Consider the following 108,517-nt stretch of genomic DNA (forward strand, 5'->3'; position numbering starts at 1 on the left):
GTCGAACACGTCGCCCGCACGCTGCTGCGACGCTATGGCGTCGTGGCATGGCGCCTGCTCGAACGCGAGGCGCCATGGCTGCCGCCGTGGCGCGAACTGCTGCGCGTCTACCACCGGCTGGAGGCGCGCGGTGAAATCCGCGGCGGGCGATTCATCCAGGGCATGTCCGGCGAGCAGTTCGCCCTGCCCGACGCGGTGGCCGCGCTGCGGCAGGTGCGCCGCCAGCCACCCGACGGCGCCTGGCTCGCGCTGTCGGCCCTGGACCCGCTCAACCTGGTGGGCACGGTGGTGGCCGGCGCGAAGGTGCCGCGCCAGCTGGGTGCGCGCGTGCTGTGGCGCGACGGCGTGCCGGTGGCGACCCTGGTGGCCGGCCAGGTCGAATGGCTGCAGGCGCCGGCGCCCGACGAGGAGCCTCACGCGCGCCAGGTCCTGCTGCGCGAACCCGAATTCGCATTGCCCGGCCTGCTGGCCGGGCTGGGCGTGGCGCCCGCCGCCTGAGCGCACCACCGGCGCGTGGGGCAGAATCAGGCGCCCGCCCCCGCTGGTCCGAGTCCATGCCGTTGCTCCGCTGCTGTGCCTGCGTCCTGTTCGCGCTGCTGTCGGTCTTCGGCGTCGGCCAGGCGCGCGCCGACGAACCCGTCCGCGTGTTCGCCGCCGCCAGCCTGACCAACGCGCTGGAGGAACTGGCCACGCAGTGGCAGGCCGCGGGCCATGCGCGCCCGGTCCTCGCCTTTGGCGCCTCGTCCACGCTGGCCAAGCAGGTGGAAGCCGGCGCCCCGGCCGACCTGTTCGCCTCCGCCGACCAGAAATGGATGGACCATGTCGCCAAGGCCGGCCGCATCGCGCCGGAGTCTCGCGTGGCACTGCTGGGCAATACGCTGGTATTGATCGCGCCGCGCAACCGTGCGTTCAAGGCGACGCTGCGCGAAGGCGCGGCGCTGGCGACGCGGTTCCGCGGCAAGTTGTGCACCGGCGAGCCGGGCGTGGTGCCCGTGGGCATCTACGCGCAGCAGGCGCTGACACATGTGGGTGCCTGGGACGCGCTGCAGGGTCGCATCGTCGGCACCGACGACGTGCGCACCGCGCTGGCCTTCGTCGAACGCGGTGAATGCGGCGCCGGCGTGGTGTACGCCACCGATGCGCGTATCAGCCAGAAGGTGCGCGTGGTGGCGACGTTCCCGGCCGACAGCCATGCGCCGATCGTCTATCCCGTCGCCCTGACCCGCGATGCGCCGGCGCAGGCGCGCGCGTTCCTGGCCTTCCTGCGCGGTCCCGCCGCGGCGAAAGTGTTCCTTCGCCACGGCTTTACCCGAGGCCTCCCATGAGCACCTGGCTGACGCCAGAGGAAACCCAGGCGCTCTGGCTGTCGGCCAAGGTGGCGCTGTGCTCGACCCTGCTCTGCCTGCCGGCGGGCATCGGCCTGGCGTGGTGGCTGGAGCGACGTCGTTTTCCCGGCCGCTTCCTGGTCGATGCGCTGGTGCAGCTGCCGATGGTGCTGCCGCCGGTGGTGCCCGGCTACCTGCTGCTGTTGCTGCTGGGCACGCAGGGGCCGCTGGGCCGATGGCTGGAGTCGCAATTCGGGATCGTGGTGGCCTTCACCTGGAAAGGCGCCGTGCTGGCTTCGGCGGTGATGGCCTTTCCGTTGATGGTGCAGCCGATCCGGCTCGCGTTCCGCCTGATCGACGCGCGGCTGGAGCATGCGGCCGCCACGCTGGGCGCGCGGCCCTGGCGCGTGTTCGCCACCATCACCCTGCCGCTCGCGGCGCCCGGCGTGATCGCCGGTGGTGTGCTGTGTTTCTCGCGCAGCCTGGGCGAGTTCGGCGCGACGATGGCCTTCGTCGGCAACATCCCGGGTGAGACGCGCACGCTGCCGCTGGCGATCTATTCGCTCACGCATGTGCCCGATGGCGAAGCGGCGGCGCTGCGGCTGGTCGTGCTGTCCATCGCGCTGGCCGTGGCCGCGTTGCTGGTGAGCCACTGGCTCGGGCGCCGCGCCGAACGCCGGCTGGGGTTCGCCGACCACCGGAGCGCGCATGCTGAGCTTTGACCTCGAGTACTCACGAGGCGCGGTTCAGAAAGGCGGGTTCCAACTGCAGGCACGCGCACAGCTCGCGGGCGGCGTGACCGGCATCTGCGGGCCGTCGGGCTCCGGCAAGAGCACCCTGCTGCTGCTCGTCGCCGGACTGCTCAGGCCCACGGGCGGCACGCTGCAACTGCACGACCGGATGCTGGTGGACCGGGCGCGCAACATCTTCATCCCGGCCTAGGGCCGCCACTTCGGCCTGGTGTTCCAGGAAGGCCAGCTGTTTCCGCACCTGAGTGTGCGCCGCAACCTGCTGTACGGCCACGATCGCCTGCCGCCGGAGCAGCGCCTGTTCGCACTGGATGCGGTGCTGGAGCTGCTGGAGATCGGCCACCTGGTCGACCGTCGCCCGGCGCTGCTGTCGGGCGGTGAGCGCCAGCGCGTGGCGCTCGGCCGCGCCCTGTTGTTTTCACCGCGGCTGCTGCTGCTCGACGAACCGCTGTCCTCGCTCGACGACCGCCTCAAGCAGCAGATCCTGCCGTTCCTCAAGCGGGTCAAGGACGAGACCAGGATCCCGATGCTGTACGTCAGCCATTCGCGCGCGGAAGTCGAGTTCCTGGCCGACCGCGTGCTGGCGATGGACGCCGGACGCCTGCAGCCGCTGCCGTGACGCGGGCGCGTCGCCTCGTGCCGATGGATCGGGCGCGGGATCGCGGAACGGAGCAGCCAGCAGCGCGCGGCGGGGCCGTGCCCTCATTGCTTGCGGGTCGGCAGCCCCAGTGAGCGGTTGATCGCGTGCTGCAGCGCGATCATGAAGACCGCGGAGGTGACGCCGAACATCATCAGGCCGTCGGAGGCTTCCATGGGGGCAAGCATGCGCGCGCGACCGGTCAGGGTGAAATCGCCGTAGCCCAGCGAGGTGAAGGTCACGCCGGAGAAATACAGGGCGGTTTCGAAATCGGGGAACTGGCCCAGGATCTGGTACAGCGCGGCCCAGCCCGCCATCTGCACGATGCCCGCCACCAGCAGCAGCAGCATGATGTACACCAGCTGCCTGAAGGCCGACAGCAACGGATGCTCTCCGAGCGGCTGCCGGGCGGCGGCGACGTAATAGCGGATCACCTGCACCACCGCCGCGATCTGCACGGCCAGGCAGGCGATCATCATGGCCATGCCCACGCAGATGGTGACGATCATGGCGCGCACCACGAAGAGGCGGATGGCGTCGGCTCGAACCGCAGGGCCATGGGCTAGCGATCCATGATGGTTACGGAGTCGGCCCCGGAGTGGTTTCCACCGGTTCCACCACGACCACCGGCGCCGCTTCGGCCGGCTGCGGCACGTGCTCGTCGACCCACTTCCAGAACAGCTCGTACGCCACGCCGAGCACGACGGGGCCGATGAAAAGTCCCAGCAGGCCATCGGTGATCATGCCGCCCAGCGCGCCGATCAGGATGACCGGCATCGGCACCTCGACGCCGCGCCCCAGCAGCAGCGGCTTGAGCACGTTGTCGGCCAGGCCGGCGATGAAGACGTAGATCGCAAACACGATCGTGCCCGCGCTGGCGCCCTGGGTGGCGAACACGTAGATGATCACCGGGATGGTGATCAGCGTGGCCGGCAGCTGCACGATGCCCAGCATCAGCACCGCCAGCGCCAGCAGGCCCGCGGCCGGGACGCCCATCAGCACCAGCGCCGGTCCGATCAGCAGGGTCTGGATGAAGGCGATGCCGATCACGCCCTGCGCGACGGCGCGGATGGTGGCCGCGCACAGCGTGACGAACTGGTGGCCCCGCAGCGGCCCCACCAGCGAGGTGGCGACGCGTTCGGCGGCGGCGGTGCCACTGGTCCCGTAGGCCATGAAGATGCCGGCGATCGGCAGGGCCGCGATGAACAGCAGGAACCCCGACGCCACGCCCGCCAGCGTGCCCAGCAGCTTCAGCGCGCCCTGGCGGAAGCGCGGGCCAAGCTTCTCCAGGAGCGCCTGCGGATCGTTCGCCGCCAGTTGCCAGGCCTCATGGATGCGCGGGCCCACCACCGGCCAGTCGTCCACGGACGGCCACGGCGGCGGAATGTGGATCTTGTCGCCTTCGAGCATCTTCAATGCGCCCACGGCCGAGGTGAGCAGTGAATCGCCCAGCAGCAGCGCCGGCACCGCCAGGATGAGGATCGCCGCGACGACGATGATCGTCGCCGTCCATCCGTTGCCCAGGCTCCACTTGCGGCTCAGCAGTCGCTGCAGCGGATACAGCGTGACGGCCAGGATGATCGACCACAGCATCAGGCTGAGGAAGGGATGGAAGAAGCGGAAGCAGAACACCGCCAGCAGGATGATCAGGACGGCGCGCAACAGCACGTCCATCAGGACTTCCGGCCACGGGTGATCCGCGTCTGGACTGCGCATGGCGCTCCTTCCTCGTTCCCTTCGGAGAGGATCGTTGCCGGGAACCTGGCGCCGCAGTAGAGCGCGCGGGACAACGGCCTTGCAATGCGACGAAAGGTGCATTGCCAGCCCCGGCCACCTTTGCCACAGTCGGTCGAATGGCGCGCACACGCGTCGTCGGCGGACGTGGCCGCGGCCAGTCGTCCCGGCCCACTGCCCGCGACCTCGCGGTGGCTGCGTCGCGCCGGTCGCGTGCTCGCGACCCTTCATGCGAAACCGGCCGCGTCGCGCTGGCCGAGGGAGGACCCATGGCCGTCACCGCTCCGGCACTGTTCGGCCACGACCCGGCCTTCGAGCCGATGCTCACCTGCGACCGCGCGCTGGGCGGCGTCGGCCGCAAGATCCGCGTGCTCAATGCGATCGCGTGGCCGGTCGAACTGGAGGAACGCTTCCTCCAGGGATGGCGGGCGGGGAATCCCGCGCTGCCCCAGCCAGCCACGATGCCGGTCCCGCTGGATGCCGAGATCGCCACGCTGGATACCCTCATGCGCGGACTGGACCGTGGCCACCCGATCGGCAACTGGCTCTACAAGTCCGCCTGGAGCTACCGCGTCGCCGCGCGCATGCTCGGCCAGATCGGCCAGCCGGGCTTCACCCGCTGCTCGGTGCTGCTGTACGGCCGGCCGGACACGCAGTACCGCAACCAGGTGGTGAACAACGCCGACGCCGCGCGGCAGATGCTGGCCATCACCGACGACCTGATCGACCGTGAACTGCTCACGCCGGTGCCCTGCGACATCCCGGCCGACGTGTTCGCCCAGCGCCTGCGGGAAAAGATCGCGCCGTTCTTCGTCCACGACGAGGTGGAGGTGGTGCTCGACCCCTCGCTGGCCTCCAAGGCCACCGCCAGCAGCAGCCGCGTGCGGATCCGCGCGACGGCGATGTTCTCCGAGGAGGACCTGGAGCAGCTGACCCAGCACGAGGCGTACATCCACACGGCCACGCTGCTCAACGGCAAGCACCAGCCGCACCTGCGCACGCTCGGCCTGGGTGCACCGCGCACCACGCGCACGCAGGAGGGCCCTGGCGACGTTCGCCGAGATCATCACCGGCGCCATGGATATCGCGCGCCTGCGGCGCGTGGCCCTGCGCGTGCTGATGGTGCAGGCCGCGCTGGACGGCGCCGACTTCATCGACGTGTTCAAGGGTTTCCTTGAAGCGGGGCAGAGCGAGGTCGAAAGCTACCGCAGCGCTTCGCGCGTGTTCCGCGGCGGCGACGTGCGCGGGGGTGTGTGCTTCACCAAGGACGGGGCGTACCTGGAAGGGCTCTTCATGGTGCACATCTTCATCCGCAAGGTGCTGCAGGAAGGTCGCGCCGAACTGCTGCCGATGCTGTTCGCAGGCCGGGTCACGACCGGCGACGTGATCACGCTGGCGCCGTACATCGCCACGGGCCTGGTGGGCCGCTCCGTGTACGTGCCGCCGTGGGCGCGCCAGCCGCAGCGCATCCTCGCGCTGATGGCGTTCTCCGTCGCCGCGCAGCAGTTCCAGCTCGACCGGCTCGAGTTGCAGCGGTTCGCCGACTATGAGGACGAAGTGATCGAGGCGGCGGGACTGGACTACTGAGGCGTCGCTGCTGATCCACCGCCCCGGACGGTGGCGGCCCGTCTCACCGCGTCAGCCGGGCTGCCGCGCCGCGGGCTTGGTGCGGTGCCACACCAGCTGCATCGCGCCGACCGCGAACAGGCCGGCCAACGCGAACTGCATGACACGGGTCATCCATTGACCGGGGTCGCCGGGACCGGCCGCGATCGCCGAACTCAGGATGATCAGCATCGCGTTGCAGCCCACGGTCAGCGCGGCGGCGTTGGGGTCGCCGCGCGCGAATCGCGCGCCGATCACGATCCCCAGTGCAAACAGGATGAGCCCCAGCGTGAGCAGCGAAGGCCCCATCAGCAGCACCCAGTAGGCGCCCTGGCCCGTCACGCCGCCGGCGGCGTTGGCCAGCACGCGGCGGACCGCATCCTGCTGACTGCGCTGCAGGTCGAAATTCGCCACCAGCAGCACGGTGCCGATCAGCACTGCCATGGCCTGTGTCGGCGCGAACAGCAGGAACACCAGCATCATCGGCACCACGACGGCCGTGGCGGCGAGCGCGGTCGCGATCGGCGCAGGAGGCGCGGCGGGCGGCGGCGCGGCGCGGCGCGGCAGGCTGCGGGGCCACACGGCGTAGACCAGCCAGATCGCCAGCATGGCCAAGGCGATCCCGCGCACGAGGGCCAGGGGCAGGCGGCCGGCTTCGGTGGGATACGCCATCGCCACGATCGGGACCGTCGACAGGCACACCAGTCCCAGGATGGCGGGCAATGCCGGCCCACCGGTCAGCATGGTCAGGAACAACACGAACAGGCACACCGAAATGGCGCCGAACAGGACCACGGGCGCGTGCTGAAGCAGCGTCGACAGCAGCCAGGAGAACAGCGCGGCGAGGGCCATCGCGACGACCAGCATCGCGCCCACCTTGAACGGCGGACGCCCGGGCAGGTTGACCAGCAGCACGCCGGCCAGAAGAGGCGCGAGGAAGGTTGGCCGCCAGGTCATCGCCTCGCAGACCACGAATGCCAGGCTGACCGCCACGGCAAATCGCAGCGTGGCGTGGCGCGCGGCCAGGACCGTCTCGTCGGGGCGGCCAGGATCGACGCGGCCAGGAGCGGCGCGGGCCATGGCGCTAACGCAGGTAGCTCAGCAGCGTGACCAGCCGGATCCACAGCCACGCCAGTGGATTGAACAACGTTCCTTCGCCCGTGTAGACCACCACGTTCGCCTGTGCGCCGCTGCGGTGCGGCGGCTGCCGTTCACCCTTTTTCACCGGATCGAGCACGATGCGGACCGGGAAGGGCTGCGGTTCGCGCAGCCAGCCGTTGGGGGCGGTGAGGTCGGGCAACTGGCCAGTGGGTGCTTCGCCGCCCTGGGCGACGCCCCAGCCGACGCTGTCCACGCGGCCGGTGAACAGCTCGCCCGGCCGCTCGTCGAAGGCGACCGCCACTTTATCGCCGGCATCGATGTTGCCCAGCTGGTTCTCGCGCATCGCCGCGGTCACCCAGCGCGGGCCGGATTCGATGAAAGTGAGCAGCGGCGCGCCGCGGCTGACGAACTGGCCCGGCACCAGCCGCAGGTTGGTGATGACGCCGTCGGCGGGCGCCACCACCCGGGTGTTGTGCAGGTCGAGCTGCGCCTGGGCGACCGCCGCGCGAGCCTGCCGGACCTTGGCGTTGTTCTCACCGGGTTCGCCCAGGCGACTGTGCGCCCGCTGCAACTCGACCTGGGCGCGCTTCACGTCGGCGGCGCTGATGGCCATGCTCGAACGTGCGCGGATCGCGGTGGTTTCCGACACGGCCTTCTTGTTCGCCAGGCCAATCACGATCGTGCCCAGTTCGTTGTTCGTCGCCAGGTCGATGCGCTGCTTGGCCAGGTCGGCCTGTGCGTAGCGGATGTCCAGCTCGGACACGTCCGCGCCCTGCTCGGCCACGGCCAGGTTAGCCTGCGCCGTGCTCAGGGCGATCTCGAACGGCTCTCGATCGATCTGGAACAGCACCTGCCCCTTGCGCACGCGGGCGTTGTCGCGGACCGGCACGGCCAGCACCTGGCCACTCACCTGCGGCGCGATCTGCGCCAGCGGGACGTCCACCGCGGCCTGCGCCGAGTACGGCGTGAAGCGATCGGCGATGACGTGGTAGGCGAACAACACCAGCAGCACGCACAGCGCGATCAGTACCAGGCGTCGCGCCTGGCCGGCGGGAGGCGCGCCCGCGGGCGCCGGACCGGCGGGTGCACCGGCGGGTGCGGCCGGGCTCGTCGCGCCCGGCGCTGGCGGATCGGCCGCGGCCGCGGAGGCGCGAACCTCGTCCTGGCTGCGCGATGGCGGTGCGGCGTCCGCTGCCGTCGCCACCGCGGCAGCGTCGTCCTTCCCGCTCCGGGTCGTCGGTCCGCGCGCGTTCATGGACGCACCTGCGCCGTGCCCGCGGGCGACGATGCCGAGGCCGTGCGCTGCGCCGCGTCGACCGACCAGTCACCGCCCAGGGCGCGGTACAAGTCGGCCAGCGCGCGGTAGCTGTCGCCTCGCGCCGAACTGAGGGCCAGTTCGGCGGAGAACAGGCTGCGCTCGGTGTCGAGCACCTCCAGGTAGTCGCTGTACCCGTGGTCGTAGCGCAGGCGCGCCAGCTCCACGCCGGTGCGCAGGGAGGCGACGCGCCGTTCGTAGGAGGCCTGTACTTCGCGCGAGCTGCGCACGGTCGCCAGGGCGTCCTCGACGTCGCGGAAGGCGTTCTGGATGGTGGACTCGTAGGCCGACAGCACCTGGTCGCGCCGCGCCTCGGCCTGCCGGTTGGCCGCGTCGATCTGGCCGCCGGCGAACAGCGGCCCCAGCAGCTGGCCCACGAACGACCAGGTGCGCGCCGGCCCGGTGAACAGCTGGCCCAGGTCGGCGCTGGCGTAACCGGCGGTGCCGGTCAACGAGATGCTCGGGAAGTACAGCGCGCGCGCCACGCCGATCCGCGCGTTGGCGGCAACGAGCTGCTGCTCCGCCTCCAGGATGTCGGGACGACGTTCGAGCAGCTGCGCCGGCATGTCGGCGGGCACCGCGGGCAGACCGAGCCGCTCGATGGTCGAGGCGCGCGCGATCGGCCCTGGATTGCGACCGACAAGGACCGACAGGGCATCTTCCTGCTGCGCGATCGCGCCGACCACCTGCGGGATGGCGGCGGCCGCGGTTTCATATTCGGCCAGCACCTGCTGCATTTCGAAATCGGACACCGCGCCGCCTTCAAGGCGCACGCGGAACAGATCGACGGAGCGCTGGCGGCCGGCGGCGGTATCGCGGGAAACCTGCAGTTGCCGGTCCAGGTCCAGCAGATTGACGTAGCCGACGACGATCGACGCCACCAGGGTCAACGCCACGCCGCGGCGCGCCTGGTCGCTGGCCAGAAGGTCGGCGCGCGCCGCTTCGGTCTCGCGCCGGATGCGGCCCCACAGGTCCAGTTCCCAGCTGGCCGACAGCACGGAGGAATAGCTCTCGCTGATGGGGTTGACGCCCGGGGGAAACGGCGTGGCGCCGCGCGTGCTCGCGCGCTGGCGGCTTGCCGAGGCGCCGTAGCCCACCTGCGGGAACGCCTGGCCACGCGTCCCGGACAGGCGCGCGGCGAATTCGTCGACCCGCGCCACCGCCACGCGCAGGTCGCGGTTCTGCGCGAGTCCTTCGGTCACCAGGGTGTCGAGCGCGGCGTCACCGAATCCGTGCCACCACGGATCCACCGCGTCGAGCGTGGCGGCCGGGGCCGCACCCGCGAAGCGGTACTCGCCGGGAACCTCGACCGTGGGGCGTACGTAATCGGGCCCGAGCATGCAGCCGGCGCAGGCACATGCACAGGCGCCCGCCACCACAGCCCGCAAGGCTCGCCCTTTCATGTGCATGACGCGATGCCCCGTGCCCAGCGCCCGGCAGGCGCCGCTCAGTTCAGGTCCTTGTCGCGGTAGTACTTGGTGCCCTTGACCGTGACTTCCGCCGCGAGGCCGTCGTCGGTGATCTGGTAGACCCAGACGCCGGGCGATACCGATGCGGCGCCGGCGGTGCCACCACCGGTGCCGGAGGCTTTCGCCGCCACGGCGGCCTGCCCTCCGAACTCGTAACCACTGTCCACGAACTTGTTGAACGCGCCCTGCGTTTCGAACACCCACACCAGGCGGAATTTCTTGACGCCGAATCCGAGGCCGGCCTGAACCTCGATCATGCGCATGAAGATTTCCTGCCGGTTCTTGTTGTTGACGGCCACGCCCTTGCCCGACCCGCCGCCGGTGATCATGAACTTGGTGCTGAAGTTGCTGAAGACCGCATAGCCAGCGGCGCTTTCCACCTTGCGCCTGGCCTCGGGGTTGCTCCGGTACAGCGTGTCGAGCGTGTTGCGTGCGGTGTCGCGGATGTCCTCGCGCTGCTCGTCGGCGCTGGCCTTGGGCGGCATCCCGACGGTGTCCCGGACCTCTGCGGTGCTGCATGCGGCCAGCAACACGAGAACCCCGCTCATCAGCAGGGTGGCAACGACATGGTGGAGGCGGCGCATGGCATTTCTCCCGGAACCGGTGGACGCGCATGGTCGAAAGCCCGCCGCCTGCTGCCAGGCACGCGGCGAGGAGCGGGCTCCTTGCCTCGGGATTCTGAGCGTGGGTCGCACGAGCCAGTAGTGGACGATGGTCCTAGCTCGACGCGGCGCGCGGTGCGGGCCGCGCGAATGGGCTACGGAGCATTGGTCCCACCATCCAACGTCACGGGACAGGAACGGGATCGAACGCGGGTCCGCCGGCTGTAAACGCAATCCCACGGCAAGGTCGGCCACCCCCGAAATGAAGGGAATTTCCTTCCGACCGGCGGTTATTTCCCGCCGTTCGTTCATGCCTAAACTGAATGTCGGTTCAGGTATGTGCGAGCAGCCGACAGGGGATTCGACCGGGTTACCAGCCCGGATGTCGTAGCAATCAATGCGTCGAAGGAATCACCGCATGGACACGACAAGCGCCATCGTATTCGTGATCGACGACGATGCCTCCGTCCGCCGCAGCCTCGTGCGCCTCGTGCGCAGTGCCGGCTGGGAGGCCGAGGCTTTCGACTCCGCGCAGTCGTTCCTGGAGCGCGAGCCGTTCGACGGGGTGGCCTGCATCGTGCTGGACCTGTGCATGCCGAAGATGAGCGGCCAGGAGCTGCAGGACCGGTTGCGCGAGCGTCATTCGCTCATGCCCATCGTGTTCCTCTCCGGCCAGAGCGACATTCCCACCAGCGTCGCGGCCATGAAGAAGGGCGCGGTCGATTTCCTTCTCAAGCCGGTCGATTCGGACTCACTCCTTCGGGTGATCGGCGAGGCGATGGAACGCCATGCGCAGTGCCTGCGCCAGGCCCACGACATGGCGAACATCGGCGGCCGGCTCGTGCGCCTGTCCGCCCGCGAGCGCGAGGTCCTCGAGCAGGTGCTCACGGGCAGGCTCAACAAGCAGATCGCCAGCGAACTGGGCATTGCCGAGAAGACGGTCAAGGTGCACCGCGGACGCCTGATGGCGAAGATGGAAGTGCGCTCGGTCGCCGAACTCGTGCACCAGTGCGACGTCGTCGGCGTGAGCGCTCCGGAGCGTTGCCGGCTGTGAACCGCCGGGCTCGGCCCGTGGGATCAAGGTCCCATTTGCTCATCGACGATTAAGCCTTAAGGTTCGTCTGACGACGTCGTGCGGAGATCACGCCCTTGCAAGCGGGCACTGGCCAGGTGATCGTGTATATCGTCGACGACGACGAATCGGTGCGCACCGCGCTGGCCAGGCTGATGCGTTCGGCGGGGCTGGAACCGCGCCCCTACGGCGACCCCGCGCGCTTTCTTTCCGAAGTGGGCAACATCGCCAATGGCGTGATCCTGCTCGACATCACGATGCCTCTGCACAGTGGCACCGACGTCCTCCATGGACTTCGCAGCCGGCAGATCGTCCTGCCGGTCATCGCGGTCTCGGCGCGCGACGACGACGACACCCGCAAGAGCGCGCGCGAGGCCGGCGCGCGGCTGTTCCTGCAGAAGCCGGCCGACAACCAGGCGCTGCTCGATGCGATCCACTGGCTCGCCGGCAGCGCCGCGCAGGCCTGAGGCACCGGCGCACAGACGGCCCGCGCGACGCTTGCCAGTGGCATCAGGCTAGAATCGCGGGGCGTTCCCCGTGGAGCCGTCTGCATGGACTGGTCCGAACACGCATGGCGCCTGCTCGCCGCGGCCATCCTGGCTTTCGGCGTCCTGCTGGTTCCGTGGTGGCTGGCGATCCGCCGCAACAGCCGGCGCATCCGCACGCTGGAGGACATCCAGTTCGGGCTGCGACGCGACGAGCATCGCTACCGCGTCGCGTTCGAGGCCTCGCCGACCGCGCAGTTCCTCGTTGACGCGAACGGACGCATCGTTCTGGCCAATCCGCAGGCCAGCCATGTGTTCGGCTACGGCGGCCCGGATCTGCTGGGCATGCCGATCAAGGCGCTCATTCCAGGCTGCCTGTCCGATCCCACGTACCTGGGCCGGGACACCTTCGTCGACGAGCGGCTGGTGCACGGTACCGCGCCCGTCCAGGAGCTGCTTGGTCACCGCAAGGATGGCGGCCAGGTGTCCGTCGCGGTGGGGTTGCGGTCCATCACCACCTCCGAGGGCGCCTTCATCATGGCCTCTGTGGTCGACATCACCCGGCGCGTGGCCCTGGAGCATGAAACCGCCGAGCAGCGCGACGAGCTGGCGCACCTGGCGCGGGTGGGCATGCTGGGCGAGTTGTCGGGCTCGATGGCGCACGAACTCAACCAGCCGCTGGCGGCGATCCTCAGCAACGCGCAGGCGGCCCAGCGCTTCCTCGATCACTCGCCGGCGAACCTGGACGAAGTTCGGGCCAGCCTGGAGGACATCGTGGCCGACGACAAGCGCGCTGGCGACGTGATCCGCCAGGTGCGCGCGCTGCTGAAAAAGCAGGCCGCCGACTACCGTCCGCTGGAAATCAATGAACTCGTCCTCGAAGTCCTGCGCATCGTCCGCAGCGATCTGGTCAACCGCCATGCCACCACGTCCACCGAACTGGCCGCGGACCTGCCGCTGGTGCTCGGAGACCGGATCCAGCTGCAGCAGGTCTTCATCAACCTGCTGTTGAACGCGGCAGACGCGATGATCAGCTGCAGCGAGCCGCGCGAACTGACCATCCGCTCGTCGGTAACCGAGCACGGCTGGGTCGAGGTGTGCGTGATCGACAGCGGCTGCGGAATCCCGCCGAAGAACCTGCTGCGGATCTTCGAGCCGTTCGTGACCACCAAGCGCGAAGGCGTCGGGCTTGGGCTCTCCGTCTGCCGGTCGATCATCGCCGCGCACGAAGGGCGCCTGTGGGCGGAGAACAACCCGCAGCGGGGCGCGACGGTGCACGTGGCGCTGCCGCCGCTGGCGGACATCGCCTACTGATTGGCGGCCATCCGCGCCGCGCATGCGCGCATGGCGCCACGGAGTTCGCTGCCCTCGGCGTGCGAAGACGCCCGGATCATTTCTCCGGCTGGGCCTGGGCCGCCGGCTCGACGATCACGTAGACGATGTCGTCGCCCTGCATCTGCTCGGCGTAGTAGATGCCGTCGCAGTAGTAATACGGATCGGCGTAGGTATGGACCATCGGACAGCCGTAGGGCAACGAGTAGTAGTAGGCACTGGCCAGGGCGGCCGCGCCCGTCGCGATGACCGCCGCCGCGGCGATGGGATGGTGATGGTCGACGTCGACGTCGATCTCCCAGTCCCCCGGACCGCCTTCGATGTCGATGTCCGCGTCGTGCCACCCACCCCAGCCGTCGTGGTCGCCGTCGATGCGGTCACCGCGATTGCCGCTGTTGCCGATGGTCATGTCGCGATCGCGGACGCGATCGCCGCCCACGCCGATGTTGGTGCTGTTGTCGATGTTGATGTCACGCGTGCCCTCGCCTGCCAGCGAGCCGCGGTCGCCCGGGCCACGGTCGCCGGTGCCACGATTGCCGGTGGCGCCTTGGCCGCGACTGCCGCTCTCGCGCGTGCCTGCGGAAGGACGCGAAGACGGCGCCGGCCGGCTCATCGAGCGGTTGGCGCCGCTGATGGAACTGCGCGCCATGCTGCTTCCACCCATGCGCGCGCCGCCGCCCATCCGCCCACCGCCGCCGCGGCCGCGCGCGTCGGCGATGTCGGGCCACACCAGTGCAACGGAGGCGAGCAGAGTCGCCATCAGGACGATCCAGCGCACGGGACGGGGGCCGATCCTGGCAACGGTTGGGATGTTCATGTCATTCCCCTGCGGACGGCGTGCCGCGCATGGAGTGGAACTGGATTTCCCGCGCGCCCTTCGGGGCGGTGAACCGGAAGGTGTCGGCGGGGATCCTGGGCTTCTCGGTCCAGCTCAGGTTCGCCTGGTACTGGGGATCGCCGACTTCGTAGCGCGTGGTGATCAGCAGCTTCCTGGGTTGCCCGTTCTTGGCCACCCACAGCTGCCAGTCGATCGTGGGCTGGCGGAATGCCAGATGGTCGGTCAGTACGCCGTCGATCGTGCTCTCGCCGACGAGCAACCCGAAGCGCACGCCTTCCAGCAGCGAACCCTGGAAGCCCTGCCGCAGGACGTCGATCAGGGGAAGTTCGACCCCGTTGTTGAGCAGGCCGTTCACCACCTCGCCCACGGTCGCGGGTGCCGGCGTGCTCGCGTACACGCCCTCGTCGGGCGCCAGCATGGTGAGCGTCGTGCCGTCGTAGTAGTAGGAACGATGCTTGATGTCGCCGTCGACATCCACGCGCATGCGGTTGGGCCGCTGCACGGTCATGCGGGCGGTTTCGTTGTTCTGCAGCTTGTAGCCGAAGGGCAGCGTCTCGTCGCGCGAGACCTGCGCCTCCACTGTGAACGAGTCCAGGCCGTTGAGATACGCCGTCATCCGGTCGAGCACCGCGCGTGCGTCGCGCGTCACCACTGGCTGGGGTTCGCGGTACACCGCTTCGTCGCTGGCTGGGGGCGCCGGGGCTTGCTGCTGGGCAGAAGCCGGCTCGGCAGGTGCGGCCTGCGCAGGAGCGGCCTGCGCAGCCGGCAGGACAAGCGCGGCCGCCAGCACGGCGGCCAGGGAGATTCCTCTGTGCATGGGCCTGCGCATCCTGGACTCCTCTGCGGCCGGTGGCCTCGCACTCGCATCGGGCTCGGCCACGTTCATGCCGGCAATGCCGGACTTCGTTGCACCGACGGCGGCGATCTCCACGGCGGCGCGGGCTGCCGCGACATGCCACCGCCTGCAGGGATCGTTCCACCCTCCCGCTGGCCCGGCAATTGCCCGAAAGCCTTACTCGGAGGGTGTCGGCACGCTGGCCGGCGTCGCGTCACGCTCGGCGACCCGTCGCGCGTGCTCGCGCAGGATGCGGCGGATCTCCAGGATCGCTTCCGGATTCTCCTGCACGCTGTGGCCGGACGTCACCACGAGTTCCGAGTCCGCGCCCGGCAGATGGGCGCTGGGATACGGCACGATCCCGTCGAAAGCCTGCTCCAGCGGCACGTCGGGGTTCTTCCTGGCGATGATCGAGTGGTAGGTCACGCCTGGCGCGATGTCGAGTTTCGAGGTCATGCGGATGTACGGGCTGTTCTCATCCATCGCCCGGATCGCGTTGGGCGACTGGCGCATGAACTGCGCGTATTCAGGCTGGTCCGCGGCGATCATGTCGGCGAACTGCTGCGTGCGTCCCGCCAGCGTCTTGGGGAGGCGCACCAGCCGCGCCACCAGCGACAGCAGCCAGCCCGAATTGGGCGCGCCGGCGTGCGGGCTGGCCAGGAAAATGGCACGCGACACCCCGGCGGTGGGCCGCAGGGTGAGGTAAGGCTCCAACGCCGCCAGGCGCTGGCGTTTGGGTGAACCCGGTGGCGCATTGAACAGTTCCATCCAGAGCCGGTCGCCGCTGTCGACCACCAGCAGGCGCGCCAGGACGCCACCCATGCTGTGACCGATCAGCACCGTGTCATGGCTGGCCGCCGAACTCCGCCCGGGATCGAGCGACGAACGCGCGGCTTCGAGGAGTTCCCCGATCTCCTTGCGGTTCTCGCCCACCGGCAGGTTGGTCGGGTAGTAGACCTGCCACACCTGGTAACGGTCGCGGAGCGCTTCGTCGCCCAGTACTTCGTTGGCCATGTTCACCCAGGCCTCGGGGCTGCTGGCGATGCCGTGCAGCATGATCACGGTCAGGCGGTTCGGATCGAAGGGCTGCATCATGAACAGCCGTGGCTCGTGGACGCCGCGACTGCCGCCGAGCGCCCCGGCGATCGCCTGCCGACCGAAGCCCGAGCGCGCCAGCCACAGTGCATAGGGCGCGGTGTAGTTCGCACCCAGGGGCACTTCGATGCCTTCCAGCACCACCGTCTTGGTCTGGTAGGGGTCGAGCACCTGGATGCGCGCCTGCCGCGTCACCAGCAGTTCGTCCAGCGAGGCGGCAGGAAAGCTCACCACCATCGTCGCCGGCAGGTAGCCGATATTTTCCCCTTCGGCGTCATCGGCCGCTTCGACGCGCTCATCTGGAACGGCCACCGCCACCAGCGGGGCGCCGAGTCCGTCGCGGCCGTACACGTTGCGCATGCCTTCGATGCTCATGCGCGAAGTCGGCACGATTTCGCTCAGCCGGGCGGCGCCCGCCGACAAGCGCAGATCCATGCGTTCCAGCGTCAGGTTCCAGGTTCCCACCTGCCGCGATTCACGCAGCTCGGGCAGTTCGACGATCGGCTGTTCCTTCTTGCGACGCTCGAACAGGCGAACCGCAAGTTGCTCGACGGCATGGTGGTAGAAGTCCCGCACCGTGGCCTGCCGGTCCTCGAGCGCGCGCTGCGCCGGCGTGTGCTCGCCACGGAACAGGTACGCGTAGGCGTACTGGGCCACCTCCAGGTAGTCCGCGATCGCCTGGTCGCCCCAATCCTGCGTCTTGTCCTTCTCGTGCAGCGCCATGGCATCGGCCAGCGCGATCTCCGCCATGGCGGAGAAGCGTTCCTCGCGCGACAGCACGGCGGACGTCCGCAGCCGCTGCAGGCAGTCGTCCACAGCTTGCTGGCAATGGTCGACATCGATGCCCAGCATCATCAGCGTGCTTCGGGTGGCGCGACCCAGCTCGCCGGTCGTCAGCACATCCCCCGACACCTCGCCGTGGGGCCGGTCCTGACGCACGCTGACGGCGGCGCAGCCGGAAAGCAGCGCCAGGCAGAGCGCCAGCGCCGGCAGGAACGGCATCTTTCGCCAGGCCTTGCGTGGCGCGGCTTCCGGCCGGGAGTGTTCGCCCGTCGTCATGCCCGTTCCGCTGCTACGGCGCGCGCGGCCAGGACATCGACGACCCGACGCTGCCCGGCGCGCGCGCGCGCGGGCGTGATGACCGTCAAGTCCGCGTCGAATCCGAACGCCATGCCCGCGCCCTCCGACGCCGCCGGTGCCACGACGCTAGCGCAAGCGCGCCCGCGCCGTCAGTCGGACCAAAGGCTAATGGCCGCGGCTGGCCCGCCCGCGGCGACCGATGGCCCGGGGGGACGCGGTCATCTGCTGCACGTGGGAGGTGCGATGTTGCCTGCGTGCTTGCGAAGGCCACCGCCGGTGGTGCTGGCGACGATGTCGCCAAGGCGCGCCGGCGCAGGCGGCCGCGGAAAGCGAGGCGGCCAAACGGACCGCCGGGTCGTCGAAACCAAACGTCGAAACCTCGGCGTCGAACCACCGTGGCATCGCACGCACTGGCACCAGGGCGAGTGCATGACGTGGGCCCACCAGGGACTCGAACCTGGAACCAAAGGATTATGAGTCCTCTGCTCTAACCATTGAGCTATAGGCCCGCAGCCCGGACATGATAACGGCGCACGCATGGTCAGCGCGCTGGCAGGGCGGTCCTGGCGATGATCGCGCACGGGCTCATCGCGGGGAACCGTGGCGGAGCCGGTAAGCCAGGCTGGCTTCGCCGCCGCCAGGTCACCGGCGTCGCCGTCGCGCAGCCATCGTGCCGCCACCCCCGTGCGCCCATCGCCAGCCACAAAAAAGCCCGCACGCGGCGGGCTTTTCCGGACGACGCAATGGATGCGTCAGTCGATGTCGAGGAAGCTGCGCAGCTGTTCGCTGCGGCTGGGGTGACGCAGCTTGCGCAGGGCCTTGGCCTCGATCTGGCGGATGCGCTCGCGCGTGACGTCGAACTGCTTGCCCACCTCTTCCAGCGTGTGATCGGTGTTCATGTCGATGCCGAAACGCATGCGCAGCACCTTGGCCTCCCGCGGGGTGAGGCCGGCGAGCACGTCGCGGACCGTTTCCGACAGGTTGATGTTGGTGGTGGCTTCCACCGGGGACTCGACGTTCGTGTCCTCGATGAAATCGCCCAGGTGCGAGTCCTCGTCGTCGCCGATCGGGGTCTCCATGGAGATCGGTTCCTTCGCGATCTTCATGACCTTGCGGATCTTGTCCTCGGGCATGTCCATTTCCTTGGCCAGCTCCTCCGGCGTGGCCTCGCGGCCGTACTGCTGGAGCATCTGGCGGGAAATGCGGTTGAGCTTGTTGATCGTCTCGATCATGTGCACCGGGATACGGATGGTGCGCGCCTGGTCGGCGATCGAACGGGTGATGGCCTGGCGGATCCACCAGGTGGCGTAGGTCGAGAACTTGTAGCCGCGGCGGTATTCGAACTTGTCCACGGCCTTCATCAGGCCGATGTTGCCTTCCTGGATCAGGTCGAGGAACTGCAGGCCGCGGTTGGTGTACTTCTTGGCGATGGAGATCACCAGGCGCAGGTTCGCCTCGACCATCTCCTTCTTCGCCTTGCGCGCCTTGGCTTCGCCATAGGCCATCGCGCGGCTGATTTCCTTGATGTCGGCCAGGGTCAGGAAGTTGGCCTGCTCGATGGCGATGGTGGCTTCCTGCTCGGCGACGATCTGGTCCTTGACGTCGCGCAGGCCCGACGACCACTTCTGCTTGCGCTTGAGCACGTCATCCACCCAGCCCAGGTTGGTCTGGTTGCCTTCCCAGGCGCGGATGAAGTCCTTGCGCGGCATGCGGGCGACGCGGGTCGACAGGTCGAGGATGCGGCGCTCGTGTTCCTTCACGCCATTGACCACTTCGCGCAGGCTGCGCACGAGCGTGTCGGTGAGGCCCAGCGGCAGCTTCAGGGTGACGAAGACTTCGGCCATCTCCTCGCGCGCCTTGGCGACGGTCTTGTGTGTCGGACCGTGCTTGGCATAGGCCTTCTCGAAGCGCGAGTACGCATCGGCGATCTTGCCCATGCGGTCGGCGACCTCGGCCGGGTCCGGACCGGTCGGCCCTTCCTCGGCGGCCTCTTCATCGGCGCCGGCGACCTCGACTTCCTCGTCTTCCTCTTCGGCGTCGACCTCGGCCACGACCGGAACCGGGACCGGCTCGGGTTCGGGCTCGGCGTCCAAGAAGCCCACGACGATCTCGGCCAGGCGCTTCTTGCCGGTCTTGTGGGTTTCGTAGTCGCCCAGGATGTGCGCGATGGTGCCCGGGAACGAGGCCAGCGCGGCCTGCATCTGGTTCAGGCCTTCCTCGATGCGCTTGGCGATGGCGATTTCGCCTTCGCGCGTGAGCAGTTCCACCGTACCCATTTCGCGCATGTACATGCGCACCGGGTCGGTGGTGCGGCCGCCTTCGCCGTCCAGCGCGGTGAGCGCGGCGGCAGCTTCCTCGGCGGCGGTGTCGTCGACTTCGCGGTTGCCGGTATTGCCGTCGGCGAGCAACAGGGTCTCGGCGTCGGGCGCAACTTCGTGCACCTCGATGCCCATGCCGTTGATCATGCCGATGATGTCTTCGATCTGCTCCGCATCGACCAGGTCATCGGGCAGGTGGTCGTTCACCTCGGCATAGGTCAGATAACCCTGCTCCAGGCCCTTGCTGATGAGCTGCTTGATGTCGGACGGGGGGGCCGGGCGTTCGTTCGCCATGGACTGGACACCGGAGGTTGAGGCTGGGGAACCAAGCATTATACCGCGCCGCGCCGCCAGTTGGGCCGCAAGGCCGCTGCCATGCGCCACGCCGCGCTTGGGCGATGAACCACGGGGAACAGGGGGCCCGGCTAGGCCTTCAGGAGGAAGGTCACCGGCCCGTCATTCACCAGGCTGACGACCATATGGGCACCGAAGCGCCCCGTTTCCACCCCTCCGGCGTGCTTTTGCCGGCACGTTCGCACCAGATGGTTGAACACCGGTTCAGCCAGTTCCGGCGCGGCGGCGGTGGAAAACCCGGGACGCATGCCGCTGCGGGTGTCGGCGGCCAGGGTGAACTGGCTGACCAGCAGCAGCCCGCCGCCGGTGTCCGCCAGCGCCAGGTTCATCCGCCCCTGCGGGTCGTGGAAGACGCGATACCCGAGCAGGCGCTGGGCCATCCGCGCCACCTGGGCATCGCCGTCCCCCGGCTCGACGCCGACCAGGGCCAGCAGGCCTGGCCCGATCGCGCCGACCGTTTCGTCGCCCACCACCACGGATGCCTGGGTGACGCGCTGGATCAGGGCGAGCATGGAAGTCCACCGGTCGAAAGGCTGGCCAGATTACGGCCTGCGGGGCATGGGGCGAAGCCGCGACAGACGCCGGGACGACGGGGACGCGCCGCTACACTTCCGCGATGACCGATCTCGCCGCGCGACTGCTCCACCTGTTCGCCACCGCCCTCGCCCGCCTGCCCTGGCGCTGGCTGATGCGCCTGGGCGACGGGCTGGCGGCGTGGATGCTGCGGCGGAACACGCGCGAATCACGGGTGGTGCGCCGGAACCTGGAACTCACCCAGCCGCAGTTGCCGGCCGCGGCACGCGACGACCTGCACCAGCGGATCGTGCGCACCACGGCGCGGCAGGCACTGGAGACGCTGCGGATGTGGACGCGCCCGCACGCCGAAAATCTGGGCCTGATCCGGCAGTCGCACGGGGTGGATCTGTTCGATGCCGCCATCGCGGCGGGCCGCGGCGTGATCGTGGCGGCGCCGCATTACGGCAACTGGGAACTGCTCAACCAGTGGCTGGCCGCGCACACGCCGCTGGCGATCCTGTACGCGCCGCCCGAATCGGCGGTGGGCGACGCCTTCCTGCGGCTGGTGCGCGCGGATGACGCCCAGGCCGCGCGGGTGACCCAGGTGCGCGCCGAGGGTCCGGGGGTGCGCCAGTTGTTCAAACTGCTGAAGGACGGCGGCGTGGTCGGCATCCTGCCCGACCAGCAGCCCAAGCAGGGCGACGGCGAATTCGCGCCGTTCTTCGGCGTCCCCGCGCTCACCATGACGCTGCTGGGTCGCCTGGCCCACCGCACCGGCGCCGCGGTGGTGTTCGCGTGGTGCGAGCGGATCGACGCGCACGACGACGGTCCCGGCTTCGCCCTCCACATCGAGGCCGCGCCGCCTGCCGTGGCCGACGCGGATCCCGTAGTCGCGGTCGCCGCGCTGAACCAGACCGTCGAACGCATCGCCCGCCGCGACCCGTCCCAGTACCAGTGGACGTACAAGCGCTACACGCTGCAACCTTCGGGCAACTGGGACGACAATCCGTACAAGGGAATCCGCTGAAATGAACGAACCGCCCGTCCTCCCGGCCTACGCGCCCGCCACGGGCTGGCAGGCGCTGCCTGCGCGCGCGCGCCTGCTCTTCATCCTCTCGCGCGTGCTGCCCGCTACGGTTCCCGCGATGGTGCTGGGAAGCGTCGCGTTCGGGCTGGCGGACCTGTCCCGCGTGGCCGGCGGCGCACTCGGCCTGGGCCTGGGCGTGGCGCTCGGCGCCTGGCTGGGTTCGCGCCAGTTCCGCCACGTGGCCTGGTTGCTGGACGAAGACGGCCTGGCGATCCGGCGGGGCCGGATGTGGCAGCGCGAAACCCGCGTGCCCGCCAACCGCGTGCAGCACCTGGACCTCAATCGCGGGCCCTGGCAGCGCCGCCGGAACCTGGCGACGCTGGTCATCCACACGGCCGGGACCCGCCACAGCTCGGTGACGGTGCCGCACCTGGACGCGGACGACGCACAGCGCCTGCGCGACCTGCTCGGCCGCCAGATCGATCGCGACGATGACGCCTGAGTCCGCCGGCACGCCGGCGTCGATGCCGGAAGCGACCGCGGCGGACGCCGAACGTCGCCTGCATCCGATGTCATGGCTGTTCGTGCTGCTGCAGCAGCTCAAGCAGTTCATCCTGCCCCTGGTCGCGGCGTTCTTCTTCGGTGGCGACCGCAACGAACTGTGGCCGCTGATCGGCGTGGGCGTGCTCGCGCTGATGGCCGTCTGGCGCTATTTCACCTACCGCTACGGCATCGCCGGGGACGCCCTGGTCGTGCGCAGCGGATTGCTGGAACGCAGCCTGCGGGTGATCCCGTTCGCCCGCATCCACAACGTGGCCCTCGAGCAATCCCTGCTGCATCGCGTGTTCGGCGTGGCCGAAGTGCGCCTGGAGTCGGCGGGCGGCAAGAAGCCCGAAGCCGAAATGCGCGTGCTCAAGATGGCCGACGCGCTGGCGCTGGAAGCGCTGGTGCGGCGGCGCGGAAGCATCGTCGCCTCGCCCGCCGATGCCACGTCCGAACAGGCGCCGACCCTGTTGCTGGCGCTGCCGCCCGGCGAGGTACTGCGCGTCGGGCTGGTGTCCAACCGCGGCCTGATCGTGGTGGGCGCCGCGATCGGCGGCCTGTCGCAGTTCCGGCCACGCCTGCTGCCCAACCTGGTCGAGCAATGGGGCCAGTCGTTCGTCATCCGCGTGTCCGACAGCGGCGTGGAGACCGCCGCGCCGAGCCTGGCGCTGTACGCCATCGCGGGCGTCAGCCTGGTGGCGCTGGCCGTACTGGCGCTGCGCGTGTTCTCCGTCCTGCTCGCGCTGCTGCAGTACCACGGATTCCGACTGACCGAACACGCGCGCCGGCTCACTGTCGAGCGCGGCCTGCTGGCGCGCTGGCGCACCAGCGCTTCGCGTGGCCGCATCCAGGCGTGGACACTGCGCGAGGGCATGCTCCATCGGCTGCTCGGGCGCCGCAGCCTGGAGGTCGACACGGCGGTCGCCGAACAGCAGAACCAGCAGCGGGCACTGCGCGAGCTGGCGCCGATCGGGACGCCGGCGCAATGCGAGGCCCTCATCCTGCACGTGCTCCCGCGGAGCGGCTGGACCCGGCTGGAGTGGGATCCAGTGCCAATGCGGCACTGGTGGCGGTTGTGGATCGTCGGCCTTCCCTTCGTCGGGCTCGCCGCCGCGGCATTGACCTGGCAGTTCGGCCCCGTCGGCCTGCTGGCCCTGTTGTGGCTGCCGTGGTCGGCCTACGCCGCGCGGCGGCACATGGCCTCGACCGCGCACGCCACCGGCGACCAGCTCGTTGCCGTACGCGAGGGCTGGTGGCATCGCACCTGGCGCTTTGCCGAACTCGACAAGCTGCAGGCACTGGAGCTCAGCCGCGGTCCGCTGGACCGTCTGTGCGGGACGGCGACGCTGTGGCTGGACACCTCCGGCGCGGCGGCGCTGGCGCCGCCCCTGCGGCTGCGCTTCCTGGCGCACGAGCAGGCGCAGGCCCTGCACGCCCGGCTGGCGCGCACGCTGGCCCGACGTCCGCTGCGTTGATGCCGTGGCGGGCGCGGGCGATCAGGGACGCCAGTAGCCCAGCTCGCGGCGGATCTGCAGGGCGCGGAACTTCGCCATCCACGGCTTGCGGCCCACCTGGCCCAGGCGGCCGCTGAGGAAGGCTTCGGTGGCCGCCAGCACGCGATACGCCGAGTACCCGTCGCGCCACGGATGGATCTGGTCGGCGTAGCTGCGCAGCGCCTCGCGGATTGTCGCCGAAGGCGCGAAAGCACGTTCGAGCATCGCCGGCAGCTGCGCGGCGTCGTTGAAATCCAGCATGTGCGCCTTGGGCGCGCGGTTGCGGAAGGTCACCACCGGCTTGCGCTGCACGACGAATTCGGACACCACCGACGTGGTGTCGGCCAGCAGCACATCGGCCGCGCGCTGGGCGGCCACCAGCTGCTCGGTTTCGACGAAGGCCGCGTTGGGACCGGCAAGCGCGCGGTAGCGGTCGAACAGCTCCGGCGGGCACTTGGGATGCAGGGTCAGCAGCCAGTAGCGGTCGCCGCGTTCGACCTGGGCGCGGATGGCGTCGTACAGCTGCGGCGCCGCGCTCAGGCGCGGGGTGAAGGTCGAGGCGAACAGCACGACCTCGCGCCCCGCCGCCGGCGCGCGCAGCGCGGCTGCCTGGCCGTCGTCGTCGCGGAACAGGGGATCGAGCTTGGACCAGCCGGTTTCCACCACCTTGAAGTGCCGGTGACGCGCGGCCAGCGCCTTGAAGGGTGCAGTGGTCGCCGGACCCTGCGTGCAGTACAGGTCGAACAGGCCGCGCACCCGGAAATGGCCGCGCGCGTCCTCGCGCTTTTCCACGTTGAAGCCATGGAACAGCTGCACCTTGGCGCCGCGGATGAAGGTCGGCACCCAGTTGGCGGCGCTGAAGACGGCATGCGGCCGGAACGCCACGGCCTCGCGCAGGCTCATCATGCGGGCGCCTTCGATCAGGCCGTCCCGGGCGTTGTCCACCAGCAACGCTCCCACCGTGTGCCCCCTGGCTTGCAGCGCATCGGCCAGCGGTTGCAGGATGGGCAGCGCGTAGCGCTCGGTCGCGAACAACAGGTAATCCGCCATTACTGCTTCCCAAACTCCTGCCACGCAAGGCGCGTCCGGCGCACCGCAGACTGCCGCGGGGCCCGTTCACGGGTTGTCGGCGTGCATTATCACGTTCAACGAGGCCGACCGCATCGGCGACTGCCTGGCCTCGCTCGCGTTCTGCGACGAAGTCGTGGTGATCGACTCGCATTCCACCGACGCCACGCGACAGATCGCCGCCGCCGCGGGTGCGCGGGTGATCGAGCGCGCATTCGACGGGTTCCGCAGCCAGAAGGCTTTCGCCGTGGCCCAGGCGCAGCATGACTGGGTGTTGTGCCTGGACGCCGACGAACGGGTGAGCCCGGCGCTGCTTGAAGCCATCCGGGCCGAACAGGCCCGCGGGTTTCCCGAGGCGGCGGGGTACCGGTTCTCGCGCCTGTCGGAGTACTTCGGCAGGTTCCTGCGCCATGGCAACGCCTACCCCGACCGGGTGTTGCGGCTGTTCGACCGTCGCCGCGGCGGCTGGCGAGGCACGCGCGAGATCCACGAGGCCGCCAGCGTGGACGGCGTGGTGCGCACCCTGCCCGGCGACCTGATCCATTACCCGTACCGCTCGCTCGAACAGCAGCTGTCCAAGACGCAGCGCTACGCGCGGATGATGGCCGAAGACGATTTCGCGCGCGGCAAGCGCGCGACGCTGGCCATGCTGGTGCTGGCGCCGGCCTGGCGCTTCTGGCGCGGCTACGTGCTGCGGCTGGGGTTCCTGGATGGCTGGCACGGGCTGGTCTACGCCTACGTGCGGGCCAACTACGTGCGGCAGAAGACCATCATGTTGTGGATGCTGCAGAACGGCCGGCCCGTGCAGGGCTGACGCGCCGGCGCCGCGGGCCGATCGCGCCCGTCAGTTGGCGTCGGTACCCTGGTCCAGCGCGCCGCCCGACGGCACGCAGCCGGCAATCACCGCAGTGGCCGGCACCAGCCACCAGAGTCGGCGATTGGAGCGCCCCGCGACCATGGCCTTGTCGCGGTCGATGCAGTCCGACAATGCCGGATCCTGTACCAGCAGCCAGCGGCGCTCGGGCGCCAGCCGCTGCCAGGCCATGCCGCGTTTGAGCTGCTCGCCCCACGGGACGACGAAACCGAAGGTCGTGGTCGGCCGCGGCGACATCAGCAGGTTCTGCTCCTTCCACGCGACCAGGCCCAGTTCGTTGCGTGGCCCGAGCGTGCGGTCGACACGCGCCATCAGGTCGCGTGCCGAACTGGACGGATTGAGCAACGCATAGCCGACCAGTCCGTAGAGCACCCAGGCCGAGGCCAGCGTGCCCAGCAGCGCGTGGATCGGCTGGCGCCGGCCGAACAGCAGCAGGCTGCCCGCTCCGCAACCCGCGATGGCCAGCAGGAGCCACGCAAAGGGCGCGGCATTGCCGAAGCCGCGCTCCTCCACCAGCGTGCGTTCGAAGCCTGGATTGCCCAATACCATCGCCAGGCCCGCCCCCAGGGCGAGCAGCGTCAGCGCAGCGGCGAAAGCCAGCGCAAGCCGTCGCGGCCAGCGCATGCGTACGATGCCAGGCAGCAGCGGCGCCAGCGCCAGGCAGGCCATCGGCAGCGCGGGCAGGATGTAGACATCGCGCTTGCCGGCCGGGATAGAGAAAAACAGGACGATCAGCGCCCACCACGCCAGCGGCAGCAGGTAGCGCGCATCGCGGCGCTGCAACCTGCGTTTCCAGGCAGGCAGCGCCCATGGCAACGCCAGCATGGGCGGCAGCCACATGCTCAGCATCACGCCGAGGTGGTACCACGCGGGCTGGTGATGGTCCCAGGATTTCGCGTACCGCCCCGCGGTCTGGCGGAACAGGATGTCGTCCATGTAGGCCCGGTAGGCGGGATCGGCATGGCCCAGCGCCGCGGTCACCATCGGCACCAGCCACAGGCAGGCAGCCAGCACCAGCACGACCGGGCCGAGAAGCGCGCGCCAGTCGCGCAGGTGCAGGCCCGCGCGCGGCCAGTCGCGCCACACGGCGAAAGCCGCCGGCACGCACATCATCAGCGCCAGCGCGCCTACGCCCTTGGTGATCGTGCCGATGCCCGCCGCGAACCAGCCCAGCGCCCACATCTTCCAGTCGGGGCCGCGCAGCAGGTGGCGCAGCAGGCCATAGTTCGCCAGCGTCACCCAGAACAGCAGCACCGGATCGATCTGTGCCTTCTTCGCCTGGTAGGTGAAGTGCAGCGTGAACAGCAGGGCATAGCCGGCATACAGGCCCACGCGGCGGGTCCACAGGCGGCGGCCCAGGTCCACCACGCACCACAACGTGCCCAGCGCCGCCAGCAGCGAAGGCAGCAGGAACGCGACCCGCCAGTTGTGGAAGATGGTGTAGGCGCCGGCCTGCAGCCACATGAAGGTCGGCGGCTTGTCGGAGTACAGCTCGGTGCCGCGATGCGGGAACAGCCAGTCGCCGCTCTCGACCATGTGCTTGGCGACGAGCGCGAAGCGTGGTTCGTCGGCGGGCCAGGGGTCGCGCAGGCCCAGCCCCGCCCCTAGCACCATCACCGCCAGGATCCAGAACAACCAGGTTTCGCGGGAAGCTGTCGTCTTGAGCATCCGCGCATGATACGGCGGCATGCGCGGGGCCTGAACCGGCCGTGCCCGGCGATCAGTTCCTGCGCAGGCGGGCGTAGAAGAAACCGTCGCCGCCGCCATCGCCCGGCAGGCGCTGGCGGCCCTGGCCGGTGAGGCGGCCAAAGGCTTCGTGCAGCGGCTGCGGCTGCGCGTCGGGCGTGCGGGCCAGGAAGGCCTCGATCTGCGCCTGGTTTTCCGCCTTGAGGATCGAACACGTCGCATACAACAGCACGCCGCCCCGCGCCAGCGTGGTCCACAGCGCGTCGAGCAGCGCCGCCTGCGTGTGCAGCAGGGGCGCCAGATCCGATTCGCGCCGGTGCAGCAGGACGTCGGGTTGGCGCCTGACGATGCCACTGGCCGAGCACGGAGCATCCAGCAGCACGGTGTCGAAGGGTTCGCCGTCCCACCAGGCAGGCAGGTCCAGCGCATCGGCGGCGCGCAGGCTGGCGCGGCCTTCCAGTTGCAGGCGCGCCAGCGTCTCGCGGACGCGCTCCAGTCGCGCCGCGTCGACATCGAGCGCGGTCAGGCGCAGGGAAGGCTCGCGTTCGAGCAGGTGAGCGCTCTTGCCACCGGGCGCGGCGCAGGCATCGAGCACGCGCGCGCCTGGCGCCGGCGCCAGGGCGGCGGCCACGCATTGGGCGGAGATGTCCTGCACGGAAACGGTGCCCTGCGCGAACCCCGGCAGCGATGTCACCGCCAGGCTGTCCTCCAGCCGCAGCGCGTCGGGCGCCAGGATGTCGTCCGCCGCCTGCGGCAGCGACGCCGCCAGGCCTGCATCGTGCAGTGCGTGCAGGTAGTCCGCGCGCGTCTGGCGCAGGCGGTTGTTGCGCAGCCACAGCGGAGGTGGCATGGCGCTGTGCGTGTAGATGCCGTCCAGGTCCGCCGGCCAGTCGCGGGCCAGGTGCGTGCGCAGCCACTGCGGCCATTGCGCGGACAAGTCGGATGCGGGCAGCCCTTCGCGCTGGGCGCGCCGAAGCAGCGCATTGACCAGGCCGGCCTGGTGGGCGCGGCCGATCCCGCGTGCCGCGTCGACCGTGGCGGCGACCGCGGCGTGCGCAGGCAGCGCCAGTGCGACCAGCTGCGCGAGGCCTACGTGGAGCAGCGCCCGCAGTTCGTCGTCGCGCCGCGGCAGCGGACGCGGGATCCACTGCGCGAGTGCCGCGTTGAAGGCTGCATGCTGGCGCAGCGCGGCGAAACAGATCGCCTCCACCAGCGCGCGGTCGCGCGGATCGGACAACGCCGGCAGCGCGGCCGCCAGTTCGGCCTTCAGCGAGCGTCCGCGGTGGAGCACGGCGTCCAGCACGCGGGTGGCGGTGACGCGGGCCTGGGAACCGGGGGACTGCTTCATGGTGGCCTCGTGCGTGCGCCGCCCGCGGCGTGCATCGGAATCGATCGGGATTCGGGTCGTGGCAATGCGGTCAGCGCGCCAGGTCGCGTCCCGCGTTGAGGTAGTCGGCGGCGGTGATCGCCTTGCCACCGTCGCGCTGCAGGACCCGGATGCGCAGCACGCCCTGGCCACAGGCTACGTCCAGGCCCTCGCGTCCGGCGCGAAGCAGGGTTCCGGCGGGCATGCCGTGCGCCTCGTCCAGTGCGGCCGCGCCGTGGATCCGCAGGCGCTCGCCGGCGACCTGCGCCTCGGCCATCGGCCAGGGATTGAAGGCACGCACGGTATCGGCCAGCACCTGGGCCGGCTGCGAGAAGTCGAGCCGGGCTTCGGCCTTGTCCAGCTTGTGGGCGTAGGTCACGCCAACCTCCGGCTGCGCGCGCGGCGCCGGCCGGATGCCGGCGCGCAGCAGGCCCAGCCCGTCCGAAAGCACCTGTGCACCCAGTGCGGCCAGGCGATCGTGCAGTTGGCCGCCGGTGTCCTGCGCCCCGATCTCCAGCGACTGCGACAACAGGACCGGGCCGGTATCCAGGCCCTTTTCCATCTGCATCAGGCACACCCCGCTCTCGCGGTCGCCGGCCTGGATGGCCCGCTGGATCGGCGCGGCGCCGCGCCAGCGTGGCAGCAGCGAAGCGTGCACGTTCCAGCAGCCGAAGGTCGGGATGTCGAGCACCGACTGCGGCAGGATCAGGCCGTAGGCGACCACGATCATCAGGTCCGGCCGCAGCGCGCGCAGGGCCTGCTTCGAGACGACGCTGCGGAAGTTCTCGGGTTGCACCACCTCGATGCCGCGCAGCAGCGCTTCGCGCTTGACCGGCGACGGGGTCAGTTCGCGCCCGCGCCCGGCAGGCCGGTCGGGCTGGGTGTAGACGGCCACGACTTCGTTGCGCTGCGCGGCGGCGCGCAGGCTGGGGACGGCGAAGTCGGGCGTGCCGGCGAAGACGATTCTCATGCGGGGCATCCGGGGAGCGGATCCGGCGACAGGCGCCAGAACCCGCGTCGCGTGGGGAGCCGGCCCGATGCGGCCGGCGCGGGCGGGCGCGCCGGGGCGCCCGCTACGGTCTGCAATGCGTGGCGTGCGCCGATTACGCCGCGTCGCCGGCCAGGCGGCGCTGCTTGGCGAGCTTCTTGCGGACCATCTCGCGCTTGAGGGGCGAGAGGTAGTCGACGAACAGCTTCCCGACGAGGTGGTCCATCTCGTGCTGGATGCAGACCGCCAGCAGGCCGTCGGCGTGCATTTCGAAGGACTGGCCGTTCCGGTCGAGCGCCCGGACCGTGATCTCGTTGGACCGGGTCACGTCGGCGAAGATCCCAGGAACCGACAGGCAGCCTTCCTGGTAGACCTGGTCACCGTTGCGCGCGGTAATCTCGGGGTTGATGAACACCAGCGGCCGGCTTTTGTCTTCGCTGACGTCTATCACCATGAAGCGCTGGTGCACGTCCACCTGGCTCGCCGCCAGGCCGATGCCCGGGGCCTCGTACATGCTTTCGAACATGTCGTCGATGAGGCGCTGGAAATCCGGGGACGGGATCCGGACGGGGTCGACGGACGCGGCCTGGGTACGCAGCCGGGGATCGGGGAATTCGAGGATGGGAAGCAGGGCCATGGCATCAAAAATGGGGGCGACGGTCACAACGTCAATCACCGGTCCGATTGTAACCCCGCCGGAGCCGTGAAAGGCTTGCATCCGCGCGACTCTTCTGGGCTATAGTGCCCGGGCCTGTGGGGAAAACTGGCAAGGGGAATCAAGTACATGGCCGCCATGCTTAAACCAATCCGCACGGTTCTGACCGCTGCGTTCCTGACCATCGCCACTGCCGGCGTCGCTGCCGAACTGCAGGGCGGGCACCCGGACACCTATACCGTCAAGCGTGGCGACACGCTGTGGGATATCGCCGGTCGTTTCCTCAAGCGCCCGTGGCTGTGGCCCGAAATCTGGCAGGCCAACCCGCAGATCAAGAACCCGCACCTGATCTATCCCGGCGACGTGATTTCGCTGGCGTATCTGGACCGCGTGGCGATGACGCCAGGCCCGCGCGAGGAAGCCCCGGTGACGGGTATCCCGCTGTCGCAGGTCGAGCCCTTCCTCAAGAACCTGCGCGTCGTCGACGAATTCAAGCACCTGCCTTACGTGGTGGGTCTGGAAGAAGACCGCATGCGTGGCACCGTGGGCCAGCTGGCCTACGTGCAGGGGCTGACCGGCGCACAGCCGGGCCAGCGCTACGCGGTCGTGCGGCCCTCGCTGGCGTTCTTCGAAATCGATCCCGAGCGCTGCTGTGCCCGCACGCCGACCCAGGTGCCCGAAGACCTGGATTACCGCGGCGACATCACCCAGGGCATGGAACGGATCTGGAACTACTACCTGCCGCAGGAAAAGGGTCGTCTGCTGGGCTATGAGCTGATGCAGCTCACCGTCGGCACCGTGAGCCGTGGCCCCGCCGGCGAGTCCGACGTCAGTTCGCTGGTGATCGACAGCGTCGGCCGTGAAGTGCGTCGCGGCGACCGCCTGGTGCCGGTCGAAGCGCAGCCCTACGACCTGCAGTTCTTCCCGCATCCGCCCAAGCAGCAGTTCGCCTACGGCAAGGCCAAGGTACTGGCGGTCGCGGACATGCTCTCCACGGGCGGCCCGCGCGACGTGGTGGCCCTGTCGGTCGGTTCGCGCGATGGCGTCGACAACGGGACCGTGTTCTCCAGCTGGCGCGTCGGCAGCACCGCGATCGACCGCGTCCTGGTGGGTGAAGACCGCACCGCGGATACGGTGACCAGCGGCGACGTGGTCCGCCTGCCCGACGAGTTCGCCGGCCATCTGGTGGTGTTCCGCACCTTCGAGAAGGTCAGCTACGCGCTGGTGATGGACAGCATCCGTCCTACCCGCATCGGCTACGAGCTCAAGCACCCCGACGCGCCTTACTGAGGCCCGCGGCATGCAACACGAGGACGGCGCCCCAGGGCGCCGTCTTCGTTTCCGGGGTCCGGCCAGGCTGATCACCCGTGACAGGCGAGACGTTTTCCTACCGCGCCGATCGCGAGGGGACGACGCGACGGAGAACGCGTCCCTCTAGTCTGGCCACATGACCCCCGAAGATTCCCTAGCCCTGCTGAGGCTCGTCGCGATCGGCGGCCCGATCTGGACCCGCCGGACGCTGCTCGAATCCTGCTCCGGTCCCGCCGCCGCCCTCGACGCGGCCGATGCCGACGGGCGCGCCTGCGGCCTGGTCCCGGACCAGGTCCAGGCCCTGCGACGCATCGATGATCCGGCGGTGGACGCTGCGCGATGCTGGCTGGAGGATCCCCGCCATCGCCTCGTGGGCTGGACCGACGACGACTATCCCCCGCAACTCAGGCGCAGCACCAACCCGCCCCTGGCCCTGTTTGTCGCCGGCGATGCCGACCTGCTCTGGCACCCCAGCGTGGCCATCGTCGGCAGCCGGGCGGCGACCCCGGCCGGGGTGGAGAACGCCGCCACCTTCGCGCGCACCCTGGCGGGGAGCGGGTTGGGGGTGGCCAGCGGACTGGCCGCGGGAATCGACACGGCCGCGCATGCGGCCGCGCTGGGCGTCGAGGGCGGCCGGACGTTCGCGGTGGTGGGAACGGGCCCCGACGTTGTGTATCCCCGCAGCAACGCGGCTCTGCACGAGCGCATGACCCGCGTGGGAGCGGTGGTCTCCGAGTACCTGCCGGGAACCCAGCCCCGCCCGGAACATTTCCCCAGCCGCAACCGCATCCTGGCGGCCCTGACCCTGGGCACCGTCGTGATCGAGGCGGCCCACCGCTCCGGCGCCCTGATCACGGCCCGCCTGGCGGCGGAAGCCGGCCACGAGGTGTTCGCCGTCCCCGGCTCGATCCACAACCCGATGACCCGCGGCTGCCACCGCCTGATCCGGGACGGAGCCACCCTGGTGGAGGACGCCACCGAGCTGATCGCCGCCCTGGCTCCGCAGGCCCAACAACTGGCGACCGACTTGCGACTGCGCCTGGCCGGCCCCATTTATGTCGACGCGGCGAAGTCCGGCAGGGGGTCGGAGGCCCCGGCCAGACACGAGGCGGCCAACGATCGCGACTACCAGAGCTTGTGGGGCGCATTGGGACATGACCCAACAGGTATGGACCAGTTGGTCGAGCGGACTGGATTGACGCCCGCCATGGTGTCCTCCATGCTGCTCCTCATGGAGCTTGACGGCCGGGTCGCCACGCAGCACGGCCGGTACTACCGAACTGGTTGAACTGGTGGAGGGAGCGGAGCAAGGCATGGATCTTGCGGCGCATCCCGTACAAGCCCAACCCGCCCATCGCGCCGCCAGCGGCGCAGGCCGAGGGAAATGAAAGAGAGCATCCTGGACGTCCTGCTGTACCTGTTCGAGCACTACTTCACCGAGGACGCTGACCTCGTCCGCGACCACGACTCCCTCCGCAGCGGCCCGCTGTTCGAGGAACTTGGCCAGGCCGGCTTCAGCGCGGCCGAAATCAACAAGGCCTTCGAGTGGCTGGATGCGCTCGCCTCCCAGCGTCCGGCCGCGTCCACGCCTCGGGCCGATGGGCCCACGCGGGTCTATTTCGGCCCGGAACTGGACAAGCTGGACGTGGAATGCCGCGGCTTCCTGCTGTTCCTGGAGCAGCACGGGGTGCTCGACGCGGGCCAACGCGAACTGGTTCTCGACCGGGCCATGGCGCTGGACCAGGACGAGCTGGACCTGGATGACCTCAAGTGGGTCGTGCTGATGGTGCTTTTCAACCAGCCGGGCAGCGAAGCCGCCTATGCCTGGATGGAAACGCAGATGTTTGCCGACGAACCCGAACCGGTGCACTGAAGACGGGATCTCCGGCGGAATGCCGATTGCCCAGACGCAGAGCCTGCGCGCGTTTGACGCCGTACGCGTCGGCGGATCGAACCCCGGGCCGCCAGCCGCTGGCCGGCGGTAGTCCGGATGACGCCCCCGCCGGTCACATATACGATCCGCGGTCTGGGGCGAACCGAATACCGCCCCGCACGCGCTAGCCGCGCTGGGCCGGCTACACGTACCTGGGGAACGCATGACCACCTGGTTTCACCATGACCCGGCCCAAGGCCGGGTCGGACCGTTTTCGACCGAACAGTTGCTGGGACGCTATCGGGACCGCCTGATCCTGGCGGACACGCTCGTGTGGCGGGAAGGCGCGCGCGAATGGCTTCCGCTGGCGCGCGCAGTGGGCGAGATGGAAATCGAACTGCCCCAACCGGACACTTCCCGGCCGCCGCCTCTGCCCATCCATCGGGCGCCTGCTGCCGCGCCTCCGCGCGCCGCCGGGGCGTCGTACACGGCCGCACCTGAGAAGAAGCGCATGTCCGGCTGCCTGATCGCCCTGCTGGTGGCCGCGGGCCTGTCCATCCCGGTGATCGGCATCCTCGCCGCAATCGCGCTGCCGGCCTACCAGGACTACACCACCCGGGCCCACCTGGCACAGGCCATCGCGGAGTCCGCGCCGGTCCGGGAGGCAATGCTCGCGCACGTCGCCAGCACCCGGGCCTGCCCCGGAAACGGCGATCCCGGCTTCGACGATTCCGCACGGTTTGCGAGCAGGCACATCGAAGCGGTCGAATTCGGCGTGACCGGCGCCGGCGCGTGCAGCTACACGATGACGCTGCGCAACTCGAATGGACCGGCCAACGGCAGCACCGTGGTGATGGGGTTGGTCACCACCGCCGATGGCTACGATTTCGACTACCAGTGCGACGCCGGCACCTTGCCCGAACGCGCGCCCATCACCTGCCGCACGGCCGGCAAGGATCCCCGATGACCCAGTGGTACTACAGCGATTACGAGCGCAACCGGCATGGGCCGGTCAGCGCGGCGGACTTGGCCGAACTGCACCGCGGCGGCCAGCTAGCGGACGACACGCTGGTATGGCACGAAGGCCAGCTGCAGTGGCGACCGTGGCGCGAACTCAAGGCGCAGGCACTGGCGGAGGCCGAAGGCCGAACGCTGCCCGTGCAGGATTCGGCGCCCCTGTCGGCCGGGGTCAACCCTTACGCCATGGCCGAACCCCTGACCCAGGCGCCGGCGGCGACGGACGAAACGGGGGCCCCGGGCGTGGCCGCGCAGCGGCGTCCCGTGGCAACGGGGTCGGCGGCCGTTGATCCGTACTCCCCCTACAGTCCGCCGCGGGCTCCGCTGGAGGCGAACGCCGTCGTCCGGGGCGGTGAAGTCGTACTGGCCGGCTTCCTCAAGCGGCTGGCGGCCGCGACAATCGACAGCCTGGTGATCTTCATCGTATTCATGGTGATGGCGCTGGTGGCGGTGGGCGTGGGAATCGGCGCCGCCGCAGGCGCTGAATCGATGATGGACCCGACGGCCTTCGGGGTCGGCTTCTTCGCCCTCGCCTACGGCATCCCGCTCCTGGTCCAGTTCGCGTACTTCACTCTGATGCACGCCTCGACCTCCCAGGCAACGCTGGGCAAGATGGCCGTGGGTATCAAGGTCGTGGGCGCCGACGGCGGAAGGATCTCGTTGGCGCGTTCACTGGGCCGGTTCGGGGGCCGCATGCTCTTCGCCCTGGTCAGCTGCGGCGTGGCCGAGGTGATTTCGGCTTTCACCAGCGGGTTGAGCGAGCGCAAGCAGGGGCTGCACGACATGGTCGCCAGCACCGAGGTGGTCGACCGCTGGGCCTACTCAGCCCATCCGGAACGCCAGCAGCGGGAGCTGGGGACGGTCACCGTGGTGGTCCTCGCCCTGCTGGGCCTGTTCGTCATCGGTTATGTCGGCCTGGTCGTCATCGCCGCCATCTTCGGGGCCCTGGCCGGCGGCTGATGTGCGCGACGTCACGCCGGCGCCCCCCCAGGGGCCCGGGGTGGCGGCCCGCGATCCCGGGCCGGCAACGGTTTAGCTTGACAGCGCCGGCCGCCTCGTGATTCCACTAGAAAAAGAACATTGCAGCGACGCCCACGGTCTCCCGGCCGTGGGCGTTGCCTTCTCCAGCCTCGTTTGGCGTTCATCTGGGATCTCCCCCTTGGACGCCCGGAACCGGATTTCCCCCGCAAATGGCCAAAAACCTCCTCATCGTCGAGTCGCCTGCCAAGGCCAAGACGATCAACAAATATCTGGGCAAGGACTTCACGGTCCTCGCCTCCTACGGCCATGTGCGCGATCTGGTGCCCAAGGAAGGCGCGGTCGATCCCGAAAACGGCTTCGCAATGCGCTATGACCTGATCGACAAGAACGAGAAGCACGTCGACGCCATTGCCAAGGCGGCCAAGTCCGCCGACGCCCTGTTCCTGGCGACCGACCCGGACCGCGAGGGAGAGGCGATCAGCTGGCACATCGCCGAGATCCTCAAGGAACGTGGACTGCTCAAGGGCAAGACGCTGCAGCGCGTGGTGTTCACCGAGATCACGCCGCGCGCGATCAAGGAAGCGATGACCCAACCGCGCGACATCGCCAGCGACCTGGTCGACGCCCAGCAGGCACGGCGCGCCCTGGACTACCTCGTGGGCTTCAACCTGTCGCCGGTGCTGTGGCGCAAGGTGCAGCGCGGCCTCTCCGCGGGCCGCGTCCAGTCGCCGGCGCTGCGAATGATCGTGGAGCGAGAGGAGGAGATCGAAGCCTTCATCGCCCGCGAGTACTGGTCAGTCGAGGCCGAGTGCGCGCATCCCACGCAGAACTTCACCGCCAAGCTGTCCAAGCTGGACGGAAAGAAGTTCGAGCAGTTCACCATCACCAACGGGGACGACGCCGAATCCGCGCGCCAGCGCCTGGTCAAGGCGGCCGGTGGCGCGCTGCATGTCACCGACGTCACCAGCAAGGAGCGCAAGCGGCGCCCGGCGGCGCCGTTCACCACCTCCACGCTGCAGCAGGAGGCCGCGCGCAAACTCGGCTTCACCACGCGCAAGACGATGCAGGTGGCGCAGAAGCTGTACGAAGGCGTCGCCATCGGCGAGGAAGGCACCGTCGGCCTGATCAGCTACATGCGTACCGACTCGGTGGCGCTGTCGCAGGATGCCTTGGCCGAACTGCGCGACGTGATCGCGCGTGACTTCGGCACGCGCGCGCTGCCGGACAAGCCCAACACCTACACCACCAAGTCCAAGAACGCGCAGGAAGCGCACGAGGCGGTGCGCCCAACGTCCGCGCTGCGCACGCCGGCGCAGGTATCGCGTTACCTGTCCGACGACGAGCGCAGGCTCTACGAACTGGTGTGGAAGCGCACCGTCGCCTCGCAGATGGTGCCGGCCACGCTGAACACCGTCAGCGTCGAACTGGCCGCGGGCAGCGAACACAGCTTCCGCGCTTCCGGCACCACCGTGGTCGACCCGGGCTTCCTGGCCGTCTACGAGGAAGGCAAGGACACCAAGTCGGCCGAGGACGACGACGAAGGCCGCAAACTGCCGGCGATGAAGATCGGCGACCGCGTGCCCCTGGACCGCATCCACGCCGACCAGCATTTCACCCAGCCACCGCCGCGCTTCACCGAAGCGGCGCTGGTGAAGGCGCTCGAGGAATACGGCATCGGCCGTCCGTCCACGTACGCCTCGATCATCCAGACGCTGCTGTTCCGCAAGTACGTGGAGATGGAGAGCCGCAGCTTCCGTCCCACCGACGTCGGCCGCGCGGTGTCGAAATTCCTCAGCAGCCACTTCACGCGCTACGTGGATTACGACTTCACCGCCAAGATGGAAGACGACCTCGATGCCGTCTCGCGTGGCGAGGAGGAATGGGTCCCGCTGATGGAGAAGTTCTGGGGGCCGTTCAAGGAACTGGTCGACGAGAAGACCGAATCGGTCGACCGCTCCGAAGCCACCGGGGCGCGCGAACTGGGCACCGATCCGAAGTCGGGCAAGCCGGTGAGCGTGCGCCTGGGGCGGTACGGGCCGTACGCGCAGATCGGCACCGTGGAAGACGAGGAGAAGCCGACCTTCGCCTCGCTGCGGCCGGGACAATCGATGCACACCATCGAACTGGCCGACGCGATCGAGCTGTTCAAGATGCCGCGCAAGCTGGGCACCGACGCCGGCGACGAAGTCAGCGTCGGCATCGGCCGTTTCGGGCCGTTCGCCAAGCGGGGCAGCGTCTATGCCTCGCTGAAGAAGGAAGACGATCCGTACACCATCGACCTCGCCCGCGCCGTCTTCCTGATCGAGGAGAAGGAAGAGATCGCCCGCAACCGGATCATCAAGGAATTCCCGGGCAGCGACATCCAGGTGCTCAACGGGCGCTTCGGCCCGTATCTGAGCGACGGCAAGCTCAACGGCCGCATTCCCAAGGACCGTGAGCCGGCATCGCTCACGCTGGAGGAAGCGCAGGGCCTGATGGAAACCACCGGCAAGCCGATGCGCGGCCGCTTCGGCAAGAAGGCCGCCGCGAAGAAGGAACCGGCGAAGAAGGCGGCGAAGAAGGTGGCGGACGCGGCCGACAAGCCGGCGAAGCAGGCCGCCAGGAAGGCCGTGAAGAAAACCGCGAAAAAGGCCGCGAAGAAGTCGGCGGCCAAGACCCCCGCGAAGAAGGCCGTCAAGAAGGCCGTCAAGAAAGTCGCCAGGAAGGCCGTGGCGAAGAAGGCCACCACCACCTGACCGGCCGCCGCTGGCGCCCGCCCCTATCGGGCCGGCGCCGGCGGGACTCCATCGGCAGGCATCGGGCGGCGCGTGGCATCCGTCCCGCGCCCCGGACCGCGCGCAGCAGGCTCGGCTATCCTCGTCCGCATGACTATCCCCGCCTCGCTTGATGACACGGTGCGCTGCCTGCGCGCCGGCGGCGTGGTCGCCTACCCCACTGAAGCGGTCTGGGGGCTGGGCTGTAATCCCGATGACGAGGCGGCCGTCCTGCGCCTTCTGGCAATCAAGCAGCGCGAGGTCGACAAGGGCCTGATCCTGGTGGCGGCTGAAGTCGCCCAGTTCGACGGATGGCTCGACTGGCCGGCGTTGGCACCGGACCAGGTTCGCGCGGTCCACGCCAGCTGGCCCGGGCCACACACCTGGATCGTACCGGCGCTTTCGCGGGTGCCACGCTGGATCACGGGTCGCCATGCCGGTGTGGCGGTGCGGGTCAGTGCCCACCCGGTGGTCGCCGCGCTGTGTCGCGCCGCGGGCATGCCGCTGGTATCCACGAGCGCCAACCGTGCCGGCGAACCGCCGGCCCATCGCCGCGAGGCGCTCGATCCCCAAGTGCTGGCCGCGGTGGACGCGGTCTGCGAAGGCGAAACCGGCGGTCTGGGCGCGCCCACCGCCATCCGCGATGCCCGCACCGGGGCCACGCTGCGGCAATGACCGGCGACGGCGTGCGCTATCCCGGACATCGGATCGGCATGCGTCGCACACCGCATTAACGCCGGCGGCAGTACCGTCCCGCGGTCGGCCGCACCGCGGCCATCCCGGGAGAGCGCCATGCAGTCCAGGCTCATGCCGAAGCCTCGCCGTCCCCTGTCCGCCACGCTGTGCCTGTGGGCGGCGATGGCGCTGCCGTCGATCGCCGCCGCCCAGGAGAACGCGCCGGCCGCCCCGCCGATGAGTCCCGAGCAGCAGGCCATGATGCAGGCCTGGCAGAAGGCGTCGACCCCCGGTGAACCGCACCAGCGCCTGGCCCAGCAGTTCGCCGGCACCTGGAATACCCGGCAGTCGATGTGGATGGAGCCCTCGGCCGCCCCGTCGATCGAAACCGGCACTGCGGTGAACACCGCCATCTACGGCGGGCGCCAGTTGCGCATGGATTACAAGGGCGCGTTCATGGGGCAGCCGTACGAGGGCCTGGGGTTCAGCGGCTACGACAACATCAAGGGCAAGTACGTCAGCAGCTGGATGGACAACATGTCCACCAGCGTCTTCCTCGCCGAGGGTGACTACGACCCCGCTACCCGGACCTACACCTACCGCGGACAGATGCCCGACCCGATGAAGCCGGGCATCGTCGTGCCCGTCCGCAACGTCGTGCGCGTGGTGGACAAGGATCACCACGTCTTCGAGATGCACGAGACGCGCGACGGCAAGGAGGTCAAGACCATGCAGATCGAGTACACGCGTGCGAAGTGACGGGGCGCCACGCTCCTGAATCCCCCGCAACGCTGACCCCGCCCGGCTTCCCTGGGGCGGGGGCCAGGCGCAAGATGCGGCCATGGCCACACTGCGTTCCTCCGCCCGGATCATCGCCGCCTGCGCGCTCGGCCTGGCGGCGTGGAACGTGGGGGCCGACGATGTCACGATCTACCGCTGCACCGATGCGGCTGGCCGCCTCACGCTGCGCGACACGCCCTGCACGAAGGGCCAGACCCAGCAGGCGCGCAGCATGATCCGTCCCAAGGACGCACCCGCGGTGCCCAAGCCGCGTGCATCCGACGAACGCACGTCCATGGATCGCGCGGATGACGACCACCGCGAGCCGCCGCGCTACGTCATGGTCAATCCCATCCGCCAGATGTACGAATGCGAGGGCCCCGACGGCGAGCTCTACGTCAATGACACCGGTGTCGGCCGCAGCCGCTTCGAACCGGTGTGGTACCCCGTCATTCCCGTGGTGGCCCATCCGCACGCCGCCTTCAACGGCGTCTTCGGCCGCGCCGACTTCCATGGCGGCAACGTCAGCGGCTCGGTCAGCATTGGCGAAGTGCCGCGCCCGCATCCCCACCCCCAGCGCCAGATCGTCCCCGTGATCTCCACCGGCGATTGGGTCCGCGATCCCTGCTACGCCCTTCCGCAGGCCGAGGTGTGCGACCGTATGCGTGATGAGCGCCAGGAACTCAATCGCCGATGGAACATTGCGCAGCCCACCGAGCGCGCGCAGATCGACCTGCAGACCCGCGGCCTCGATGCCCGCCTCGACAGCGATTGCGGCGGGCGTTGATGACATTGCCTGAGGGTTGCCCCGTCGCCTTGCCTCCGCCGCGCCGGCCTCGCCGGTGGCGCCACATCGTGCTGGGCGGCCTGGCCTGCATCGCGTTCGGCGTCGCCGCCACCGTCGCGCAGTCGCAGGTGGTGATCTATCGCTGCACCGATGCCAAGGGCGCGCTGACGATCCAGAACAACGTTCCCTGTCCCAAGGGCAGCCGCCAGAACCGGCGGGTGATGGAAACGCCGCCGGCCGCCGAATCGCCGTTCGTGCCCATGGCCGCTCCGCCGACGGTGGCCGAGCCGGCACCGCCGCCCCCACCTCCACCGCCACCTGCCGCGCCGGCGCGTCCGTCACTGACCGATGAACTCGGACCTTCGACCGTCGCCGACGCCGACCGGCTGCCGCCGCCGGTGCTGTACGAGTGCCGCACCTACGACGACGACCGTTACCTCAGCGAGAACGGCAACCCGGCTCCGCGCTGCGCCACGCTGGCCACCACCGCGCTGGGTGGTTATGGCGAGAGCGGATCGGGCGCGGCCTGCGAGATGAAGACCGACAGCTGCCAGCGTGTGGCCGACGGCGCCCTGTGCGAAGCCTGGCGTCGCCGCCTGCGCGAGGCCGAATCGTCGCTGCGATTCGGCGCGAGCCAGGGACCAGGTCCAGGCGCGGGCGGAATTTGAGCGCATCGGTCGCGCGGTGCGCGACAGCACCTGCGGCCTGTGAGTGTTGCCGGCGGGCGCGTCCCGCGCGATCAGAACCCGTAGCGCAGGAAACCGCCGTCCACGGCGATGCATTCGCCGGTGACGTAGCTGGAAGCGGGCAGGCACAGGAACGCGACCGCCGCCGCCACTTCCTCCGGCTCGCCGATGCGGCCGAGGGGGGGTGCGCAGCAGCACTTCGTCCAGGTAGTCGGGGTCGGCCAGCTTGTCGGACGTCCTGCGCGTGCGGATGTACCAGGGCGCCACGCTGTTTACACGCACACCGTCCTCGGCCCACTCCACCGCCAGGTTGCGCGTCATCTGGTGCATCGCCGCCTTGCTCATTCCATACGGCGCCCCGCTGCGGACGTGGGTGACGCCCGACACGCTGCCCACGTTGACGATGCACGAGGCCGCATGCCGGGTCAGCAACGGGTAGGCGTAGCGCGAGAGTTCGAAGGCCGAGAACAGGTTGATCTCGAAGATCTGCCGCCATTCGTCCTCAGTGTAGTCCTTGGCGCCCTTGGTGAGGTTGCCGCCGGCATTGTTCACCAGGATGTGCAGGCCCTCGCGGAAGTCCTCGACCCAGTCCAGCAGCTCGCGGCGCTGCTCGTCGTCGGCCACGTCGGCGACGAAGGTGTGGATCCCGCGTTCGGGATAGTCCTCGGCCAGTTCGGCGCGCGCCGACTCCAGGCCCGCCGCGTCGCGCGCGGCCAGCAGGACGTCCGCGCCGAACCCAAGCAGCTCGCGTGCGATCGCACGCCCGATGCCCGCGCTGCCGCCGGTGACCAGCGCCAGTTGTCCATCCAGCCGCCAACGTCTGGGGTCCATGCCCTGTCTCCTTGACCGCGCGCCGCATCGCGCAACGGGCGTAGCATAGCCGCAGCCCGATCGAGGACGCCGCGATGCTTGGAATCCTGTGGAGCCTGCTCCTGTGCTGCGCACTGGCGGCCTGCTCGAAGCCCGAGCCCATCGACAAGGAACGCAAGCCCGAGCCGCAGGCGGCGCACGTCGAAGCGGCCGCGGCCCCGCAGACGCCCATCGACCGCGCCAAGTCGGTGCAGGACGAACTGGATGCGGCGGACCAGCGCCAGCGCGACGCCATCGAGGATGCGGGCGGCTGAGCGCCCTGCCACCGCGCGGACCGGCCGCTATTTCTTCCTGACCGGCCGCTGCCAGCCGTCGACTGACATCTGCTTGCCGCGCGCGACGGTGAGCTTGTCGGCCGGCGCGTTGCGCGTGATGACCGAACCGGCACCGACGGTGGCATTCGCGCCCACGGTGACCGGCGCCACCAGCGACGAGTTCGAGCCGATGAACGCGCCGTCCTCGATGGTGGTGGTGGACTTGTTCACGCCGTCGTAGTTGCAGGTGATCGTGCCAGCGCCGATGTTGACGCCGCTGCCGATGACCGCGTCGCCCAGGTAGGCCAGGTGATTGGCCTTGCTGCTGACGCCCAGCTGCGCGTTCTTGGTTTCCACGAAATTGCCGATGTGCACGCCGTCAGCCAGCACCGTTCCCGGGCGCAGCCGCGCGAACGGGCCGATCAACGCGGCACCCTCTACGACCACGCCATCGAGATCGCAATGCGCGCGCACTTCGGTGCCGGGCCCCAGGGTGACGTTGCGCAGGCGGCAGAAGGGCCCGATGCGCACGCCGTCGGCCAGGTTGACCTCCCCTTCCAGCACGGCGTCGATGTCGATCTCCACGTCCATGCCCACGCTGACGCGGCCGCGCACCTCGACGCGCGCCGGGTCGGCCAGGCGCGCACCGGCCAGGCACAGCGCCCGCGCGGCGCGGTGCTGGAAGGCACGCTCCAGCTGGGTCAGCTGCCAGGGGTCGTTGGCGCCTTCGGTTTCCACGGCTTCGGCGACGTGCACCATCTCGGCGGCGTCGAACTCGCTGGCGGCGGCGGCGAAGATGTCGGTGAGGTAGTACTCGCCCTGCGCATTGTCGTTGCGCAGGTGTTCGAGCCAGCGCCGCAGCGGTTCGGCGTCGGCGACGATGATGCCGGTGTTGATGGTGCGGATCTCGCGCTGCTCGTCGTCGGCGTCCTTGTGCTCGACGATGCGCGCAACCCGGCCTTCGGCGTCGCGCAGGATGCGGCCGTAGCCGGTGGGATCGGCCAGCACGGCGACCAGCACCGCCAGGCGACCGGGCGCCTCCAGCAGGCGCTGCAGCGTGGCCGGCAGGATCAGGGGCACGTCGCCATACAGCACCAGGACGCGGGCGTCCTGCGGGACGTTCGGCATCGCCTGCTGGAGGGCATGGCCGGTACCCAGCTGGCGGGACTGCTCGGCCCAGACCAGGTCCGGCTGGTCGGCGAAGGCGTCCTGCACCGCGTCGCCGCCATGCCCGAACACGACGTGGATCCCGGCGGGCTCGAGCGCGCGCGCGCTGTCGATCACGTGAGCCAGCATCGGCCGGCCGGCGATCTTCTGCAGCACCTTGGGCAGGGCCGACTTCATGCGCTTGCCTTCGCCCGCGGCGAGGATGACGACGTGCAACGGTGCGCTCATGCGTACTCCAACGATCATGCGGCCCGGTGTGCGGACGGACCACGGGGCGGGATGGCGCCAGTGTGGGACGCGGGCCCGCAGCGTCGCGTGCAGGGCACACCGCGCGGGACCGGCGAAGACCGGCGTCGACGCAGGGATTCTAGCCGCGTGGCTGCTAGGATTCGGCGGTGCCGGAAACCTCACTGCCTCATTCCCCTGCCCACGTCGCCTTCGAACGCGCCCCCGCTGCGGCGCAGGCCCTGGTGTGGGCCGGCCTGCTGGCCTGTGCGGCGGGTGTGGTGATCCACGGGCTTTGGCGGGAGCTGCCGCTGGGCCGCTTCGGCGAGAGTTCGCTGCTGGCCGGGCTGGTCGCCTTGCTGGCGTGGCCGCTGCGGCGCTGGCGCGAATGGACGTGGGCACAGGCGCTTGGCGCCGTCTGGCTGCTCGCGCTGGCGATGCTGTCGGGTCCCGTGCCGACGCTGGCGGTCATGCTGCTCGTCGGCACGGGGGCCGCGATCGGATCGCTGCTGGTCCCGGCGGACCGGCCTGCATTGGCGACGCTGGTCGGCCTGGCCGTGATCGCAGGCACCGTGGGGTGGCTGTTGCCGCTGCCGGTGCATCACCTCGTCGTATATGCCCTGCTGTGCGTGGCGCTGGTCGTGCTGCGTCGCCACGCGCTACGCGGGATGGCGTCGGCATCGACGCTGGCCTGGCGCGAGGCGGTCGACGCGTCGCCACGCGCCGCCGCGTGGGCCGTGATGGTGGGCGGACTGGCCTCCGCCGGCGCCTGGTTGCCGACGATGCAGCACGACGACCTCGCCTACCACGCGGGCCTGCCCTGGCAACTCATGCTGCACGGCCGTTACGCGCTCGACCCCACCCACCAGGTGTGGGCACTGGCGCCGTGGGCCGGCGACGTGCTGCAGGCCATCGCGCAGGTGATGGCGCGGGCCGAGGCACGCGGGCCGCTCAACGCAATCTGGTTGCTTGCCGGCCTGACCGGGGCCTGGCGCGTTGGCCGGCTGCTCGGCGGCACGCCGGTCGCGTGCTGGAGCGCGGTGGCGCTGCTGGCCAGCCTGCCGCTCACTGCCGGGCTTCTCGGCGGAATGCAGACCGAACTTCCGGCGGTTGCCGGGATGCTGGCGCTGGCTTCCCTCGCGCTCGATGAGGGGCTCGCCGCACGGCGCCGCGCCATCGGCGGTGCGTGCCTGTTCGCCCTGTTGTGTGGGCTCAAGCCGCTGCATGCGCTCACCGCGCTGCCGCTGCTGCTGTGGCTGGGCTGGCGACTGCGCAGCGCGCTCCGGGCACGGGACCTGCTGCTGCCTGCGATGCTGCTGCCGCTGCTGGGTGCTTCGAGTTACGCCTGGGCCTGGTACATCGCCGGCAACCCGGTGCTGCCGCTGTTCAACGAAATATTCGCCTCGCCGTACTTTCCCGCGGCGGCCTTCGGCGATCCGCGCTGGCATGCGGGGCTGGGCGTGGACGTGCTGTGGCGCCTGAGTTTCGATACCTCGGCTTACCACGAGGGCTGGGACGGCGCCGCCGGCCTGCTCTACGTGGCGTTGGGCGGGGCCTGGCTGCTGGCGCTGGTCCATGTCCGCACGCGCGCGCTGGCCGCGTGCGCCACGCTAGCCATCGTGCTGCCGCTGTTGCCGATGCAGTACGCGCGCTACCTGCATCCTGGACTGGCGCTGCTGGTGCCCTGCCTCTCCGTCGTGCTGGATCGCGCGCTCCCGGCGCGCGCGGCCATCGCCGTGGCGGCCGGGCTTTGCGTGTCGCAGCTGGCATTCCAGGCCAATGCCCACTGGTTCCTGCACACGGGCGGCGTGAAACGCTCGCTGGCGGCGCTGGGCCGCGACGAGCCGCTGTTCGCCCGCTACGTGCCCGAGCGCGTGCTGGCCGGCCCGATCCGCACCGCGTCGCCGGACAGCGCCGTGCTGGTGCTCGATGCGCAGGCGCCCTACTACGCCGAGTTCGCCGGCCGCGGCCGCACGACCGACTGGTACGACCCGGCCCTGCACGCACGCGCTGCGAGCGCGGCTTCGGGCCAGGCATGGGCCGCGCTGATCCGCGACACCGGCGCGAGCGCGGTGCTCGTCCGGCCCGAGGCACTCACGCCGGCGCAGGCGCAGGCCCTGCAACTGGTTGGCGCACAGCGTGCCGGCGAGGCAGGCCAGGCGCAGTGGTGGCGGGTTCCGCGAGCAGCGCCGCGATGAACATCTCGCGCCAGGGCCGCCACTACGTACTGATCGGCCTGCTGCAGTACATCGTCGACTGGGGTGTCATGGTCGGCCTGAGCCACCTGGGCCTGAGCGTGGAACTGGCCAACGTGGCCGGGCGCGTCAGCGGCGCCGCGCTCGGGTTCTGGCTGAACGGCCGGATCACGTTCGCCGGCGAGGACACCACCGTGGGCCGGCGGCAGTTCCTGCGCTTCGTCCTGCTATGGCTGTGCACCACCGCCGTCAGCACATGGGCGATCGGCACGATCGAACACATGACCAGCCTGCAGTGGGCCTGGCTGGCCAAGCCCGCCATCGAACTGGTGCTGGCGGGAATGAGCTTCCTCGTGTCGCGCCACTGGGTCTATCGGCGCTGAGTCCGGCAGGTCCTGCCGGAGTGCGCGGACGCGGCCGCAGCAAGGTCGCGGTGTCACGCGGTACGCGCGACCGCCTTGCGCATGCCACCGTAGCGCACTCGGCAATCGGGCTTCCCCAAATGCGAAACGCCGGCTTGCGCCGGCGTTCGCGATGAAACATCCGACCGCGTCGCGATCAGTGCTTCATGTTCTGCCGCAGGCGCTCCAGGGCCGACAGCTGCGCCAGGCTCATCGCAAGTTGCGACTGGGCCTCCTCGACGCTCATCTTCGGATCCTTGTTCGACAGCACGCGCTGGGCTTCTTCCATCGCCGCGCGGACGGCCGCTTCGTCGATGTCCTGCGCGCGCACGGCGGTGTCCGCCAGCACGGTGACGACCTGCGGCTGCACTTCCAGGATGCCGCCAGACACGGCGAAATCCAGCTTTTCGCCGCCCGGCAGGGTGACGACAACCTTGCCCGGCTTCAGGCGCGTGATCAGCGGGGCGTGCTTGGGCGCGATGCCCAGCTCACCCTGCTCGCCGGTGGCGACGACCAGCTCGGCCTCGCCGTGGAAGATCTCGGCCTCGGCGCTGACGATGTCGCAACGAATGGTGGATGCCATGTGTTCCCTTCCCGCGTGGGGCGGGCTCAAGCCCGCCGCATCTGCTGCTGTTTCCGCAAAGGCGGGCCGAGGCCCGCCCAGGGGCCGATCAGGCCGCGATCTTCTTGGCCTTCTCGACCGCTTCTTCGATCGAACCGACCATGTAGAACGCCTGCTCCGGCAGGTGGTCGTACTCGCCGTCCACGATGCCCTTGAAGCCGCGGATCGTGTCCTTCAGCGGGACGTACTTGCCCTTCGAACCGGTGAACACCTCGGCCACCGTGAACGGCTGGCTGAAGAAGCGCTCGATCTTGCGGGCGCGGGCCACGGCCAGCTTGTCGTCTTCCGACAGCTCGTCCATGCCCAGGATCGCGATGATGTCCTTCAGTTCCTTGTACTTCTGCAGCGTGGACTGAACGCGGCGGGCGGTCTCGTAGTGCTCGTTGCCGATCACGTTCGGATCGAGCTGGCGCGAGGTCGAGTCCAGCGGGTCGACGGCCGGGTAGATGCCCAGCGAGGCGATGTTTCGGCTCAACACGACGGTGGCGTCGAGGTGGGCGAAGGTGGTCGCCGGCGACGGGTCGGTCAGGTCGTCCGCGGGCACGTACACGGCCTGGATCGAGGTGATCGAGCCGGTCTTGGTCGAGGTGATGCGCTCCTGCAGCACGCCCATTTCCTCGGCGAGCGTGGGCTGGTAGCCCACCGCCGACGGCATGCGGCCGAGCAGCGCCGACACTTCGGTACCGGCCAGCGTGTAGCGGTAGATGTTGTCGACGAACAGCAGCACGTCGCGGCCTTCGTCGCGGAAGTACTCGGCCATGGTCAGGCCGGTCAGCGCGACGCGCAGGCGGTTGCCCGGCGGCTCGTTCATCTGGCCGTACACCATCGCTACCTTGGACTTCTCGTGCTCCTGCACGTTGACGACGCCCGACTCCTGCATCTCGTGGTAGAAGTCGTTGCCTTCGCGGGTACGCTCACCCACGCCGGCGAACACCGACAGGCCGGAATGCTCGGTCGCGATGTTGTTGATGAGTTCCATCATGTTGACGGTCTTGCCCACGCCGGCGCCGCCGAACAGGCCGACCTTGCCGCCCTTCGCGAACGGGCACATCAGGTCGATGACCTTGATGCCGGTTTCCAGCAGCTCGGTCGACGAGGACTGGTCCTCGTACGACGGCGCGGCGCGGTGGATTTCCCACGTGGTGTCGGCCTTGACCGGACCGGCCTCGTCGATCGGGCGGCCCAGCACGTCCATGATGCGGCCCAGCGTGCCAATGCCGACCGGCACCGAGATGGCACTGCCGGTGTTGTCGGCGAGCAGGTTGCGCTTGAGGCCGTCGGTCGAACCCAGGGCGATCGTGCGCACGACGCCGTCGCCCAGCTGCTGCTGGACTTCCAGCGTGATGTCGGTGTTCTGCACCTTCAGTGCGTCGTACACCTTCGGCACGTGCTCGCGCGGGAATTCAACGTCGACGACCGCGCCGATGATCTGAACGATCTTGCCCTGGTTCATTGCCATAGCCTCTTGATAACTCGTAATAACTTGATGTGTTGGTGCGCCGCAGGCTCTGAACGGGTGTTCAGACCGCGGCCGCGCCGCCGACGATTTCGGAGATTTCCTGGGTGATCGCCGCCTGCCGGGCCTTGTTGTAGACCAGGTTCAGGGTGCCGATCAGCTTGGTGGCGTTGTCCGACGCCGCCTTCATCGCGACCATGCGGGCCGCGTGTTCGGAGGCGACGTTTTCCAGCACCGCCTGGTACACCAGCGACTCGATGTAGCGGGTCAGCACGTGCTCCAGCACGGTCTGCGCGTCGGGTTCGTAGATGTAGTCCCAGTCGTGGTGAGCGACCTGCTGCTCGGACGCCGGCAGCGGCAGCAACTGGTCGAAGGCGGCGCGCTGGGTCATGGTGTTGACGAAGTCGTTGTAGGTCAGGAAGACCTTGTCGACCTTGCCGCTGGAATACGCATCCAGCATCACCTTGATCACGCCCACCAGCTGCTCGACGTGCGGCACGTCGCCCAGATGGGTGACCGTGGCCAGCATCTCGACCTTGATGCGACGGAAGAACACCGACGCCTTCTGGCCGATGGTGACCACGTCGACCTCGACACCCTTCTCGCCCCACTGGCGGATCTCGCCCAGCAGCTTGCGGAACAGGTTGTTGTTGAGGCCACCGGCCAGGCCGCGGTCGGACGACACGATGATGTAGCCGACGCGCTTCACATCCTTGCGCTCGACCAGGTACGGGTGCTGGAACTCGGAATTGGCCTGGGCCAGATGTCCGATAACCTGCTTCATCGCGCGCGCGTACGGGCGCGACTGCTTCATCCGATCCTGCGCCTTGCGGATCTTGGAGGCCGAGACCATCTCGAGCGCGCGCGTCACCTTGCGGGTGTTCTGCACGCTCTTGATCTTGGTTTTGATTTCGCGTCCGCCTGCCATCTTTCTTCTCGGTAGGGCGGGCTCAAGCCCGCCATTCGAAATCCAACTTCACCGCGACGGTGGGCCTGGGGCCCACTGATCGCAGTTACCAGGTGCCGGTCGCCACGAATTCCTCGATGCCCTTCTTGAAGGTGCCCTCGAGGTCGTCGTTCCAGTCGCCGGTGGTGGCGATCTTGTTCATCATGTCGCCGTAGTTGTTGGCGAAGTGCGCGTGGAGGGCGGCTTCGAACGGACCGATCTTGGCGACCGGCACGTTGTCCATGTAGCCCTTGTCCACGGCGTAGATCGACAGCGACTGCTCGGCGACCGACATCGGCGCGTACTGCTTCTGCTTCATCAGCTCGGTGACGCGCTGGCCGCGCTCGAGCTGCTTGCGGGTGGCTTCGTCCAGGTCCGAGGCGAACTGCGCGAACGCGGCGAGCTCGCGGTACTGGGCCAGCGCGATGCGGATGCCGCCCGACAGCTTCTTCATGATCTTGGTCTGGGCGGCGCCACCGACGCGCGACACCGAGACGCCGGCGTTCACGGCCGGACGGATGCCGGCGTTGAACAGGTCGGTTTCCAGGAAGATCTGGCCGTCGGTGATGGAGATCACGTTGGTCGGCACGAACGCGGACACGTCACCCGCCTGCGTTTCGATGATCGGCAGCGCGGTGAGCGAGCCGGTCTTGCCCTTGACGGCGCCGTTGGTGAACTTCTCGACGTACTCCTCGGACACGCGGGCGGCGCGCTCGAGCAGGCGGCTGTGCAGGTAGAACACGTCACCCGGGTAGGCTTCGCGGCCCGGCGGGCGGCGCAGCAGCAGCGAGATCTGGCGGTAGGCCACGGCCTGCTTGGACAGATCGTCGTAGATGATCAGCGCGTCTTCGCCGCGGTCGCGGAAGTACTCGCCCATGGTGCAGCCCGAGTACGGCGCGATGTACTGCATCGCGGCCGATTCGGAGGCCGAGGCGGCCACGACGGTCGTGTAGGCCATCGCGCCGTGCTCTTCGAGCTTGCGCACGATGTTGGCGATGGTCGAGTTCTTCTGGCCGATCGCGACGTAGATGCACTTAATGCCGGAGTGCTTCTGGTTGATGATCGCGTCGATCGCCACCGCGGTCTTGCCGGTCTGGCGGTCGCCGATGATCAGCTCGCGCTGGCCGCGGCCGATCGGGATCATCGAGTCGATGGACTTGTAACCGGTCTGCACCGGCTGCGACACCGACTTGCGCCAGATCACGCCCGGAGCGATCGTTTCGACCGGCGCCGAGGTCTTGGCGTCGATCGGGCCCTTGCCGTCGATGGCCTCACCCAGCGCGTTGACCACGCGGCCGAGCATTTCCGGGCCAGTGGGGACTTCGAGGATGCGGCCGGTGGTCTTGGCCACGTCGCCTTCGCGCAGGTGTTCGTAGTCGCCCAGGACCACGGCGCCGACCGAGTCGCGCTCCAGGTTCAGCGCGAGCGCGAAAGTGGCGTTGGGCAGCTCGATCATTTCGCCCTGCATCACGTCGGCCAGGCCGTGGATGCGCACGATGCCGTCGGACACCGAGGTCACGGTGCCTTCGTTGCGCGCTTCGGCGGCCAGCTTGACCTTCTCGATGCGGGTCTTGATCAGTTCGCTGATTTCGGACGGGTTGAGCTGCGTGGTAGCCATCGGTGGTTCCTCAGACCGGCGTCGCCGCCGGTGGATAAATGAAAAGCGTTAGTTGGCCAGAGCGGCCTGCAGGCGACCGAGCTTGCCCTTGAGCGAGCCGTCGATCACCACGTCGCCGGCGTCGATCACGGCGCCGCCGATCAGCGAGGCGTCAACCGCGGACTCGATCTCGACGTCGCGGCCGAAGCGCTTGACCAGCGCGGCCCGGATGCCCTCGAGTTCACCGTTGCCCAGCACGCTGGCCGAGGTGACGCGCGCCTTGACCACGCGCTCGGCTTCGGCGCGCAGCTCCTCGAACAGACCGGCGATTTCGGTCAGCAGCGAGAGGCGGCGGTTGTCGGCGAGCAGGGCCACGAAGTCGCGCATGGTCTGGGTGGCGCCATCGATGGCGAGCAGGTCGACCGCGTCGGCGTGGGTCAGGCGCGGGCTGCCGAGCAGACCGGCGACCTGCGGATCGGCCGCCACGCGCGCGGCGAATGCCAGCGCGTTCGACCAGTGTGCGTAGGCACCGGCGTCACGCGCCAGCGCGAAGGCCGCGCGGGCGTAGGGACGTGCGAGGGTGAGGGCCTGGCTCATCGGCTTCAGATCTCGGCAGCGAGTTCGTCGAGCAGCGCCTTGTGGGCGTTGGCGTCGATCTCACGGCGCAGCAGCTTCTCCGCGCCGGTGACGGCCAGGGCGGACACGTGCTTGCGCAGGTCTTCCTTGGCGCGGTTGGCCGCGGCAACGATCTCGGCTTCGGCCACTGCCTTCTGGCGGTTGGCTTCGGCGATCGCGTCGTTCTTGGCCTGATCGATGATCTGGTTGGCGCGCTGGTGGGCCTGTTCGATGATCTCGTTCGCCTTGGTGCGGGCGACCTTGAGTTCGTCGTTGACCTGTTCCTGCGCCTGGGCCAGCGCCTTCTGGCTGTTGTCGGCCGCGGCGAGGCCTTCAGCGATCTTGCGCTGACGTTCCTCGATGGCCGACATGATGTGCGGCCAGCCGAATTTCATCACCAGCCAGGCGACCGCGAAGAAGGCGATGCCCTGAATGACGAGAGTGAGGTTGGGTAGCATGGTTCCTGCTCCTGACACCGACGGCGGCTGCCGTCGGCGATTGCCTTGACCGCGTTGCTTCGCGAGTGTTGCCGGACGCGAATTAGGCGCCGAGCGCCGCGATGAACGGGTTGGCGAACAGCAGCAGCAGCGCGATGGCGACGCCGATGATCGGCACCGCGTCGAGCAGGCCGGCGACGATGAACATCTTGGTCTGCAGCATCGGGGTCAGCTCCGGCTGGCGGGCCGAGCCTTCCAGGAACTTGCCGCCGAGGATGGCGAAGCCGATGCCGGTGCCGAGGGCGCCGAGACCGATCAGGAGGCCAGCGGCGATGACCGTGAACTTCATCACTTCGGCGATAAGGGCTGCGTTTTCCATGGTGCTCTCCGTACGTGAAACTGTTGAATCAGTGGGTGGATGAATCGAAAGGGTGAAGCGAAATCTTTGCGGCGGAAATCAGTGGCTCTCGGCCGCCATGCTCAGGTAAACGACCGTGAGCATCATGAAGATGAAGGCCTGCAGCGTGATCACCAGAACGTGGAACGCGGTCCAGACGAAGCCGGCGATGAACTGCACGGGCGCCATGACGTAGGTCATTCCGGAGGACAGGGTCGCTCCGAGCGTCATCACGGCGATCAGGATGAAGATGAGCTCGCCGGCATACATGTTGCCGAACAGTCGCAGGCTCAGCGAAACCGGGCGCACGCCTTCTTCGATCAGGCGCAGCAGCAGGTTGACCGGCGCCAGCAGGATCTTCATCACCGTGCCTTCCGCGTGGAACGGCGCGGTGAAGGCTTCCTTGACGAACGTGGCCAGGCCCTTGTGCTTGATGCCGAAGAACTGGATCAGCAGGAACACGCCCAGCGCCATGCCCAGGGTGGTGTTGAGGTCGGCGGTCGGCACCGTGCGCAGGTAGGCGTGGTGCGGATCGTGGCCGGCGGCGGCGTAGACGTTGCTCCACACCCACGGCAGGAAGTCGACCGGCAGCATGTCCATGAAGTTCATCAGGAACACGAGCACGAAGATGGTGACGGCCAGCGGCGCGATCAGCTTGCTGCGGCCGTGGAAGGTCTCGCGCACCAGCCCGTCGACGAAGGTGACGACCATCTCCACGAAGGTCTGGAACTTGCCCGGCACGCCGGCGGTGGCCTTGCGCGCGGTACGGATGAAGAAGAACAGGAAGATCGAGGAAAGCAGGACGAAGAAGAAGATGCTGTCCAGGTTGAGCGTCATGAAATCGCTCTCGCCGACCTTCATCCGGGCGAACTGGAGGTGGTGCTGGATGTATTGGGTCTGTCCGCCTGCCGCGGCTTCTGCACTTTCAGCGCTCACGCTTGATCCTGCCTTCAAAATTCAAAGCCACGAGGTAGACCAGCAAGCTGGCCGCCAATCCGATCAGCGTGGGCAGCGGCGGCAAGCGCCACACCCCCAACGCGATCACAAATCCCGCCAACGCCACCGACCACTTGGTGACCTCGGCCAGCAACAGACGCGCAAATGCCACGCGTGCCGTCACGATGCCCTTGAGGGCGATCCGCGCGGCAAAGGCGCTTGCCAGCACCATTGCCGCTCCACCGGCCGCTGCGCCCAGCGCATGCCGCGGCCCCTGCGCAAGGAAGGCCAGCGCGATCAACGCTGCGCCGGCGGCCTGGACCGCCACCGCTCTGAGCGCCGATCGGCGGCCCGCGGCGATGGGATCGTGCACGCGCGGGACTCGTCGTAAGCGGGGGTCGGGCGAAAATGGCCCAGTGGAGCCGCAAAAGTATAGCAGGCCGGGATTTTCCCGGGCAACCGCGAAAAGGCGGGGGTCACGGGCGGGCGGGGAGGCCAGCGAGCCTTGTCCCGAGGCGCTTCCGCCAGGACGATCTGCCCTGCCCCGTTCACGGAACCTTTCCGGAATCACCGGGTCAGACCCGGCAAGGCCTGCTTCTTCCTCGTCGATCGTGCAGGCCTGCGAAGCCCTGGTTCCGAGGCCGGGGCTTCGTCTTTTCCGGCTTCCCGGATTTCCGCCCGCCCTAGCGCGCCGCTACGCCGCCGCAGGCTCCATGGCCCAGTCCGCCGCCGTCTCGGCGTGGATGCGCGCGGTATCGAACAGCGGGACCGGCGCATCGTCCGGGCCCACCAGCAGTCCGATCTCAGTGCAGCCCAGGATGATGCCCTGCGCCCCCTGCACCACGAGGGCGGCGATGGCCCCGCGGAAATACTCGCGCGACCCGGCCTCGATCACGCCGCGGCAGAGCTCGTCGTAGATCACGGCATGGATGCGCTCACGGGCTGCGGCGTCGGGCAGCAGCACCTCCAGGCCCGCCGCTTCCAGCCGCTCGCGGTAGAACGCCTGCTCCATGGTGAATCGCGTCCCCAACAGGCCGACCCGGGCCAGTCCGGCCGCGGTGATGCGCCCGGCGGTCGCGTCGGCGATGTGCAGCAGGGGTACCGCGGTTGCGGCCTCCACCTGCGATGCGACCGCGTGCATGGTGTTGGTGCAGATGACGATCGCGTCCGCGCCGGCGTGCTCTAGTCGACTGGCGGCCGCGGCCAGCAGCTCCCCTGCCTCGTGCCATTGGCCGCGGTGCTGCATCTGTTCGATCTCCGCGAAGTCCACGCTGTAGAGCAGGATCCTGGCCGAGTGCAGCCCGCCCAGCCGGTCGCGCACGCGTTCGTTGAGAATCCGGTAATAGGGAACCGTCGATTCCCAGCTCATCCCGCCCAGCAGACCCAACGTGCGCATGTTCGCCCTCCACCCGAAGACAAAGCTTAAGCAGAGGCGAAAGCGTGCGCCGGGCGCGCCGGCACGACGCAGCTTTGCCGCCGCGGCGTCGCCGGCTTACTTCTTCCTCGGGATGTACAGATCGGTGATCGTGCCGTCGTACACCTCGCTCGCCATGCCCACCGATTCGCTCAGCGTGGGATGCGGATGGATGGTGTGGCCGATGTCATGGACCTCGCAGCCCATCTCGATGGCCAACCCGACTTCGCTGATCAGGTCGCCCGCGTGCACGCCGACGATGCCGCCGCCGACGATGCGGTGCGTGGCTTCGTCGAAGATGAGCTTGGTGAAACCTTCCGTGCGGCCGATGCCGATCGCCCGTCCCGAGGCTGCCCACGGGAACTTGCCGACGCCGACCTTCAGCCCCTTGTCCTTGGCCTCGGTCTCGGTGACGCCGACCCAGGCGATCTCGGGATCGGTGTAGGCCACCGACGGGATCACCCGCGCCACCCATTCCTTCTTTTCGCCGAACGCGACCTCGGCGGCGAGCTTGCCCTCATGCGTCGCCTTGTGGGCCAGCATCGGGTTTCCGACGATGTCGCCGATGGCGAAGATGTGCGGCACGTTGGTGCGCATCTGGCGGTCGGCGGGCACGAAGCCGCGGTCGGTGACCTGCACGCCGGCCTTGGCCGCGTCGATCCTGCCGCCATTGGGGGCGCGGCCCACCGCGACCAGCACGCGGTCGAATACCTGCGTGTCGATCGACGACTTCGTGCCAACCTTGGCGCTCTCGAAGCTCACCTCGATGCCAGCCTTCTTCGCCGTAGTGCCCGCGGCCTTCGTGCCCAGGTGCACGGCGACGCCCTGCTTCTTCAGGCGGTCGGCCAGCGGCTTGACCAGGTCCGGATCGGCACCCGGCATCAGCTGGTCCATGAATTCCACGACCGTGACCTGCGAACCCAGTGCGCGGTAGACGGTGGCCATTTCCAGGCCGATGATGCCGCCGCCGACGACCAGCAGGGTCTTCGGGATATCGGCCAGCTCGAGTGCGTCGGTGGAGTCCATCACGCGCGGGTCGTCCCAGGGGAAGCCCGGCAGCTTCACTGCCTGCGACCCCGCGGCGATGATGCACTGCTCGAAGCGGACCAGTTGTGTGCCACCCTGCCCTTCGACTTCGATCTCGTTGGCCGACACGAAGCGGCCGACGCCGGTGAGCACGCGCACCTTGCGTTGCTTGGCCATGCCGGACAGACCCTTGGTCAGCTGGCCGACCACCTTGCCCTTGTACTCGCGCAGGGTGTCGAGGGCGATCTTCGGCGCGCCGAAGTCGATGCCGTAGTCCTTCGCGTGCGCCGCCTCGTCGACGACGGCGGCCGCGTGCAGCAGCGCCTTGGACGGAATGCAGCCCACGTTGAGGCAGACGCCGCCGAGCGAGGCATAGCGCTCGACCAGGACCGTGTCCATGCCCAGGTCGGCCGAGCGGAACGCGGCGGTATAGCCGCCGGGACCGGCGCCCAGCACCAGCATTCTGCATTCGACGTCGGCCTTGCGGCCGGTCGCGGGTGCGGCTTGCGGGCCGGTGACCTGGGAGGGCGTCGCTACGGGCGGCGGCGCGGCCTCCTTGCGGTCCTGCCCGGGCTTGGCGGGCGGCGGGGCGTCGGGGGCCTTCGCGGGAGCGGCCGTCTTCGCGGCGTCCGTTGTTGCCGCCTTTGCGACGGGCGCATCGTCCTCGCCCTGCGACTCCAGGATGGCAACCACACTGCCTTCGGACAGCTTGTCGCCGACCTTCACCTTCAGCTCGACGATCCGCCCGGCCGCGGAAGACGGGACTTCCATCGTCGCCTTGTCCGACTCCAGCGTGACCAGGCCCTGATCGCGTTTCACCGTGTCGCCCACGGCGACCAGCAGTTCGATCACCGGGACATCGTCGTAACCGCCGATATCGGGAACCTTGACTTCAATGGTGTTGGCCATGGACGGCATCCATACGTTGTGCAGGGTCGCCGGCAAAGGCCGGCGACACGAGGATCAGGGCGCGTTGGCGACCGAACCGGTATATGCCTCGCGCATGCGGCGCAGGCGGTTGAGCGACGCATCCAGTGCGCGCCAGCGGCGCTGGCGCTTCTCCGGTCCTTCGTCGGTGGCCTCGATCAGCAGGTCCATCTCGTCGCGCAGCAACTCTCCGACGTCGCAACCGGGCTCCAGGCCACTCACGCGCAGGTCGCCGGCAACGAACACCCAGGCATCGTCCTCGCTGAAGGGCGCGGAACTTTCCTGCGGCGCCGCGCCGGCCAGCAGTGCGCGCCATTCCTCGACCAGCCGCTTGGCGACCGTCGCCGGAATCGGCACGTCGCGCACCTCGGGCGCCTGCGTGGTGCGCAGCATCAGCTGCCCGTCCACCCACGCGCGCACGCGCTCGTCGGCCTCGGCGAAGCGCAGAGTCCAGTCGCCGCCGGCCGGGTCGGGCATCAGCCGCACCGCGCGTTCGGCGCCCACCTTGGGCAGCACGGTCACGCTGAGCGCCGCCGGCGTGGACCCTGCAAACAGTGTCTCCACCGCGGTGCCGTAGTTCTCGGTGGCCGGCGGCCAGCCGCGGCCCAGCGCAAGTCGGCAAGTGTCGTCATCGGCATGGGCCGCCGGCGCCAGCATCAGCAAGGCGCACAACGCAGCGGCCAGGCTGGCCTTCTGGCGCGCCATCACAGCAGCACCCGGCGCATGTCGCCCAGCAGTTGCGCGAGGTACGCGGTGAAGCGGGCGGCCGCCGCGCCGTCGATGACGCGGTGGTCGTAGCTCAGCGAGAGCGGCAGCACCAGCCTGGGGCTGAACGCTTCGCCGTTCCACACCGGCTTCATCGCCGACTTGGACACGCCCAGGATGGCGACCTCCGGGGCGTTGACGATCGGCGTGAAACTAGTCCCGCCGATTCCACCCAGCGAGCTGATCGAGAAACAGCCACCCTGCATGTCGGCCGGGCCCAGCTTGCCGTCACGGGCCTTCTTCGCGAGCTCGGAGGTTTCCTGTGCGATCTGCAGCACGCCCTTCTTGTCCACGTCGCGCACCACCGGCACCACCAGCCCATTGGGCGTGTCGGCGGCGAAGCCCACGTGGAAGTATTTCTTGAGGGTCAGGTTCTCGCCGCTGGCGTCGAGCGAGGCATTGAAGGTCGGATACTTGCGCAGTGCCGCAACGCAGGCCTTCATCAGGAACGCGAGCATGGTCAGCTTGATGCCGGCCTTTTCGTTCTCGCGGTTGAGCTCGACGCGCAACGCTTCCAGGTCGGTGATGTCGGCGTCGTCATGCTGGGTGACGTGCGGGATCATCGCCCAGTTGCGGGCGAGGTTGGCGCCGGAAATCTTCTGGATGCGGGTCAGCTCGCGCGTCTCCACTTCGCCAAACTTGGCAAAGTCGATCTTCGGCCAGGGCAGCAGATTGAGGCCGCCGCCGGCGGACGGCGCGGCGCCGGTCGCGGCAGCGCCACCTTCCATGACCGACTTCACGAAGCGCGAGACATCGTCCTTGCTGATGCGGCCGTTGCGTTCGCTGCCGGTCACGCGGGCCAGGTCCACACCCAGTTCGCGTGCGAACAGGCGCACCGCCGGACTGGCGTAGGGAACCTTGTCCGGCATCAGCTCGTCGGCCGTGAAGGCCACCGGCGGCGTGCGCGGTGGCGAGGCCTCGGGGTCGAGGCCGGGACGGCCGTCGATGGCGGCCGGTGCCGCGGCTTCGATGGAGCGCTGCGCAATCTTGTCGGCCTGCGGCGCCACGGCCACCGGCTCGACACGGGCGCCGGTTTCAGCCGTTGCCGCGGGTGCCTGCGCAGCGGCCGGGGGCGGCGACGGCGGCGCTGCAGCGGCCTTGTCAGCCGCAGCGGGCGCCGCGGCGTCGGCGGCCTCGATCAGCGCCACCACGCTGCCTTCGGCGAGGCTGTCGCCGATCTTGACCTTGATCTCGCGCACCACGCCGGCAAACGGCGCGGGGACTTCCATCGTGGCCTTGTCCGATTCCAGCGTGACGAGCCCCTGGTCCTGCTTGACCTGGTCGCCCACGGCCACCAGCACCTCGATCACGGGCACGCCATCGTAATTGCCGATGTCGGGGACGCGTGCTTCCTTCAGCTCAGCCATGTGAGGCTCCGCAATGCGCGAAAGACCCTATTGTGGCGGCTGGGAGCAGGCGCGCCAACCGGCGCGACGCTACCGCGGTCGCGGTTCGGGCGAATCGGTGCCGGCGCGCGGGGTGTCTTCGCGGTGTGGTGTCGCGGGCCGCTCGACCACGCGCGCCTCCAGGAGGTCGAGCTTCCGGCCCTGGTGGCGATATTCCAGATCGTCATCAATGCGGTCCAGCGCCCGCATCCGCCGGCACAGATCCTGCGCACGCACCTTCAGCGCCCGTGCTCGTGGCTGGATCGCGTCCTCGATGCGGGCGTCGAGGTTCTCCAGGCGGCGCAGCCGCTGCGTGTCGCCACCGAAGGCCGCAGCCAGCGCGCCACCGACGATGTCGCCCAACAGGGTGGGCAGTACATCCCTGACCGCCTCGCCGATGCCCCGCCCCAGGGCCTCGTCGTCGAAACGGTTGGCGCTCACCGAGCGCGACAGGCGCGCGTCCAGCTCGCGCCGCGCCTGGTCCAGCGTGGCCCGGGTCGACCGGGGATCGCTGCTGAAGCCGGTCGCCACCTCGCCCAGAGCCGCGAACGCGATGTCCACCGCTTCGGCGCCGATCGCCTGGGCCAGCGGCATGGTTGCGCGCATGTCGCGTTCGAAACGGCTGATCCGCTCGCGGTCGGCGGCGCCCAGTTGCACCCATTCGTCATCGACGAACAGCCTTCCCTGTCGCATCACCAGCGCGCGGGGCGTGCCGGACGCGCGCGTGAGGATGAGGCTGCGCTGGTTGAGCGTGAGGTCGTAGTCGCTGTCGATGTCGCAATGAAGGTCGACCTCTGCAGCGCCGGCGAGCGCTGCGGGCGCGAGCACCAGCAGGCCGAGCAGCGCGACGCAAGGCCATCGAGACCAAGATAGCGGAAGCTTGAAAGACGTTTTCCCGGGTGTTCGCGCAGACCATTGTGCGCCGCACCTGGACGGCCGTCAGCGGCCCGCGACGAGGCGGATGCGCACTCTTCCGCGTTCGGGCGCCGGAGGCCGTCCGGGGGTGGAGGTGGCGGTCGTCACCCCCTGGATTCAGGCTCCGGGAGGCTGGCGTGAACGGGATCTTCACGGAATCTTTCCCTTTGCCCGCTAGCCTGCGGCGTCCAGGACACTGTGGAGGCGCCGATGACCACCAAGCTCGACAAGCCGATCCGACGCGAGATCGAGATCAACGAAAAAGCCTACACGCTCACCATCGACGGCGACGGCCTGAAGCTGGTCGAGAAGGGCCGGCGCAATGGCCAGGAGCTCCGCTGGCGGGACTTCGTCGGCGGTGACGCCGCCCTGAGCGCGGCCCTCAACGCCAGCACGAGCGCCAGCGCCAGCGGCTGATCGGCGCGGGATCGGGACGGATGCCCGAAGGGCCCTCGATCGTCCTCCTGCGCGAAGCCGCCGCCCGCTTCGCCCGGCGCAAAGTCCGCGAGGTCTCGGGCAACAGCCGCCTGGACCTCGCGCGCATGCGCGGTCGCACGCTGCGGGAAGTGCGCAGTTGGGGCAAGCATTTCCTGTTGTGCTTCGACGGCTTCACCCTGCGCGTCCACTTCATGCTGTTCGGCAGCTGGCGCATCGATGAGCGGCGCGAGGCGGCGCCGCGGCTGAGCCTGGCCTTCGCCAACGGCGAGCTGAATTTCTACGCCTGTTCGCTGCGCTATGTCGAAGGCGATCTGGACGCCGTCTACGACTGGAGCGCCGACGTCATGTCGCCGCAGTGGGATGCGGCGGCGGCACGGCGAAAGCTGCTGACGCGGCGCGACGCGCTGGCCTGCGACATCCTGCTCGACCAGGAGGTGTTCGCCGGCTGCGGCAACATCATCAAGAACGAAGTCCTCCATCGCATCCGGGTGCATCCACTGAGCACGGTGGGCGCGCTGTCGTCGCGCAAGCGGGGCGAGCTGGTGACCCAGGCGCGCGATTACAGTTTCGACTTCTACCGCTGGAAGAAGGATTTCGTGCTGAAGAAGCACTACCAGGTGCACACGAAGACCCACTGCCCCCGCGACGGCAGCCGGCTGGCCTTCAGGGCGAAACTGGGACGCGCCCAGCGGCGGGCGTTCTGGTGCGATCTGTGCCAGAAGCGCTACGAGTGAACGCCCTGTCAGGGATGCTCGGCCTCGGTGTGCACGCGCTCGCGGCGCAGCAGGTACAGGCCGCTGGCCACGATGATCGCAGCGCCCAGCCAGGTGACCGAATCGGGCAGCACGCCCCACAGCGTGGCATCGAGCATCACGCCCCAGACAAGCGCGGTGTACTCCAGCGGCGCGATGAGCGAGGCCTCCCCGAGCCGGAAGGCTTCCGTGATGGTGTACTGGCCCAGCGCGCCGGCCACGCCGATGCCGGCGATCAGCCAGGCGTCCTGCGCGCGCAGTGCGACCCAGTCGGGCGCGGCCAACGCGCCTGCGCCGGCCGCCATGAACACCAGCAGCCACACCATCAGCGCCTGCGTGCTGTCGGTGCGCAGGATGATGCGCACGGTGATGGCCGACACCGAATAGCCGAACGCGGCCACCACCACGGCCAGCCCGGCCAGGCTCATCATGCCTTCGCCGGTGGGCCGCAGCACGACGATCACGCCAACCAGCCCGATCGCGATGGCGGTCCATCGTCTCGGGCCCACGTGCTCGCCCAGGAACGGCACCGACAGCGCGGTGATCATCAGCGGCGCCACGAAGAAGATCGCGTAAGCCGTCGACAGTGGCAGCGTGCGCAGCGCGTAGACGAAGCCGGCCATCATCGCGATGCCCAGCACGCCGCGCATGATGTGCAGGGACCAGCGCACGCGCAGCAGCGGCCGCAGGCCTCCCGTCCACAGCGCCCAGGCCAGCACGAGCGGCAGCGAGGACGCGCCGCGCAGCGTGGCCACCTGGAACGGTGGGTAGTGCGCGCTGAGCAGCTTCAGGCCGGCGTCCATCAGGCAGAACAGCAGCACTGCGGCCAGCATGAACATCGCCCCGCGCAGCGGCTGTTGTCCGATCGGCCTGGGAGGGACGGACCTGTCGTTCATTGCTTCGCTTCCTGGTGGCTGCATCGCTCGCTCCTGCCCGAAGCAGCACACCCTGCCCGGGAGCCCACGTGCTGGCAAGCCCACGCGGCCCTCTGGCAGGACCTAGCGACCGAACAGGCGCCGGCGCATGCCCCAGTTGTAGGCGAGGTAATAGCCCAGCAACGCGCCGCCGACGGCGAGCAGGCTGCCTTGCTGGCTGAGCCAGCTCGCATGGGCCTCCACGCGCCAGGCCTGCCAGGCCCGGAACAGCCCCACCCCGATGCGCACGGCGATCACCACGGTCACGCCCAGCACCAGCCAGCGGTTGGGCGTGTAGTAATCCACGGGCGGCCCACGCTCGACGCGGGTCAACGCGACACCGGCCAGGCCCACCAGAAGCCCCGCCACCCAGCCGCACGCGGCCCACGGCACTGCCATCGCCACCCAGTGGCCGGCCAGCCAGGCGCTGAAGAAAAAGACCGCCGTGGAGACGAGCAGCAGCGCGCCATTGAGCCCCATCGCCCAGCGCACTGCGCGCCGTCGTGCGCGTCCGGTGCGGTAGCGCTGCACCAGCGCGACCGGCAGCAGCAGGGCCCATAGCGCCGCGAGCAGCAGGACGAGCAGCGGCAGCAGGAGCAGCACGGGCATGGGGTCGGATCCGCGAGTGGATGGCCCGGCACCACGGCGCGATCGAAGCGCAGGCACCGACAGCGCGGTGGTGCCCGGCTGCAACGCAGTCTAGCTGCCGGATGGCTTCGGCAGCCTCACGTGATCAGCGTGGCGAAGCCATCGCGGCATCGGGATGCCATTTTCGGGATCGCATGGCGGCAATTCCGCGGGATGCCTCCCTGGACGTCACCGCGTACATGTGGGCTTTCGCCCGGACGACACATCACAGCCGGGTCGTCAGGTTCACTCCGACGCCCCATTGCGGGCTGCCGTCGCTGAGACCGGCGGTGCCGTACAGCTGCACCTTGCTCGCATCGCCTGCCGGCATGGTGAAGAAGCCGGTGATCTCGCTGCGGTCATCGGAGTCGTCGGAAGCGGCCTGGCGCCAGTCGTACATCACGCCGTAGCTGCTGTTGCCCGCCGGGCGGCTCACGCCGAGGTTGGTGGCGAACACGCTGTCGACGTCGATGAAGTCCGAATCGCCCAGCACGTTGTAGCTGACGCCGCCAAACAGCGTGCTGCCACCCACCGTGCCGAAGACGTCCACGGCCGCACCGTAATCGTTCGCGCCCGTGCCCAGCCCCTTGTCTTCGTCGGCAGTGGCCAGCTTGACGTTGCCGGTCAGGTCCACGCCCCAGTTGCCCTGGGTCGGGATGGCATAGGTGGCCGACAGCCGCAGGTCACCGATGCCGGAGGTGACACCGGTCGTGGGCGCCGTCGGATCGGGGTTCGGATTCGGGTTGTTGCCATTGCCGTTGCCGCGGCCGCGGCCGTTCGGGTTGCTGTTGTTGACGGTGCCCAGGCCAGGCACGACGTTCGCATCGCCGTCCACCCGCATCCAGGGCAGGCTGCCCTTGAACGTCCAGTCACCCGACTCGTACTTGGCGGAGACGGGGATGGAGAGGATCCGGGTCGTGGTGTCGCTGCCGTAGTCGCCGGAACTGTAGTCCGCGCCGACGCCGAGGCTGAAACCATCTTCGGCCTGCGCGGCGCCCGCGACGGCAAGTGCGCACAGGCATGCTGCAAAACGCTTCATCGAATATTCCTGCTGGAGGGAACGCAAAGCGGGCACCGGTCAAGGTGCCCGCGTGCACAACGCTGGCTGGGCGATCAGGGACGGCCGTGGCGTTCGGGCTTGGCCGGGCGTTCCGGACGCTCCGGACGGCTGGGCCGCTCGACCTTCTGCGGACGATCGACCTTGGCCACGCGGTCAGGCTTGGACGCGCGGTCGGCCTTGCCCGTCGGACGCTCGACCTTGTGCCCCTTCGCGTCGGCCTTCGCGACGACACCATGGCCACCCCGCCCGCTCTTCGTCGCCACCTGGGTTCCGCCCTGCGCGGAGGCGCCGGCACTGCCCTTGCCCTTGATTTCGCCCAGGCTCTTGAAGCCCAGCTCCTTGGCGATCTGGCCCCAGCCCATGCCGTCGGCGCGCATGTCGAGCAGGCCGCCGCCGTAGGTCGTGGTGGTGGTGGTCGTGCCATCGGGATTGGTGACGGTCGTGGTGACCGCCTCGCCCAGCAGGGCCTCTTCCATCGACAGCGCGCTGCCGTTTTCGACCATCGCCTCGGCCAGGCCCAGCGAATGATCCACCTCGCCCCAGCCCATCGGACCATTGGGATTGGGGACGAGGGATTCGATGGCCACCGTCTCCATCACCGGCGTGCCGTCGGGGTTGGTCGCCGGCGTGCCATCGGGATTGGTGACCTGGCGCGTCACCGTGGTGGTCACGGTGAAGTCGCCGCCGGTGCGCAGGGCAGTCACCGCCTCGCCGGCGGCAATTTCGTCGCCCTCGAACAGCGTGTCGGCGTACTCGTCGACCAGGCGGTCGCGCGGCACGCCTCCGTCTTCCACGGTATCGGGCGGCGCGTCCTGCGCCAGCGCCGGAGCACCGATGAGGAGCAGGGCGGCGCTCAGCGCCATGAACAGGTGGGTCTTGTTTGCGGCCATGAATCTCTCTCCCTCGACGTTCGCCGCCAATGCGGCTGCCCCTGGATCCTAGGAGGGTGACGCAATGCGGCAGGTGCTATTCAGGTTCGGCATTCAGGCGCGATTTCGGGAAGTCGCTGGAGCCCGTGACCTGCGCCTCAATTCGGCGACACAGGCATCCAGATCCCCCGCGGGGCCGGCGGTCCGGTATTGGGCGAGAACTGTGATGCCGCCCACGGGCTTGCGCCGTGGCCCACCTCCCGCGACTTGCGCTACCCTCGCGGCCCCGCCCGCAGGCCCATGCCCATGCCCTCCTTCGACATCGTTTCGGAAGTCAACCTCCACGAACTCACCAACGCGATCGACCAGGCCAACCGTGAACTGGCCACGCGTTTCGACTTCAAGGGCGTGGAGGCCGAATTCGTACTGGACGACAAGGTGGTCACCCAGTCGGCGCCCAGCGACTTCCAGCTCAAGCAGATGACCGACATCCTGCGCGCGCGGCTGATCGCACGCAGCATCGACGCACGCTGCCTGGAATTCGGCGACGTGGAGACCAACCTGGCCGGCGCGCGCCAGAAGGTAACGGTCAAGCAGGGCATCGAGCGCGAACTGGCGAAGAAGATCCAGGGCACGCTCAAGGACGCCAAACTGAAGGTCGACAGCCAGATCAACGGCGACAAGCTGCGCGTCAACGGCAAGAAGCGCGACGACCTGCAGGCCGCGATGGCGCTGCTGCGCGGCGTGGAGTTCGAACAGCCGCTGCAGTTCGACAATTTCCGTGACTGACGCCGCGTCGCCCGCGTGAGCGGTCCGCGCCAGCAGGCATCCGGGCCGGGGCCCGGATGCGATCCGATCGCCGACACCCGCCGCTGGCTCGAGCGCGCGGTCATTGGCCTGAACCTGTGCCCGTTCGCCAAGGCGGTGTACGTGCGCGACCAGGTGCGTTTCGTGCTCAGCACGGCGCGGACCGCCGGAGCGCTACGCGAGGACCTGGTGCATGAGCTGGAGGCACTGGCGAGCGCCGACCCCGCCCTCACCGACACCACGCTGATCGTGCATCCGCATGTGCTGCAGTCGTTCGACGACTACAACGATTTTCTCGACGTGGCCGACGCCGCCATCGCGCAATGCGGGCTGGAGGGCGAGTTGCAGGTGGCCAGCTTCCATCCGGACTACCGCTTCGCTGGCACAGCGCCCGACGACATCGACAACTGCACCAACCGTTCGCCCTGGCCCATGTTGCACCTGCTGAGGGAGCGCAGCGTCGCACGGGCGGTGGAGGCGTTTCCCGATCCCGACGCGATCGTCTCGCGCAACCTGGCCACGCTGCGCCGGCTTGGCCACGCCGGCTGGCGGGCGCTGCTGGACGACGAGCGCGCGCCGGACTGATTGCCGCTCAGCCGCCTGCGAACAACCGGGTGCGGTCGGCGTCGTCCAGCATTCGCCATTGCCCGGCCGGCAGGTCCGCAAGGTCGAGTCCGCCGATGCGCGGGCGATGCAGCGCCTCCACGTGGTTGCCCACCGCGGCGAACATGCGCCGCACCTGGTGGTAACGCCCCTCGGTGAGCGTCAACCGCGCGTGGCGCGGGCCCAGCACCTGCATCTGCGCCGGCGCCAGTGGCGTGGTCTCCGCTTCCAGCAGCAGGGTGCCGCTGGCGAACACACCGGCTTCGTCACCGCGCAGGTCCTGTGCCAGCGTGGCCTCGTAGACCTTGGCCAGCTGCGCCTTCGGCGAGACGATCCGGTGCAGCAGCAGGCCGTCGTCGGTCATCAGCAGCATGCCGCTGGTATCGCGATCCAGCCGACCAACGGTCGACAGCAGCGGTGAACGCAGTCGGTAGCGGGGCGGCAGCAGGTCATACACCACCCGTCCGGGATCCTTGGTGGAACACGTGTAGCCGACCGGCTTGTGGAGCATCAGCAACAGGCCCGCCGGCGGATCCAGCGGTTCGCCATCGATGCGGATGCGCGTGGAATCGATCTGGTCGTCGGCGTAGAGCACCTCGCCGTCGGCGTCGGTGATGCGGCCTTCGCGGAACATCCACTGGACGTCCTTGCGGCTGCCGTAGCCAAGGTTGGCGATGAGCTTGACGAGTTTCATGGGGTCTGGGTCCGCGACGGTTCCGGGTGGCGGGCGGTTGTGGCCAGCGACGTGGGTCGCTCGGGGGGCGGGACGGGCGGGGATCAGGGGCGGCGCGCGTGGACCACCTTGAATCCACCCTGTTGCACCACCGTGCGCACCTGCGGAAAGTGCTCCTGCAGCGCGGTCTCGTACGGCAGATGGCGATTGGCCACGATCCACAGCTCGCCGCCCGGACGCAATGCCTGCGCGGCGACGGCGATGAAGCGCCGTCCGATATCCGGCCGGTCCGCGCGGCCCTGTGCGTGGAATGGCGGATTGCTGACGATGACGTCGAACGCGCGCCCCAGGCCAACGGTGACGTCATGCCAGTGGAAGCCCATCGGTTTCGACGACAGGGCGGCCAGGTTCTGCCGCGCCAGGTCGAGGGCGCGACGCTCGGCTTCGTACAGGTCCAGCGAAGTGATCCCCGCGCAGCGCGCGAGCAGCTCCGCCGACAGGAAGCCGAAGCCCGCACCCAGGTCGGCCGCCTCGCCGCGCAGCGTGGTCGGCAGATGTTGGGCCAGCAAGGCCGAGGCGGGGTCGATGCGGTCCCATGCGAACAGGCCCGGGCGGCTGTGGAAGCGGCCGTCGGCAATCGGCCGCGGCGCATCGGCCTGGCGCCATTGCGCCAGCAGCTCCGCGTCGACGCCCTCCTGCGCGAGCGGCGCAGTCCAGAACGCGCGGCACTTGTGCTTGGACAGCTGGCCCAACGGCCCGGCCAGGCGGGCGAGGTCGGCCTGCGCCGACTTCGCGCCTTCATCGTTGGCTACGCAGGCCAGCACGCGCCCACCCGGACGCGCACGATCCACGGCCCGCGCGAACAGGGCCCGCGCCTCGTCCCGCTGGCGCGGCGGCAACACCAGCACCAGGCTCTGCAGTGACAGGTCTCCGTCCGCATCGGCCAGCGCCAGGCCCGATCGCGCCAGGCGGTCAGCCTCCGGCCGGAAGGTCTGTTCGCACAACAGGCCGGGGAACGCACGCTGGTGCAGCGGCCAGCCGTCGCGTGCGCGCAGGAACAGCGCGCCGTCCGCCGGCCAGTCCAGCGGACCGTCGACAATCGGCAGCATGAGGGTTTCCAGCGCGGGATCGGTACCGTCGGGCAGCACGCAGGGCATCCGTTGAACGTGTACGGATTCTATGCGGCCGCGCGCGATTCCGCCCGATTTCCTGAGGAAATCCCGATATTTAACGTGGGACCAACACCGCCGCGGGCATCATCGGCGCTGTCCATAGCACGAGGATCTGTCCATGCGAGCCCTTTTCGTCGGTGGTACGGTCGACAACAGCGAACTCGATCTGAGCGTGGATCGCCCGCCGCTGCATTACCCCGAGAACACCGGCGGCGGCCACTCGCGTTATCGCCTCCACCATGTGGGCCTGCGGGACGAAGGTGAGATCGCCTACGCGGTCTATGCCTCCCCGGAACTCGCGGACGAGATGGTCAGCAATGTCAGCGACGAACGCCGGTACCCCAGCCGCTTCCAGGCCACCCCTGCGCTGATGGCACGCTGAGCCCGCCCGGCCAGCATTGGCCGCCCCACGGGCCCGCCTCAACGACCGACCGGCAGAAGCTCGAAGCTGTCGCCCAGCGGCCGGCCATCCGGACCGAAGCGACGCTCGGCGAAGGCGATGCTTCCCTCACCCACCAGCACGACGGTGCTGCAGCGCGTGCCATAGCGCTCGCCGCGCACGAAGGGCGGCGACAACCAGCGCTCCATCTCCAGGCCGACACCGGTGTCGGGAAGCGCGGCGTCGGGCGCGGGCGTGGTGTCGGAGAGCGCCGCGAACAGCGGCTCCAGCCGGGACACGTCCACGGCCTGCATGGACGACGGGGAATCCAGCCACGCACGCAGCGCGCGCGTGGCGTGCCCACTCTTCGGCCAGGCGGCATCGAAGGCGCCGTTGGACATGGCGTGGATGCCTGGCGCCACGGCATGCGTGTGTGCCTGCGGATGGTTGCTGGCGAAGTGGAGTTCGCTGCCATCCCAGGCCAGCAGGTTGTAGCGGCCAAACTCGGGCGCGATCGGCGTGAGGCTGGCGGTGAATGCGGCGGCCGGCTCCGTCCCGGCCGCGAAGTCATTCACGAGGGCGCCGCGCGACCGCGGTGCCGGCGGTGCATCGCGGCCTGCGCGCACGTTCGTCACCGCCGCCAGGCGACCGGTGGTGGAGGCCAGCAGCCAGGCGCCGCCGGCTTGCAGGTCGCGGCCGCCATGGATCCGCGCGTCCGGCCATGGGCCCGCAGGTGCCGCGGCGCGCGCATGGAACTCGTCGCGGTTGGCGATCAGGGCCAGCGCGAAACGGGGGTGGGCTTGCCAGGCGACTGCGATCAGGCACATCCCGACATCATAGGCGGCGCCCGTCATCGCCGACCGGCGCGGGGATGGGACACACTGGTGGCATGACCGTCTATGTCGACGATGCCGTCCATCTCTGGCGCGAGCGCCGCTGGGCCCACCTGATGGCCGACACCCTCGGGGAGCTGCATGCGATGGCCGGGCAACTGGGACTGCCGCGACGCGCCTTCCAGAACAAGACCAGTGGCGCGCACTACGACGTGGACGCGGTCCTGCGCGAGCAGGCGCTTGCCCTGGGCGCGGTCGCCATCTCGCGGCACCGCGACCGGGCGCTGGTGAAGGCGGTCATCGCGCGCGCCCGCGAGCAGGGCCGCGGCCTGGCGCCCTGATTCAGCGCACCAGCAGCGTGCGCAGCACCGGCAGCGTGGTGACATCGTCGATGCCCTTCAGTGCCACGACCGCCTCGCGCAGGTCAGCCAGTTGCGCAGGCGTGCCGGCCTGCACGAGCACCAGCAGGTCGATGTCCCCGGCCACGCTGTGGCAGGCCTGGACCTGCGGCATCCGTGCCAGCGCGGGCATCACGTCGTCGCAGGTGAAACCATCGGCATAGCGCAGCAGCAGCCAGGCGCGCAGGGGATCGCCCTGACTGCCGAGCCGGACCGTGTACTGGGCAATGACCCCAGCCTCTTCCAGCCGCTGGACGCGTTCCTGGACCGCGCTGCGCGACAGGCCCACCGATTTGGCCAGGTGCACCGTGGACAGGCGCGCGTTGTCCTGCAACAGGGCAATAAGCCTGCGATCGATGTCGTCGAGCGTCTTCATGCAGCGATTATCGCCGCTCCGACCGGCGGAAGGCCGGCCCGCGCCGGCAATCTGCCGGGTTGAGACCGGCGGACGACTGCATCGATAGTGCGCGTCCTCTCTTACTCCCGGTAAATGCGATGACGCTCGATGAACACACCGCCCTGATCCCGATCGACGTGCAGCAGGCCTTCGACCATGCGCCGTGGCCGCCGCGCAACAACCCGGGGATGGAGGCCAACGGCCTGCGCCTGCTCGAGGCCTGGCGCGCCAGCGGCCGGCCGCTGATCCACGTCAAGCACGACTCGGTAGTACCAGGCTCCACCCTGGCCGCCGGCCATCCCGGCAACGCGCAGCGGCCGGGCTTCGAGCCACAGGGCGCCGAGCCGCTGGTCCGCAAATCGGTCAACGCCGCCTTCATCGGCACCGACCTGGACCTGCGGCTGCGCCGACTGGGCGTCACCAGCGTCGTGCTGTTCGGCATCAGCACCGACATGTGCGTCTCGACGACGGCGCGCGTGGCCGCCAACCTGGGCTACCGCACCATCGTCGTCGGCGATGCGAGCTTCTGCTTCGACCAGGCCGATGCCGACGGCGCCGTGATCCCGGCCGAACTGGTCCATCGCGTGCACCTGGCGACGCTGCGGGCGGAGTTCGCGGAGGTGGTGGACACGGACGGGCTGCTGCGGTCGCTGGGCTGAGCCGGCGACAGCGCGGCGGGCAGGGCGCGATTACGGGGGCGCGGCTACAATGCGCCCCAGCCTTTTCCACCGAGCACGACCATGGCCAGCACCCCGCCCGACCGCCTCTGCAACGATCCGCGCAGCAAGTTCTACGATGAGTCCATGCTCGAGCGCGGCATCGGCATCCGCTTCAATGGCGCCGAGCGCCACAACGTCGAGGAGTACTGCATCAGCGAGGGCTGGGTGCGCCTGCCGGTGGGCAAGGCACTGGATCGCCACGGCCAGCCGATGACGATGAAGGTCAAAGGCCAGGTCGAGGCGTGGTTTCTGACCCCGGACGCCGAAGCGCCGCAGGAGTAGACCGGCCGCGGTTTCGCGCGACGCCCCGACGGCCGGCCCGGCGCCTGCCGTCGGCCTTGCCGCCTGCCCGCTCAGGCCTTGAGCCGGTATCCGGTGCGGAAGATCCACGCGACCAGCGTCGCGCAGATGGCCAGGAACAGCACGATCGCCGCCACGCTGACCCCGACGTTGACGTCGGACACCCCGTAGAAGCTCCAGCGCATGCCGCTCACCAGGTACACCACCGGGTTGAACAGCGCGATCTTCTGCCACACGCCGGGCAGCATGGAGATCGAGTAGAACGCGCCGCCCAGGAAGGTCAGCGGCGTCAGCACCAGCAGCGGCACCACCTGCAGCTTCTGGAAGCTGTCGGCCCAGATGCCCAGGATGAAGCCGAACAGGCTGAAGCTCAGTGCGGTGAGCACGAGGAAGCAGGCCATCCACAGCGGATGCTGGATCTCATAGGGCACGAAGAAGCGCGCGGTGGCCAGGATCAGGACGCCCAGGATCAGTGACTTGGTCGCCGCCGCGCCGACGTAGCCCAGCAGGATCTCCAGCGTCGACACCGGTGCCGACAGCAGTTCGTAGATCGTCCCCGACCACTTGGGCAGGTAGATGCCGAAGGAAGCGTTGGACACGCTCTCGGTGAGCAGCGAGAGCATGATCAGGCCGGGAATGATGAAGGCGCCGTAGCTGACGCCGTCCACTTCGCCCATGCGCGAGCCGATCGCGGCACCGAACACGACGAAGTACAGCGAAGTCGACAGCACCGGCGAAAGAATCGATTCGAGCAGCGTGCGGAAGGTGCGCGCCATCTCGAAGTGATAGATCGCGCGCACGGCATGCAGGTTCATGGGCGTGCTCCCGACGTGCCGCCGGCGTGCACCAGGCTGACGAAGATTTCCTCCAGCGAGCTCTCGCTGGAATGCAGGTCCTTGAAGTCCACGCCCGCATCGTGCAGCCGGCGCAGCAGGGTGGCGATGCCGGTGTCCTCGCGTTGGGTGTCGAAGGTGTACACCAGCGAGTGGCCGTCGTCGGCCAGTTCCAGCGGGAAGCCGTCGAGCGCCGCAGGCACCGCCTGCAACGGCTCCTGCAGCTGCAGGGTGAGCTGCTTCTTGCCCAGCTTGCGCATGAGCGTGTGCTTGTCCTCCACCACGATCAACCGGCCCTGGCTGATCACGCCGATGCGGTCGGCCATCTCCTCGGCCTCCTCGATGTAGTGCGTGGTCAGGATGATGGTGACGCCGCGTTCGCGCAGCGCGCGCACCATCTGCCACATGTCGCGGCGCAGTTCGACGTCGACGCCGGCCGTGGGTTCGTCCAGGAACAGGATCTGCGGTTCGTGCGCCAGGGCCTTGGCGATCAGCACCCGCCGCTTCATGCCGCCGGACAGGGCCATGATCTTGCTGTCCTTCTTGTCCCACAGGGACAGGTCGCGCAGCACGCGTTCGAGATAGGCCGCATTGGGGCCCTTGCCGAACAGGCCGCGGCTGAAGCTGATCGTGGCCCAGACCGTCTCGAAGGCGTCAGTGGACAGTTCCTGCGGCACCAGGCCGATGCGGGCGCGCGCGGCGCGGTAGTCCCGCACGATGTCGTGGCCGTCGGCGAGCACCCGCCCGGTGCTCGCATTGACGATGCCGCAGATGATGCTGATCAGCGTCGTCTTGCCGGCGCCGTTGGGTCCGAGCAGGGCGAAGATCTCGCCACGGCGGATGTCCAGGTCCACCTGGTGCAGCGCAACCTGGCCCGAGGCATAAGTCTTGCTGACACCTTGGACGCTGATGATCGGATCCACGTGCACGCCCGCTGCCGGAAGGGTCCGGGGATCGTAAACGGTCGCCCGCGTGGTCGTGTCGAGGGAGCTCACAGGCGCGTGCGGGCGGTCCATGTCAGCCCATGTCGCCCAGTTCACGGGCTGCAGGCGGCTGCGAGGTCAGCCGCGACAGCAGCGTGCGCACCGCCGGAACGGTGACCCAGGCCACCGGAAGGGCGATGACGAACGCCAGCGCCCAGTTGGCCAGCCAGGCCTGGAGCAGGCCCGGGCCCGGGCCGGCATGCAGGACCGTCATGGCCAGGCTGATGACACCTGACATCACAGTGACCATCAGTGGGACGAAGGCGAACTGCGCCTGGCGGGGAGTCAGCATCGACGGGAGCTCTGAAGGGGGAGCGACAAGGCTAGGCCGCCCGGCGGGTTTCGATAAGCCCGTCACGGCTGCACGGAATATCCCGGATGCGGGGCAATGGCCTCTCGCGTCGCCTGGCTGAATGCGGGACAACCCTGTCGCGCCGGAAGGGCGACTGCCGTCAAGGTTCGACAAGGCCGAAGGCAGTCCGCGGTTCCAACGGCCGCTGGCCCACCTACCATCGCAACGCATCCGGTATCGCGCCGGGACCACCACGCACCACACCAAGGGGAAGACAATGAAGCGTCTGTTGCTGGCTGCCTCCATCGCCTGCCTGTGCCTGGCCTCGACCTCCGCGTTTGCGGGCGGCAAGGGGCGCGGCCACGGCGGTCACCACGGCGACCACCATGGTTATGACGACCATCCGCCCGGCAAGCACAAGGGCTGGCACAAGGACAACTGGCGCCGGGGCGACCGCATCGAGATCGTCCACGTCGAGCGCCGCTACTACATCGACGACTACGCGCACTACCACCTGCGCCAGCCGCCGCGCGGCCACCGCTGGATCCGCACGCCGGACGGCAAGTTCATCCTGGTCGCCGTGGCCACCGGCATCATCGCCGACATCCTGCTGCACCACTGACCGCTGCACCGCGCCCGGCGCGCGGTTGCCGCCCACGAAAAGCCCCGCCTCAAGCGGGGCTTTTCGTTGTGGCGGTCAGCGCGGGGATCTGCGCAGTAACGCGCCGCAATGGCGTGCTCGCTGTCAGTCCTTTTCCTTGCCGATCACCTTGCCGTTGACCGGATCAATCTTCAGTTCGACGTCCTTGCCCTGCGGGTCATCGGCTTCGGCATTCCAGATGCCGTCCTCGTAATCGACGTCGTGCACGTTGGTGTAGCCGGCGGCGGCCAGTTTCGCGCGGACGTCGGCCTCGCCGAGGTTGGCGACCTGCTCGTCCGGATAGACCTGACCGGTCCGGGGGTCGATGCGCACGTCGACGCGGTTGCCATTCGCGCTGCGCGCGTCGGCTTTCCACACGCCGTCCTCGAACTTGACGTCGTTGACCCGGGTATAGCCCTGCGCCTCGAGCCGTGCCTGGATCTGCGGCTGCGTGAGCGCCTCCTGCCCCTGGGCACCGCCGGCGACCACTGCCAGCGCGAACACGGCGGTCGACATCATCTTCGCAACCGGCTTGGGTGCAATCAGCTTCATCCACGACTCCTGGTTTTTGAAGGAGCCGGCAGTGTCCGAATCGTCAGGACAACCGCGGATGAAACCCCGGGTGCGCGGGTCAGGACCCGTTGGCGGAGGTCGACGCGACGTGATTCGCCGCGGCGCCCGCCGCGGTCCGCTAGGCCGCCGGCCTGTGCGGCGATGCGCGCAATGCGCGCGCGATCATGCCGATGCCGCCGGCCAGCAACGCCAGCATCATCAGGGTGTTGAACAGGCTGGTGGGCGCGAACCAGATCCGCAGGTTGACCAGGATGCCGGCGAGGATGATCACCAGCGATGCGATGAGCAACAGCCAGCCCACCACGGCGCGACCGTTGAAGAACAGCATCCCGACGCCGGCGATGAAGGGCACCAGCGACAGCCCGAAGCTGTTGTAGCCCCACAGGTGCCAGGCGCCGCCGCTGACGGTGACCTGGTTCATCAGCAGCCAGCCGCCAGCCACCGCACAGGCGAATCCCACCAGGAACAGCCCCAGCCCGCCTTCCGTCCCGCCCGCTCCGCGCATTGCCGTCTCCCGTTGGATGGCCCGGATCATCGGGCCTATGCAGGCGGGCCGCAATCGGCATCTGCCTGGGCAGCACTCCGGCCAAAAAAAAAGCCCGGCCGAAGCCGGGCTTTTTCGTCTTGCTGGTGCGGACTTACGCCGGCTGGACGGCGTCTGCCTGCAGGCCCTTCTGGCCCTTGGTCACGGTGAAGGTGACCTTCTGGCCTTCCTGCAGGCTCTTGAAGCCCTGGGACTGGATGGAACGGAAATGGACGAAAACGTCCTCGCCATTCTCACGGCTGATGAAGCCGAAGCCCTTGGCATCGTTGAACCACTTGACGGTACCGGTTTCACGGTCGGACATGACTTGCTCCTTGGAACAGTTTTGAAAGCGCCGCATTTCTGCGGCAAGGAAGCTGGTTGCAAGGAGGAAGCGGGGTACAACGATGTAGCGGATCTTCGATCTACAGCATCAGGCCACGATTCAAGTGACCCTTGGAACTCAGCGGGCGCACGGTAACCGCTCGTGGCGGCGAGCGTCAATCATCCCGGCATGGGTCGTTCAGTTTCGGCTCCCGGGAACCCTGTGGCCGCCGTCCAGCGGGGTCACCCGGGCTCCGCGCGGCCTTGCGGCGGCCGTCCGGCCCCGGGATCGCGCATGGCGCCGCTGAGCGCGTCCGGGCCACACCCGGTCCTGGCAGGCACGGCCTGATGGCGGGAGGATTGCTCCGGCGTGCGCGCTGGACGGGCTCGCGCGCATGAACTGGGGGCGAGCATGAACCGCTCCGCCCGGCCATGACGGTCGCTGTACGCACTTTTTACCCGACCGGGCGGAGCCTTGCGGGCGTTCCACCCACAGGAGTACCCCGCATGACCCGCAGCTCCCTCACCCTGCTGTCGATCACCGTGGCCATGGCGCTGGCCGCCTGCGCCCGCGACGAGGACCGCACCGCGGACGTCGCGCCGGCCGACACGGCGACCGAGGTCGCCACCACCACGCCTGCCCCGGCCACCGAGGCCGCTCCACCCGCGACACCCGCAACACCGGCAGCCGAGCCTGTCACGACGGCCGATGCGGCCTCCCCGGTCGACAACCACTTCGCCCTGCTCGACACCGACCACGATGGCACCGTGCTCGCGGCCGAACACGCCAGCAGCGCCCACGCCATGTTCAACACCATGGACACCAATGCGGACGGGCGCGTGACCGCCGAGGAGATGGACGCGGCCAAGGGCACGCTATCGGCTGATACGCGCATGAGTTCGGCCGACAAGATCCGCACCATCGACACCAATCACGACGGTGTGCTGACCGTAGCCGAACACGAGGCCGGATCGCGCACGATGTTCGAGAAGATGGATTCAGACAAGAACGGTCAGTTGACCCTGGCCGAGGTCCAGGCCGGCCACGACGCGACGATGGGCGAGCGCCAGTAGACCGCGCTGGCGCGCATCAAGGGCGCCAGGACGCGCAGACCGCATTCAGGGCGCGGCTCCGCAGGATCCGCGCCCTTTTTTGTTGCGTGCGTTGCGCGGGGGCCGCGCGCCATTGCACGTCCGGTCCACATGCCGCGACGTATGTTGGCAGGACTTTCCTGAGGGAGACTGCACGCATGGGTACCAACGACCACGCCCGCGAACGCGTCAAGACCGACCACACCACGCCTCCACCGAAAGGCAATCGCACCCAGGATGCCGACCACGCACTGCGCGCCGGCCAGGATGGCGCCACGCAACGCAAGTCCTCTTCCGGACGCGAACCGTCCACGCGCGACGAAGGCCGCGACGACCGCCGCAGCGGGAGCGACAGCGGCCGTCAGTAGCGCCAGACGCCGGCTGGACACTGCCACGGCAGGAAAAATGCGGCACCCAGCGCCCTCGGGGCGGATCGATCATGCGCCGCCCAGCGCCCGGCGGGGCACGGTGGCGTTGTCCTTCCCGGACGCGCAGAATCAAACCGCATTTCCGCTGTGGAGAGCGCCATGGTTCGCCCCACGACCCCGGCCCGCCTGACCCTGCTGGTGCTCCACGCCTGCCTGGCCTCTGCCTGCGCCCATGCCCCCGCCGTGGCCACCGACGCGCCCTACAGCCTGCCGGCCAATGGCCCGGTCGACGTGCGCTGGCGGGAACCCTCGCAGTTCGAGGAAATGCGCTACGGCCAGGCCTCGTTTGAAGACCGGCGCGGCGAATGGGTCGAGGAGCTGGCCCAGCATCTGCGCGAGCGTGCCGCCTCCCGGCTGGCGCCCGGCGACCACCTGCTCGTGGAGTTCATCGACATCGACCGGGCGGGCGATTTCGAACGCTGGCGCGCCGTCGGCGTCCAGGACACGCGCGTGGTGCGTGACATCTACCCGCCGCGCATGCGGCTGAATTTCGTCCACACCGATGCCAACGGCACTGTCCTCGCCCAGGGCGAGCGGCGGCTGACCGATGCGGGCTTTCTCAGCGGCGCGCGGGGCATCGACAGCGATCGCCTGCGCTTCGAGAAGCGCCTGCTGGACCAGTGGCTGGTGCGCGAATTCCCGCGGTGAAATTGCCGCAGTGAAATTCCCGCGCTGAATCGAGTCGTCCCGCGGCCGGGCGCGCCAATCAGTGCACCGCGCCGACGTCACGCAGCAGCTGCTGGATGCTGTGGTCCTGCAGCGGGTCGAACTCCACCCCCAGATGGTCGCTGCAGACGCGCGTGACCTTGGCCTGCAGCGCGACGATGTCGGCGGCGTGGATCTGGAACAGCACGCGCAGTGGCATGCCCGCCGGCGGCGTCCAGCCGTCTGACAGCCCCACGCGGGCACCGCCCTCCGACAGGTCCATCACATCGGCCAGGTGCTGGTCGCCGTTGGGGGTGAGCATCACTGCCACGACGACGTCGTGGCGCGCGTGGTGCCTGCGTTCCTGCTGCGCGTCCATGGAGGTGTCCTCGGCCAGCGCATCGCGACGGCCGCGACACTCCCCAGGAACAACGCGGATTGGCTCCGCCACAGGCCCGCCGAACGCTTCGATAACAATGTAGTCACCTCGACCTCACCTGCGACCCGCTTCAGGTAGCCGGGCATACGCGCCGCTCACCTCGCCCTGCCTACCGTCGGCCGCAGTCAGCCAGGAGTCCGCCATGCGCCTGCTCGTCGTCCTGAGCTCCCTCGCCATGCCGGCCGTGGCGTGGCTCTCCCAACGCGGTGTGTTCGGCCCCGACAACGGCACGGTGTCCGACCGTTACCCGACGCTGCTGGTCGCGGCCGGATACGCATTTGCGATCTGGGGTCTGATTTTCCTGCTCGACGTGGCGTACGGCATCTGGCAGGCCACCGGTGCGCGTCGCCGGGACCCGGCGCTCGACCGGGTGGCGCCGTGGGCGGCGGGCGGTTTCGCGTTGACCGCAGGCTGGATGCCCCTGTTCTCGCTGGGCGCCGCCACGCCGGGGCTGTTCTGGGTGTGCCTGCTCGTGATCATCGGCGCATTGGCCTGCATGGCGTGTGCGGCGGCGCGTGCCGTCGACGGTGTCGTGCCGGCGTGGGCGCGCAATGCGCTGGCCTTGCACGCGGGCTGGCTGTCGCTGGCCGTGTTCCTCAACCTGGCCCAGGTGATCGTGGCCTTCAGACTGTTGTCGCCGACGCACATGCTCGGCTGGAGCCTGGGGCTGTTCGCGGCCGCCGCGTGCGTGCTGGCGCTGGTGAACCTGAGGTTGCGTGGCCAATGGGGCTATGTGGTCGCCGGGATCTGGGGCCTGGCCGGCGTGTACGTGCACCAGTCGGAGTCGAGCCTGCCAGGTGCAGGGGCCGCCGCCCTGGTGGCCTTCGGGATCGGCGTGCTGATCCTCGCCCAGACGCTCTGGCTGCAGCTGCGGGAACCGGCGTTGGGGGCCCGTACGGTTCCGGCCGAGTAGGCCGTCCCGAGGCGGCATGCGAGATGCGTGCGTCTGGCCCCGGCATGCGCGGACGGCGCGTGCGACGATCGGCAGGTGATCTCCTTCATCCTGCCCGCACATGACGAAGCCGTCCTGATCGGCGCCACGCTGCGCGCCGTGCATGTCGCCGCGCGGGCGCTGGATTGCGAGTACGAGATCGTCGTCGTCGACGATGCTTCCACGGACCGCACCGCGGAGATCGCACACGAACTGGGCGCGCGCGTGCTGCGCGTCGAGCATCGCCACATCGCCGCCACGCGCAATGCCGGGGCGCGTTTCGCCCTCGGCGACCGGCTGGTGTTCGTCGACAGCGACACCCTCATCGATACGGCCGTGCTGGCCGCGGCACTGGGCGCCCTCGCCGGTGGCGCGGTCGGCGGAGGCGCCACGGTGCGGATGACCGGGACGCTGGCCTGGTATGAACGACTGGCGGTGGGCGTCGCCGTGCCCGTGCTGCGGTGGGCCCGGATCGCCCCGGGATGTTTCATCTTCTGCACGCGCGCCGCCTTCGAGGCGGCCGGGGGGTTCGACGAGCGGCTCTACGCCGCCGAGGATGTCGCGCTCAGCCATGCGCTGGCGCGGCGCGGCCGGTTCGTCCTTCTGCGCGAGACCGTCGCCACGTCGGAACGCAAACTGCGCACGTTCGGCGCCGGCGAACACCTGCGGCTGCTGTGGCGGCTGGCGCGCCACGGTCGCGGCGCGCTGCGTTCTCGCGACCACCTGCGGTTGTGGTACGACAAGCGGCGCCACGGCCCGCCCTGAAGCGGATTGCCGGTCCACTTCCGGCACCAGGCCCGCGCGGGCCATCCCTTGCCTGAAGCGGACGCAACGCGGCCCACGTTTCTTCACGCGACGGCCAAGCCGGCTGCAACAGCATCGGTCCATCTTCCAGGAACCGCTGCCATGACCCTTCGCACCTGCTGCCTGTTGCTCCTCCTGCCCGTCGCCGCCGTCGCCCAGACCACGACGCCCCCCGCGAGCCCGCCACCCCCGGCGGGTGACGCGAAGATCGCCGAGTACAAGGCGGCCCAGGGCGGCGGGGAAAAAACCGACCCCGCTGCGCCCCCGCGAGCCGAAGCGCAATCGCAGGCGCCTGCGCCGGCGCCGGCGAAGGACGACCCCGCAATGTCGCCACCCGCGGGCGACGCCGCCATCGAGGCCTACAAGTCGGGTACCGCCGGCACGCCGACGCCGCCTGCATCCACCACTCCGCCGTCGCCGGCCTCGCCGCCTGCCAATGACGGATCTGCGCGGCCGATCGAGCACGACATGCTGCACGCGCAGATCCTGCTGGAGCGTGCGCACTTCTCGCCCGGCGAGATCGACGGCCAGGGCGGCAGCAACACCCGGCGCGCCATCGCGGCCTTTCAACGCTTCCAGGGGCTGACGGCTTCCGGGGAACTGGACGAGGCGACCTGGGCCGCGCTGGAAACCCAGGGCGCCGCGCTGGTGGACTACACGCTCACCGCGCAGGACGTCGCCGGGCCGTTCGCGGCCGTACCCAAGGACATGATGGACAAGGCCAAGCTCACCACGCTGGGCTACGCGAGCGCGGCCGAAGCCCTGGGCGAACGCTTCCGCGCCAGCCCCGCGCTGCTGCAGCGGCTCAATCCCGGCAAGCCGCTGGACGTGGCCGGCACCACGCTCACCGTGCCCAATGTCGCGGACCTGGCGCCGCCGGCGAAGGCGGCCAAGGTGCTGGTGGACAATTCCGACGCCTCGGTCGCGCTGGTCGATGCCCAGGGCCGGGTCTATGCGCGCTACCCCGCCAGCACCGGCAGCAGTCACGACCCGCTGCCGGTCGGCGAATGGAAGATCAACGGCGTCACCGTCGACCCGACCTTCCAATACAACCCCGAACTCTTCTGGGATGCCGACCCGGCCCATGCCAAGGCGAAGATCCCGGCCGGCCCGAACAACCCGGTAGGCGTCGCCTGGGTCGACCTGTCCAAGCCGCACTACGGCATCCACGGAACACCCGAGCCGGCCACCATCGGCAAGACGCAGTCCCACGGCTGCATCCGGCTGACCAACTGGAGCGCTCGCGAACTGGCCAAGGCGGTCTCGGCCGGTCTGCCCGCGCTGCTGCAGGAGTAATCCGTGCGGACGCTGCTGGTGTTCATCGTCGGCCTGCTGCTCGGGGCCAACGCGGTGTATTTCGCGATGACGCGTTACGCGCGTCCGGACTGCCCGCGCGAGTGCCCTGCTCCGTCGGAATCCGCGCGACCGATCCCCGCCTCGCCGACGACCCGGTCGCCGGTGGCGGCCGCGCCGGCGCCGGCCGACAGCCCGGTCGCTACGCTGCCGGCACCAGCACCCTCACCGGCCATTGCGAGCGCGCATGGGGGACTGGGACTGCCCGTGCGGGGCCTCACGGTGGACCAGTTGCAGGACACCTTCTCGGATGCGCGCGGCAGTGAACGCCGCCATGAGGCGATGGACATCGCCGCACCCGCCGGGACGGAGGTGCTGGCGGTGGCCGACGGGCGCATCGAGAAGCTCTTCACCAGCGCCCAGGGCGGCCTGACCATCTACCAGTTCGAGCCCACCGGACAGTACGCGTACTACTACGCGCACCTCCAGGGCTATGCGCCCGGCCTGCGCGAAGACCAGGCCGTGGTGCGCGGGCAGCTGCTGGGTTACGTGGGCAGCACGGGCAACGCCAACCCGTCGGCGCCCCATCTGCACTTCGCGGTCTTCGAACTGGGACCGGAAAAACAGTGGTGGAAGGGAACGGCGATCAATCCGTATCCGCTGCTGGGCGGACGGCACTGACCGCCGGCACCGGCGCCGGGCACAGGGTCGCCATCACCGCATCCAGTTCGTGCGGCGACAACGGTTTGGTCAGATGGGCGTGGAAGCCGGCGGCGAGCGAAGCCGCACGGTCGGAAGGCTGGCCGTAGCCGGTGAGCGCGACCATCGAAGGCGGATCCCGGTACTGCATCCGCAGGACGCGCGCGACTTCCAGCCCATCGATGTCCGGCAGCCCGATGTCCAGGGAACACCAGGTCCGGGCGCCGTCGCGTGACTGCGGCGAGTGCGTCGGCGCCGTTGTAGACGGCGCGCACCCGGTGCCCGCGCGTGCGCAGCAGGGTACTCAGCGTGTCGGCGGCGTCGCGGTTGTCGTCCACGATGAGGATGTCGTGCGCGAGTACCGATTCAGTGGCCGCGGCGCCGGCCTGCACGCCCTCCGGCGGCTCGATCCTCGGCAGACGCACGACGAACTCCGTGCCTTCGCCGGGCTTGCCGGTGCTGAACACGCTGATCTGGCCGTCATGCATCGCGACCAGCTGCTGGACCAGGCTCAGGCCCAGGCCCAGGCCGCTCTGCGGCGAAGCCGGGTCACGCTCCCCCTGCACGAAGGGCAGGAAGATCTCGGCGGTGCGGTGGGCGGGGATGCCCGGCCCGTTGTCGGCCACGGCCAGTTCCACGAATTGCGGGGTGCTGCGCAGCGACGCCACGATGCGTCCGCCGTGCGGCGTGAACTTGGATGCGTTGCCCAGCAGGTTGCTCATCACCTGCAGCATCCGCGCGCGATCACCATGGATCCAGTACTCGCCCGGCGGACGCAGGATCGACAGCGCCTGCCCGCGTTCGACCGCCGCTGCTTCCACTGCCTCCACCGCCTCGGCCAGCACCGAGCCGGTCTCAACCGGATGGAAGTCGATCCGGATCTTGCCGTGCGTGATACGGCCCACGTCCAGCAGGTCGTCCACCAGCCGGGTCATCTGTCCCAGCTGCCGCGCGATCACGTCACGGCACATGCGCAGGCTCTGCGACGCGATCGGCTCCATCTGCATGATCGCCACGGCATTGGCGATCGGTGCCAGCGGGTTGCGCAGCTCATGGCCCAGCATGGCCAGGAACGTGGTCATGCGCCGGCCCTCGTCCTCCAGCGCCACGACGCGACGCTTCTCGGTGAGGTCACGGGTGACCTTGGCGAAGCCGATATGGCGTCCGGAATCGTCGCGCAGCGAAGTGATGACCACGCTGGCCCAGAAACGGCTGCCGTCCTTGCGCACGCGCCAGCCCTCGTCCTCCAGCCGGCCATCGCGCAGGGCCAGTTCCAGCTCGCGCGCGGGCCAGCCGGCGGTCACGACTTCGTCGGGATAGAACACCGAGAAGTGCTGACCGATGATTTCGTCGGCGCGGTAACCCTTGGCCCGCTCGGCGCCCGCGTTCCAGCTGACGACCGTGCCCTCCGGGTCCAGCATGAAGATTGCGTAGTCGCTCACGCCGTCCACGATCAGGCGGAAGCGTTCCTCGCTTCGACGCAGGAGTTCTTCGTGCTCGCGCCTGGCGGTGAGGTCGCGGGTGATCTTGGAGAAGCCGCGCAGCACGCCGCGCTCGTCCTCCAGGCGGGTAATGAGCACGTTCGCCCAGAACCGCGTCCCGTCCTTGCGCAGGCGCCCGTCCTCGAAGCGACCGGTCGCGCGGGCCATGTCCAGCTCGTGCTGCGGCCAGCCCTCCGCGATCCGTTCCTCGGGGTAGAACACGCTGAAATGGCGGCCGATGATTTCATCGGCCCGATAGCCCTTGATGTTCTGCGCGCCCAGGTTCCAAGTGCGGATGATCCCCTCGGGATCCAGCTGGAAGATCGCATAGTCCGGCACCGAGGCGACGAGAAGCCGGTAGATGTCCTCGTCAACCTCTTCAGGGATGGACTGCTGCGATACCTTCACGGGAAATGCGTGGCTCCGGACCAGCGGAAATGGGCTGCGCCGCGCGAAAGCCCCTTGACTCCTCATTGGAGCAGCGCCCGCGTGAAGCCGCTTTCACGCGGGCGCCTCAACCGGCGCGCTTAGCAACGCAGGCCGGCCCCCCCCTCAGCGGCGGTCGTCCGCGCTGGCGTCGCGGGCACCGCGGAACTCGGAGTCCTCGCTCCAGTTCGGCCAGGCCTTCGAGTTGGCCAGTTCATCACCCAGCGTATAGAGGATGGACAGGTCACGCGCCAGGCCGGTGAACGGCCAGCTCGCCTCCCACTGGTCGGCCGGCTGGTGGTAGCGCTGCGCGGTGTAGGTTTCCTGGATCTTCTTGCCCGCCTCGACGCCGCCGTCCACCAGGTCGTTGCCGGTGCCGTAGGAGATGGCGGGGACGCCGCGCTTGGCGAAGGGGAAATGGTCGGACCGGAAGAAGCTGCCCGCTTCCGGACGCGTGTCGGAGGTGAAGGCGAGGTTCCACTTGGACGCCGTCGCGATCAGCCGGTCCAGCAGTTCCAGACGCGCGCTGCCGGAGATGCTGAAGTTGCGCGCCGGCCCCCAGGGACTGAAGCCGTCCATGTTGATCACGCCCACCGTCTTGCCCAGCGGATACAGCGGGCTGGAGGCGTAGTACTCCGATCCCAGCAGGCCCTTCTCCTCGGCGGTCACCGCCAGGAACAGCAGCGAGCGTTCGGGTCGCGGCTTGGCCTCGGCGAAGGCGCGGCCCAGTTCGAGCAGGGCGGCGGTGCCGGTCGCGTTGTCGACGGCGCCGTTGTAGATCGTGTCGCCCTTGGCGTCGGGCTGGCCGACGCCCAGGTGATCCCAGTGCGCGCTGTAGACGACGTGCTCGTCGGGGCGCTTGCGCCCTTCCACGCGGCCAACCACGTTCTGCGAGGTGATGACCTTGGCGTCGACGTCGTAGTCGGCGGTGAAGGTGGCGCCCTTGAGCTCCACCGGCTTGAACTCGCGCGTCTGCGCCTGCTTCTTCAACGCGGCCAGGTCCAGGCCCGCCTGCTTGAACAGGTCCGCGGCCACGTCGTACTGGATCCAGCCCTCGAGGGCAGGGTGCGAACCGGCCGGGTTCTCACGCACCACGTCGAACATGGTGTTGGTGTTGGAGTTCTTCACCGTCGCCCAGCCGTAGGAGGCCGGCGCGGTCTCATGGACGATCAGCAGCCCGGCGGCGCCCTGGCGCGCGGCTTCCTCGAACTTGTAGGTCCAGCGGCCGTAATAGGTCATGGCCTTGCCGCCGAAGTCGCCCTTGTAGGTTTCCACGTCGGACCGTTCGAAGTCGGGGTCGTTGATCAGCACCACCGCCACCTTGCCCTTCAGGTCGACGCCCTTGAAGTCGTCCCAGTTGCGCTCGGGGGCCTTCACGCCATAGCCGACGAACACCAGCGGCGCATCCTGGATGGCCACGTGCTTCTGGCCGTTGAGCGCGGCGCGCACGGCGACGTCGTCGCCCTGGGCCAGCGGGCGGGCCTTGCCGTCGCGGTTCACCGAAATCGTCGGCTGGCCGGTGATCTGCGCGCGCAGCAGCGGAACCGCCTGCGTCCAGGCGCGCTGGCCGTCCTTGAGGTCGCCGCCGGGCTGCAGGCCCGCCGCCTTCATCTGCTCGATCAGGTAGGCGACGGTCTTGGTCTCGCCTTCCTCGGCGGGGCCGCGTCCGAGGAACTCGTCGGAGGACAACACCTTGACCTTCTCGGACAGCCGCTGCGGGTCGAACGTCGGCGCATCGGCCGCATGGGCCAGGGGCAGCGCGGCGGCGATGGCGAGGGCGAGCAGCGAGGCGGCGAGGGGCAAGCGCTTGGAGGAAGGCTTCATCTTTGACCTGTACGCGAGGTGGCAGGGGCCGCGGGCAGGCCGCGGGGAGCGCCCGATCCTAGCAGCGGCGGCGTCGGACCAACGCGCACGGCTCCCCAGGCCCGGGCTGCGGCCAAACTCCGCAAGGCGGATTTCCGGGGGTTCCCGTGCGATCCGTGCGCCCGGCCTTCACGCCCCACCATGCCCGGGCCGGCCCACACTGCACCGACGGTCCCGCGCCGCGGCGTGGGGGCCGCATCACCCGTGCAGGGAGGCGCGCCATGTCCGCCATTGCGCAGGACCCAACGACCCGCGACGGAATTCTGGCGCCCCTTGCGGCACGCGCCTTGCAGCAGACCGCCTGTCATTCCCCAGCGGCATTTCGTCGCGTGGTCCGAACCCACTTCGCAGTCCGCGCACGCCGCGCACGCCAGTGCCCGCGCGTGGCTGGCACGATGCCCGCCCCCTGAACGAGCCCCGCTCCAACATGTCGACGCTAACTCCCGAACAGGCCCGTGACTACGTCCACAAACTGCTGGCCGCGATGGTGAAAGCCGGCGGTTCGGACCTGTTCATCGCCCACGACTACCCGCCCAGCATGAAGGCCCACGGCCAGATGACGCCGATGGTCGAGCAGAAGCTGACCGGCGCGGTCACCGCCAGGCTCGCGGACGCACTGATGAACGACAAGCAGCGCGACGAGTTCGCCCGCGAGATGGAATGCAACTTCGCCATCGTGGTGCCGGGCGTGTCGCGCTTCCGCGTCAACGTTTTCGTGCAGCAGGGCCAAGTCGGCATGGTGCTGCGCACGATCGCGGCGGAGATCCCCAACTTCGAGAAGCTGCGCCTGCCCGAGGTGCTCAAGGGCGTGGTGATGGAAAAGCGCGGCCTGGTCCTGGTCGTGGGCGGCACCGGCTCGGGCAAGTCGACCTCGCTGGCGGCCATGATCGACCATCGCAACCGCACGTCGGCCGGGCACATCATCACGGTCGAGGACCCGGTCGAATACGCGCATGTCTCGCAGAAGTCGCTGGTGACCCACCGCGAGGTCGGCGTCGACACGCACAGCTGGCACCACGCGCTCAAGAACACCCTGCGCCAGGCCCCGGACGTCATCCTCGTCGGCGAGATCCGCGACGCGGAGACCATGGAGCACGCGATCTCCTTCGCCGAGACCGGCCACCTGTGCCTGAGCACGCTGCATGCCAACAGCGCCAGCCAGACGATGGAACGCATCATCAACTTCTTCCCGGAAGAGCGCCGCACGCAGCTGCTGATGGACCTGTCGGCGAACCTGCGCGCGATCGTTTCCCAGCGCCTGGTCCGCACGCAGGACGGCAAGGGCCGGGTCGCCGCGATCGAGATCCTGCTCAACACGCCGACCATCGCCGAGAAGATCTTCAAGGGCGAGTTCAACGAGCTCAAGGGGATCATGAACAAGTCGCGCGAACTGGGCATGCGCACGTTCGACTGGGCCCTGTTCGAGCTTTACAACGACGATCTGATTTCCTACGAGGAGGCAATCCGCAATGCCGACTCGGCCAACGAGCTGCGCCTGAACATCAAGCTCAAGAGCCGCCGCGGGGAACCGGCCACGGCGAGCGTGACGTCGCTGTCCCTGCACCAGGAACCGACCGAAGAAGAGGTCGAGGCGATCCGCCGCGAGGAGCTGCGCCGCCAGCAGGAAAAACGCGAACAGCTGGAACTGGAACGCATGCAGGCGGCCAAGCTGCAACACACCGGCACGGGCGGCTGACGCGGCGGCCGTTGGACGGACGCCCACATGCCCCCCGCACTCACGCGCCGGAGCCGCCCGGCTTCACCCATCCGCGACCTGCCTGAGTGCCGGCCAACGGATCACCCGCGCATGCACATGATCGAGACAGCAGATTCACGCCGGACAAAGGCCGCGCTTCCTACGCTTCCATCGTCGCCCGCCCGCCCCCGCGCGCGATGCCTTCGCAAGGAGAAGGACGATGCGCAAGCCGATGCTCATAGCTCTCCTGCTGCTGGTGTCACCGGCGATCGCCGGTGCGCAGGAACCGGCGCAGGCGCCCGGCTCCGCCTCCGCGCCGACCCTGCTCCCGGCATCCACTCCGGCGGGCTCCCCGGCTCCGGCGGATACGACCGCGCGGTCGCCGGCGGCGAAACCCGCGCAGTCGGCAAGGTCAGCGGCCAGGTCGCGCAGCGTGCTCGGCCAGGCATTCGCCGATCTCACCCAGGCGGCGGAAAGCCGGCGGGCGGCCGCCACGCCGCATGCCAAGCCACAGGCTCTGGAAGGCTCGGCGCGGCCGGCACCGACGCAGGTCGCCGTCCAGGACCCTGCCCACTGAGACGGTTGCGCCCATTGAGGTCGCACCCCTCGAGCTCGCGACCCTTGAATCCAGGCCACTTGAGGTCGGGTCCATCGGGGCCGCGTCCACTGGACTGCGTTGGTGGTCCGACCTCCTGCCCACCAGATTTCCTGAAGCAGTCATCGCGCGTGGGTCGCAGCCGTCAAAGGGCTTCGCGATCCGCCGATAACCGGGCCGTGGGTCCTGCTCGGGCGCTGGCCCGGCAAATCACATGGCCGCCAGGCAACACCAAGCGGCGCGGTTGAGGGGCTCTTTCCTGGACATCGTGTATCCATCGCTGCGCAGACCCTGGCTGGACGCGCCGTTGCTCGCGGTCCTGGGCGGCGTGGCCGCGTGGGTGACGCTGCGTCTGGCGACCGGCAACGATGCGTTGTCCGCGGTGTGGATCGGCAACGGGCTGCTCACCGGCTGGCTGCTGTCGCGCCCGACGCAGCTGTGGGCGCGCTATCTGGGTGTGGGATTCGGCGCGGAGCTGCTTGCCCGCGTGGTGTCCGGCGACGCGGGTCTGCACGCCGTCGCGCTCGGGGCCTGCGACCTGGTCGAGGTGGTGATCGTCGCCGGCACGATCCGCCGCCTCGTGCCCGACATCGGCGCGCGCGAGCGCTGGATGCCGCTGGCCGGCATCGCCACGGCCAGCACGCTGGTGGCGTGCGCGGTCTCCGGTGTGCTGGCTGCGGCGTTCGCCTGGTGGGTCCACGGCAGCGACGTCGTGGGCTACCTGCTGGCCTGGTACTCCTCGCACGTGGTCGGCATGGTGATCTTCGCCACCTCCACCGTGGTGGTGCAGCACAGCGGCATCCGCTTCCTGGTCGCACGCCGGCACCGGCGGGCATTCGCGCTCAACATGCTGCTGGTCGCGCTGCTGACCGCCGTGGTGTTCGCCCTGCCCTACCCGCTGTTGTTCCTGACCTTCCCACCCCTGCTGCTGGGTGCGTTCCGCCATCGCCTCGCCGGCGTCACCGTCGGCATCTGCCTGGTGACGGTGATCGCCAGCGCGGCCACCGCGATGGGCTACGGTCCGCTCGGGCTGGTCGACGGCCTGGGCAGCACCGGCCGCATCGCCCTGCTGCAGCTCTACATCGCCGCGGCCTGCCTGATCACGATGCCGCTGGCGCTGATCATGGCCGAACGACGGCGGCTGGCCGAGCACGTGCGCGTCAGCGAACAGCGCTACCGCATGCTGGCGGACTATTCGCACGACGTGGTCATGCGCCTGCGCGCCGATGGCGAGCGCCTGTACGTGTCCCCTTCTGCGCACGACGTGCTCGGCTGGGATCCCGGACAACTGCTGGGGGCGCGCTGGGATCTGCTTCATCCCGACGACCGGGGCGCCGCGCTGGACGCGATCGGCGAGGTCATTTCCCTCAACACGCCGCAGACCGCCGTGTACCGGATCCGCCATCGCGACGGCCACTATGTCTGGGTGGAAGCGGTGATGCGGCCAATCCCCAGCGACGATGGACGCGGCATGGAAGTGATCTCGGCCGGCCGCGACATCAGCCGCCGGGTCGCCGCCGAGCAGGCACTTGCCGACAGCCGCGACGAACTGGAACGGTTGGCGCGCGTGGACGTGCTGACGGGCCTGGCCAATCGCCGGCAACTCGACGAACGCTTCGACCTGGCGCTCAAGCGGCTGCAGCGCCATGGGCCGCCGATCGCGCTGATGTTCCTGGACGTGGACCGCTTCAAGCACATCAATGACACCTGGGGCCACGCCGTGGGTGACACCGTGCTGCGGACCTTCGCCCAACGCCTGCGTGAATGCACCCGGGCCAGCGATCTGATCGCGCGGCTGGGCGGCGACGAGTTCGTGGTGCTGATCGAGGACGCGATGCTCCCCGGGTCGGCCGAAGCCATCGCCGGCAAGCTGATCGCGACCATGGGCGCGCCCGTGCTGATCGAGGGCGCCTCGCTGCATGTCACCACCAGCATCGGCATCGCCTATGCCAGCCGGCCGGCGGAAGCGACCACCCTGATGACGGCCGCCGACGCGGCCCTGTACGACGCCAAGAAAGCGGGTCGCAATACCTGGCGGATGCGCGGCGTGGACCCGCCGGCGCCGGGACTGAGCGTGGTGCACGGGCAGTAGGCCGCTCTGGACACCGCTACCTGCGCCAGCAGGCCCGGCCGCAACTCCTGCCGGAGCCAGTGTGCCGGTGAGGCAGCGCGGACTACGGGATCGTGGGCGTCGGCACCGACCAGGGGGACTTCAGTTCGTCCCGGCCGATTATGTCGTCGTCGTTGGTGTCGATATCGCCGAAGCTCTTCTCCACCGCGTTCTCGTGTTCCTCGAGCGAAAGGACGCCATCCTCGTTGGTATCGCGCAGGGCGATCTTCTGCGCGGTGGACATCTCGCCGTCCGCCTGCGGATCGACCTCTTCCATCTCTTCGGCGGTGACGTTGCCGTTGCTGTCGTCATCCATCGCGTCGAATTCGGCACGTGCCTCGGCCCGGTATTCGTCCAGGCTCAGCTGGTCATTGCGGTCACGGTCCCAGGAGGAAAAGCGCTCACTGACGCTCGCCGACGATTGGGCGCTGGCCGGACCGACGGCTACCGCAGCCGTGACGGCCAGTGCGAGCGTGCTGGCCCAGACCGCGTGCGCCAGCAGGGTGAAGCGGGCCTGGCGATCGGCTTCGCGCTGCGCTTCCCGCCGGGCCAAGGCGCGGGCCTGCGCCTGGGCGTGCGCGTGGACGATACGGGGGTGTGCATACACGGGCGCGGCGACGCGGTTCATGGCGGTACTCCAGTGCGCATCTGTCGGGGCTGCGAGGCGAGCGTGCCGCGCACGCGGTGATGCGCCCATCAACGCGGGCAGGCCGTGTTGCCGGTCGGTTCAGCTGGCGCCGGCGCTACGGGCGGCGATCGTGCGGCGCGGCCACTGCAGCGCACGCCGGGCGGGGTAGTGTCCGGGACGCCAGGGCATGCGCGCTGGCCGATTCACAGCCGTCGCAAGATCTCTCGCGCAATGGCGGCGCCGCTTGCCCGACGAACGCGCGGAACCGGTGTTCACCGCGCCGCGACGCAATACCTCGCGCGCTACGCATAGACTCCCCGCATGCCTGGACGCGCCCGCCCCCTGCCGCGAGCCTTCTATCGCCGCGAGACCACACACGTTGCGCGCGAACTGCTCAACAAGGTCCTGCGCATGCCCGATGGCCGCGCGGGGCGGATCGTCGAGGTCGAGGCGTATTGCGCCGGCGTGGACCCTGCCGCGCACACGTACCGGGGCCAGACGGCGCGCAACGCCACCATGTTCGGCGAGCCCGGGCACATGTATGTGTATTTCACTTACGGCATGCACTGGTGCGCCAACGCCGTGGCCTGGCACGGCGTGCCCGGTGCCGGCGTCCTCATCCGCGCGCTCGAACCGCTGCGGGGCCTGCCGGCGATGTACGAAGCCCGCGGCGGCGTTTCCGAACGGCTGCTGTGCAGCGGGCCGGCGCGCTTGACCCAGGCGCTGGGCATCACCGGTGCGCAGGATGGCGCGGACCTGGTGCGCGGCGACGGGCCGCGCATCCTCGACGATGGCACGCCGCCCCCCCTGCACCCGGTGTCCACGCCCCGCGTCGGCATCCGCGTGGGCACTGATCGGCTGTGGCGCTGGTACGTCCCCGCCAATCCGCATGTCTCCGCGGCGCGCGTGCAATCGGTGCAGGAGTAACGTCTCCCCTACGCCCGGCAGGGCCTCATGCCACCCTCGCGAGCGGATGAATCCCCCCTCACGTCGCCGTCGATAGTCTGATTGGATATGCCTGCAGATCGCCGCGCCTGGCTGCGTTACCTGGCTCCACCTCTGGCGATGGCGGTGGCGCTACTGGTGCGCCTGGTCTTCCTGCCGTCCCTGTTCGTCGACGCCACCTTCCTGCCCCTGTTCATGGCGGTGCTGTTCTGCGCATGGCTGGGCGGCCTCGGGCCCGGACTGGCGGCGCTCGGGCTGGGCGTGGTCGGCGCGGCCATGTGGCTTTTCGAGCCGGTGGGCGCGATGTCAGTCCACAGTCCACGCCACCTGTGGCAGATGGTCCTGTTCGTGGTGTTTGCTCTGGCCATCGTGCTGGCCTGCGAATCGCTGCACCGCGAACGCCGGCGTGCCCAGGCGCTGCGCGGCAGCATCCAGGACCTGGAAACCGTGCAGTCGCAGCTGCGCACCCTGGCCGCGCACCTGTCGGAGACGCACCGGCGCAAGGACGAGTTCCTGGCCACGCTCGCGCACGAACTGCGCAACCCGCTGGCGCCCATCCGCAACAGCCTGGAACTGCTGCGCATGGACGACGATCCCGCGCACCGGGAGCAGGCGCGCCAGACCATGGAGCGGCAACTCATCCACCTGGTGCGGCTGGTCGACGACCTGCTTGATGTCAGCCGGATCACCCGCGACAAGCTGCCGCTGCGGCGCGAAGTGGTGTCGCTCGACGGCGTGGTGCGCAACGTGGTGGAGTCCGCGCGGCCGCAGTTCCAGGCCATGGGACACACACTGGAAGTCGTGCTTCCCGACGCGCCGGTCCACCTGCACGCCGACCCCGTCCGTCTCGCCCAGGTGCTGGGCAACCTGCTCCACAACGCCGGCAAGTTCACCCCGGCGGGCGGGCACATCCGGTTGGAAGCCACGGCGTTGCGCGAGACGGTGACCCTGACCGTGACCGACAACGGCATCGGCGTTTCCGCCGGGCTGAAGGATCGTGTGTTCGAGATGTTCCGCCAGGGCGACGCATCGCTCGAACGCGCGCACGGCGGCCTGGGCATCGGGCTTAGCCTGGCGCAGCGGCTGGTGGAACTGCACGGCGGGGAGATCGCGCTGGACAGTGACGGCCCCGGGCGGGGCACCCGCGTCAGTGTGCGGCTGCCCACCGTGCCCGCGTCGTCTGCCGCGTCCGCCCCGCCGGCCGAACCGGTGCCGTCGCCCGAACCGCGCCAGCGCCGGCGCGTGCTGGTGGCCGACGACAACGCCGACGCAGCCGATTCGGTGGCGATGATGCTGCAGCTGCTCGGCCACGAAACCCTGGTGGCGCGCGATGGCCTGGCCGCGGTGGCGCTGGCCGAGCGCGAACGCGTCGACCTCGTCCTGCTGGACATCGGCATGCCCGGCCTCAATGGATTCGAGGTCTGTCGCCGGCTGCGTGCGCTGTCATGGGGGCCTTCGCTGCGCATCGTCGCGGTGACGGGCTGGGGACATGCCAGCGATCGCGAACTCTCGCGCGAGGCGGGCTTCGACGAACATCTGGTCAAGCCGATGAATCCGGCCCAGTTGCGGCGCCTGCTGGAGCACTGGCCGGATTAGATCCGGTCAGTGCCGGCCGCACGTAACCACGCCCGTCGCCCGGCGGGCATGGCCCGGGAGGGAAGCTAGCGTTTCGCTGCCGTCCTGCTGCGTGCGGTTTTCTTGGATGCGGCCTTCCTCGTGACCGATTTCCTGGCGGCCGCCTGCTCCGTCGCTGCCTTCCTCGTGGCCGCCTTCTTCGTAGCCGTCTTCTTCGTAGCCGTCTTCTTCGTCGCCGTCTTCTTCGTCGCCGCCTTCCTCGTGGCCGCCTTCTTAGTCGCCGTCTTCTTCGCAGCCGCCTTCCCGGTGACCGCGGTGCCCGCGCGGCGTGTCAGCGTCTTCCTGGCGGCAGCCTTCGCGCCCGGACCGGCGTCCTTGTGCGATGGCGGCAGCCGCGAGCGTCGCCCGCCTGCCTTCAGGTCGAGCAGGCGGTTCTCGCCCATGACCTCCTCGTCGCGGGTCACCCGGGCGATGACGAAGCTCACCAGCTTGCCCAGCGCCGAGGACGGCCCGTCCCAGTACTCCACCGTGCTCACGCGCACTTCCAGCAGCGCCAGGTTGGGATCCGTGCGGCCGCGGGGAAAGTACGCCTTGAGCGCGTCGCTCCACATCGAATCGATCCTGGCCTGATCGCGGAATACCCGCGCACGGCCGGCCACCGACAGGTAGGTGTTCTTCTGCGTCGAGGCGTAGGCGACGTTCACCTTGGCGTGGCGGGCGATCTCCTCCACCTTCGGACTGTCGGCCTGGATGAAGAACCAGATGCGCTCGCCGTCGAACTCCGCGGTCTGGGTCGACAGGGGCCGACTGACCAGGTAGCCGTCGGGCCCCACGGTGGTGAACATCGCGATGTCGATGCCCTTCATCAGGGCGACGATCTGCTGCGTCTGCTTGCTGGCGCTGGCCATGCATGAGCCTCCGTCGTGCGGGAGGCGCCAGTGTCAGGACGCGCGCGGCGATGCGACGTGAAGGCGCGCCGCGCGCAGCGGCTGCGTCAGCCCTTCGCGAAACGCGTGAACGCGGCCACCGTCCGCGCGACGGCATGGTCGTCCACGTCCAGGTGCGTCACCAGGCGCAGGCGGGTGCCGTAGCCGGCGGCGATGCGGATGCCCTCCGCCTCCAGGCGATCCTTGAGCACGGCGACGCGGCCATCGGCCAGGTCCAGGAACACCATGTTGGTGTGCTGGGCCACGACCTCGATGCCGGGAAGGCCGCGCAGCCCCTGCGCCAGCTCGGCGGCGCGTCGATGGTCGTCGGCCAGCCTCGCGACATGGTGATCCAGCGCGTACAGACCGGCAGCGGCCAGCATGCCCGCCTGCCGCATGCCACCGCCGGCGACCTTGCGCCAACGTCGCGCCTCTTCGATCAGGCCGCGCGGGCCCAGCAGCACCGAACCCACCGGCGCTCCCAGGCCCTTGGACAGGCAGACGCTCACGCTGTCGAACAGGCCGGCAATGTTCCGCACCGGCACAGCCTGCGCCACCGCCGCGTTGTACACGCGCGCGCCGTCCAAGTGCAGGGACAGGCCACGGCGATCGCATAGCGAACGCGCCGCTTCCAGGTAGTCGTGCGGCAGCGGGCGGCCATGCCAGGTGTTCTCCAGGCACAGCAGCCGTGTGCGGGCGAAATGCGGGTCGTGGGGCTTGATCGCCTGCTCGACCGTTTCCAGCGACAGCGTGCCGTCGGCGGCGTGCGGCAGCGGCTGCGGCTGGATCGATCCGAACACGGCCGCGCCGCCGCCCTCGTACTTGTAGGTATGTGCATCCATGCCCACGAGGTATTCGTCACCGCGCTGGCAATGCGAGAGCAGCGCCAGCAGGTTGGCCTGGGTGCCACTGGGCGCGAACAGCCCTGCCTGGAAACCCAGTTCATCCGCCAGACGCTGCTGCAGCGCATTGACCGTGGGGTCCTCGCCATACACGTCGTCGCCCACATCCGCTCGCAGCATCGCCTCGCGCATCGCGGGCGTGGGACGCGTGACGGTATCGCTGCGCAGGTCGATCGGTTGCATGTGCGGATCCATGGGGATGTGGCCTCAGGATAGCGTCCCGCACGGGGCGGGCACTGCGCGTGCGGGAAGCGGGCCTTCCGGTGAGCTGGCAGGGCCGATCACTGCATCGGTGGGGCGCAGGCTGCGTATCAGCACGGGGCAGTGGCTTCGAACACGCACTGGGCCAAGTCGGCGCGGACACGGGACATGGGGAAAGTCCGGAAGCTGAACAGAACCGTCACTCTGGCCACCTCTTGCGGCCAAGCTCCCCGTCGGTGGGACCGGTAAACTGCGCGCCGCGCGGCCGCGGGCCGCGGGGGATTCTCCAAGGGGATGCAATGAACAAGTGGTGGGGCTGGGCACTGGCTGCCCTGGTCGCGGTGGCGCTGCCGGCACGCGCGGACGTGGACCTGGAGCAGTACCTGCGGCGCGAAGGATTCATCCGCGTCAAGATTTCGCCCGATGGCCTGCACTACGCCGCTACGGTGCATTGGCAGGACCGCATCGGCCTGGTGGTGATGCGCCGCTCGGACCAGAAGATCGTTTCCAGTGCCGTGGGCGACAAGGGCTCGGAGATCGAATCGTTCTGGTGGGCCAACAGCGAGCGGGTGGTGCTGTCCACCGCCGAGAGCCTGGGCAGCCGTGACCAGCCCTACAGCACCGGCCAGTTGTTCGCGCTGGGGCTGGACAGCGATCGGCTCAAGCCGCTGACCAGCCCGGTTTCGAAGCTGCAGCTGGCCAAGAACGACAGCAAGTCCGGCTGGCAGGTGGCGACGATGATCGACACGCTGCCCGCCGATCCGCGCCACGTGCTGGTCGCGATGTGGGATGCCACCGACACCAATCCCAAGACCCACGTCGACAGCGTCGACGTCTACAGCGGAAGCCACAAGCGCGTGGCGACGGCGCCCACCCGCGCCGCAACCTTCGCCACCGATACCCAGGGCGAGGTGCGCTTCGCCGTCGGCCACGACAAGGACAACTTCAGCGAGCTGTACTACCGCCAGGACCCCCAGAGCGAGTGGCGGCTGATCAACTCGCAGGCCGAATCGGGCCGGATCGAGACGCCGCTGGGCTTTGCGCGCGACGGCGTCACCGCCTACCTGCAGGTCACCCAGCCCAGTGGGCCGGACGCCATCGTGGCCTTCAACACCGCCTCCGGCGAGCGCAAGGAGGTGCTGCGCCACGCCAGCGCCGATCCGCTGGATGTGGTTTACGACAGCGACGAGCGGACCGTGATCGGCGCGCACTACATGGCCGACACCGTCACCACGAAACTGATCGACGAGACCTCGACCACGGCGCGCCTCCAGCGCGCGCTCGAGCGGGCCTTCCCGGGGTCGGCCGTGCAGATCACGTCGTTCACCCAGGACGGTGGGCTGGCGCTGGTGCAGGTATGGAACGACCGCACCCACGACACCTACCTGTTCGACACCAAGACCATGGCGGCCGCGCCGGTGCTGGCGCAGCGGCCCTGGATGGATCGCGCCCGGCTGGCGCCCTCGCGCCAGGTCGAACTGACCGCGCGCGACGGCATGAAGCTCTACGGCTATCTCACCCTGCCCCGCGGCGCCACGGCGTCCCAGCCGTTACCCATGGTGGTGATGCCCCACGGCGGCCCCTACGGCATCTTCGACCGCTGGAGCTACGACGACGACACCCAGCTGCTGGCCGACGCGGGCTATGCCGTGCTGCGGCTGAACTTCCGCGGTTCGGGCAACCACGGCCGCAGCTACCAGGTCGCCGGCGCGCGCGAATGGGGCGGCAAGATGCAGGACGACGTCACCGACGCCACGCGATGGGCGATCGACCAGAAGATCGCCGACCCGTCGAAGATCTGCATCTATGGCGCCAGCTACGGCGGCTACGCCGCGCTGATGGGCGTGGCGCGCGAGCCGGCGCTGTATCGCTGCGCCGCGGGCTATGTCGGCGTGTACGACCTGGAAGCCATGCACCGCCAGGACTCGCGTGATTCCCGCTACCTGCGGCTTTTCATGGAGGACTGGGTGGGCGAACGCTCGAGCCTGGATGCACGCTCACCGGTGCTGCTGGCCGACCGCATCAAGGTGCCGGTACTGCTGGCCGCCGGCGGCGAGGACCGCGTCGCGCCCATCGCGCACAGCCAGAAGATGGAGCTGGCGCTGCACAAGGCCGGCGTGCCCGTGGAGACGCTGTACTTCGACACCGAGGGCCATGGCTTCTACGCGCAGGAGCACCAGCGCGAGTTCTACGTGCGCCTGCTCGACTTCCTGGGCAGGCACCTTGGCGGCGCACGCGCGGCCGCGGCCGGCACTTCAGGCGCCAAGGGCAAGCCCGGGCGCTGATCGTCCCGTCCAGCGGCCGTGCGCCACGCCGCTGGCGGGCCGTCGCAGGAGGGGCGATTGCAGGCGCATGCGGCCGGTCGCCAACGGGCCGCTCGCGCGACCGTCCACAAGGCCGGCGGAGCCCGGCCTTGATTTCGCGTACACCGGCGGCATCGACACTGGAGTGGGTCCTTCCGCCCCGCCATCCCCCGCCTCATGACCGCTGCTCCGGAATTCGAACGCCAGCGCGCGCTGGATACCTATCGCATCGTCGACACGCTGCCCGAGGCGGCGTACGAGGACATCGTCCGCCTCGCCGCCGCCATCTGCGGCGTGCCCATCGCCCTGGTGTCGCTGATCGATCGTGACCGTCAGTGGTTCAAGGCCCGCGTCGGCGTGGACCTGGCCGAGACGCCACGCGACGAGGCCGTCTGCAACCACGCCATCGGCACGCCGGAAGCCTTGCTGGAAGTCGCCGACCTGGCGCGGGATCCGCGCTTCGCGCACTTCCCGGTGGTCACCGGGCCGATTGGCGCGCGCTTCTACGCCGGCATGCCGCTGGTAACACCGGGGGGCGCCGCGATCGGTACGGTCTGCGTGATCGACCGCGAGCCGCGCGTGCTCTCCGACGACCAGCGCGGCGCGCTGGAGTCACTCGCCCGCCTGACCGTCAACCTGCTGGAAGGCCGCCAGCGCGAGCACGTGCTGGAACGCGCCACCTTCATGAGCCGGGGCGCCTTGCATGCACCCGCTGCGGCGCCGCCGGGATTCACCGTGGCGCTGTTCGAGCTGCAGGGCTACGCGGAATTGGCCACGCAGCGTGGCGAGCGCGGCGCCGAGCAACTGCTGGCGCAACTGGATCGCGCGCTGGAATCACGCCTGCAGGCCAGCCTCGGCGACACCCTCAACCGCTGCACCGGCAGCGCCGAGTTCGTCGCCGTGCTCCACGGGGACGCGGCGTCGACCCTGCGCCAGCTGCGCGAGGCCGCCGACCACGAACAGGGCCGCCACGGCGTGCGCATCTGCAGCGCCGCGGCCGAGGCGGTGGACGCCGCGGAACCGCTGGAGCAGGTGTTCCTGCGTGCCGATCGCGCGCTGAGCCAGGCCAGGCAGGCCGGCTGAGTCCGCGAAGGCAGGCCGGCCCCCGACGCGCGCCGGGGCAGGCGTGCCGTCAGCTGTCCCGGGCCGCTTCCAGCTTGGCCAACACGGCCATGAATTCCTCGCGCACCAGCCGCGTGTCGGCATCGGTGTCGTACTGGTCGAACACCAGGCGGGTTGCCGCGTCATGTTCCCGGGTATCCAGCACGCCGTCGTGGTTGCCATCCACCTGCGCGAGCCGGGCCGCGGTGTCGGTCGGCGGCGTGTCGAGCAGCGTTTCGCGCTCGCTCTCCATTTCCTGCACGGTCACGGCGCCGTCGCCGTCGCGATCCATGCGCGAGAACATCACGGCGGCCGCGATCGCGTGTTCGCTGCGGGCGATCACGCCGTCGCCGTCGCGATCCAGCCGATGCAGCAGCGCCTCCCAGGCTGTCTGCTGCGCCGCTGTCAGCGCCGGCGCGGCGGCCCCGGTCGGGGCAGGCACGGGTTCGGCCGCCGGCACGGTCACCGCCGCGGGCGCGGGTTCCCGCGAACAGCCGCCCAGGATGAGCATGAAGGACAGTGCGCAGATGGCGACGCGACCAGGCATGACGACCTCCGGAATCCAGGACGCCGAGCGTGGGCAGCGTGTGGCCCCCTGTCAATCGGCTGGCGACGCTCGCCGGATCCGTCCATCGGCCAGCCGGCGGCCACGACGGCCGCTGCGCGTGTCCGGCCACACACGGGATGACACCCGGCCCCGCGCGGCGCACGCTAGGGCCTGACCATCGATTGGCGCCGCCATGTCCCTGCCCGACGAATACGATCCCGACGACAACTTCGCCCATGCCTTCGGCGCGGACGCCGACATCGACGAGGAAGCCGCGCTCGAGGCGCTGGTCTGGCAACTGCTGCTGCTGATCAATCCCGGCGACGAGGACGCGGCGCTGCAGCAGTTCGCCGCCTTCCGCGAGGCCCTGGCCGAACGCGGCGATGCCGATGCGCAGGACCTGCTGCGCGAGGCCATCGACTGGAAGTCCGGCTTCTTCGTCCACGAGGACGACCCGCGTGCGCTGGTGGAAAGCCTGGACGAGCTGTCGTCGCGCTGGAACCTGCGCATCGTCTGGGACGAAGACGAGGAGACCCTGGACAGGGCGGAGGTACCCGCGCTGCTGCACACCGCCTACGACCGGCTGCGCGAATACCACTACACGCTGTGGACCTGGGAGACCGGCACCGATCATCACGCCGGCTGGATCACCCGCCAGCAGGACGATGAAGCGCTCCGGCTGGTTGCCGGCGCGCTGGGTTTCCATGTCCGCACCGGCGCCGGTTGAAACCGCGCGGGTCGAACCGCACTGACATGAGCCGCGCTGACGTTGAGCCGCGCGGCTCCTGAGGCGCGCGAAGGCGCCGGCTCAGCGCGTCTTGACGTCGGCGACCGAGACGACCTTCAGCGAAGGACCATTCGCGTCCGCGGCCGCCAGGACGCCGGTGACCCGCGCCTCGATGCCGCCGTTGCCGCCGGCTGCGGTACGCGCATCCACGGCGCGCAGCAGCGCGGCGATATCCGGCTGTTCCGCGGCGGCCGGATCGATGGCCAGCCGCAGGCTGACCGGCGGTTCGACGGCCTGCGTGAGCACCAGCTGCGAACGCGTGGCGCCGTTCACATGCCCGCAGACCGTGACCGATTGGCCCGCCAGCGTCGCGGCCTGTCCCATCAGCTCCGTGACGCTGTGGCAGGGCGCACCGGGCGTGGACTGCATGCAGCCGGCGCCAGTCACCGCCAGCAACAGCAGCAGAAGGCGCGCGGCGCCTGTTCGATAAACACCATTCACGTCGACACCTGCGGCCACCAGTCCATGGGACACACAGCTTAGGCCCCCCGCGTCCTGGGCACCATCGCCACGGCGCGCGACGGGCTCGCGCCGTCTTAACCCGCCAGGGCAACAATGCCCTGGCCCGTCGCGTCGGCGCCCGCCCGCGCGAGGCGTTCCCCGGAGACCGCGTCGATGAAGAATCTCACTCCGCTGGCGCTATACCTCACCGCCCTGCTCCCCGTCGCACTGATCGCCGCACCGCCCGAGCATGCCGGGCACGCCATGGCGCCGTCTGCCCAGCATGTGATGGTGAAAGCGGCGGAGGTGAAGTGGGGCGCCGCCCCGCCCGCACTGGAGCCTGCCGCGCAGGCCGCGGTGCTCGCCGGCGACCCGGGCCAGGCCGATGGCCTGTTCGTCCTGCGCCTGAAGGCGCCGGCCGGCTTCGTCATCGCCCGCCACTGGCATCCCACCGACGAACACGTGACGGTGATGGAGGGCGACCTCACCCTGGAAATGGGCGACGGCGCCAACCGCCACTCCGCCACGTTCGGTCCCGGCGACTACGTGCTGCTGCCGGCGCACATGCACCACCGGGCGTCCACGCGCGGCGGGATGGTCGTGCAGGTCCACGGCAAGGGTCCGTTCGAGATCAACTACGTCGACCCGAAGGACGACCCGCGCAAGCGCGCGCCCGCCGCACCCTGAAGCCGCCGCGACATCCGCCATGGTGCAGCCGCTTGCCTGCCTGCGGCAGGGCAGGCGTATGCTGCGCGCAGGTGGGCTTGGCCAACGGGAACGATCGCAAGGGGACTGCGATGAACTACCAGCAACGGCTCGATTACCTGGTAAACGCGATCCAGAAGCTGTCGATGGTGCGCGACTTCGAAACCCTCGCCGCGCTGGTGCGGCATGCCGCGCGCGAACTCACCGGTGCCGATGGCGCAACCTTCGTCCTGCGCGATGGCGACCAGTGCCACTACCGCGACGAGGACGCGATCGGTCCGCTCTGGAAGGGCCAGCGTTTCCCCATGAGCGCGTGCATCAGCGGCTGGGTGATGCTGCACCGTGAGCCGGTGGCCATCGAGGACATCTACGCCGACGCCCGCATCCCGCAGGACGCCTACCGCTCCACCTTCGTGCGAAGCCTGGTGATGGTGCCCATCCGCACGCTCGATCCGATTGGCGCGATCGGCAACTACTGGGCCGGCCGCCACCGCTCCTCGCCCGAGGAGATCTACCTGTTGCGCGCGCTGGCCGATTCCACGTCGGTCGCCATCGAGAACGTGCGCATGTTCGAGGACCTGGAACCTCGCGTGCTGGGCGACGGGACGCGCGTGGCCTGAGCGACTGCCGGGACCGGTGCCCGCCTCAGCGGCGGGGCGTGCCGCGATACACATCCCGATAGGCGGACTGCACCAGGGCGTGGCCGTAGCTGCGCTCCAGGCGCATGACGATGAAATGCCCGCGCGCCATGTCCTGGTAGTGGCTGGTGAACAGCGTGTTCAAGGTCGCGCCCGCGGCGGCGCCCAGCACCGGCACCATCTGCGCGGCGGTCTTTTCGGTGATCACCACGCCGAAGCGCGCGGCCACCGACTCGATCAGCCGCGCCATGACATGGCCGGCATCACGCGCCGACAGCTTGCGGGTGAACGCCTCGACCGACTTGTCGCCGACCTGGCGCGCCAGTTCGGCGGCGGTGTGGCGGCCCACTTCGGCCACCATGCCGCGCATCGCGTAGTAGCCCGATTCGGCGGCGTCGTCGTCCTCGCTGCGCCCACCAAGCGCGAACACCTCGATGCAGGCGGCCTGGACCGCCGGCTCCTGCAGCGAGAAACCTTCGCTGCGTGCGATGTCCGCCACGGCCCGCATCATGATCGTCGTCGACACCGGCAGTTCGGCGACCAGGCCCGCCCAGCCAAAGAAGCCGCCGACCGCGCCGCTGCCGGCCGCGGCCAGCTTGTGCAGCCGGGTGGAGGCCTGCGCGCGCGGCGCGTCCTTCAGCGTGAACAGCGCCGCATCGCACGCGCGGTACAGCGCGGCGCGGACCGCCGACTGGATCCGCCGCGTCACGAAACCGGGCAGCTTGGAGACGGCCCAGTCCACGGGAGAGCCGATCAGGTTGGCGATCTGGATCGACAGGCTGGGCCGCTCCAGCAGCGCGACGGCGCGGCGGAGCTCGTGCATGTCCTGGGCAGTGATCGGGGTCGGCATGGGCACCTGGTCGCCGGCGGAAGCCTCCCAAGCTGGGGACGCGCGCGCGATTTGGCAAGCGCTCGGCCGTTCGGCCTGCCGCCTCAGGCCTCCACGCTGTAGGTCACCTTCGTCCCCGACACCTTGACCTTGCCGCTGCCCTGCAGGCTCTGCAGCACGGCGTCGAGGGTCGCGTCATCCAGGGCGGGCACGAACATCGCCCGGATCGAGGAGCGCAGCGTGCCCAGGCGCGCGGGGCGGGTGCGCATCTTCTTCAGGCGCGCGACCACCGTCGCGGCGCCGGCGCGGGCGGTCACGACCTTGGCCGGGCCGGGCGGACATTTCGGATCTGCCGGCGCCACCTTCGCCACGGCCTTTGGCGCGGCTTTCGCCACGGCCTTGGCTGCAGGCTTGGGCGCGGCCTTGACCACGCGGGCGGCCTTGCCCGACCGGGCCGGTTTCGCCCCGCCCGCCGCCGGGGCGGCCGCGGCACCCGGCGCCAGGCCGCTGTCGGGGATTTCCGGCAGCCGCTGGCACGCGATGCCCAGCGTGCCCAGGTGCCGCACCAGCGGATCGAAACCGCGATCCTTCGAGATGATGTTGAACGTGGCCTGCGGATGCGCGGCGGCCAGGCGACCGATGTAGAACGCGATGTGGAAATCCACGGCGTCCGGGCCGCTGCCCTGGATCTGGATGTATTCGGCGTCGCTGCCGAAAGGCTGCAGGGCGCGCACGAGTTCCAGCATCAGGCGACCCTGGTGCTGGCCGAGGAACACCTTGATGCGATGCTCGCCGGGACGCAGCCGGTCGAGCGCCTTGGGCTGCACGTTCTCGAAATCGATCAGGAAGAACGGCATGGTCACGGCGGCGATCCTGCATCAGGGGCCTTTGAGTCTACGCTGCCGCGGCGCGAGCCCAGGACGGCAGGCGCCTAGCGCGGGTCGCCTTGCCCGTGCGGCCACAGCGCCAGCAGCAGGCCCACCACCGCCAGGCCGGCGACCACCAGCTGCATCGCGCCCACGCCCGAGGCGCCCGCCAGTGCGAGCGGCTTCATCCCGGCCACCAGCCGGTGGGCCACGAACTGCAGCACGACCACGCAGTACATCAGGGGAATGAGTGCGCGGTAGCGCAGCAGCACTACCAGGAACAACGCGCCCATCAGCAGCTGCTCCAGCCCCATCCGCGCCATCAGCGCAATCACGTTCTGCGCCGCCCCGTCCGGATAGGTGTCCAGCGGCATGCGCGAGATGCTCTGCGCGCCGCCGTCGGCGCGCAGGATGTGCGTCATGCCCAGCGCGAGCTTCATGAACACCTGCGGGACGAACAGCCACACGGCCAGCGCGGGTCCGGGCAGACGGTTGTCGACGACGGCGGGAAGGATCGGCTTGAGCATTTGAAGTCCCCGGTTCGCGTGCGCGCCCACGCTACCGCGTTTGCCGCGCGCAGCCCCCCTGCCATCGGTCGGCCAACCTTCGTCGTGGTCGACGCACGGGCGTCGTGCGCCCACCCCGTGCATGTTGGCGGGATGAGTTCCGGCCCTGCCCACCGCGTCCGGGCGCGGCGACACTGCGCGCCCCACCCAGGAGAACCGCATGATCCGTCCGTCCCACGTGGCCGCCACCATCGCGCTGGCCGCGCTTGCCTGCACCGCTCTGCCCACCCGTGCCGCCGACAGCTACGACAGTTGCGAGGGCCGCTTCATCCAATCCCTGCCGGTCACGATCACCAGCCAGGGAGTGTGGTGCCTGCGCCACGACCTGAGCACCGCGATCGGCGCCGGCGCGGCGGTGACCATCGCCACCAACAACGTCACCCTGAACTGCAACGGCTACAAGCTGGGTGGACTGGCCGCAGGCGACACCTCGCAGGCCACCGGCGTGTACGCCAGCAACCGGCAGAACGTGACGGTGCGCGGCTGCAACCTGCGCGGCTTCAACCATGGCATCTGGATCGACGGTGGCGGCGGACACGTGGTGGCCGACAACCGCCTGGACAACGCGTTGCTGGTGGGCATCCGCGTGAGCGGCGAGCACAACCGCGTCATCGACAACGCCGTGTTCGACACCGGCGGCGCGACCGAGCGCACCGAGGCCTACGGCATCATCGCCAGCGCCGACGTCATCGGGAACACCGTGGCTGGCGTGTTCGCCACGGCCGCCAACACCTACCTGCACGGCATGCTGGTGAACGGGGACGGCCACCAGGTCCGCGGCAACGTCATCCGTGGCCTGGCGCCGGCGGGCTTCGGCGCGGCGCACGGGATCGTCGCCACCGGCAGCGGGATGACGATCGAGGGCAACCGCGTCTCGTCGGCGACGCTGATCGGCGGCAACGGGATCGCCGGGCATGGCGCGGCCGACACCTTCTGCCTGGACAATACGGTGGCCCGGTTCGCCGGCGGGATCACGCAGTGCCGGCCCTCGAGCACCAACGACAGCTTCCTGTAAGCCGGCCGGACCGGCGCGCCGATGCCGGGCGGACCGGCATCGGCCCGGCGTGACCGTGACCGCACCCGCGGCGCGTATGCTGGTCCGCCCGCCTGCCTGCTGCCCATGGAAGACACCCCCGCCCTCCCCGTCCTCAGCGTGGCCGAACTGCGCACGCTGGGTTGCCTGATCGAGAAGGAGGCGACCACGCCCGACGCCTATCCGCTCACCGTCAACGCCGCCCAGGTCGCCGCCAACCAGAAGACCGCGCGCGAGCCGGTGCTGAACCTGGATCCGGGCGATGTCCACCACGCGCTGCGCCAGCTCGAGAGCCGGCGACTCGCACGCCAGGTCTTCTCCTCGCGCGCCGAGCGCTACGAACACACCGCCGCCACCCATTTCAGCCTCCCCAAGTCGCAGGTCGCGCTGCTGGGGCTGCTGTTGCTGCGCGGCGCGCAGACGCTGCACGAGCTGTTCTCGCGCAGCGAGCGCCTGGCGAAATTCGCCGACGCCGATGACGTGCGCCACCACCTGGATCGCCTGATCCAGCGGACGCCCGCCCTGGTCGTGCAGATCCCGCGCGGCCCCGGCCAGCGCGAGGACCGCTACATGCACCTGCTCGGCGGTCCGGTGGACGTGGCGGCGATCGCGGCGCGCGACAGCGGCAATGCCGTCGCCGGCGGCGCCAGCGGCCTCGAAGCCCGGGTCGCCACGCTCGAAGCCGAAGTGGCGGCGCTGCGCGAGGAACTCGCGACGCTGCGTGAGGCGATCGCGCCCGGCGCATAGAGGACGGCCCCCAATGCACGGGCCCGACGCCCGCAATGCGAAGCTGTCCCGCCATCCCACCGGAGTTGCCCGAATGTCCCTCGTCCACCTGCCCGCCCGCATGCGCACCACGCTGCCGCGGGTTTCCGCGGTCCTCGCCTGCACGATCACCGTGGCCGCGTTGACCGCCTGCGCCAGCACCCCTGCGGCACACTCGTCCCCGTGGATCGAAGGTGACCAGGCCACCGTCGACGGCACGGTCACCACGGTCGACACCAGCCCCTGGGCCTACGACGGCAATGCGCGCCTGGTCATGGCGACGCAGGGGCGCGGCGCGGTGACGGTATCGCTGCCGGCGCGCTGGAACCTGTGCAAGGCCCAGGGCATCGACCAAGCCGGCACGTTCAAGGTCGGTGACCGCGTGCGCGCCACCGGCACGGTGGGCGCACAGGGCGCACTGCTGGTCTGCGAGCAGCCCACGCACCGGATCGAACGCCTGGCGAACTGAGTCGTATCGCGCGCACGGATCCGCTCACGTGGCGCACACGCGCCGATGGCCACCATCGCGCGCCTCGCGCCGACTGGCGCCCCGCGACCGGACGCTCCCATGACCGAATTTCCCCAGCTGCGCGGCCTGCGCGTCCTCCTCGTCGAGGACCACTTCCCGCTGGCGGTGAACCTCGCCGACGTGGCCGTGCAATCCGGTGCCGACGTGATCGGCCCGGTGGCCACCGTGGCCGACGCACTGCACCTGATCGAGCGCATGCCCGAAATCGATGCCGCGGTGCTGGACATCCACCTGCAGCACGAGACCAGTTTCCCGGTGGCCGACGCACTGCGCGCGCGCAACGTCCCGTTCTTCTTCGCCACCGCGCACGATCACACGGCCCTGCCGGAGCGCTTCGGCGACGTGCCGGTGTGCACCAAGCCCTTCGGCCTGCAGCGCTTCCGGGCCGCGCTGGGCGAGCTGGCCGCCGCCTGATGCCACTGATCCCGTCCTCCCCAGCGAGCGGGGGAGGACGGCAGCCGGCAGGTCACGGCGACCGGCTGGCGCTTGTAGCCGCTTTCACAGCGGACGCAGATACCGCGCATACACCCAATCGGCGACCTGGTTGCCCGCGCGCAGACCCGCGTAGCAACCCTCGGCGAAATGCAGGCCGGCATACACACGCGACCGGGCCTGTTCGTTCTCGGCGATCGACAGCGAGCCGTAGTGGCGGGTGATCACCTTGGGCGGCAGTTCGGTCATCGGCGCCGGCAGCGGCACCGCGCCGGCGTTGATCGTGCGGGTGAAGTGGATCGCGTTGGTGCCGAAGAAGCGCCGCAGCGTGCCCGCGGCGGCGCCGGTCACGGACGTGGAAGCGCAGGGGTAGTCCGGATAGGGCGGCGTCTGCAGGAACGGACGCCACGCCGGGTCGCTCGCGGTGGCGGGGTTGCCATCGTCGGGCCAGCGGATGGCGGTGACCGGCCGCCAGAAGTTGTAGTGGTACTTGCTTTCCAGGTTATTGATCATCGAGTCGGCCACGGCCATGTTCATCAGCGCGAACATGCGCGCGTGCTGCCAGCGGTCCATGCCGCGCGCCGCGACGATGATGCGCGCGTTGCCATTCCACTCCAGTGCGCCACCGGCCCAGAAGCGGGCGACGTCGCTGTGGTGCGAGTTCGGGAAGGCCCCGCGCACGCGCGCGCTGCCCTGCTGCTTGACCTGGTTGCACGCGTCCGCGTACTGCGCGCTGGCGATGTTGAAGATCGCACCTGGCGGCGAGCGGAACTGCGAAGAGCTGTCGAGCGCGAATGGCCGCACGGCCGGCCAGCCGGTGAACGCCGGCACGGTGACTGCCGGGAACTCCGGTGCGGGGGTGGGCTGGTGGATACCCAGCCCGGCGGACAGCGCGTACGGCGGCGAGTTCGGAGTGCCCGAACCGTCGATGGGCGTCCACACGCCCGCGGTGTTGACGTAGCGCAGCGACAGGATCGCCAGCGCGGCGGCGTCGCCGGTGGCAATGCCGGCGGCTTCGGCCGCATCCGGCGCCCCCGGCCCGATTGCCGCGTCGAAGGCGGCGTTGACGGCCACGATCGCGTTGGCGCGGTTGGTCGCTTCGACGGGCGTGGGCGCCGGCGGCAACGCCCCCAGCATCGTCAGCAGCGTCGTGCGCGTAGCGGCGGCCACCGCGGCGTCGGGTGAGGCGCCGGCGGGCGCGGCGCCGATCGCGTTGTAGGACCGATACCGCGGCTGGATGGCATTGAGCGCGTCATGGACGGCGATCTGGACGATGGCCATGGCGCGGTTCTGCTGTTGCGGCCCACCGAAGCGCGGCAGCACCGCGGGACTGCCGGCCACGGCATTCCAGTCGGTGACCGAGTCGGCCTGCGCGGGGGCCGCGAGGGCCAGGCCAATGGCAATGACGGGCAGCCAGCGGCGCGCGGGCAGGCGGCATGCCAGGGTTGTGCGGTTCATGAGCAGATTCCTTCTTTGGGGGACGAGCAGCCCGCCTGACCACGGGATGCAACGAAATGAACGGGAAAGGGCCGGCCAGAAGACGCTTTTGGCGCATCCCCCTCATGGGTGCCGGTCCGGGTGTCAGTCCTGGTTTTCGAGCGCTTGACCGGATCGTCCCGCGGCGGCCGCGGCGACGCTTCCGGCGATGCGTGATCGCGGCCGGCGTGGCGTTTCATACTGGCCGGCGCAAGCCCACGGGAGCCGAGCCATGTCCGTCACCGACCACCAGTCCGGTACGCACCTTCAGGAAATCAGCGATGGCGTGTACCGCATCAGCACGCCGGTGATGCTGCCCGGCGACGCCGGGGCGTTTTCATTCAACCAGTACCTGATCGACGACGACGAGCCGCTGTTGTTCCATACCGGCCTGCGCCAGTTGTTTCCGGCCGTGCTCGACGCGGTGACCCGGGTGATGCCGGCGCAACGGCTGCGGCACGTCGCGTTCTCGCACGTGGAAGCCGACGAGTGCGGCGCGCTCAACCAGTGGCTGGCGGTTGCGCCCCAGGCCACCGCGCTGTGCGGCACCGTGGCCGCGATGGTGTCGGTGAATGATCTGGCCGATCGCCCGCCGCGGCCGCTGGCCGACGGTGAAGCACTGGCGCTGGGCCGTCACACCGTGCGCTGGCTCGATGCACCGCACCTGCCGCACGCCTGGGAATGCGGATTCCTCGCCGAGGAACGCACCGGCACGCTGTTCTGCGGCGATCTGTTCACCCAGCCCGGGACCGGCATGCCCGCGCTGACGCAGGCCGACATCCTCGGCCCGAGCGAGGCCTTCCGCCACAACATGGATTATTTCTCGCACACGCCGCAGGCCGGCGAGCTCTTGGAGAAACTGGCTCGGCTGCGCCCGGGCACGCTGGCCTGCATGCATGGCAGCGCGTGGCAGGGCGACGGCGCCGGCCTGCTGCGCGCGCTGGCGGCGGAACTGGCGCGTCCGGCGTGAGGGAGGGGACGGCGAGGTCCCAGCATCGCCCGATCAGGCGGCCGCGCGCGTGCTCGACTGCATCCGCACGACCGGGCGCAAGGCCACGGTGGCATCGGTGTCCATCAGCTGCAGCTCGCCGTCCTGGATCATCGCCGTCAGGCGCATGCCGCGTCCGTACAGGGCG

General features: G+C 69.4%; 110 protein-coding genes, 1 tRNA gene and 6 pseudogenes (2 of these 117 only partly in view). 57 read left to right on the forward strand and 60 right to left on the reverse strand.

Annotated features, from left to right (window positions below; all coding sequences use genetic code 11):
• The 4 genes and pseudogenes from I8J32_RS02290 to I8J32_RS02305 all read left to right on the forward strand — a co-directional run.
• Positions 1 to 498: pseudogene (locus I8J32_RS02290) on the forward strand (DEAD/DEAH box helicase) (it extends 3,922 nt beyond the left edge of the window).
• A gap of 56 nt (positions 499 to 554) precedes the next feature.
• A complete protein-coding gene (modA, locus tag I8J32_RS02295) occupies positions 555 to 1,325 on the forward strand; it encodes a molybdate ABC transporter substrate-binding protein (RefSeq protein ID WP_200615445.1) in 771 nt (256 codons plus the stop codon).
• A complete protein-coding gene (gene modB, locus I8J32_RS02300) occupies positions 1,322 to 2,047 on the forward strand; it encodes a molybdate ABC transporter permease subunit (RefSeq protein ID WP_200615444.1) in 726 nt (241 codons plus the stop codon). Before modA ends, modB begins: the two co-directional genes overlap by 4 nt.
• Positions 2,034 to 2,693, forward strand: a pseudogene (locus I8J32_RS02305) (ATP-binding cassette domain-containing protein). Before modB ends, I8J32_RS02305 begins: the two are co-directional and overlap by 14 nt.
• A gap of 83 nt (positions 2,694 to 2,776) precedes the next feature.
• Here the strand turns inward: I8J32_RS02305 and I8J32_RS02310 are convergent.
• Together I8J32_RS02310 and I8J32_RS02315 are read right to left on the reverse strand one after the other, a co-directional pair.
• The gene (locus tag I8J32_RS02310) at positions 2,777 to 3,220 is read right to left on the reverse strand and encodes a potassium channel family protein (protein ID WP_200615442.1); all 444 of its coding nucleotides are present in this window, start codon (positions 3,218 to 3,220) and stop codon (positions 2,777 to 2,779) included.
• Between the two features lie 70 nt (positions 3,221 to 3,290).
• Positions 3,291 to 4,427: an AI-2E family transporter gene (locus tag I8J32_RS02315; protein ID WP_200615440.1), complete on the reverse strand. Its 1,137-nt coding sequence runs from the start codon at positions 4,425 to 4,427 to the stop codon at positions 3,291 to 3,293.
• A 287-nt stretch (positions 4,428 to 4,714) separates the two neighbouring features.
• Here I8J32_RS02315 and I8J32_RS17770 point away from each other — a divergent pair, with 287 nt between their 5' ends.
• Together I8J32_RS17770 and I8J32_RS17775 are read left to right on the forward strand one after the other, a co-directional pair.
• Positions 4,715 to 5,623 carry a tyrosine/phenylalanine carboxypeptidase domain-containing protein gene (locus tag I8J32_RS17770; protein WP_207526737.1) on the forward strand — a complete coding sequence of 303 codons (909 nt, stop codon included), beginning with the start codon at positions 4,715 to 4,717 and terminating at the stop codon, positions 5,621 to 5,623.
• Positions 5,523 to 6,032: a tyrosine/phenylalanine carboxypeptidase domain-containing protein gene (locus I8J32_RS17775; protein WP_207526738.1), complete on the forward strand. Its 510-nt coding sequence runs from the start codon at positions 5,523 to 5,525 to the stop codon at positions 6,030 to 6,032. Before I8J32_RS17770 ends, I8J32_RS17775 begins: the two co-directional genes overlap by 101 nt.
• 51 nt (positions 6,033 to 6,083) lie before the next feature.
• Here the strand turns inward: I8J32_RS17775 and I8J32_RS02330 are convergent, their stop codons facing one another.
• The 4 genes from I8J32_RS02330 to I8J32_RS02345 form a co-directional block, all read right to left on the reverse strand.
• On the reverse strand, positions 6,084 to 7,130 hold the full coding sequence (locus I8J32_RS02330) for a DUF2955 domain-containing protein (protein ID WP_200615438.1): 1,047 nt from the start codon (positions 7,128 to 7,130) through the stop codon (positions 6,084 to 6,086).
• Positions 7,131 to 7,134: 4 nt separating this feature from the next.
• Complete coding sequence (locus I8J32_RS02335; RefSeq protein WP_200615437.1) at positions 7,135 to 8,406, reverse strand: HlyD family secretion protein; 1,272 nt, start codon at positions 8,404 to 8,406, stop codon at positions 7,135 to 7,137.
• Positions 8,403 to 9,806, reverse strand: a complete 1,404-nt coding sequence (locus tag I8J32_RS02340) for an efflux transporter outer membrane subunit (protein ID WP_200615436.1) — start codon at positions 9,804 to 9,806, stop codon at positions 8,403 to 8,405. Before I8J32_RS02340 ends, I8J32_RS02335 begins: the two co-directional genes overlap by 4 nt.
• Before the next feature lie 107 nt (positions 9,807 to 9,913).
• Entirely contained in the window at positions 9,914 to 10,519 is a 606-nt protein-coding gene (locus tag I8J32_RS02345) for a lipid-binding SYLF domain-containing protein (protein WP_200615435.1), read from the reverse strand.
• Positions 10,520 to 10,955: 436 nt separating this feature from the next.
• Here I8J32_RS02345 and I8J32_RS02350 point away from each other — a divergent pair, with 436 nt between their 5' ends.
• The 3 genes from I8J32_RS02350 (at position 10,956) to I8J32_RS02360 (ending at position 13,408) form a co-directional block, all read left to right on the forward strand.
• Positions 10,956 to 11,591, forward strand: a complete 636-nt coding sequence (locus I8J32_RS02350; RefSeq protein WP_200615434.1) for a response regulator transcription factor — start codon at positions 10,956 to 10,958, stop codon at positions 11,589 to 11,591.
• 95 nt (positions 11,592 to 11,686) lie between these two features.
• On the forward strand, positions 11,687 to 12,076 hold the full coding sequence (locus tag I8J32_RS02355) for a response regulator transcription factor (RefSeq protein ID WP_200615433.1): 390 nt from the start codon (positions 11,687 to 11,689) through the stop codon (positions 12,074 to 12,076).
• Between the two features lie 84 nt (positions 12,077 to 12,160).
• Positions 12,161 to 13,408, forward strand: a complete 1,248-nt coding sequence (locus tag I8J32_RS02360; protein WP_200615432.1) for a two-component system sensor histidine kinase NtrB — start codon at positions 12,161 to 12,163, stop codon at positions 13,406 to 13,408.
• Between the two features lie 76 nt (positions 13,409 to 13,484).
• Here the strand turns inward: I8J32_RS02360 and I8J32_RS02365 are convergent, their stop codons facing one another.
• From I8J32_RS02365 to dtd, 6 genes are all read right to left on the reverse strand, one after another.
• Positions 13,485 to 14,243: a hypothetical protein gene (locus I8J32_RS02365; protein ID WP_200615431.1), complete on the reverse strand. Its 759-nt coding sequence runs from the start codon at positions 14,241 to 14,243 to the stop codon at positions 13,485 to 13,487.
• Between the two features lies 1 nt (position 14,244).
• Positions 14,245 to 15,081 carry a DUF2092 domain-containing protein gene (locus I8J32_RS02370; RefSeq protein ID WP_200615429.1) on the reverse strand — a complete coding sequence of 279 codons (837 nt, stop codon included), beginning with the start codon at positions 15,079 to 15,081 and terminating at the stop codon, positions 14,245 to 14,247.
• Between the two features lie 195 nt (positions 15,082 to 15,276).
• Entirely contained in the window at positions 15,277 to 17,253 is a 1,977-nt protein-coding gene (locus I8J32_RS02375; protein WP_200615427.1) for an esterase/lipase family protein, read from the reverse strand.
• A 456-nt stretch (positions 17,254 to 17,709) separates the two neighbouring features.
• Positions 17,710 to 17,783 (reverse strand) — tRNA-Ile (locus I8J32_RS02380).
• Between the two features lie 243 nt (positions 17,784 to 18,026).
• The gene (gene rpoD / locus I8J32_RS02385; protein WP_200615425.1) at positions 18,027 to 19,886 is read right to left on the reverse strand and encodes an RNA polymerase sigma factor RpoD; all 1,860 of its coding nucleotides are present in this window, start codon (positions 19,884 to 19,886) and stop codon (positions 18,027 to 18,029) included.
• A gap of 131 nt (positions 19,887 to 20,017) precedes the next feature.
• On the reverse strand, positions 20,018 to 20,458 hold the full coding sequence (gene dtd, locus I8J32_RS02390; RefSeq protein ID WP_200615424.1) for a D-aminoacyl-tRNA deacylase: 441 nt from the start codon (positions 20,456 to 20,458) through the stop codon (positions 20,018 to 20,020).
• A 104-nt stretch (positions 20,459 to 20,562) separates the two neighbouring features.
• Between dtd and I8J32_RS02395 the strand changes: the two genes are divergently transcribed.
• The 3 genes from I8J32_RS02395 to I8J32_RS02405 are packed head-to-tail and all read left to right on the forward strand — an operon-like array spanning position 20,563 to position 23,507.
• Positions 20,563 to 21,489, forward strand: a complete 927-nt coding sequence (locus tag I8J32_RS02395) for a lauroyl acyltransferase (RefSeq protein ID WP_200615423.1) — start codon at positions 20,563 to 20,565, stop codon at positions 21,487 to 21,489.
• A 1-nt stretch (position 21,490) separates the two neighbouring features.
• Positions 21,491 to 21,991: a PH domain-containing protein gene (locus tag I8J32_RS02400; protein WP_245156396.1), complete on the forward strand. Its 501-nt coding sequence runs from the start codon at positions 21,491 to 21,493 to the stop codon at positions 21,989 to 21,991.
• Positions 21,992 to 22,013: 22 nt separating this feature from the next.
• Positions 22,014 to 23,507, forward strand: coding sequence for a PH domain-containing protein (locus I8J32_RS02405; RefSeq protein ID WP_200615596.1), 1,494 nt, complete (start codon positions 22,014 to 22,016; stop codon positions 23,505 to 23,507).
• A gap of 21 nt (positions 23,508 to 23,528) precedes the next feature.
• Here the strand turns inward: I8J32_RS02405 and I8J32_RS02410 are convergent, their stop codons facing one another.
• On the reverse strand, positions 23,529 to 24,575 hold the full coding sequence (locus I8J32_RS02410) for a CDP-glycerol glycerophosphotransferase (protein WP_200615422.1): 1,047 nt from the start codon (positions 24,573 to 24,575) through the stop codon (positions 23,529 to 23,531).
• A 73-nt stretch (positions 24,576 to 24,648) separates the two neighbouring features.
• Here I8J32_RS02410 and I8J32_RS02415 point away from each other — a divergent pair, with 73 nt between their 5' ends.
• Positions 24,649 to 25,407, forward strand: a complete 759-nt coding sequence (locus I8J32_RS02415; protein WP_207526739.1) for a glycosyltransferase family 2 protein — start codon at positions 24,649 to 24,651, stop codon at positions 25,405 to 25,407.
• Positions 25,408 to 25,437: 30 nt separating this feature from the next.
• Here I8J32_RS02415 and I8J32_RS02420 read toward each other — a convergent pair whose 3' ends face one another.
• The 4 genes from I8J32_RS02420 to def all read right to left on the reverse strand — a co-directional run bounded on the left by I8J32_RS02420 (position 25,438) and on the right by def (position 30,144).
• Positions 25,438 to 27,135, reverse strand: coding sequence for an ArnT family glycosyltransferase (locus I8J32_RS02420; protein WP_200615420.1), 1,698 nt, complete (start codon positions 27,133 to 27,135; stop codon positions 25,438 to 25,440).
• A 52-nt stretch (positions 27,136 to 27,187) separates the two neighbouring features.
• The gene (gene rsmB, locus I8J32_RS02425; RefSeq protein ID WP_200615419.1) at positions 27,188 to 28,501 is read right to left on the reverse strand and encodes a 16S rRNA (cytosine(967)-C(5))-methyltransferase RsmB; all 1,314 of its coding nucleotides are present in this window, start codon (positions 28,499 to 28,501) and stop codon (positions 27,188 to 27,190) included.
• Between the two features lie 70 nt (positions 28,502 to 28,571).
• Complete coding sequence (gene fmt / locus I8J32_RS02430) at positions 28,572 to 29,489, reverse strand: methionyl-tRNA formyltransferase (RefSeq protein WP_200615417.1); 918 nt, start codon at positions 29,487 to 29,489, stop codon at positions 28,572 to 28,574.
• Between the two features lie 133 nt (positions 29,490 to 29,622).
• Positions 29,623 to 30,144, reverse strand: coding sequence for a peptide deformylase (gene def, locus I8J32_RS02435; protein ID WP_200615416.1), 522 nt, complete (start codon positions 30,142 to 30,144; stop codon positions 29,623 to 29,625).
• 156 nt (positions 30,145 to 30,300) lie between these two features.
• On the opposite strand from def, the gene I8J32_RS02440 reads away from it, so the two are divergent.
• From I8J32_RS02440 to I8J32_RS02485, 10 genes are all read left to right on the forward strand, one after another.
• Positions 30,301 to 31,452, forward strand: a complete 1,152-nt coding sequence (locus I8J32_RS02440; protein ID WP_200615415.1) for a LysM peptidoglycan-binding domain-containing protein — start codon at positions 30,301 to 30,303, stop codon at positions 31,450 to 31,452.
• A 157-nt stretch (positions 31,453 to 31,609) separates the two neighbouring features.
• Positions 31,610 to 32,761, forward strand: a complete 1,152-nt coding sequence (dprA, locus tag I8J32_RS02445) for a DNA-processing protein DprA (RefSeq protein WP_200615414.1) — start codon at positions 31,610 to 31,612, stop codon at positions 32,759 to 32,761.
• Positions 32,762 to 32,857: 96 nt separating this feature from the next.
• A complete protein-coding gene (locus I8J32_RS02450; protein ID WP_200615413.1) occupies positions 32,858 to 33,346 on the forward strand; it encodes a DUF494 family protein in 489 nt (162 codons plus the stop codon).
• Positions 33,347 to 33,569: 223 nt separating this feature from the next.
• A complete protein-coding gene (locus tag I8J32_RS02455) occupies positions 33,570 to 34,313 on the forward strand; it encodes a GYF domain-containing protein (RefSeq protein ID WP_200615412.1) in 744 nt (247 codons plus the stop codon).
• Positions 34,310 to 35,323 (forward strand): RDD family protein, encoded by a 1,014-nt coding sequence (locus I8J32_RS02460; protein ID WP_200615411.1) that lies wholly within the window; start codon positions 34,310 to 34,312, stop codon positions 35,321 to 35,323. Before I8J32_RS02455 ends, I8J32_RS02460 begins: the two co-directional genes overlap by 4 nt.
• A gap of 230 nt (positions 35,324 to 35,553) precedes the next feature.
• Positions 35,554 to 38,079: a DNA topoisomerase I gene (locus tag I8J32_RS02465; protein WP_200615410.1), complete on the forward strand. Its 2,526-nt coding sequence runs from the start codon at positions 35,554 to 35,556 to the stop codon at positions 38,077 to 38,079.
• A 129-nt stretch (positions 38,080 to 38,208) separates the two neighbouring features.
• Entirely contained in the window at positions 38,209 to 38,772 is a 564-nt protein-coding gene (locus I8J32_RS02470; RefSeq protein WP_200615408.1) for a Sua5/YciO/YrdC/YwlC family protein, read from the forward strand.
• 117 nt (positions 38,773 to 38,889) lie between these two features.
• A complete protein-coding gene (locus tag I8J32_RS02475) occupies positions 38,890 to 39,531 on the forward strand; it encodes a DUF1579 domain-containing protein (protein ID WP_200615407.1) in 642 nt (213 codons plus the stop codon).
• Positions 39,532 to 39,613: 82 nt separating this feature from the next.
• Positions 39,614 to 40,339, forward strand: a complete 726-nt coding sequence (locus I8J32_RS02480; RefSeq protein ID WP_200615405.1) for a DUF4124 domain-containing protein — start codon at positions 39,614 to 39,616, stop codon at positions 40,337 to 40,339.
• On the forward strand, positions 40,339 to 41,007 hold the full coding sequence (locus tag I8J32_RS02485; RefSeq protein ID WP_207526740.1) for a DUF4124 domain-containing protein: 669 nt from the start codon (positions 40,339 to 40,341) through the stop codon (positions 41,005 to 41,007). The genes I8J32_RS02480 and I8J32_RS02485 overlap by 1 nt, the downstream gene beginning before the upstream one ends.
• A 71-nt stretch (positions 41,008 to 41,078) precedes the next feature.
• Here the strand turns inward: I8J32_RS02485 and I8J32_RS02490 are convergent.
• Positions 41,079 to 41,856: pseudogene (locus I8J32_RS02490) on the reverse strand (SDR family oxidoreductase).
• 74 nt (positions 41,857 to 41,930) lie between these two features.
• Here I8J32_RS02490 and I8J32_RS02495 point away from each other — a divergent pair.
• Positions 41,931 to 42,149 carry a hypothetical protein gene (locus tag I8J32_RS02495; protein ID WP_200615402.1) on the forward strand — a complete coding sequence of 73 codons (219 nt, stop codon included), beginning with the start codon at positions 41,931 to 41,933 and terminating at the stop codon, positions 42,147 to 42,149.
• Between the two features lie 27 nt (positions 42,150 to 42,176).
• Here the strand turns inward: I8J32_RS02495 and glmU are convergent, their stop codons facing one another.
• Complete coding sequence (gene glmU, locus I8J32_RS02500; protein ID WP_200615401.1) at positions 42,177 to 43,544, reverse strand: bifunctional UDP-N-acetylglucosamine diphosphorylase/glucosamine-1-phosphate N-acetyltransferase GlmU; 1,368 nt, start codon at positions 43,542 to 43,544, stop codon at positions 42,177 to 42,179.
• A gap of 167 nt (positions 43,545 to 43,711) precedes the next feature.
• On the opposite strand from glmU, the gene I8J32_RS02505 reads away from it, so the two are divergent.
• Together I8J32_RS02505 and I8J32_RS02510 are read left to right on the forward strand one after the other, a co-directional pair.
• The gene (locus I8J32_RS02505; RefSeq protein WP_200615400.1) at positions 43,712 to 45,739 is read left to right on the forward strand and encodes a hypothetical protein; all 2,028 of its coding nucleotides are present in this window, start codon (positions 43,712 to 43,714) and stop codon (positions 45,737 to 45,739) included.
• Positions 45,736 to 46,119 (forward strand): GtrA family protein, encoded by a 384-nt coding sequence (locus tag I8J32_RS02510; RefSeq protein ID WP_200615399.1) that lies wholly within the window; start codon positions 45,736 to 45,738, stop codon positions 46,117 to 46,119. Before I8J32_RS02505 ends, I8J32_RS02510 begins: the two co-directional genes overlap by 4 nt.
• 175 nt (positions 46,120 to 46,294) lie before the next feature.
• Here the strand turns inward: I8J32_RS02510 and I8J32_RS02515 are convergent, their stop codons facing one another.
• From I8J32_RS02515 to I8J32_RS02580, 14 genes are all read right to left on the reverse strand, one after another.
• Positions 46,295 to 46,720 carry a F0F1 ATP synthase subunit epsilon gene (locus tag I8J32_RS02515; protein WP_200615397.1) on the reverse strand — a complete coding sequence of 142 codons (426 nt, stop codon included), beginning with the start codon at positions 46,718 to 46,720 and terminating at the stop codon, positions 46,295 to 46,297.
• 88 nt (positions 46,721 to 46,808) lie between these two features.
• Positions 46,809 to 48,212, reverse strand: a complete 1,404-nt coding sequence (gene atpD / locus I8J32_RS02520) for a F0F1 ATP synthase subunit beta (protein ID WP_200615396.1) — start codon at positions 48,210 to 48,212, stop codon at positions 46,809 to 46,811.
• Positions 48,213 to 48,279: 67 nt separating this feature from the next.
• Positions 48,280 to 49,143: a F0F1 ATP synthase subunit gamma gene (gene atpG, locus I8J32_RS02525; RefSeq protein WP_200615394.1), complete on the reverse strand. Its 864-nt coding sequence runs from the start codon at positions 49,141 to 49,143 to the stop codon at positions 48,280 to 48,282.
• A gap of 85 nt (positions 49,144 to 49,228) precedes the next feature.
• Positions 49,229 to 50,779, reverse strand: a complete 1,551-nt coding sequence (atpA, locus tag I8J32_RS02530; RefSeq protein WP_200615393.1) for a F0F1 ATP synthase subunit alpha — start codon at positions 50,777 to 50,779, stop codon at positions 49,229 to 49,231.
• A gap of 48 nt (positions 50,780 to 50,827) precedes the next feature.
• Positions 50,828 to 51,355, reverse strand: coding sequence for a F0F1 ATP synthase subunit delta (locus tag I8J32_RS02535; protein ID WP_200615392.1), 528 nt, complete (start codon positions 51,353 to 51,355; stop codon positions 50,828 to 50,830).
• 5 nt (positions 51,356 to 51,360) lie between these two features.
• Complete coding sequence (locus I8J32_RS02540; protein WP_200615391.1) at positions 51,361 to 51,831, reverse strand: F0F1 ATP synthase subunit B; 471 nt, start codon at positions 51,829 to 51,831, stop codon at positions 51,361 to 51,363.
• Between the two features lie 82 nt (positions 51,832 to 51,913).
• Positions 51,914 to 52,189, reverse strand: a complete 276-nt coding sequence (gene atpE / locus I8J32_RS02545; RefSeq protein ID WP_407060982.1) for a F0F1 ATP synthase subunit C — start codon at positions 52,187 to 52,189, stop codon at positions 51,914 to 51,916.
• A 78-nt stretch (positions 52,190 to 52,267) separates the two neighbouring features.
• Positions 52,268 to 53,143, reverse strand: coding sequence for a F0F1 ATP synthase subunit A (atpB, locus tag I8J32_RS02550; RefSeq protein ID WP_200615390.1), 876 nt, complete (start codon positions 53,141 to 53,143; stop codon positions 52,268 to 52,270).
• The gene (locus tag I8J32_RS02555) at positions 53,133 to 53,516 is read right to left on the reverse strand and encodes an ATP synthase subunit I (RefSeq protein ID WP_200615389.1); all 384 of its coding nucleotides are present in this window, start codon (positions 53,514 to 53,516) and stop codon (positions 53,133 to 53,135) included. The genes atpB and I8J32_RS02555 overlap by 11 nt, the downstream gene beginning before the upstream one ends.
• Positions 53,517 to 53,837: 321 nt before the next feature.
• The gene (locus I8J32_RS02560) at positions 53,838 to 54,539 is read right to left on the reverse strand and encodes an aspartate/glutamate racemase family protein (RefSeq protein ID WP_200615388.1); all 702 of its coding nucleotides are present in this window, start codon (positions 54,537 to 54,539) and stop codon (positions 53,838 to 53,840) included.
• A 96-nt stretch (positions 54,540 to 54,635) separates the two neighbouring features.
• Positions 54,636 to 56,492: a dihydrolipoyl dehydrogenase gene (gene lpdA, locus I8J32_RS02565; RefSeq protein WP_200615386.1), complete on the reverse strand. Its 1,857-nt coding sequence runs from the start codon at positions 56,490 to 56,492 to the stop codon at positions 54,636 to 54,638.
• Positions 56,493 to 56,546: 54 nt separating this feature from the next.
• The gene (locus I8J32_RS02570; RefSeq protein ID WP_200615385.1) at positions 56,547 to 57,215 is read right to left on the reverse strand and encodes a hypothetical protein; all 669 of its coding nucleotides are present in this window, start codon (positions 57,213 to 57,215) and stop codon (positions 56,547 to 56,549) included.
• Complete coding sequence (locus tag I8J32_RS02575; RefSeq protein ID WP_200615383.1) at positions 57,215 to 58,642, reverse strand: dihydrolipoyllysine-residue acetyltransferase; 1,428 nt, start codon at positions 58,640 to 58,642, stop codon at positions 57,215 to 57,217. Before I8J32_RS02575 ends, I8J32_RS02570 begins: the two co-directional genes overlap by 1 nt.
• Positions 58,643 to 58,711: 69 nt before the next feature.
• The gene (locus tag I8J32_RS02580) at positions 58,712 to 59,488 is read right to left on the reverse strand and encodes a DUF2884 family protein (RefSeq protein WP_245156397.1); all 777 of its coding nucleotides are present in this window, start codon (positions 59,486 to 59,488) and stop codon (positions 58,712 to 58,714) included.
• A 297-nt stretch (positions 59,489 to 59,785) separates the two neighbouring features.
• Between I8J32_RS02580 and I8J32_RS02585 the strand changes: the two genes are divergently transcribed.
• Positions 59,786 to 59,992, forward strand: a complete 207-nt coding sequence (locus I8J32_RS02585; protein ID WP_200615382.1) for a hypothetical protein — start codon at positions 59,786 to 59,788, stop codon at positions 59,990 to 59,992.
• A 20-nt stretch (positions 59,993 to 60,012) separates the two neighbouring features.
• Positions 60,013 to 60,747, forward strand: a complete 735-nt coding sequence (locus I8J32_RS02590) for a DNA-formamidopyrimidine glycosylase family protein (protein ID WP_200615381.1) — start codon at positions 60,013 to 60,015, stop codon at positions 60,745 to 60,747.
• An 8-nt stretch (positions 60,748 to 60,755) separates the two neighbouring features.
• Here the strand turns inward: I8J32_RS02590 and I8J32_RS02595 are convergent, their stop codons facing one another.
• The 4 genes from I8J32_RS02595 to I8J32_RS02610 all read right to left on the reverse strand — a co-directional run bounded on the left by I8J32_RS02595 (position 60,756) and on the right by I8J32_RS02610 (position 64,256).
• A complete protein-coding gene (locus tag I8J32_RS02595; protein ID WP_200615592.1) occupies positions 60,756 to 61,598 on the reverse strand; it encodes a DMT family transporter in 843 nt (280 codons plus the stop codon).
• Between the two features lie 165 nt (positions 61,599 to 61,763).
• Positions 61,764 to 62,288 carry a DUF1453 domain-containing protein gene (locus tag I8J32_RS02600; RefSeq protein WP_200615380.1) on the reverse strand — a complete coding sequence of 175 codons (525 nt, stop codon included), beginning with the start codon at positions 62,286 to 62,288 and terminating at the stop codon, positions 61,764 to 61,766.
• Positions 62,289 to 62,532: 244 nt separating this feature from the next.
• Positions 62,533 to 63,345, reverse strand: coding sequence for a transporter (locus I8J32_RS02605; RefSeq protein WP_200615379.1), 813 nt, complete (start codon positions 63,343 to 63,345; stop codon positions 62,533 to 62,535).
• Positions 63,346 to 63,419: 74 nt separating this feature from the next.
• Complete coding sequence (locus I8J32_RS02610) at positions 63,420 to 64,256, reverse strand: hypothetical protein (protein ID WP_200615378.1); 837 nt, start codon at positions 64,254 to 64,256, stop codon at positions 63,420 to 63,422.
• A 285-nt stretch (positions 64,257 to 64,541) separates the two neighbouring features.
• On the opposite strand from I8J32_RS02610, the gene I8J32_RS02615 reads away from it, so the two are divergent.
• Positions 64,542 to 65,024 carry a YajQ family cyclic di-GMP-binding protein gene (locus I8J32_RS02615; protein WP_200615591.1) on the forward strand — a complete coding sequence of 161 codons (483 nt, stop codon included), beginning with the start codon at positions 64,542 to 64,544 and terminating at the stop codon, positions 65,022 to 65,024.
• A gap of 15 nt (positions 65,025 to 65,039) precedes the next feature.
• Complete coding sequence (locus I8J32_RS02620; RefSeq protein ID WP_200615377.1) at positions 65,040 to 65,627, forward strand: DUF1415 domain-containing protein; 588 nt, start codon at positions 65,040 to 65,042, stop codon at positions 65,625 to 65,627.
• 7 nt (positions 65,628 to 65,634) lie between these two features.
• Here the strand turns inward: I8J32_RS02620 and I8J32_RS02625 are convergent, their stop codons facing one another.
• Entirely contained in the window at positions 65,635 to 66,339 is a 705-nt protein-coding gene (locus tag I8J32_RS02625) for a pseudouridine synthase (RefSeq protein WP_200615376.1), read from the reverse strand.
• A gap of 83 nt (positions 66,340 to 66,422) precedes the next feature.
• The gene (locus tag I8J32_RS02630) at positions 66,423 to 67,427 is read right to left on the reverse strand and encodes a class I SAM-dependent methyltransferase (protein WP_200615590.1); all 1,005 of its coding nucleotides are present in this window, start codon (positions 67,425 to 67,427) and stop codon (positions 66,423 to 66,425) included.
• A gap of 181 nt (positions 67,428 to 67,608) precedes the next feature.
• Between I8J32_RS02630 and I8J32_RS02635 the strand changes: the two genes are divergently transcribed.
• On the forward strand, positions 67,609 to 67,872 hold the full coding sequence (locus I8J32_RS02635; protein ID WP_200615375.1) for a hypothetical protein: 264 nt from the start codon (positions 67,609 to 67,611) through the stop codon (positions 67,870 to 67,872).
• A 38-nt stretch (positions 67,873 to 67,910) separates the two neighbouring features.
• Here the strand turns inward: I8J32_RS02635 and I8J32_RS02640 are convergent, their stop codons facing one another.
• Positions 67,911 to 68,696, reverse strand: coding sequence for an NRDE family protein (locus I8J32_RS02640; RefSeq protein ID WP_200615373.1), 786 nt, complete (start codon positions 68,694 to 68,696; stop codon positions 67,911 to 67,913).
• 62 nt (positions 68,697 to 68,758) lie between these two features.
• Between I8J32_RS02640 and I8J32_RS02645 the strand changes: the two genes are divergently transcribed.
• Complete coding sequence (locus tag I8J32_RS02645) at positions 68,759 to 69,043, forward strand: DUF4031 domain-containing protein (RefSeq protein WP_200615372.1); 285 nt, start codon at positions 68,759 to 68,761, stop codon at positions 69,041 to 69,043.
• 1 nt (position 69,044) lies between these two features.
• Here I8J32_RS02645 and I8J32_RS02650 read toward each other — a convergent pair whose 3' ends face one another.
• Complete coding sequence (locus I8J32_RS02650; protein WP_200615371.1) at positions 69,045 to 69,476, reverse strand: Lrp/AsnC family transcriptional regulator; 432 nt, start codon at positions 69,474 to 69,476, stop codon at positions 69,045 to 69,047.
• A gap of 119 nt (positions 69,477 to 69,595) precedes the next feature.
• On the opposite strand from I8J32_RS02650, the gene I8J32_RS02655 reads away from it, so the two are divergent.
• Positions 69,596 to 70,156 (forward strand): cysteine hydrolase family protein, encoded by a 561-nt coding sequence (locus I8J32_RS02655; protein ID WP_200615370.1) that lies wholly within the window; start codon positions 69,596 to 69,598, stop codon positions 70,154 to 70,156.
• A gap of 81 nt (positions 70,157 to 70,237) precedes the next feature.
• Positions 70,238 to 70,498 carry a DUF3297 family protein gene (locus tag I8J32_RS02660; protein WP_200615369.1) on the forward strand — a complete coding sequence of 87 codons (261 nt, stop codon included), beginning with the start codon at positions 70,238 to 70,240 and terminating at the stop codon, positions 70,496 to 70,498.
• Positions 70,499 to 70,569: 71 nt separating this feature from the next.
• Here the strand turns inward: I8J32_RS02660 and I8J32_RS02665 are convergent, their stop codons facing one another.
• The 3 genes from I8J32_RS02665 to I8J32_RS02675 all read right to left on the reverse strand — a co-directional run bounded on the left by I8J32_RS02665 (position 70,570) and on the right by I8J32_RS02675 (position 72,624).
• A complete protein-coding gene (locus I8J32_RS02665; protein ID WP_200615368.1) occupies positions 70,570 to 71,331 on the reverse strand; it encodes an ABC transporter permease in 762 nt (253 codons plus the stop codon).
• Entirely contained in the window at positions 71,328 to 72,272 is a 945-nt protein-coding gene (locus tag I8J32_RS02670; protein WP_200615367.1) for an ABC transporter ATP-binding protein, read from the reverse strand. The genes I8J32_RS02665 and I8J32_RS02670 overlap by 4 nt, the downstream gene beginning before the upstream one ends.
• Positions 72,273 to 72,366: 94 nt before the next feature.
• Positions 72,367 to 72,624: a DUF2798 domain-containing protein gene (locus I8J32_RS02675; protein ID WP_200615365.1), complete on the reverse strand. Its 258-nt coding sequence runs from the start codon at positions 72,622 to 72,624 to the stop codon at positions 72,367 to 72,369.
• 277 nt (positions 72,625 to 72,901) lie between these two features.
• On the opposite strand from I8J32_RS02675, the gene I8J32_RS02680 reads away from it, so the two are divergent.
• Positions 72,902 to 73,246 (forward strand): RcnB family protein, encoded by a 345-nt coding sequence (locus I8J32_RS02680; protein WP_200615364.1) that lies wholly within the window; start codon positions 72,902 to 72,904, stop codon positions 73,244 to 73,246.
• 123 nt (positions 73,247 to 73,369) lie between these two features.
• Here I8J32_RS02680 and I8J32_RS02685 read toward each other — a convergent pair whose 3' ends face one another.
• From I8J32_RS02685 to I8J32_RS02695, 3 genes are all read right to left on the reverse strand, one after another.
• Positions 73,370 to 73,816: a PepSY domain-containing protein gene (locus I8J32_RS02685; protein WP_245156398.1), complete on the reverse strand. Its 447-nt coding sequence runs from the start codon at positions 73,814 to 73,816 to the stop codon at positions 73,370 to 73,372.
• 139 nt (positions 73,817 to 73,955) lie between these two features.
• Positions 73,956 to 74,342, reverse strand: a complete 387-nt coding sequence (locus tag I8J32_RS02690) for a hypothetical protein (RefSeq protein WP_200615362.1) — start codon at positions 74,340 to 74,342, stop codon at positions 73,956 to 73,958.
• Between the two features lie 133 nt (positions 74,343 to 74,475).
• The gene (locus I8J32_RS02695) at positions 74,476 to 74,685 is read right to left on the reverse strand and encodes a cold-shock protein (RefSeq protein ID WP_200615361.1); all 210 of its coding nucleotides are present in this window, start codon (positions 74,683 to 74,685) and stop codon (positions 74,476 to 74,478) included.
• 506 nt (positions 74,686 to 75,191) lie between these two features.
• Between I8J32_RS02695 and I8J32_RS02700 the strand changes: the two genes are divergently transcribed.
• The 3 genes from I8J32_RS02700 (at position 75,192) to I8J32_RS02710 (ending at position 76,852) form a co-directional block, all read left to right on the forward strand.
• Positions 75,192 to 75,758 (forward strand): EF-hand domain-containing protein, encoded by a 567-nt coding sequence (locus I8J32_RS02700; RefSeq protein ID WP_200615359.1) that lies wholly within the window; start codon positions 75,192 to 75,194, stop codon positions 75,756 to 75,758.
• Positions 75,759 to 75,934: 176 nt separating this feature from the next.
• Positions 75,935 to 76,144 carry a hypothetical protein gene (locus I8J32_RS02705; RefSeq protein WP_200615357.1) on the forward strand — a complete coding sequence of 70 codons (210 nt, stop codon included), beginning with the start codon at positions 75,935 to 75,937 and terminating at the stop codon, positions 76,142 to 76,144.
• Between the two features lie 159 nt (positions 76,145 to 76,303).
• Positions 76,304 to 76,852 carry a DUF3016 domain-containing protein gene (locus I8J32_RS02710; RefSeq protein ID WP_200615356.1) on the forward strand — a complete coding sequence of 183 codons (549 nt, stop codon included), beginning with the start codon at positions 76,304 to 76,306 and terminating at the stop codon, positions 76,850 to 76,852.
• A 58-nt stretch (positions 76,853 to 76,910) separates the two neighbouring features.
• On the opposite strand, the gene I8J32_RS02715 is transcribed toward I8J32_RS02710, so the two are convergent.
• Positions 76,911 to 77,228 (reverse strand): PilZ domain-containing protein, encoded by a 318-nt coding sequence (locus I8J32_RS02715; RefSeq protein WP_200615354.1) that lies wholly within the window; start codon positions 77,226 to 77,228, stop codon positions 76,911 to 76,913.
• Positions 77,229 to 77,430: 202 nt separating this feature from the next.
• On the opposite strand from I8J32_RS02715, the gene I8J32_RS02720 reads away from it, so the two are divergent.
• From I8J32_RS02720 to I8J32_RS17465, 4 genes are all read left to right on the forward strand, one after another.
• A complete protein-coding gene (locus I8J32_RS02720) occupies positions 77,431 to 78,201 on the forward strand; it encodes a hypothetical protein (RefSeq protein ID WP_200615352.1) in 771 nt (256 codons plus the stop codon).
• Positions 78,202 to 78,276: 75 nt separating this feature from the next.
• On the forward strand, positions 78,277 to 78,984 hold the full coding sequence (locus tag I8J32_RS02725; RefSeq protein ID WP_200615350.1) for a glycosyltransferase: 708 nt from the start codon (positions 78,277 to 78,279) through the stop codon (positions 78,982 to 78,984).
• 507 nt (positions 78,985 to 79,491) lie between these two features.
• Positions 79,492 to 80,319: a L,D-transpeptidase family protein gene (locus I8J32_RS02730; protein ID WP_245156474.1), complete on the forward strand. Its 828-nt coding sequence runs from the start codon at positions 79,492 to 79,494 to the stop codon at positions 80,317 to 80,319.
• A 3-nt stretch (positions 80,320 to 80,322) separates the two neighbouring features.
• Positions 80,323 to 80,997: a M23 family metallopeptidase gene (locus tag I8J32_RS17465; RefSeq protein WP_200615349.1), complete on the forward strand. Its 675-nt coding sequence runs from the start codon at positions 80,323 to 80,325 to the stop codon at positions 80,995 to 80,997.
• Here the strand turns inward: I8J32_RS17465 and I8J32_RS02735 are convergent.
• A pseudogene (locus I8J32_RS02735) lies at positions 80,963 to 82,904 on the reverse strand (hybrid sensor histidine kinase/response regulator). The gene I8J32_RS17465 and the pseudogene I8J32_RS02735 sit on opposite strands and share 35 nt — an antisense overlap.
• 144 nt (positions 82,905 to 83,048) lie before the next feature.
• Positions 83,049 to 84,746 carry a M28 family metallopeptidase gene (locus tag I8J32_RS02740; RefSeq protein WP_207526742.1) on the reverse strand — a complete coding sequence of 566 codons (1,698 nt, stop codon included), beginning with the start codon at positions 84,744 to 84,746 and terminating at the stop codon, positions 83,049 to 83,051.
• Between the two features lie 466 nt (positions 84,747 to 85,212).
• On the opposite strand from I8J32_RS02740, the pseudogene I8J32_RS02745 reads away from it, so the two are divergent.
• From I8J32_RS02745 to I8J32_RS02755, 3 genes and pseudogenes are all read left to right on the forward strand, one after another.
• Positions 85,213 to 86,328 (forward strand): annotated as a pseudogene (locus I8J32_RS02745) (PilT/PilU family type 4a pilus ATPase); the annotation flags it as partial.
• 373 nt (positions 86,329 to 86,701) lie between these two features.
• Entirely contained in the window at positions 86,702 to 87,058 is a 357-nt protein-coding gene (locus I8J32_RS02750) for a hypothetical protein (RefSeq protein WP_200615345.1), read from the forward strand.
• A gap of 286 nt (positions 87,059 to 87,344) precedes the next feature.
• Positions 87,345 to 89,168, forward strand: a complete 1,824-nt coding sequence (locus I8J32_RS02755) for a sensor domain-containing diguanylate cyclase (protein ID WP_207526743.1) — start codon at positions 87,345 to 87,347, stop codon at positions 89,166 to 89,168.
• A gap of 82 nt (positions 89,169 to 89,250) precedes the next feature.
• On the opposite strand, the gene I8J32_RS02760 is transcribed toward I8J32_RS02755, so the two are convergent.
• On the reverse strand, positions 89,251 to 89,814 hold the full coding sequence (locus I8J32_RS02760) for an EF-hand domain-containing protein (protein WP_200615339.1): 564 nt from the start codon (positions 89,812 to 89,814) through the stop codon (positions 89,251 to 89,253).
• Positions 89,815 to 90,135: 321 nt separating this feature from the next.
• Between I8J32_RS02760 and I8J32_RS02765 the strand changes: the two genes are divergently transcribed.
• Entirely contained in the window at positions 90,136 to 90,741 is a 606-nt protein-coding gene (locus I8J32_RS02765) for a DNA-3-methyladenine glycosylase (protein ID WP_200615337.1), read from the forward strand.
• An 87-nt stretch (positions 90,742 to 90,828) separates the two neighbouring features.
• Positions 90,829 to 92,355 carry an ATP-binding response regulator gene (locus I8J32_RS02770; RefSeq protein WP_200615335.1) on the forward strand — a complete coding sequence of 509 codons (1,527 nt, stop codon included), beginning with the start codon at positions 90,829 to 90,831 and terminating at the stop codon, positions 92,353 to 92,355.
• A gap of 392 nt (positions 92,356 to 92,747) precedes the next feature.
• On the opposite strand, the pseudogene I8J32_RS17470 reads toward I8J32_RS02770, so the two are convergent.
• Both I8J32_RS17470 and ltaE read right to left on the reverse strand, forming a co-directional pair.
• Positions 92,748 to 93,242 (reverse strand): annotated as a pseudogene (locus I8J32_RS17470) (pyridoxamine 5'-phosphate oxidase family protein); the annotation flags it as partial.
• Positions 93,243 to 93,328: 86 nt separating this feature from the next.
• Positions 93,329 to 94,345 carry a low-specificity L-threonine aldolase gene (ltaE, locus tag I8J32_RS02780; RefSeq protein WP_200615332.1) on the reverse strand — a complete coding sequence of 339 codons (1,017 nt, stop codon included), beginning with the start codon at positions 94,343 to 94,345 and terminating at the stop codon, positions 93,329 to 93,331.
• A 317-nt stretch (positions 94,346 to 94,662) separates the two neighbouring features.
• On the opposite strand from ltaE, the gene I8J32_RS02785 reads away from it, so the two are divergent.
• Both I8J32_RS02785 and I8J32_RS02790 read left to right on the forward strand, forming a co-directional pair.
• Positions 94,663 to 96,648 carry an alpha/beta hydrolase family protein gene (locus tag I8J32_RS02785; RefSeq protein WP_200615330.1) on the forward strand — a complete coding sequence of 662 codons (1,986 nt, stop codon included), beginning with the start codon at positions 94,663 to 94,665 and terminating at the stop codon, positions 96,646 to 96,648.
• Between the two features lie 195 nt (positions 96,649 to 96,843).
• The gene (locus I8J32_RS02790; protein ID WP_200615329.1) at positions 96,844 to 97,749 is read left to right on the forward strand and encodes a GAF domain-containing protein; all 906 of its coding nucleotides are present in this window, start codon (positions 96,844 to 96,846) and stop codon (positions 97,747 to 97,749) included.
• A gap of 49 nt (positions 97,750 to 97,798) precedes the next feature.
• Here I8J32_RS02790 and I8J32_RS02795 read toward each other — a convergent pair whose 3' ends face one another.
• Complete coding sequence (locus I8J32_RS02795; protein WP_200615328.1) at positions 97,799 to 98,314, reverse strand: EF-hand domain-containing protein; 516 nt, start codon at positions 98,312 to 98,314, stop codon at positions 97,799 to 97,801.
• Between the two features lie 193 nt (positions 98,315 to 98,507).
• On the opposite strand from I8J32_RS02795, the gene I8J32_RS02800 reads away from it, so the two are divergent.
• Positions 98,508 to 99,041 (forward strand): DUF6630 family protein, encoded by a 534-nt coding sequence (locus I8J32_RS02800; protein WP_200615327.1) that lies wholly within the window; start codon positions 98,508 to 98,510, stop codon positions 99,039 to 99,041.
• An 81-nt stretch (positions 99,042 to 99,122) separates the two neighbouring features.
• On the opposite strand, the gene I8J32_RS02805 is transcribed toward I8J32_RS02800, so the two are convergent.
• Positions 99,123 to 99,560, reverse strand: a complete 438-nt coding sequence (locus I8J32_RS02805) for a hypothetical protein (protein WP_200615326.1) — start codon at positions 99,558 to 99,560, stop codon at positions 99,123 to 99,125.
• A gap of 156 nt (positions 99,561 to 99,716) precedes the next feature.
• Between I8J32_RS02805 and I8J32_RS02810 the strand changes: the two genes are divergently transcribed.
• On the forward strand, positions 99,717 to 100,229 hold the full coding sequence (locus tag I8J32_RS02810) for a cupin domain-containing protein (protein WP_200615325.1): 513 nt from the start codon (positions 99,717 to 99,719) through the stop codon (positions 100,227 to 100,229).
• 110 nt (positions 100,230 to 100,339) lie between these two features.
• Positions 100,340 to 100,867, forward strand: coding sequence for a GAF domain-containing protein (locus I8J32_RS02815; protein WP_200615324.1), 528 nt, complete (start codon positions 100,340 to 100,342; stop codon positions 100,865 to 100,867).
• 25 nt (positions 100,868 to 100,892) lie between these two features.
• On the opposite strand, the gene I8J32_RS02820 is transcribed toward I8J32_RS02815, so the two are convergent.
• The 3 genes from I8J32_RS02820 to I8J32_RS02830 form a co-directional block, all read right to left on the reverse strand.
• Complete coding sequence (locus tag I8J32_RS02820; protein WP_200615323.1) at positions 100,893 to 101,735, reverse strand: EcsC family protein; 843 nt, start codon at positions 101,733 to 101,735, stop codon at positions 100,893 to 100,895.
• A gap of 83 nt (positions 101,736 to 101,818) precedes the next feature.
• Positions 101,819 to 102,571, reverse strand: a complete 753-nt coding sequence (locus I8J32_RS02825; protein ID WP_245156475.1) for a PIN domain-containing protein — start codon at positions 102,569 to 102,571, stop codon at positions 101,819 to 101,821.
• A 74-nt stretch (positions 102,572 to 102,645) separates the two neighbouring features.
• Positions 102,646 to 103,107, reverse strand: coding sequence for a hypothetical protein (locus tag I8J32_RS02830; RefSeq protein WP_200615320.1), 462 nt, complete (start codon positions 103,105 to 103,107; stop codon positions 102,646 to 102,648).
• Between the two features lie 199 nt (positions 103,108 to 103,306).
• On the opposite strand from I8J32_RS02830, the gene I8J32_RS02835 reads away from it, so the two are divergent.
• The 4 genes from I8J32_RS02835 (at position 103,307) to I8J32_RS02850 (ending at position 105,887) form a co-directional block, all read left to right on the forward strand.
• Complete coding sequence (locus I8J32_RS02835) at positions 103,307 to 104,161, forward strand: right-handed parallel beta-helix repeat-containing protein (protein WP_200615318.1); 855 nt, start codon at positions 103,307 to 103,309, stop codon at positions 104,159 to 104,161.
• A gap of 105 nt (positions 104,162 to 104,266) precedes the next feature.
• A complete protein-coding gene (locus I8J32_RS02840; protein WP_200615317.1) occupies positions 104,267 to 104,926 on the forward strand; it encodes a YceH family protein in 660 nt (219 codons plus the stop codon).
• A 73-nt stretch (positions 104,927 to 104,999) separates the two neighbouring features.
• On the forward strand, positions 105,000 to 105,413 hold the full coding sequence (locus I8J32_RS02845; protein WP_200615315.1) for a hypothetical protein: 414 nt from the start codon (positions 105,000 to 105,002) through the stop codon (positions 105,411 to 105,413).
• A gap of 99 nt (positions 105,414 to 105,512) precedes the next feature.
• On the forward strand, positions 105,513 to 105,887 hold the full coding sequence (locus I8J32_RS02850; protein ID WP_200615314.1) for a response regulator: 375 nt from the start codon (positions 105,513 to 105,515) through the stop codon (positions 105,885 to 105,887).
• 84 nt (positions 105,888 to 105,971) lie between these two features.
• Here the strand turns inward: I8J32_RS02850 and I8J32_RS02855 are convergent, their stop codons facing one another.
• The gene (locus I8J32_RS02855; RefSeq protein ID WP_200615312.1) at positions 105,972 to 107,363 is read right to left on the reverse strand and encodes a vanadium-dependent haloperoxidase; all 1,392 of its coding nucleotides are present in this window, start codon (positions 107,361 to 107,363) and stop codon (positions 105,972 to 105,974) included.
• Between the two features lie 250 nt (positions 107,364 to 107,613).
• On the opposite strand from I8J32_RS02855, the gene I8J32_RS02860 reads away from it, so the two are divergent.
• Positions 107,614 to 108,351, forward strand: a complete 738-nt coding sequence (locus I8J32_RS02860; RefSeq protein ID WP_200615311.1) for an oxygen-binding di-iron domain-containing protein — start codon at positions 107,614 to 107,616, stop codon at positions 108,349 to 108,351.
• Positions 108,352 to 108,384: 33 nt separating this feature from the next.
• Here I8J32_RS02860 and I8J32_RS02865 read toward each other — a convergent pair whose 3' ends face one another.
• Positions 108,385 to 108,517, reverse strand: partial view of a YaeQ family protein gene (locus I8J32_RS02865; RefSeq protein WP_200615309.1) — the end only. 428 nt of this gene lie beyond the right edge of the window; only the last 133 of its 561 coding nucleotides appear in the window; its start codon lies off the right edge, out of view; the stop codon is at positions 108,385 to 108,387.

The organism is Lysobacter solisilvae (genome assembly GCF_016613535.2).
Lineage (GTDB): Bacteria > Pseudomonadota > Gammaproteobacteria > Xanthomonadales > Xanthomonadaceae > Agrilutibacter > Agrilutibacter solisilvae.

What these genes read in the sequence shown, in the direction of transcription:
- modA (WP_200615445.1), top strand. Translation starts at nt 555, where the DNA reads ATGCCGTTGCTCCGCTGCTGTGCCTGCGTCCTGTTCGCGCTGCTGTCG.
- modB (WP_200615444.1), top strand. Translation starts at nt 1,322, where the DNA reads ATGAGCACCTGGCTGACGCCAGAGGAAACCCAGGCGCTCTGGCTGTCG.
- I8J32_RS02310 (WP_200615442.1), bottom strand. Translation starts at nt 3,220, where the DNA reads ATGATCGTCACCATCTGCGTGGGCATGGCCATGATGATCGCCTGCCTG.
- I8J32_RS02315 (WP_200615440.1), bottom strand. Translation starts at nt 4,427, where the DNA reads ATGCGCAGTCCAGACGCGGATCACCCGTGGCCGGAAGTCCTGATGGAC.
- I8J32_RS17770 (WP_207526737.1), top strand. Translation starts at nt 4,715, where the DNA reads ATGGCCGTCACCGCTCCGGCACTGTTCGGCCACGACCCGGCCTTCGAG.
- I8J32_RS17775 (WP_207526738.1), top strand. Translation starts at nt 5,523, where the DNA reads ATGGATATCGCGCGCCTGCGGCGCGTGGCCCTGCGCGTGCTGATGGTG.
- I8J32_RS02330 (WP_200615438.1), bottom strand. Translation starts at nt 7,130, where the DNA reads ATGGCCCGCGCCGCTCCTGGCCGCGTCGATCCTGGCCGCCCCGACGAG.
- I8J32_RS02335 (WP_200615437.1), bottom strand. Translation starts at nt 8,406, where the DNA reads ATGAACGCGCGCGGACCGACGACCCGGAGCGGGAAGGACGACGCTGCC.
- I8J32_RS02340 (WP_200615436.1), bottom strand. Translation starts at nt 9,806, where the DNA reads ATGCTCGGGCCCGATTACGTACGCCCCACGGTCGAGGTTCCCGGCGAG.
- I8J32_RS02345 (WP_200615435.1), bottom strand. Translation starts at nt 10,519, where the DNA reads ATGCGCCGCCTCCACCATGTCGTTGCCACCCTGCTGATGAGCGGGGTT.
- I8J32_RS02350 (WP_200615434.1), top strand. Translation starts at nt 10,956, where the DNA reads ATGGACACGACAAGCGCCATCGTATTCGTGATCGACGACGATGCCTCC.
- I8J32_RS02360 (WP_200615432.1), top strand. Translation starts at nt 12,161, where the DNA reads ATGGACTGGTCCGAACACGCATGGCGCCTGCTCGCCGCGGCCATCCTG.
- I8J32_RS02365 (WP_200615431.1), bottom strand. Translation starts at nt 14,243, where the DNA reads ATGAACATCCCAACCGTTGCCAGGATCGGCCCCCGTCCCGTGCGCTGG.
- I8J32_RS02370 (WP_200615429.1), bottom strand. Translation starts at nt 15,081, where the DNA reads ATGCACAGAGGAATCTCCCTGGCCGCCGTGCTGGCGGCCGCGCTTGTC.
- I8J32_RS02375 (WP_200615427.1), bottom strand. Translation starts at nt 17,253, where the DNA reads ATGACGACGGGCGAACACTCCCGGCCGGAAGCCGCGCCACGCAAGGCC.
- rpoD (WP_200615425.1), bottom strand. Translation starts at nt 19,886, where the DNA reads ATGGCGAACGAACGCCCGGCCCCCCCGTCCGACATCAAGCAGCTCATC.
- dtd (WP_200615424.1), bottom strand. Translation starts at nt 20,458, where the DNA reads ATGCTCGCCCTGATCCAGCGCGTCACCCAGGCATCCGTGGTGGTGGGC.
- I8J32_RS02395 (WP_200615423.1), top strand. Translation starts at nt 20,563, where the DNA reads ATGACCGATCTCGCCGCGCGACTGCTCCACCTGTTCGCCACCGCCCTC.
- I8J32_RS02400 (WP_245156396.1), top strand. Translation starts at nt 21,491, where the DNA reads ATGAACGAACCGCCCGTCCTCCCGGCCTACGCGCCCGCCACGGGCTGG.
- I8J32_RS02405 (WP_200615596.1), top strand. Translation starts at nt 22,014, where the DNA reads ATGCCGGAAGCGACCGCGGCGGACGCCGAACGTCGCCTGCATCCGATG.
- I8J32_RS02410 (WP_200615422.1), bottom strand. Translation starts at nt 24,575, where the DNA reads ATGGCGGATTACCTGTTGTTCGCGACCGAGCGCTACGCGCTGCCCATC.
- I8J32_RS02420 (WP_200615420.1), bottom strand. Translation starts at nt 27,135, where the DNA reads ATGCTCAAGACGACAGCTTCCCGCGAAACCTGGTTGTTCTGGATCCTG.
- rsmB (WP_200615419.1), bottom strand. Translation starts at nt 28,501, where the DNA reads ATGAAGCAGTCCCCCGGTTCCCAGGCCCGCGTCACCGCCACCCGCGTG.
- fmt (WP_200615417.1), bottom strand. Translation starts at nt 29,489, where the DNA reads ATGAGAATCGTCTTCGCCGGCACGCCCGACTTCGCCGTCCCCAGCCTG.
- def (WP_200615416.1), bottom strand. Translation starts at nt 30,144, where the DNA reads ATGGCCCTGCTTCCCATCCTCGAATTCCCCGATCCCCGGCTGCGTACC.
- I8J32_RS02440 (WP_200615415.1), top strand. Translation starts at nt 30,301, where the DNA reads ATGCTTAAACCAATCCGCACGGTTCTGACCGCTGCGTTCCTGACCATC.
- dprA (WP_200615414.1), top strand. Translation starts at nt 31,610, where the DNA reads ATGACCCCCGAAGATTCCCTAGCCCTGCTGAGGCTCGTCGCGATCGGC.
- I8J32_RS02450 (WP_200615413.1), top strand. Translation starts at nt 32,858, where the DNA reads ATGAAAGAGAGCATCCTGGACGTCCTGCTGTACCTGTTCGAGCACTAC.
- I8J32_RS02455 (WP_200615412.1), top strand. Translation starts at nt 33,570, where the DNA reads ATGACCACCTGGTTTCACCATGACCCGGCCCAAGGCCGGGTCGGACCG.
- I8J32_RS02460 (WP_200615411.1), top strand. Translation starts at nt 34,310, where the DNA reads ATGACCCAGTGGTACTACAGCGATTACGAGCGCAACCGGCATGGGCCG.
- I8J32_RS02465 (WP_200615410.1), top strand. Translation starts at nt 35,554, where the DNA reads ATGGCCAAAAACCTCCTCATCGTCGAGTCGCCTGCCAAGGCCAAGACG.
- I8J32_RS02470 (WP_200615408.1), top strand. Translation starts at nt 38,209, where the DNA reads ATGACTATCCCCGCCTCGCTTGATGACACGGTGCGCTGCCTGCGCGCC.
- I8J32_RS02475 (WP_200615407.1), top strand. Translation starts at nt 38,890, where the DNA reads ATGCAGTCCAGGCTCATGCCGAAGCCTCGCCGTCCCCTGTCCGCCACG.
- I8J32_RS02480 (WP_200615405.1), top strand. Translation starts at nt 39,614, where the DNA reads ATGGCCACACTGCGTTCCTCCGCCCGGATCATCGCCGCCTGCGCGCTC.
- I8J32_RS02485 (WP_207526740.1), top strand. Translation starts at nt 40,339, where the DNA reads ATGACATTGCCTGAGGGTTGCCCCGTCGCCTTGCCTCCGCCGCGCCGG.
- I8J32_RS02495 (WP_200615402.1), top strand. Translation starts at nt 41,931, where the DNA reads ATGCTTGGAATCCTGTGGAGCCTGCTCCTGTGCTGCGCACTGGCGGCC.
- glmU (WP_200615401.1), bottom strand. Translation starts at nt 43,544, where the DNA reads ATGAGCGCACCGTTGCACGTCGTCATCCTCGCCGCGGGCGAAGGCAAG.
- I8J32_RS02510 (WP_200615399.1), top strand. Translation starts at nt 45,736, where the DNA reads ATGAACATCTCGCGCCAGGGCCGCCACTACGTACTGATCGGCCTGCTG.
- I8J32_RS02515 (WP_200615397.1), bottom strand. Translation starts at nt 46,720, where the DNA reads ATGGCATCCACCATTCGTTGCGACATCGTCAGCGCCGAGGCCGAGATC.
- atpD (WP_200615396.1), bottom strand. Translation starts at nt 48,212, where the DNA reads ATGAACCAGGGCAAGATCGTTCAGATCATCGGCGCGGTCGTCGACGTT.
- atpG (WP_200615394.1), bottom strand. Translation starts at nt 49,143, where the DNA reads ATGGCAGGCGGACGCGAAATCAAAACCAAGATCAAGAGCGTGCAGAAC.
- atpA (WP_200615393.1), bottom strand. Translation starts at nt 50,779, where the DNA reads ATGGCTACCACGCAGCTCAACCCGTCCGAAATCAGCGAACTGATCAAG.
- I8J32_RS02535 (WP_200615392.1), bottom strand. Translation starts at nt 51,355, where the DNA reads ATGAGCCAGGCCCTCACCCTCGCACGTCCCTACGCCCGCGCGGCCTTC.
- I8J32_RS02540 (WP_200615391.1), bottom strand. Translation starts at nt 51,831, where the DNA reads ATGCTACCCAACCTCACTCTCGTCATTCAGGGCATCGCCTTCTTCGCG.
- atpE (WP_407060982.1), bottom strand. Translation starts at nt 52,189, where the DNA reads ATGGAAAACGCAGCCCTTATCGCCGAAGTGATGAAGTTCACGGTCATC.
- I8J32_RS02560 (WP_200615388.1), bottom strand. Translation starts at nt 54,539, where the DNA reads ATGCGCACGTTGGGTCTGCTGGGCGGGATGAGCTGGGAATCGACGGTT.
- lpdA (WP_200615386.1), bottom strand. Translation starts at nt 56,492, where the DNA reads ATGGCCAACACCATTGAAGTCAAGGTTCCCGATATCGGCGGTTACGAC.
- I8J32_RS02570 (WP_200615385.1), bottom strand. Translation starts at nt 57,215, where the DNA reads ATGGCGCGCCAGAAGGCCAGCCTGGCCGCTGCGTTGTGCGCCTTGCTG.
- I8J32_RS02575 (WP_200615383.1), bottom strand. Translation starts at nt 58,642, where the DNA reads ATGGCTGAGCTGAAGGAAGCACGCGTCCCCGACATCGGCAATTACGAT.
- I8J32_RS02585 (WP_200615382.1), top strand. Translation starts at nt 59,786, where the DNA reads ATGACCACCAAGCTCGACAAGCCGATCCGACGCGAGATCGAGATCAAC.
- I8J32_RS02590 (WP_200615381.1), top strand. Translation starts at nt 60,013, where the DNA reads ATGCCCGAAGGGCCCTCGATCGTCCTCCTGCGCGAAGCCGCCGCCCGC.
- I8J32_RS02595 (WP_200615592.1), bottom strand. Translation starts at nt 61,598, where the DNA reads ATGCTGGCCGCAGTGCTGCTGTTCTGCCTGATGGACGCCGGCCTGAAG.
- I8J32_RS02600 (WP_200615380.1), bottom strand. Translation starts at nt 62,288, where the DNA reads ATGCCCGTGCTGCTCCTGCTGCCGCTGCTCGTCCTGCTGCTCGCGGCG.
- I8J32_RS02605 (WP_200615379.1), bottom strand. Translation starts at nt 63,345, where the DNA reads ATGAAGCGTTTTGCAGCATGCCTGTGCGCACTTGCCGTCGCGGGCGCC.
- I8J32_RS02610 (WP_200615378.1), bottom strand. Translation starts at nt 64,256, where the DNA reads ATGGCCGCAAACAAGACCCACCTGTTCATGGCGCTGAGCGCCGCCCTG.
- I8J32_RS02615 (WP_200615591.1), top strand. Translation starts at nt 64,542, where the DNA reads ATGCCCTCCTTCGACATCGTTTCGGAAGTCAACCTCCACGAACTCACC.
- I8J32_RS02625 (WP_200615376.1), bottom strand. Translation starts at nt 66,339, where the DNA reads ATGAAACTCGTCAAGCTCATCGCCAACCTTGGCTACGGCAGCCGCAAG.
- I8J32_RS02630 (WP_200615590.1), bottom strand. Translation starts at nt 67,427, where the DNA reads ATGCTGCCGATTGTCGACGGTCCGCTGGACTGGCCGGCGGACGGCGCG.
- I8J32_RS02635 (WP_200615375.1), top strand. Translation starts at nt 67,609, where the DNA reads ATGCGAGCCCTTTTCGTCGGTGGTACGGTCGACAACAGCGAACTCGAT.
- I8J32_RS02640 (WP_200615373.1), bottom strand. Translation starts at nt 68,696, where the DNA reads ATGTGCCTGATCGCAGTCGCCTGGCAAGCCCACCCCCGTTTCGCGCTG.
- I8J32_RS02645 (WP_200615372.1), top strand. Translation starts at nt 68,759, where the DNA reads ATGACCGTCTATGTCGACGATGCCGTCCATCTCTGGCGCGAGCGCCGC.
- I8J32_RS02650 (WP_200615371.1), bottom strand. Translation starts at nt 69,476, where the DNA reads ATGAAGACGCTCGACGACATCGATCGCAGGCTTATTGCCCTGTTGCAG.
- I8J32_RS02655 (WP_200615370.1), top strand. Translation starts at nt 69,596, where the DNA reads ATGACGCTCGATGAACACACCGCCCTGATCCCGATCGACGTGCAGCAG.
- I8J32_RS02660 (WP_200615369.1), top strand. Translation starts at nt 70,238, where the DNA reads ATGGCCAGCACCCCGCCCGACCGCCTCTGCAACGATCCGCGCAGCAAG.
- I8J32_RS02665 (WP_200615368.1), bottom strand. Translation starts at nt 71,331, where the DNA reads ATGAACCTGCATGCCGTGCGCGCGATCTATCACTTCGAGATGGCGCGC.
- I8J32_RS02675 (WP_200615365.1), bottom strand. Translation starts at nt 72,624, where the DNA reads ATGCTGACTCCCCGCCAGGCGCAGTTCGCCTTCGTCCCACTGATGGTC.
- I8J32_RS02680 (WP_200615364.1), top strand. Translation starts at nt 72,902, where the DNA reads ATGAAGCGTCTGTTGCTGGCTGCCTCCATCGCCTGCCTGTGCCTGGCC.
- I8J32_RS02685 (WP_245156398.1), bottom strand. Translation starts at nt 73,816, where the DNA reads ATGAAGCTGATTGCACCCAAGCCGGTTGCGAAGATGATGTCGACCGCC.
- I8J32_RS02690 (WP_200615362.1), bottom strand. Translation starts at nt 74,342, where the DNA reads ATGCGCGGAGCGGGCGGGACGGAAGGCGGGCTGGGGCTGTTCCTGGTG.
- I8J32_RS02695 (WP_200615361.1), bottom strand. Translation starts at nt 74,685, where the DNA reads ATGTCCGACCGTGAAACCGGTACCGTCAAGTGGTTCAACGATGCCAAG.
- I8J32_RS02700 (WP_200615359.1), top strand. Translation starts at nt 75,192, where the DNA reads ATGACCCGCAGCTCCCTCACCCTGCTGTCGATCACCGTGGCCATGGCG.
- I8J32_RS02705 (WP_200615357.1), top strand. Translation starts at nt 75,935, where the DNA reads ATGGGTACCAACGACCACGCCCGCGAACGCGTCAAGACCGACCACACC.
- I8J32_RS02710 (WP_200615356.1), top strand. Translation starts at nt 76,304, where the DNA reads ATGGTTCGCCCCACGACCCCGGCCCGCCTGACCCTGCTGGTGCTCCAC.
- I8J32_RS02715 (WP_200615354.1), bottom strand. Translation starts at nt 77,228, where the DNA reads ATGGACGCGCAGCAGGAACGCAGGCACCACGCGCGCCACGACGTCGTC.
- I8J32_RS02720 (WP_200615352.1), top strand. Translation starts at nt 77,431, where the DNA reads ATGCGCCTGCTCGTCGTCCTGAGCTCCCTCGCCATGCCGGCCGTGGCG.
- I8J32_RS02730 (WP_245156474.1), top strand. Translation starts at nt 79,492, where the DNA reads ATGCTGCACGCGCAGATCCTGCTGGAGCGTGCGCACTTCTCGCCCGGC.
- I8J32_RS02740 (WP_207526742.1), bottom strand. Translation starts at nt 84,746, where the DNA reads ATGAAGCCTTCCTCCAAGCGCTTGCCCCTCGCCGCCTCGCTGCTCGCC.
- I8J32_RS02750 (WP_200615345.1), top strand. Translation starts at nt 86,702, where the DNA reads ATGCGCAAGCCGATGCTCATAGCTCTCCTGCTGCTGGTGTCACCGGCG.
- I8J32_RS02760 (WP_200615339.1), bottom strand. Translation starts at nt 89,814, where the DNA reads ATGAACCGCGTCGCCGCGCCCGTGTATGCACACCCCCGTATCGTCCAC.
- I8J32_RS02765 (WP_200615337.1), top strand. Translation starts at nt 90,136, where the DNA reads ATGCCTGGACGCGCCCGCCCCCTGCCGCGAGCCTTCTATCGCCGCGAG.
- I8J32_RS02770 (WP_200615335.1), top strand. Translation starts at nt 90,829, where the DNA reads ATGCCTGCAGATCGCCGCGCCTGGCTGCGTTACCTGGCTCCACCTCTG.
- ltaE (WP_200615332.1), bottom strand. Translation starts at nt 94,345, where the DNA reads ATGCAACCGATCGACCTGCGCAGCGATACCGTCACGCGTCCCACGCCC.
- I8J32_RS02785 (WP_200615330.1), top strand. Translation starts at nt 94,663, where the DNA reads ATGAACAAGTGGTGGGGCTGGGCACTGGCTGCCCTGGTCGCGGTGGCG.
- I8J32_RS02790 (WP_200615329.1), top strand. Translation starts at nt 96,844, where the DNA reads ATGACCGCTGCTCCGGAATTCGAACGCCAGCGCGCGCTGGATACCTAT.
- I8J32_RS02795 (WP_200615328.1), bottom strand. Translation starts at nt 98,314, where the DNA reads ATGCCTGGTCGCGTCGCCATCTGCGCACTGTCCTTCATGCTCATCCTG.
- I8J32_RS02800 (WP_200615327.1), top strand. Translation starts at nt 98,508, where the DNA reads ATGTCCCTGCCCGACGAATACGATCCCGACGACAACTTCGCCCATGCC.
- I8J32_RS02810 (WP_200615325.1), top strand. Translation starts at nt 99,717, where the DNA reads ATGAAGAATCTCACTCCGCTGGCGCTATACCTCACCGCCCTGCTCCCC.
- I8J32_RS02815 (WP_200615324.1), top strand. Translation starts at nt 100,340, where the DNA reads ATGAACTACCAGCAACGGCTCGATTACCTGGTAAACGCGATCCAGAAG.
- I8J32_RS02820 (WP_200615323.1), bottom strand. Translation starts at nt 101,735, where the DNA reads ATGCCGACCCCGATCACTGCCCAGGACATGCACGAGCTCCGCCGCGCC.
- I8J32_RS02825 (WP_245156475.1), bottom strand. Translation starts at nt 102,571, where the DNA reads ATGCCGTTCTTCCTGATCGATTTCGAGAACGTGCAGCCCAAGGCGCTC.
- I8J32_RS02830 (WP_200615320.1), bottom strand. Translation starts at nt 103,107, where the DNA reads ATGCTCAAGCCGATCCTTCCCGCCGTCGTCGACAACCGTCTGCCCGGA.
- I8J32_RS02835 (WP_200615318.1), top strand. Translation starts at nt 103,307, where the DNA reads ATGATCCGTCCGTCCCACGTGGCCGCCACCATCGCGCTGGCCGCGCTT.
- I8J32_RS02840 (WP_200615317.1), top strand. Translation starts at nt 104,267, where the DNA reads ATGGAAGACACCCCCGCCCTCCCCGTCCTCAGCGTGGCCGAACTGCGC.
- I8J32_RS02845 (WP_200615315.1), top strand. Translation starts at nt 105,000, where the DNA reads ATGTCCCTCGTCCACCTGCCCGCCCGCATGCGCACCACGCTGCCGCGG.
- I8J32_RS02850 (WP_200615314.1), top strand. Translation starts at nt 105,513, where the DNA reads ATGACCGAATTTCCCCAGCTGCGCGGCCTGCGCGTCCTCCTCGTCGAG.
- I8J32_RS02855 (WP_200615312.1), bottom strand. Translation starts at nt 107,363, where the DNA reads ATGAACCGCACAACCCTGGCATGCCGCCTGCCCGCGCGCCGCTGGCTG.
- I8J32_RS02860 (WP_200615311.1), top strand. Translation starts at nt 107,614, where the DNA reads ATGTCCGTCACCGACCACCAGTCCGGTACGCACCTTCAGGAAATCAGC.